This window comes from Streptomyces virginiae, from assembly GCF_000720455.1.
Lineage (GTDB): Bacteria > Actinomycetota > Actinomycetes > Streptomycetales > Streptomycetaceae > Streptomyces > Streptomyces virginiae.
In genome coordinates this window covers 224,363-336,155 of the sequence record NZ_JOAK01000003.1, presented here as the reverse complement: position 1 = coordinate 336,155, position 111,793 = coordinate 224,363, and the positions used below count along the sequence as shown (strand labels likewise).

At 73.0% G+C, this 111,793-nt stretch carries 105 protein-coding genes and 4 pseudogenes (2 of these 109 cut by a window edge); 50 read left to right on the top strand and 59 right to left on the bottom strand.

The window, feature by feature from the left end; genetic code table 11:
- Positions 1 to 1,763 carry the 5' portion of a glycoside hydrolase family 5 protein gene (locus IG86_RS0106860; protein WP_030895531.1) on the bottom strand. The gene continues 166 nt to the left of window position 1, outside the view, so 1,763 of the gene's 1,929 nt are visible here — the first part of the coding sequence; its start codon is at positions 1,761 to 1,763; its stop codon lies beyond the left edge, outside the window.
- A 255-nt stretch (positions 1,764 to 2,018) separates the two neighbouring features.
- Here IG86_RS0106860 and IG86_RS0106855 point away from each other — a divergent pair, with 255 nt between their 5' ends.
- The 3 genes from IG86_RS0106855 to IG86_RS0106845 all read left to right on the top strand — a co-directional run bounded on the left by IG86_RS0106855 (position 2,019) and on the right by IG86_RS0106845 (position 3,683).
- Entirely contained in the window at positions 2,019 to 2,321 is a 303-nt protein-coding gene (locus IG86_RS0106855; RefSeq protein WP_030818290.1) for a hypothetical protein, read from the top strand.
- A gap of 128 nt (positions 2,322 to 2,449) precedes the next feature.
- Complete coding sequence (locus IG86_RS0106850) at positions 2,450 to 2,911, top strand: Crp/Fnr family transcriptional regulator (RefSeq protein WP_030654088.1); 462 nt, start codon at positions 2,450 to 2,452, stop codon at positions 2,909 to 2,911.
- A gap of 337 nt (positions 2,912 to 3,248) precedes the next feature.
- Positions 3,249 to 3,683, top strand: coding sequence for a subtilase-type protease inhibitor (locus IG86_RS0106845; protein WP_030895527.1), 435 nt, complete (start codon positions 3,249 to 3,251; stop codon positions 3,681 to 3,683).
- An 83-nt stretch (positions 3,684 to 3,766) separates the two neighbouring features.
- On the opposite strand, the gene IG86_RS0106840 is transcribed toward IG86_RS0106845, so the two are convergent.
- Genes IG86_RS0106840 through IG86_RS0106830 form a run of 3 tightly spaced genes read right to left on the bottom strand, consistent with a single transcriptional unit; the run spans position 3,767 to position 6,074 of the window.
- On the bottom strand, positions 3,767 to 4,621 hold the full coding sequence (locus tag IG86_RS0106840; protein ID WP_030895524.1) for a GNAT family N-acetyltransferase: 855 nt from the start codon (positions 4,619 to 4,621) through the stop codon (positions 3,767 to 3,769).
- A complete protein-coding gene (locus tag IG86_RS0106835; RefSeq protein WP_045936504.1) occupies positions 4,618 to 5,577 on the bottom strand; it encodes an ATP-grasp domain-containing protein in 960 nt (319 codons plus the stop codon). The genes IG86_RS0106840 and IG86_RS0106835 overlap by 4 nt, the downstream gene beginning before the upstream one ends.
- A 44-nt stretch (positions 5,578 to 5,621) precedes the next feature.
- Positions 5,622 to 6,074 carry a hypothetical protein gene (locus IG86_RS0106830; protein ID WP_030818301.1) on the bottom strand — a complete coding sequence of 151 codons (453 nt, stop codon included), beginning with the start codon at positions 6,072 to 6,074 and terminating at the stop codon, positions 5,622 to 5,624.
- 162 nt (positions 6,075 to 6,236) lie between these two features.
- Here IG86_RS0106830 and IG86_RS0106825 point away from each other — a divergent pair, with 162 nt between their 5' ends.
- Positions 6,237 to 6,974, top strand: coding sequence for an SIR2 family NAD-dependent protein deacylase (locus IG86_RS0106825; protein WP_030818303.1), 738 nt, complete (start codon positions 6,237 to 6,239; stop codon positions 6,972 to 6,974).
- A 41-nt stretch (positions 6,975 to 7,015) separates the two neighbouring features.
- Here the strand turns inward: IG86_RS0106825 and IG86_RS0106820 are convergent, their stop codons facing one another.
- From IG86_RS0106820 to IG86_RS0106760, 13 genes are all read right to left on the bottom strand, one after another.
- Positions 7,016 to 7,516, bottom strand: coding sequence for a VOC family protein (locus IG86_RS0106820; RefSeq protein ID WP_030818305.1), 501 nt, complete (start codon positions 7,514 to 7,516; stop codon positions 7,016 to 7,018).
- Between the two features lie 126 nt (positions 7,517 to 7,642).
- A complete protein-coding gene (locus tag IG86_RS0106815) occupies positions 7,643 to 11,218 on the bottom strand; it encodes a bifunctional glycosyltransferase/CDP-glycerol:glycerophosphate glycerophosphotransferase (RefSeq protein ID WP_030895518.1) in 3,576 nt (1,191 codons plus the stop codon).
- A 192-nt stretch (positions 11,219 to 11,410) separates the two neighbouring features.
- Complete coding sequence (locus tag IG86_RS0106810) at positions 11,411 to 11,785, bottom strand: hypothetical protein (RefSeq protein ID WP_030654066.1); 375 nt, start codon at positions 11,783 to 11,785, stop codon at positions 11,411 to 11,413.
- Between the two features lie 104 nt (positions 11,786 to 11,889).
- Positions 11,890 to 12,309 (bottom strand): roadblock/LC7 domain-containing protein, encoded by a 420-nt coding sequence (locus tag IG86_RS0106805; RefSeq protein ID WP_030654063.1) that lies wholly within the window; start codon positions 12,307 to 12,309, stop codon positions 11,890 to 11,892.
- 71 nt (positions 12,310 to 12,380) lie between these two features.
- Entirely contained in the window at positions 12,381 to 13,172 is a 792-nt protein-coding gene (locus tag IG86_RS0106800) for a hypothetical protein (protein ID WP_030818309.1), read from the bottom strand.
- A complete protein-coding gene (locus tag IG86_RS0106795; protein WP_030818311.1) occupies positions 13,169 to 13,576 on the bottom strand; it encodes a hypothetical protein in 408 nt (135 codons plus the stop codon). The genes IG86_RS0106800 and IG86_RS0106795 overlap by 4 nt, the downstream gene beginning before the upstream one ends.
- Before the next feature lie 160 nt (positions 13,577 to 13,736).
- On the bottom strand, positions 13,737 to 13,979 hold the full coding sequence (locus tag IG86_RS0106790; RefSeq protein WP_030818314.1) for a helix-turn-helix domain-containing protein: 243 nt from the start codon (positions 13,977 to 13,979) through the stop codon (positions 13,737 to 13,739).
- 118 nt (positions 13,980 to 14,097) lie between these two features.
- Positions 14,098 to 14,718 (bottom strand): DUF6461 domain-containing protein, encoded by a 621-nt coding sequence (locus IG86_RS0106785; RefSeq protein WP_030818316.1) that lies wholly within the window; start codon positions 14,716 to 14,718, stop codon positions 14,098 to 14,100.
- A gap of 57 nt (positions 14,719 to 14,775) precedes the next feature.
- A complete protein-coding gene (locus IG86_RS0106780) occupies positions 14,776 to 15,339 on the bottom strand; it encodes a TetR/AcrR family transcriptional regulator (protein ID WP_030818318.1) in 564 nt (187 codons plus the stop codon).
- A gap of 136 nt (positions 15,340 to 15,475) precedes the next feature.
- A complete protein-coding gene (locus tag IG86_RS0106775) occupies positions 15,476 to 17,404 on the bottom strand; it encodes an APC family permease (RefSeq protein WP_030895514.1) in 1,929 nt (642 codons plus the stop codon).
- Positions 17,405 to 17,465: 61 nt separating this feature from the next.
- Positions 17,466 to 18,920, bottom strand: coding sequence for a helix-turn-helix domain-containing protein (locus tag IG86_RS0106770; protein ID WP_030818320.1), 1,455 nt, complete (start codon positions 18,918 to 18,920; stop codon positions 17,466 to 17,468).
- 170 nt (positions 18,921 to 19,090) lie between these two features.
- Positions 19,091 to 19,546 carry a (2Fe-2S)-binding protein gene (locus tag IG86_RS0106765; protein WP_030818321.1) on the bottom strand — a complete coding sequence of 152 codons (456 nt, stop codon included), beginning with the start codon at positions 19,544 to 19,546 and terminating at the stop codon, positions 19,091 to 19,093.
- Between the two features lie 21 nt (positions 19,547 to 19,567).
- On the bottom strand, positions 19,568 to 21,796 hold the full coding sequence (locus tag IG86_RS0106760; protein WP_030895510.1) for a xanthine dehydrogenase family protein molybdopterin-binding subunit: 2,229 nt from the start codon (positions 21,794 to 21,796) through the stop codon (positions 19,568 to 19,570).
- 490 nt (positions 21,797 to 22,286) lie between these two features.
- On the opposite strand from IG86_RS0106760, the gene IG86_RS0106755 reads away from it, so the two are divergent.
- Positions 22,287 to 23,708 (top strand): PP2C family protein-serine/threonine phosphatase, encoded by a 1,422-nt coding sequence (locus tag IG86_RS0106755; RefSeq protein WP_030895507.1) that lies wholly within the window; start codon positions 22,287 to 22,289, stop codon positions 23,706 to 23,708.
- A gap of 191 nt (positions 23,709 to 23,899) precedes the next feature.
- On the opposite strand, the gene IG86_RS0106750 is transcribed toward IG86_RS0106755, so the two are convergent.
- Positions 23,900 to 25,399 (bottom strand): DNA-binding protein NsdB, encoded by a 1,500-nt coding sequence (locus IG86_RS0106750; protein WP_030818324.1) that lies wholly within the window; start codon positions 25,397 to 25,399, stop codon positions 23,900 to 23,902.
- Between the two features lie 229 nt (positions 25,400 to 25,628).
- Between IG86_RS0106750 and IG86_RS0106745 the strand changes: the two genes are divergently transcribed.
- From IG86_RS0106745 to kstD, 3 genes are all read left to right on the top strand, one after another.
- Complete coding sequence (locus IG86_RS0106745) at positions 25,629 to 26,753, top strand: aminoglycoside phosphotransferase family protein (RefSeq protein ID WP_030895504.1); 1,125 nt, start codon at positions 25,629 to 25,631, stop codon at positions 26,751 to 26,753.
- A 139-nt stretch (positions 26,754 to 26,892) separates the two neighbouring features.
- Positions 26,893 to 27,285 carry an MmcQ/YjbR family DNA-binding protein gene (locus tag IG86_RS0106740; protein WP_030895503.1) on the top strand — a complete coding sequence of 131 codons (393 nt, stop codon included), beginning with the start codon at positions 26,893 to 26,895 and terminating at the stop codon, positions 27,283 to 27,285.
- 136 nt (positions 27,286 to 27,421) lie between these two features.
- The gene (kstD, locus tag IG86_RS0106735) at positions 27,422 to 29,215 is read left to right on the top strand and encodes a 3-oxosteroid 1-dehydrogenase (protein WP_030895500.1); all 1,794 of its coding nucleotides are present in this window, start codon (positions 27,422 to 27,424) and stop codon (positions 29,213 to 29,215) included.
- A gap of 39 nt (positions 29,216 to 29,254) precedes the next feature.
- Here the strand turns inward: kstD and IG86_RS0106730 are convergent, their stop codons facing one another.
- From IG86_RS0106730 to IG86_RS0106690, 9 genes are all read right to left on the bottom strand, one after another.
- Entirely contained in the window at positions 29,255 to 29,755 is a 501-nt protein-coding gene (locus IG86_RS0106730; protein WP_030030746.1) for a hypothetical protein, read from the bottom strand.
- A gap of 87 nt (positions 29,756 to 29,842) precedes the next feature.
- Complete coding sequence (locus IG86_RS0106725) at positions 29,843 to 30,604, bottom strand: maleylpyruvate isomerase family mycothiol-dependent enzyme (protein ID WP_030818331.1); 762 nt, start codon at positions 30,602 to 30,604, stop codon at positions 29,843 to 29,845.
- Between the two features lie 1,506 nt (positions 30,605 to 32,110).
- The gene (locus tag IG86_RS45285) at positions 32,111 to 33,460 is read right to left on the bottom strand and encodes an ATP-binding protein (protein ID WP_338116725.1); all 1,350 of its coding nucleotides are present in this window, start codon (positions 33,458 to 33,460) and stop codon (positions 32,111 to 32,113) included.
- A 159-nt stretch (positions 33,461 to 33,619) separates the two neighbouring features.
- On the bottom strand, positions 33,620 to 34,027 hold the full coding sequence (locus IG86_RS0106715) for an ACT domain-containing protein (RefSeq protein WP_030818336.1): 408 nt from the start codon (positions 34,025 to 34,027) through the stop codon (positions 33,620 to 33,622).
- Between the two features lie 81 nt (positions 34,028 to 34,108).
- Complete coding sequence (locus IG86_RS0106710; RefSeq protein WP_370466718.1) at positions 34,109 to 34,336, bottom strand: DUF397 domain-containing protein; 228 nt, start codon at positions 34,334 to 34,336, stop codon at positions 34,109 to 34,111.
- A 132-nt stretch (positions 34,337 to 34,468) separates the two neighbouring features.
- Positions 34,469 to 35,635: a thiolase domain-containing protein gene (locus IG86_RS0106705; protein WP_030818338.1), complete on the bottom strand. Its 1,167-nt coding sequence runs from the start codon at positions 35,633 to 35,635 to the stop codon at positions 34,469 to 34,471.
- Positions 35,632 to 36,705: a thiolase domain-containing protein gene (locus IG86_RS0106700; protein WP_030895497.1), complete on the bottom strand. Its 1,074-nt coding sequence runs from the start codon at positions 36,703 to 36,705 to the stop codon at positions 35,632 to 35,634. The genes IG86_RS0106705 and IG86_RS0106700 overlap by 4 nt, the downstream gene beginning before the upstream one ends.
- The gene (locus tag IG86_RS0106695) at positions 36,705 to 37,667 is read right to left on the bottom strand and encodes a Zn-ribbon domain-containing OB-fold protein (RefSeq protein ID WP_030895495.1); all 963 of its coding nucleotides are present in this window, start codon (positions 37,665 to 37,667) and stop codon (positions 36,705 to 36,707) included. Before IG86_RS0106695 ends, IG86_RS0106700 begins: the two co-directional genes overlap by 1 nt.
- 266 nt (positions 37,668 to 37,933) lie before the next feature.
- On the bottom strand, positions 37,934 to 38,734 hold the full coding sequence (locus IG86_RS0106690) for a crotonase/enoyl-CoA hydratase family protein (RefSeq protein ID WP_030818345.1): 801 nt from the start codon (positions 38,732 to 38,734) through the stop codon (positions 37,934 to 37,936).
- A gap of 187 nt (positions 38,735 to 38,921) precedes the next feature.
- Here IG86_RS0106690 and IG86_RS0106685 point away from each other — a divergent pair, with 187 nt between their 5' ends.
- A complete protein-coding gene (locus tag IG86_RS0106685; RefSeq protein ID WP_030818347.1) occupies positions 38,922 to 40,559 on the top strand; it encodes an acyl-CoA synthetase in 1,638 nt (545 codons plus the stop codon).
- Between the two features lie 61 nt (positions 40,560 to 40,620).
- Here the strand turns inward: IG86_RS0106685 and IG86_RS0106680 are convergent, their stop codons facing one another.
- The gene (locus IG86_RS0106680; RefSeq protein WP_030818349.1) at positions 40,621 to 41,469 is read right to left on the bottom strand and encodes an alpha/beta fold hydrolase; all 849 of its coding nucleotides are present in this window, start codon (positions 41,467 to 41,469) and stop codon (positions 40,621 to 40,623) included.
- 116 nt (positions 41,470 to 41,585) lie between these two features.
- Here IG86_RS0106680 and paaK point away from each other — a divergent pair, with 116 nt between their 5' ends.
- From paaK to IG86_RS42880, 3 genes and pseudogenes are all read left to right on the top strand, one after another.
- A complete protein-coding gene (gene paaK / locus IG86_RS0106675) occupies positions 41,586 to 42,902 on the top strand; it encodes a phenylacetate--CoA ligase PaaK (protein WP_030895492.1) in 1,317 nt (438 codons plus the stop codon).
- A gap of 7 nt (positions 42,903 to 42,909) precedes the next feature.
- Positions 42,910 to 43,052 (top strand): annotated as a pseudogene (locus IG86_RS44170) (cytidine deaminase); the annotation flags it as partial.
- A gap of 8 nt (positions 43,053 to 43,060) precedes the next feature.
- The gene (locus IG86_RS42880) at positions 43,061 to 43,597 is read left to right on the top strand and encodes a hypothetical protein (RefSeq protein ID WP_157854773.1); all 537 of its coding nucleotides are present in this window, start codon (positions 43,061 to 43,063) and stop codon (positions 43,595 to 43,597) included.
- A 107-nt stretch (positions 43,598 to 43,704) separates the two neighbouring features.
- On the opposite strand, the pseudogene IG86_RS45475 reads toward IG86_RS42880, so the two are convergent.
- Both IG86_RS45475 and IG86_RS38425 read right to left on the bottom strand, forming a co-directional pair.
- Positions 43,705 to 43,901: pseudogene (locus tag IG86_RS45475) on the bottom strand (flavoprotein); the annotation flags it as partial.
- A 33-nt stretch (positions 43,902 to 43,934) separates the two neighbouring features.
- Positions 43,935 to 44,553 (bottom strand): annotated as a pseudogene (locus IG86_RS38425) (LuxR C-terminal-related transcriptional regulator).
- A gap of 76 nt (positions 44,554 to 44,629) precedes the next feature.
- On the opposite strand from IG86_RS38425, the gene IG86_RS45470 reads away from it, so the two are divergent.
- A complete protein-coding gene (locus tag IG86_RS45470) occupies positions 44,630 to 44,962 on the top strand; it encodes a hypothetical protein (RefSeq protein WP_030895490.1) in 333 nt (110 codons plus the stop codon).
- Between the two features lie 96 nt (positions 44,963 to 45,058).
- Positions 45,059 to 45,910 carry a YhjD/YihY/BrkB family envelope integrity protein gene (locus tag IG86_RS0106655; RefSeq protein WP_030818355.1) on the top strand — a complete coding sequence of 284 codons (852 nt, stop codon included), beginning with the start codon at positions 45,059 to 45,061 and terminating at the stop codon, positions 45,908 to 45,910.
- Positions 45,911 to 45,964: 54 nt separating this feature from the next.
- Here the strand turns inward: IG86_RS0106655 and IG86_RS0106650 are convergent, their stop codons facing one another.
- Positions 45,965 to 47,506 (bottom strand): fatty acyl-CoA synthetase, encoded by a 1,542-nt coding sequence (locus IG86_RS0106650; protein WP_051785001.1) that lies wholly within the window; start codon positions 47,504 to 47,506, stop codon positions 45,965 to 45,967.
- Between the two features lie 157 nt (positions 47,507 to 47,663).
- Here IG86_RS0106650 and IG86_RS0106645 point away from each other — a divergent pair, with 157 nt between their 5' ends.
- On the top strand, positions 47,664 to 50,132 hold the full coding sequence (locus IG86_RS0106645) for a penicillin acylase family protein (RefSeq protein ID WP_030895485.1): 2,469 nt from the start codon (positions 47,664 to 47,666) through the stop codon (positions 50,130 to 50,132).
- Positions 50,133 to 50,174: 42 nt separating this feature from the next.
- Here the strand turns inward: IG86_RS0106645 and IG86_RS0106640 are convergent, their stop codons facing one another.
- The 3 genes from IG86_RS0106640 to IG86_RS0106630 all read right to left on the bottom strand — a co-directional run bounded on the left by IG86_RS0106640 (position 50,175) and on the right by IG86_RS0106630 (position 54,122).
- Entirely contained in the window at positions 50,175 to 51,302 is a 1,128-nt protein-coding gene (locus IG86_RS0106640) for a calcium:cation antiporter (RefSeq protein ID WP_030895484.1), read from the bottom strand.
- 115 nt (positions 51,303 to 51,417) lie between these two features.
- Positions 51,418 to 53,001 carry an acyl-CoA synthetase gene (locus IG86_RS0106635; protein WP_051785041.1) on the bottom strand — a complete coding sequence of 528 codons (1,584 nt, stop codon included), beginning with the start codon at positions 52,999 to 53,001 and terminating at the stop codon, positions 51,418 to 51,420.
- A gap of 5 nt (positions 53,002 to 53,006) precedes the next feature.
- Positions 53,007 to 54,122, bottom strand: coding sequence for an NAD(P)H-dependent flavin oxidoreductase (locus tag IG86_RS0106630; RefSeq protein ID WP_030895480.1), 1,116 nt, complete (start codon positions 54,120 to 54,122; stop codon positions 53,007 to 53,009).
- Between the two features lie 287 nt (positions 54,123 to 54,409).
- Here IG86_RS0106630 and IG86_RS0106625 point away from each other — a divergent pair, with 287 nt between their 5' ends.
- Positions 54,410 to 56,347, top strand: a complete 1,938-nt coding sequence (locus IG86_RS0106625; protein WP_078905819.1) for a serine hydrolase domain-containing protein — start codon at positions 54,410 to 54,412, stop codon at positions 56,345 to 56,347.
- Positions 56,348 to 56,361: 14 nt separating this feature from the next.
- Here the strand turns inward: IG86_RS0106625 and IG86_RS0106620 are convergent, their stop codons facing one another.
- Both IG86_RS0106620 and IG86_RS0106615 read right to left on the bottom strand, forming a co-directional pair.
- Positions 56,362 to 56,736, bottom strand: a complete 375-nt coding sequence (locus IG86_RS0106620; protein ID WP_030895477.1) for a VOC family protein — start codon at positions 56,734 to 56,736, stop codon at positions 56,362 to 56,364.
- A 309-nt stretch (positions 56,737 to 57,045) separates the two neighbouring features.
- A complete protein-coding gene (locus tag IG86_RS0106615) occupies positions 57,046 to 57,678 on the bottom strand; it encodes a TetR/AcrR family transcriptional regulator (protein WP_030895475.1) in 633 nt (210 codons plus the stop codon).
- 77 nt (positions 57,679 to 57,755) lie between these two features.
- On the opposite strand from IG86_RS0106615, the gene IG86_RS38420 reads away from it, so the two are divergent.
- On the top strand, positions 57,756 to 58,967 hold the full coding sequence (locus IG86_RS38420) for an FAD-dependent monooxygenase (RefSeq protein WP_045936502.1): 1,212 nt from the start codon (positions 57,756 to 57,758) through the stop codon (positions 58,965 to 58,967).
- Positions 58,968 to 59,005: 38 nt separating this feature from the next.
- Positions 59,006 to 59,458 carry a nitroreductase family deazaflavin-dependent oxidoreductase gene (locus IG86_RS0106605; RefSeq protein ID WP_030895471.1) on the top strand — a complete coding sequence of 151 codons (453 nt, stop codon included), beginning with the start codon at positions 59,006 to 59,008 and terminating at the stop codon, positions 59,456 to 59,458.
- A 20-nt stretch (positions 59,459 to 59,478) separates the two neighbouring features.
- Here IG86_RS0106605 and IG86_RS0106600 read toward each other — a convergent pair whose 3' ends face one another.
- The 4 genes from IG86_RS0106600 to IG86_RS0106585 form a co-directional block, all read right to left on the bottom strand.
- Positions 59,479 to 60,483 (bottom strand): alpha/beta fold hydrolase, encoded by a 1,005-nt coding sequence (locus IG86_RS0106600; RefSeq protein WP_078905818.1) that lies wholly within the window; start codon positions 60,481 to 60,483, stop codon positions 59,479 to 59,481.
- A gap of 167 nt (positions 60,484 to 60,650) precedes the next feature.
- Complete coding sequence (locus IG86_RS0106595) at positions 60,651 to 62,222, bottom strand: phytoene desaturase family protein (protein WP_030895468.1); 1,572 nt, start codon at positions 62,220 to 62,222, stop codon at positions 60,651 to 60,653.
- Entirely contained in the window at positions 62,219 to 64,327 is a 2,109-nt protein-coding gene (locus IG86_RS0106590; protein WP_030818377.1) for a serine/threonine-protein kinase, read from the bottom strand. Before IG86_RS0106590 ends, IG86_RS0106595 begins: the two co-directional genes overlap by 4 nt.
- A 26-nt stretch (positions 64,328 to 64,353) precedes the next feature.
- Complete coding sequence (locus IG86_RS0106585; protein WP_078848180.1) at positions 64,354 to 65,325, bottom strand: oxygenase MpaB family protein; 972 nt, start codon at positions 65,323 to 65,325, stop codon at positions 64,354 to 64,356.
- A 147-nt stretch (positions 65,326 to 65,472) separates the two neighbouring features.
- Here IG86_RS0106585 and IG86_RS0106580 point away from each other — a divergent pair, with 147 nt between their 5' ends.
- The 4 genes from IG86_RS0106580 to IG86_RS0106565 all read left to right on the top strand — a co-directional run bounded on the left by IG86_RS0106580 (position 65,473) and on the right by IG86_RS0106565 (position 68,274).
- A complete protein-coding gene (locus IG86_RS0106580) occupies positions 65,473 to 65,673 on the top strand; it encodes a hypothetical protein (protein ID WP_078905817.1) in 201 nt (66 codons plus the stop codon).
- Positions 65,674 to 65,684: 11 nt separating this feature from the next.
- Entirely contained in the window at positions 65,685 to 66,536 is an 852-nt protein-coding gene (locus IG86_RS0106575) for a universal stress protein (protein ID WP_030895465.1), read from the top strand.
- 90 nt (positions 66,537 to 66,626) lie between these two features.
- Positions 66,627 to 67,964, top strand: coding sequence for a geranylgeranyl reductase family protein (locus IG86_RS0106570; RefSeq protein ID WP_030818383.1), 1,338 nt, complete (start codon positions 66,627 to 66,629; stop codon positions 67,962 to 67,964).
- A 136-nt stretch (positions 67,965 to 68,100) separates the two neighbouring features.
- Positions 68,101 to 68,274, top strand: a complete 174-nt coding sequence (locus IG86_RS0106565) for a CsbD family protein (RefSeq protein WP_030818385.1) — start codon at positions 68,101 to 68,103, stop codon at positions 68,272 to 68,274.
- A 48-nt stretch (positions 68,275 to 68,322) separates the two neighbouring features.
- Here the strand turns inward: IG86_RS0106565 and IG86_RS0106560 are convergent, their stop codons facing one another.
- Entirely contained in the window at positions 68,323 to 69,471 is a 1,149-nt protein-coding gene (locus IG86_RS0106560) for an SRPBCC family protein (protein ID WP_030818387.1), read from the bottom strand.
- Between the two features lie 3 nt (positions 69,472 to 69,474).
- Positions 69,475 to 70,842, bottom strand: coding sequence for a hypothetical protein (locus IG86_RS42875; RefSeq protein ID WP_030818388.1), 1,368 nt, complete (start codon positions 70,840 to 70,842; stop codon positions 69,475 to 69,477).
- A gap of 242 nt (positions 70,843 to 71,084) precedes the next feature.
- Here IG86_RS42875 and IG86_RS0106550 point away from each other — a divergent pair, with 242 nt between their 5' ends.
- The 8 genes from IG86_RS0106550 to IG86_RS0106515 are packed head-to-tail and all read left to right on the top strand — an operon-like array spanning position 71,085 to position 74,939.
- Positions 71,085 to 71,468, top strand: a complete 384-nt coding sequence (locus IG86_RS0106550; protein ID WP_030818390.1) for a gas vesicle protein GvpO — start codon at positions 71,085 to 71,087, stop codon at positions 71,466 to 71,468.
- Positions 71,469 to 71,503: 35 nt separating this feature from the next.
- On the top strand, positions 71,504 to 71,965 hold the full coding sequence (gene gvpJ, locus IG86_RS0106545; RefSeq protein WP_030818392.1) for a gas vesicle protein GvpJ: 462 nt from the start codon (positions 71,504 to 71,506) through the stop codon (positions 71,963 to 71,965).
- Between the two features lie 11 nt (positions 71,966 to 71,976).
- The gene (locus IG86_RS0106540) at positions 71,977 to 72,687 is read left to right on the top strand and encodes a GvpL/GvpF family gas vesicle protein (RefSeq protein WP_030818395.1); all 711 of its coding nucleotides are present in this window, start codon (positions 71,977 to 71,979) and stop codon (positions 72,685 to 72,687) included.
- 17 nt (positions 72,688 to 72,704) lie between these two features.
- Entirely contained in the window at positions 72,705 to 72,956 is a 252-nt protein-coding gene (locus IG86_RS0106535) for a gas vesicle protein GvpG (protein ID WP_030818397.1), read from the top strand.
- An 18-nt stretch (positions 72,957 to 72,974) separates the two neighbouring features.
- A complete protein-coding gene (locus tag IG86_RS38415) occupies positions 72,975 to 73,427 on the top strand; it encodes a gas vesicle protein (protein ID WP_234316021.1) in 453 nt (150 codons plus the stop codon).
- A complete protein-coding gene (locus IG86_RS0106525; protein WP_063761496.1) occupies positions 73,424 to 74,332 on the top strand; it encodes a GvpL/GvpF family gas vesicle protein in 909 nt (302 codons plus the stop codon). Before IG86_RS38415 ends, IG86_RS0106525 begins: the two co-directional genes overlap by 4 nt.
- The gene (locus IG86_RS38410; protein WP_037847303.1) at positions 74,329 to 74,544 is read left to right on the top strand and encodes a gas vesicle protein; all 216 of its coding nucleotides are present in this window, start codon (positions 74,329 to 74,331) and stop codon (positions 74,542 to 74,544) included. The genes IG86_RS0106525 and IG86_RS38410 overlap by 4 nt, the downstream gene beginning before the upstream one ends.
- Entirely contained in the window at positions 74,541 to 74,939 is a 399-nt protein-coding gene (locus IG86_RS0106515; RefSeq protein WP_030895451.1) for a gas vesicle protein K, read from the top strand. Before IG86_RS38410 ends, IG86_RS0106515 begins: the two co-directional genes overlap by 4 nt.
- A 99-nt stretch (positions 74,940 to 75,038) precedes the next feature.
- On the opposite strand, the gene IG86_RS0106510 is transcribed toward IG86_RS0106515, so the two are convergent.
- On the bottom strand, positions 75,039 to 75,302 hold the full coding sequence (locus tag IG86_RS0106510) for a GlsB/YeaQ/YmgE family stress response membrane protein (protein WP_030818404.1): 264 nt from the start codon (positions 75,300 to 75,302) through the stop codon (positions 75,039 to 75,041).
- A gap of 36 nt (positions 75,303 to 75,338) precedes the next feature.
- Complete coding sequence (locus tag IG86_RS43505; protein WP_167751136.1) at positions 75,339 to 75,509, bottom strand: hypothetical protein; 171 nt, start codon at positions 75,507 to 75,509, stop codon at positions 75,339 to 75,341.
- A 117-nt stretch (positions 75,510 to 75,626) separates the two neighbouring features.
- Between IG86_RS43505 and IG86_RS0106500 the strand changes: the two genes are divergently transcribed.
- Positions 75,627 to 76,019, top strand: coding sequence for a TOBE domain-containing protein (locus tag IG86_RS0106500; protein ID WP_030818406.1), 393 nt, complete (start codon positions 75,627 to 75,629; stop codon positions 76,017 to 76,019).
- A gap of 56 nt (positions 76,020 to 76,075) precedes the next feature.
- Here IG86_RS0106500 and IG86_RS42870 read toward each other — a convergent pair whose 3' ends face one another.
- The 4 genes from IG86_RS42870 to IG86_RS0106480 form a co-directional block, all read right to left on the bottom strand.
- On the bottom strand, positions 76,076 to 77,497 hold the full coding sequence (locus IG86_RS42870; protein ID WP_063761495.1) for a virginiamycin B lyase family protein: 1,422 nt from the start codon (positions 77,495 to 77,497) through the stop codon (positions 76,076 to 76,078).
- 269 nt (positions 77,498 to 77,766) lie between these two features.
- Complete coding sequence (locus IG86_RS0106490; RefSeq protein WP_030895446.1) at positions 77,767 to 78,723, bottom strand: ABC transporter ATP-binding protein; 957 nt, start codon at positions 78,721 to 78,723, stop codon at positions 77,767 to 77,769.
- Entirely contained in the window at positions 78,720 to 81,578 is a 2,859-nt protein-coding gene (locus tag IG86_RS0106485; protein WP_030895443.1) for a hypothetical protein, read from the bottom strand. Before IG86_RS0106485 ends, IG86_RS0106490 begins: the two co-directional genes overlap by 4 nt.
- Complete coding sequence (locus IG86_RS0106480) at positions 81,575 to 84,850, bottom strand: ABC transporter permease (RefSeq protein WP_051784999.1); 3,276 nt, start codon at positions 84,848 to 84,850, stop codon at positions 81,575 to 81,577. The genes IG86_RS0106485 and IG86_RS0106480 overlap by 4 nt, the downstream gene beginning before the upstream one ends.
- A gap of 238 nt (positions 84,851 to 85,088) precedes the next feature.
- On the opposite strand from IG86_RS0106480, the gene IG86_RS0106475 reads away from it, so the two are divergent.
- Complete coding sequence (locus IG86_RS0106475; RefSeq protein WP_030818417.1) at positions 85,089 to 85,808, top strand: ABC transporter ATP-binding protein; 720 nt, start codon at positions 85,089 to 85,091, stop codon at positions 85,806 to 85,808.
- Positions 85,809 to 85,832: 24 nt separating this feature from the next.
- On the opposite strand, the gene IG86_RS0106470 is transcribed toward IG86_RS0106475, so the two are convergent.
- Positions 85,833 to 86,777 (bottom strand): nitrilase-related carbon-nitrogen hydrolase, encoded by a 945-nt coding sequence (locus tag IG86_RS0106470; protein ID WP_030895439.1) that lies wholly within the window; start codon positions 86,775 to 86,777, stop codon positions 85,833 to 85,835.
- Between the two features lie 294 nt (positions 86,778 to 87,071).
- Between IG86_RS0106470 and IG86_RS0106465 the strand changes: the two genes are divergently transcribed.
- Together IG86_RS0106465 and IG86_RS0106460 are read left to right on the top strand one after the other, a co-directional pair.
- Positions 87,072 to 87,779 carry a scabin-related ADP-ribosyltransferase gene (locus IG86_RS0106465; protein ID WP_030818421.1) on the top strand — a complete coding sequence of 236 codons (708 nt, stop codon included), beginning with the start codon at positions 87,072 to 87,074 and terminating at the stop codon, positions 87,777 to 87,779.
- A gap of 88 nt (positions 87,780 to 87,867) precedes the next feature.
- Positions 87,868 to 88,818, top strand: a complete 951-nt coding sequence (locus IG86_RS0106460) for an ADP-ribosylglycohydrolase family protein (RefSeq protein ID WP_030895437.1) — start codon at positions 87,868 to 87,870, stop codon at positions 88,816 to 88,818.
- On the opposite strand, the gene IG86_RS0106455 is transcribed toward IG86_RS0106460, so the two are convergent.
- The 4 genes from IG86_RS0106455 to IG86_RS44155 form a co-directional block, all read right to left on the bottom strand.
- Entirely contained in the window at positions 88,805 to 89,542 is a 738-nt protein-coding gene (locus tag IG86_RS0106455; protein ID WP_030818425.1) for a VOC family protein, read from the bottom strand. The genes IG86_RS0106460 and IG86_RS0106455 overlap by 14 nt on opposite strands.
- Before the next feature lie 10 nt (positions 89,543 to 89,552).
- The gene (locus IG86_RS0106450) at positions 89,553 to 90,569 is read right to left on the bottom strand and encodes a terpene synthase family protein (protein ID WP_030895434.1); all 1,017 of its coding nucleotides are present in this window, start codon (positions 90,567 to 90,569) and stop codon (positions 89,553 to 89,555) included.
- Between the two features lie 463 nt (positions 90,570 to 91,032).
- Positions 91,033 to 91,695 carry a CBS domain-containing protein gene (locus IG86_RS0106445; protein WP_030818429.1) on the bottom strand — a complete coding sequence of 221 codons (663 nt, stop codon included), beginning with the start codon at positions 91,693 to 91,695 and terminating at the stop codon, positions 91,033 to 91,035.
- Positions 91,692 to 92,198: an MBL fold metallo-hydrolase gene (locus IG86_RS44155; RefSeq protein WP_244305793.1), complete on the bottom strand. Its 507-nt coding sequence runs from the start codon at positions 92,196 to 92,198 to the stop codon at positions 91,692 to 91,694. The genes IG86_RS0106445 and IG86_RS44155 overlap by 4 nt, the downstream gene beginning before the upstream one ends.
- A gap of 176 nt (positions 92,199 to 92,374) precedes the next feature.
- On the opposite strand from IG86_RS44155, the gene IG86_RS0106440 reads away from it, so the two are divergent.
- From IG86_RS0106440 to IG86_RS0106375, 13 genes and pseudogenes are all read left to right on the top strand, one after another.
- Entirely contained in the window at positions 92,375 to 93,451 is a 1,077-nt protein-coding gene (locus IG86_RS0106440; protein ID WP_030895429.1) for a zinc-dependent alcohol dehydrogenase family protein, read from the top strand.
- Entirely contained in the window at positions 93,448 to 94,143 is a 696-nt protein-coding gene (locus tag IG86_RS0106435) for a helix-turn-helix domain-containing protein (RefSeq protein WP_030895427.1), read from the top strand. The genes IG86_RS0106440 and IG86_RS0106435 overlap by 4 nt, the downstream gene beginning before the upstream one ends.
- A complete protein-coding gene (locus tag IG86_RS0106430; protein ID WP_030895424.1) occupies positions 94,140 to 94,898 on the top strand; it encodes an HAD family hydrolase in 759 nt (252 codons plus the stop codon). Before IG86_RS0106435 ends, IG86_RS0106430 begins: the two co-directional genes overlap by 4 nt.
- Positions 94,895 to 97,294 (top strand): glycoside hydrolase family 65 protein, encoded by a 2,400-nt coding sequence (locus tag IG86_RS0106425; RefSeq protein ID WP_030895421.1) that lies wholly within the window; start codon positions 94,895 to 94,897, stop codon positions 97,292 to 97,294. The genes IG86_RS0106430 and IG86_RS0106425 overlap by 4 nt, the downstream gene beginning before the upstream one ends.
- Before the next feature lie 84 nt (positions 97,295 to 97,378).
- Positions 97,379 to 97,828 (top strand): universal stress protein, encoded by a 450-nt coding sequence (locus IG86_RS0106420; protein ID WP_030895417.1) that lies wholly within the window; start codon positions 97,379 to 97,381, stop codon positions 97,826 to 97,828.
- An 80-nt stretch (positions 97,829 to 97,908) separates the two neighbouring features.
- Positions 97,909 to 98,142 (top strand): putative PEP-binding protein, encoded by a 234-nt coding sequence (locus IG86_RS45000; protein WP_030895414.1) that lies wholly within the window; start codon positions 97,909 to 97,911, stop codon positions 98,140 to 98,142.
- A pseudogene (locus IG86_RS40850) lies at positions 98,046 to 98,677 on the top strand (putative PEP-binding protein). Before IG86_RS45000 ends, IG86_RS40850 begins: the two are co-directional and overlap by 97 nt.
- Positions 98,678 to 98,713: 36 nt before the next feature.
- Entirely contained in the window at positions 98,714 to 99,214 is a 501-nt protein-coding gene (locus IG86_RS0106400; protein WP_030895405.1) for a flavodoxin domain-containing protein, read from the top strand.
- Positions 99,215 to 99,256: 42 nt separating this feature from the next.
- Positions 99,257 to 99,853 carry an Rv1733c family protein gene (locus IG86_RS45680; protein ID WP_051784998.1) on the top strand — a complete coding sequence of 199 codons (597 nt, stop codon included), beginning with the start codon at positions 99,257 to 99,259 and terminating at the stop codon, positions 99,851 to 99,853.
- Positions 99,846 to 102,521 (top strand): cation-translocating P-type ATPase, encoded by a 2,676-nt coding sequence (locus IG86_RS0106390; RefSeq protein ID WP_030895399.1) that lies wholly within the window; start codon positions 99,846 to 99,848, stop codon positions 102,519 to 102,521. Before IG86_RS45680 ends, IG86_RS0106390 begins: the two co-directional genes overlap by 8 nt.
- Positions 102,522 to 102,539: 18 nt before the next feature.
- Complete coding sequence (locus IG86_RS0106385; protein WP_030895396.1) at positions 102,540 to 102,824, top strand: DUF1876 domain-containing protein; 285 nt, start codon at positions 102,540 to 102,542, stop codon at positions 102,822 to 102,824.
- 37 nt (positions 102,825 to 102,861) lie between these two features.
- Entirely contained in the window at positions 102,862 to 103,779 is a 918-nt protein-coding gene (locus IG86_RS0106380) for an ABC transporter ATP-binding protein (protein WP_030895393.1), read from the top strand.
- A complete protein-coding gene (locus IG86_RS0106375; RefSeq protein ID WP_030895390.1) occupies positions 103,776 to 104,597 on the top strand; it encodes an ABC transporter permease subunit in 822 nt (273 codons plus the stop codon). Before IG86_RS0106380 ends, IG86_RS0106375 begins: the two co-directional genes overlap by 4 nt.
- 21 nt (positions 104,598 to 104,618) lie before the next feature.
- On the opposite strand, the gene IG86_RS0106370 is transcribed toward IG86_RS0106375, so the two are convergent.
- The 6 genes from IG86_RS0106370 to IG86_RS0106345 all read right to left on the bottom strand — a co-directional run bounded on the left by IG86_RS0106370 (position 104,619) and on the right by IG86_RS0106345 (position 109,727).
- On the bottom strand, positions 104,619 to 105,632 hold the full coding sequence (locus IG86_RS0106370; RefSeq protein ID WP_030895387.1) for an Acg family FMN-binding oxidoreductase: 1,014 nt from the start codon (positions 105,630 to 105,632) through the stop codon (positions 104,619 to 104,621).
- A 23-nt stretch (positions 105,633 to 105,655) separates the two neighbouring features.
- Positions 105,656 to 106,534: a universal stress protein gene (locus IG86_RS0106365; RefSeq protein WP_030895384.1), complete on the bottom strand. Its 879-nt coding sequence runs from the start codon at positions 106,532 to 106,534 to the stop codon at positions 105,656 to 105,658.
- Positions 106,535 to 106,566: 32 nt separating this feature from the next.
- Positions 106,567 to 107,238 carry a CBS domain-containing protein gene (locus tag IG86_RS0106360; RefSeq protein ID WP_078905815.1) on the bottom strand — a complete coding sequence of 224 codons (672 nt, stop codon included), beginning with the start codon at positions 107,236 to 107,238 and terminating at the stop codon, positions 106,567 to 106,569.
- Positions 107,239 to 107,251: 13 nt separating this feature from the next.
- Positions 107,252 to 107,884: a CBS domain-containing protein gene (locus IG86_RS0106355; RefSeq protein ID WP_030895379.1), complete on the bottom strand. Its 633-nt coding sequence runs from the start codon at positions 107,882 to 107,884 to the stop codon at positions 107,252 to 107,254.
- A 270-nt stretch (positions 107,885 to 108,154) separates the two neighbouring features.
- Positions 108,155 to 109,024: a universal stress protein gene (locus IG86_RS0106350; RefSeq protein WP_030895376.1), complete on the bottom strand. Its 870-nt coding sequence runs from the start codon at positions 109,022 to 109,024 to the stop codon at positions 108,155 to 108,157.
- A 34-nt stretch (positions 109,025 to 109,058) separates the two neighbouring features.
- Entirely contained in the window at positions 109,059 to 109,727 is a 669-nt protein-coding gene (locus IG86_RS0106345) for a CBS domain-containing protein (RefSeq protein ID WP_030895373.1), read from the bottom strand.
- Between the two features lie 253 nt (positions 109,728 to 109,980).
- Between IG86_RS0106345 and IG86_RS0106340 the strand changes: the two genes are divergently transcribed.
- The 3 genes in view from IG86_RS0106340 to IG86_RS0106330 are tightly spaced (at most 7 nt apart) and all read left to right on the top strand, a layout consistent with a single transcriptional unit that may run on beyond the window.
- Positions 109,981 to 110,889, top strand: a complete 909-nt coding sequence (locus tag IG86_RS0106340) for a universal stress protein (protein WP_030895370.1) — start codon at positions 109,981 to 109,983, stop codon at positions 110,887 to 110,889.
- On the top strand, positions 110,886 to 111,749 hold the full coding sequence (locus IG86_RS0106335) for a universal stress protein (protein WP_030895366.1): 864 nt from the start codon (positions 110,886 to 110,888) through the stop codon (positions 111,747 to 111,749). The genes IG86_RS0106340 and IG86_RS0106335 overlap by 4 nt, the downstream gene beginning before the upstream one ends.
- Before the next feature lie 7 nt (positions 111,750 to 111,756).
- On the top strand, positions 111,757 to 111,793 hold the 5' portion of the coding sequence (locus tag IG86_RS0106330; protein ID WP_051784997.1) for a cation-translocating P-type ATPase. 2,540 nt of this gene lie beyond the right edge of the window; only the first 37 of its 2,577 coding nucleotides appear in the window; it begins with the start codon at positions 111,757 to 111,759; the stop codon falls past the right edge of the window.

Genomic DNA, 111,793 nt, shown 5'->3' with positions numbered 1-111,793 from the left:
TTGTCGCCGCGGTCGAACCAGAGGGTCCGGCCGCCCGCCGGGAGGGCCGTACGGGCCGGGGCGCACAGCGCGGCCGAGACCCGCTCGCCCCGCACGCTGTAGCCGATCACGAAATGGCCGGCCGGGCACTGGAACTTCGTGTATCCGGTGGCCCAGTCCCCGCCGGCGGGGACGTACCTCTCGTCGCGGACCACGGTGTGCCCGCCGCTCGGGGCGCGCAGGCCGGAACCGGTGCACAGACCGCGGCCGCCGGTGTGGGCGAGGCCGGTGAGGCGGGCGCCGTCGGGGCAGACCGCCTTGCGGGCCCCGCCGTCCCAGTCTCCGCCGGCCCAGGTGAGCAGCGAGGCGTTGTGGTCGCGGTGGTCGGTGGTCAGCTGGTACCAGGTGGTGCCGGCGGTGACGGGACCGGTGCGGCCGGGAGCGGTGAGGAGGCCGGTCCAGCGTGCGGTGCGCCAGTCTCCCGGGTCCAGGACGCCGGAGCGGTGCCCGGTCGCGTCGTAGCGGAGCAGTGCCCAGGTGTCGCCGCCGGGGGCGCCCTGGGCGGTGGTGCTCCAGCCGACGAGGGGCCAGTAGGCGAAGTCCGCGTCGGTGCTGGTCAGTTGTCCGGTGAGACGGTCGAACCAGGTGCGCGGGGCGGCGCCGGCCTCGTCGGCCCCGATGCCGAACTCGCTGATCCAGACGGGGGCGGTGAAGTGCGCGCCGGTCTCCGCGGAGACGAAGAAGGCCTGGTCGTAGAGGGTCTGTTCGAGCTGCGCCGCGGTCATGTCCTGGTAGCGGAGGTCGCTGGTCTCGCCGATTCCGCTGGCTCCGCTGTGCCGGGGGCCGGTGTACCCGTAGAAGTGGGCGGAGTAGACGAGCTTGTTCGAGACGACCAGGGTGTGCGAGAGGGTCCGTACGGGGGTGAGGGTGGGGCGGCCGTGCGGGAAACCGTCCACGGGCAGGCCGAACCAGTTGATGCCCTCGACCACGATCAGCAGGTTCGGGTTGGCCTCGGTGAGGATGCGGTCGGCGGCCTCCTGGGCGGCCGCGTGCCAGTCGTGGTCGTCGCCGAGGCCCCAGTTGGGGTCGTCCCAGACGTCACGGCGGACCTCGTTGTAGAGGTCGGCGCCGACGACGCGCGGGTTGTCGCGGTAGCGGCGGGTGAGGAAGACCCAGTCGTCGGCCCACTGGGCCGTGGAACGGCCGCTGTTCCAGCGTTCGTTGCCGTCGAGGCCGCAGCACCAACGGGTGGTGACCGTGTGGTTGTTGAGGATGACGGCGAAGCCGGCGTCCGTGAGGGCGGCGACCACGGCGTCGTAGACCTGGAGGGGGGTGCGGCCCCGCAGCGACGGGTTGGCGGCGACGGCCCCGTCCGGGACCGGGGTGGTGGTGCGCAGCATCTCGTTGGAGAAGGGCAGCCGGATGCTGTTCAGGCCCAGGGCTCGGAAGTCGGCGAGGAGGGTGGGCAGCGGGACCCGGTCCAGGCCGAGCGGGATGCCGTTTGCGTTCTGGCCGCTGTGGTGCGTGGCGGGGTCGTTGCGGTCGCCCGAGCCGTTCCAGGAGCCCTGGGCCCCGTCCCAGTTGCCGGAGCGCAGGCGGAACCGGTTGCCGTTCGCGTCGACGATGTACCGGCCGCGCGTGGACAGCGGCGGGCTCCAGGCCTCGGCGGCGGCCGGCGGGGCCTCGGCCGCCCGGGCCGCCTGAACCGCCTGTGTGGCCTGGGCGGGCACGGTGCCGGCCGTCAGCAGGAGGGCGCACAGGACGGCGCGTAACAGGCTTCTCATCTCGCTCCTGCCGGGTTCGGCCGCCCGGTCGGGCGGCTGCCGCGGGTCAAGTTACCGGCGGGTCGCGTCGGGGGGAAGGTGAACGCCCGCACGCTTTCGGCGGTGCTGCGCCGCTGTCGCGACCCGGCCGGACCCACCGGATCCGGCCGCCCGTCCCCGCTCACGCAGGGTCACCCTGTGGAAACGGCCCCGCGTGGCGCCGCGCCCCTCTACCGTGCCCTGAGGGACGGGGCTCGGCAGCGGAGGGCGGGGCGGATGAACGACGAAGAGGACATGCGGCTGGCGGGCATGACGCCGGAGATCTCGCGCCGCACCCTCGTCATGCTGCGCGGCCTCGCGGGGCTGGAGCCGCCCGAGCAGGTTCCGGAGGAGGCCATGGTCGTCGCCGACGCGGTCCTGGCCGAGTACGGCACCGACGGGCTCCGGGTCCTGGTGATGACGCTGGCGGCCTGGGCCACGGCCCAGATCGAGAACGTCGCCGAACTGAGCGGGCGCAGCCACGAGGCCGTACTGGACGCCATGGAGCTGGCGTGCATGGAGGCGAACGCGGAGGACTAGGTCGTGCCTTTCGGATCAGCGCCCCCGGCGGGGAAGAAAGGGGCGCCGCGGGCCGATCCGGATCGGGCCGCGTCGGCGACACTGGGAGCAGCAGGAGCGTCGCGGGGGGGGTCCGATCGGAGGCCGTCGTGAGCACACCTTCCCCCATCCGAATAGCCGCAGTGTTGTCCACGGAGCACCGTGGACGGCTGATGGCGCAGGCCCATGAGGTCAATTTCCCGGAGAACGCGCGGATCTTCGACGAGGGCCACCGGGCGGAGTCCTTCTGGATCGTGCGCTCCGGCACGGTGACCCTGGAGGTGCCGGTGGCCGGCCGCCGGCCCGCGCAGGTGGAGAACCTCGGCCCCGGCGAGCTGGTCGGCTGGTCCTGGCTGTTCCCGCCGTACGTGTGGCAGCTGGGCGCGGAGGCGATGACCCCGGTACGCGCCTACGAGTTCGACGCGGCGGCCGTACGGATGCTGATGGACGCCGATCCCGCCTTCGGGTCCGCGGTCGGGCACTGGGTCGGCCGCGTGCTCGCGATGCGGCTGCAGCAGACGCGTACCCGGCTGCTGGACCTCTACGCCCCCCGCCTGGGCGCGACCGGCTAGCGGACACGACCCAGGAGGCGTCCCACCCCGATCCGCCCGGCGCCGCGCGCCCGGCGCGGCCGGGAACTCCCGGCCGGGAACTCCCGCGCAACACCCTCCGGGCTCCGTTTCGGGCGGATGACGGTGGGCCGTCGCATGTTTCGGGGAGGTCTCCCTGTCGGTGTTCGGCCGATTCGGCCGTCCGCTGCCGCACAGGTCAAACCTCCGCCGCGGCTGCGGTCTGCACTCATCCGTACACGATCGGTGACGAAAAATGGGGGTCCGAACGGGCGTTCCCGGCTTCCGTCGGCAAGACTCTGTCCGCTATCCGAAACACCAACCCAAGGGAGTGTTCGAAATGCGGTCCATCGCAAGGGGTCTCGGACTCGGTTCCGCCGCCATGGCGCTCACCGCGCTGGCCTGGCCCGGAACGGCCGGCGCGGCGCCGGCCGGTACGCAGAGTCTGTACGCGCCGTCCGCGCTGGTGCTCAGCGTGACGGCCGGCCCGGACGCCGACACCGGCACGGTGCTGCGGGCGGTGACGCTCGTCTGCGCCCCCCGGCCCGGCGGGACCCACCCGAACCCGGCAGCCGCGTGCCGTGAGTTACGCGCCGCCGGTTCGCAGCTCGACCCGCTCGCGGCGCCCGCCGCCGACGCCGTCTGTACCAGGGAGTGGGACCCCATGACGGTGACGGCCGACGGTGTCTGGCAGGGCCGTCGGCTCAACTACACGTACACCTTCGCCAATCCGTGCGGCCTGCGGAACACCGCCGGTGCGCTCTTCGGCTTCTGATCCCGCATGCTGCGACGGGCCGGGCGGCGCCGTGCGACCGCCGCCCGGCCCCCAGGGCGTGTCCTTCGGATCCTGCCGGGCGCTCAGCCCAGTTCGAGACTGGTCACGCCGAACAGCTCGGCCAGGGCCAGGGCCGGGACCGGGCCGGTGTACATCCGGGCGGTCTCGAAGGTCGGGACCAGGCCCAGGCCCTTGAAGAGCGCGGTCGCCTCCGGATTCGCGTCCGGGACGTCCACGGACACCAGCCCGCCGGGCGCGTGCCGCGCGAGCCGCCGCAGCAGGGCCGCCGCCACCGCGGGAGTTGCCGCGTACAGGGGGCCGATCCGGTGGGCGGCGCTGCACGGGCGGATCACGCCCAGCCCCTCGACCCGGCCGTCGCGGACGGCCGCCAGGGCGGTCCGTCCGGGCAGCCCGGTCCAGGCGGACAGGAAGGCGTCCCGCGGCGCGGGGAAGAACCGCCGGTCATAGGCGGCGAGCAGGCCGAAGGGGAGCGTGGCGGCGTCGACGATCTCGATGTCGCCGACGCCGTCCGCTGCGTCGCCGCCCTGGGGCACGCCTTCGACGCGGATGTTGTTCCAGGCGGAACGGAAGCCGGACTTGCGGTAGTTGTCCTGCTGCTCGACGACCCCGTCCAGGCCGACGAGCCGCCCGTCGAGGCGTTCCATCCCGGCGCGCCAGAGCCGGATGCCGTAGCCGCGGCCGCGGAAGGCGGGGCGGGCGATGTAGAAGCCGATGAAGCCGAAGCCGGCTCCGTAGCGGACGGCGGAGATGCAGGCCACCGGTTGCCCGTCGAGCCGGCCGACGAGGAAGCCGCCGGGGTCGGCCACGGCGAAGGCGAAACGGTCCGAGTCCCCCGGGTTCCAGCCCTCCTCGTCGGCCCAGCCGCGGATCATCTCCATGTCGGCGGCGCTCGCCCCGGTGATCTCGAATCCCGTCATAGCCGTGTTGTACCAGATGCCGCGGGTGTGCGCAGGGGTGCCTGACCGGCCGCCAGAATCCGGACGAAGGCGTCGAGATCGGCCCCGTGGCGGAGGTCGCTGACCTGCCCGTCGCCCACTTCGACGACGCGCCAGACGCCATCGGCGCGCAGGGCCAGGTCGGTGGTCACGAAGGGGCATCCCAGGGCCTCGACGGCCTCGCGGACCGGGGCGAGGTCGGGGGTCACGACCTCGGCGACCGGGCTGTCGGGGTGGGCGGTCACCAGCCGCGGCGACGCGTCCCGCCACCACACGCGCACCTCCGCGGCGGCCTCCGTCCCCGCCCGCGTCAGCGGCGCGACGAAGTCCTCGAAGGCCCTCAGGACCACGCCGCCCGCCAGGAACTCCTCCTGGAGCGCCACGAACCGGCCGACCACCCGGTGCAGGGCGGCCGCGTCGCCGAGGTCGGGCACGTAACAGGCCTCGTCCCACTCGTGCTTGCGGGACTTCACGTAGTCCTTCACCACGGCGGCTCCGGGCGGCAGGCCCGCGGCGAGGGCCGTGAGCCGCCGCGGATCCGGTGTCCGGCCCGGATCCGCCGGCAGCCATGCGCTGGCCGGGGTGAGGGCGGCGAAGGTCTCGTACCAGCCGGGGAGTTCGTGCGCCCGGCGGTACTCCTCCGCGCTGACGGCGAGCCGGCCGCCGCGGCGGCGCAGGGCGGCGTCCAGTGCGCCGTACCGGTCGGCGGGCACCATCCACCCCCGGTACCACACCGCACCCGAGCCGTCGGGCACTCGGGCGAGGGCCCGTTCGGCGTCCCCGGCGAGCAGCGCGTCGTGGTCCACGAGCAGGACCCTGCCCCCGGCGGCGCGCAACTGCCGGGCCTCCGCCGCGAAGTGGGCATCGACCCGGCGCTCGTTCAGCGGGTCGCGGCAGTACAGGACGGTGGCGGTCGCGTCCTCGGTCGTCGTGGTCATGCGCCCACCCTACGGAGGGCGGCGCGGACCGCCGAAGGAGGGACTCAGCCCGCGCAGATCACGTCGTCGATCAGGATCGGCCTGGAGTCGAGGCGCACGTACGCGGTGAAGGTGTCGGTCTCGTCCGCGCCCCAGTGGGTGGTGACCGTCGCCCAGCCGACGCCGGCCGCCTGGGCGACGGTGACCGGGCCGATGCCGATGTCCTGCGGTTCGTTCTGCGCGCAGAGCAGGACGTCGGACTGCGTGTTGGTCTGTCTTTCCAGGAGCACCTGCGAGACGTGGTGGCGGCGGTCGTGCGCGGACGGTCCGTGCTTGCCGTAGAAGCGGGCGAGGAAGCGGCCGATCTGATCCGCGGTGTGCCCTTCCGGGGCGGCCGCGGGCACGGCGACGGCGGGGGCGGCGACGGCAGGGGCGGCGACGGCGGGGGCGGGCGCCATGACCGGCAGGGCGGACAGGGTCAGCAGGAGGGCACCAAGGCTGTGGGGCTTCAGCATCATGTCCGGTTTGTACCCGCCTGGCCGGTCCACCGGGAACGACTGGCCCGGATCTCACTCCTGTGGGGGTCGGGATTCACCGCAGAAACGCCCCTGCCTCCCCCGTGCGGTCGGCGCGCGGTAATGGGGTCGCGAGCGGGCGGCGGTCCTCCGTAAGGTCGGCGCATGGGAAAGCCGCTCGTCGCAGTGTTCAGTGGGGCCGGGATGTCCACCGACTCCGGAATTCCGGACTATCGGGGGCCACAGGGCCTGTGGCGCCGCGAGCCGGACGCCGAGAAGCTCGTGACCTACGAGTACTACATGGCCGATCCGGAGATCCGGCGGCGGTCCTGGCTGATGCGGGCCGAGATCGGCGCGCTCGGAGCGCGGCCGAACGCCGCACACGTGGCCGTGGCCGAACTGGAGCGGGGCGGCACCCCGGTCCGGGTCATCACCCAGAACGTCGACGGACTGCACCAGCTCGCCGGGATGCCCGCGCGGAAGGTGTTCGAGCTGCACGGCACCGCCCGGTCCGTGGTGTGCACGGCGTGTCACGCCCGGTCGGAGATGGACGAGGCGCTGGCCCGGGTCGCCGCCGGGGAACCGGATCCCGCCTGCCTGGCGTGCGGCGGGATCCTCAAGGCGGCGACCGTGATGTTCGGCGAGCGGCTCGACCCCGTGGTGCTGGGGCAGGCGATGGCCGTGGCCAAGGGATGCCAGGTCTTCGTCGCCGTCGGGTCGACGCTGCAGGTGCAGCCGGCCGCCTCGCTGGCTGGAATGGCCGCGGAGGCCGGGGCCCGGCTGATCATCGTGAACGCGGAGGAGACCCCGTACGACGCCCTCGCCGACGAGGTCGTCCGCGAACCGATCGGCACCGCCCTCCCGGCCCTGCTGACCAGGATCGCCGCGGACGGCGGGGCCTAGTCCCGCCTGCTCCGCGGCGCCCGCCGTGCGGGCGGGCGGCGCTACTCTCCGCAGACGCCCTGGCCCGCGTCGGCCGCCCGGCGCATTTCCGCCACGTCCAGCTTCTTCATCTTCAGCATCGCGGCCGTGGCCCGGGAGGCGCGCCCCGGGTCCGGGTCGCTCACGAGCTCGACGGCGCCCGGCGGGATGACCTGCCAGGACACCCCGAACCTGTCCTTGACCCAGCCGCAGGCGGACTCCTGTCCGCCGTCCTTGGTCAGCGCATCGTAGTAGTAGTCCGCCTCGGACTCGTCGACGCAGTCGATCTGGAAGGAGATCGCCTCGGTGAAGGGGAACTGCGGTCCGCCGTTGAGGCCGACGAACCTCTGCCCGTTGACCTCGAACTCGACGGTCATCACCGAGCCCTCCTGCTCGGGGTTCGCCTGCGTGTAGCGCGCGATCCGCCCGATCCTGCCGTCCTTGAAGACGGACAGGTAGTAGTCGGCTGCCGCTTCCGCGTCGCCGTCGAACCACAGACACGTGGTGAAACCGTTGCCGCTCATCTCTGCCTCCGGGCCGGTGCGTGGGCGGTGGACACCGCCTCCGCACATACAGACCGGCCCCGGGCCCGAAATTCATCGGTGGGCCCGGGGCCGGTCCTCATTCGGCCGGGAATTCGACCGTACGGCCTACTTCGCGGGCTCCGCGCCCATGGCGAGCATCCGGTCGACGACGCGCTCGGCGGCGTTGCCCTGGTCGAGGTCGCAGAACTCCTCGCGGAACGCCGCCCGTGCTCCGGCGTACTCGGCTCCGACCGCGTCCGCGTTGCGCACGGCCTCGATCAGGCTCTCCGAGTCGGCCAGCAGCGGTCCGGGCGCCTTCTCCTCCAGGTCGAAGTTGAAGCCGCGCAGCGTGCCGCGGTAGTGCTCCAGGTCGTACGTGAAGAGCAGGATCGGCCGGTCGGTGAGCGCGAAGTCGAAGATCGCGGAGGAGTAGTCCGAGATCAGCACGTCGGCGACGAGCAGCAGGTCGGCGGCGTCGGGCCAGCGGGACACGTCGACGACGAAACCGTCCCGGACGCCCTCGCGGACCTGCTCGGTGACGTGGTGGTGGCCGCGGATCAGCAGGACGTGGTCCTCGCCCAGCTCGCGGCGGGCCCGGTCCAGGTCGATGCGCTGGTCGAGCTTGTACCCACCGGTCCAGCCCTCGCAGTTCTCACGCCAGGTGGGCATGTAGAGGACGACCTTCTTGCCCTCGGGCAGGCCGAGCCGGCGCCGGACCTCGGCGATCCGCTTCGCGTCGGGCCGTACCAGCGCGTCGGTGCGCGGGCTGCCGGCCTCGATGACCTCGCCCTCGTAGCCGAGGGCGCGCTTGAGCAGCGGCGTCGCGTAGGAGCTCGGGGAGGCGAGCAGGGTCCACTGTGCACTGTCGTGCGCGAGGCCCTCCAGGATCTCCGGGCTCGTGTAGTAGTCGTGCACGAAGTCGTGGCCGATCTGCTTGATCGGCGTACCGTGCCAGGTCTGGACGACGACCTGGCCGGGGCGGCGCTGGAACAGGGCCGGCACGCTGTCGTTGGTCACGAAGTAGCGGGCGCGGGCGAGGACCTCCCACGACTCCACGCTGCCGTACTGCACCGCGCGGGCGGTCGCGGGGACCTCGGCGCGGCCGTCGCGGACCAGCCAGATGTGCTCCAGCTTCTCGCCGCGGCGCAGCAGTTCCTCGTGGATGGCGCGGGGTGCGTCGCCGGCGCCCTGCCCCTGGAAGGTGTCGTAGACGACGATGTCCTTGACCGGCAGGGCGCGCTGCGCCGGGTAGGTCTCGAAGCGGGCGACGCGCTGGGCGTAGCGGGAGCGGTCGTGCGGGCTCAGCAGCGGGTCAGCGACGAGCGCCATGCGGTCGTGGAAGCGGGTCTCGATCCGCATCCGGCGGCCCTGCACGGTGATGGGGTGCGGGCCGGCGAAGAGCAGGCCGGGGGCCATCTGGACCGGGGCCCCGCGGTCCACGCCGAGCAGACCGGCGGTGGTTCCGCCCTGGGCGGCCGGGCGCAGGGTGGGCCACCAGCGGCCCTCGGGGAGCGTGGTGCGGCCTGCGAACGCCTCGGGGAGCACGGGCCGGAAGGTGGTTTCGAAGCCTTCGCCGTCGCGGGTGACGGGGTAGCTGAACTCCATGCCGTGCGCGTTGTGCAGGACGAGCTCGTAGGGCTCGTCGGTCGGCGCGACGAACCGGCCCCGCAGGGTCAGTGCGCCGTCCTCGACCTCGACGGCGTCGACGAGCGGCGGAGAGGGCTGCACGGAGAGGGTGAGGTGACCGGTGTTGCCGCGCTTGACGAACAGGGCGCGGCCCTCGCTCTCGCCGGGCAGCGGCACGACCAGGCCGTTGAAGCCGCCGCGCTCGTCGTGGGCCAGGCGGTGCTCGGTGCCGTCGGCGCCGACCACGGAGAGGCTCCAGGGCTCGGGGGTCCATTCGCCGGGCTCGCACTCGGCGTCCGGTACGGCGGCCAGGTCGGCCAGTGCGACGCGGGCGGTGAAGGGGGTGCGGCCGGCGGTGGCGGCGCCCTTCTCCAGCGGGAAGTCGACGGTGGTGCCGGTGGAGACGTGGACGGCCTTCAGGCGCGCGGCGTCGACTCCGGCGGAGAGCTCGCCGACGATCTCCACGGCGTCGTCACCGGCGGGCCGGGCGTCCAGGGCGCGGGCACGGGCGACCTCGACCTGGATGGTGAGGGCGCCGGAGACGGCCGGGACGATCCGGACGTCGGGGGCGACCCAGAACGGGGGCGGGTTCTGGCCGGTGTCGTGCTCACCGCCGCGCAGGCGGGCGCGGTGCAGGCCGCCGGCCCCGGTGACGGCGATGGACGTCGTCCATATCCCGTCGTTCCACTTGCCGCCCGACTGGAAGATCGAGGGGTCGACGACGGCGGTGAAGCCGGCCCAGTCGGCGTGCCGCAGCGCGAGGTGCGGGGACTTCACGGTGGCCATCGGGGAGGCGACCGTACGGGTGCTGATGACGGAGCGGCGGCGCTTGCCGCCCTCGCGGAAGATCAGCATCTTGCGGGAGCCGAGGCGGCTCTCCGCACCGAGGTGGCCGGGCAGGGCGTAGCCGCGCAGCAGCAGCTTGCCGTCGGACCAGGCCGCCTGTTCCAGGCGGCTGACGACGCGGCGCTCGCGCGTGCCGAGGGTGAGGATCTTGGCGGGGACCGGCGGGCGGCCCTGCAGGAAGGGGTAGTCGGCCTGCGGGCGGGCGAGGCCCTTGACCGGCACGCTGTAGTGGTAGTCACGCTGGTGGTTCAGGAGCGCGATGAAGTCCTCGACGCGGCCTTCGCCGGCGAGGTAGGCCTTGAGGCGGTCGGCGACGGTCAGGTCGGGCCAGGGGCCGGTGCCGATCTCCCGGACGAGGCCGCCGACCTCCTTGACGAACGCGGCGCGGAAGTCGGGGCCGCCCTCGGCGACGTACTTGTAGATGAGCGGGAGTTCCTCGCTCAGCACGTTGTAGTCGTAGTCGCGCAGGTAGCGGACGTACTTGGGGCCCTGCTTGGCCTTGAGGGACTCGCGGACCAGGCGGACGGACTTCACGCGGTCGATGAGGGAGACCGGGTCGGTGGAGCGCTGGGTGATGGAGCGCTCTCCGGTCTCGCGGACGCGCCAGTGGTAGACGCAGTCGCTGAGGATGTCGACGCTGGAGGCGAAGTAGTGCGCGGGGATGCTGACCGGGGCGTCCTCGTAGAGGATGCCCTCCGGGTACTGGAAGCCGTGCTCGTCCCAGAAGGTGCGCCGGTAGACCTTGTTCCATGCGGTGCGGTCGGTGACCAGCGCCGGGAACTTGGAGATGTGGGTCCGCAGCTGCGTCTTGGCGAAGGCGGCCCGGTGGCCCCACGACTGGTTCATGCCGACCGAGCGGAAGCGCTTGACGTTGCCGCCGGCGAAGTCCGAGCCCGTCTCGTCGAGGGCTTCGATCAGGCGCTGGTAGGCGTAGTCCGGCATGGTGTCGTCGCTGTCGACGAACGCCAGGTACTCGCTGTCCGGGTGGATGTGGCGGGCGCCGGCGTTGCGGGCGGCGCCGAGGCCGGCGTTCTCCTGCATGACGACCCGGAAGCGCTTGTCACGCGCCGCGAAGGCCTTGGCTATGACGGCGCTGCTGTCCGTGGAGCCGTCGTCCACGAGGATGGCCTCGAAGTCGCCGAACGTCTGAGCGGCGATGGATTCCAGGCACTCGTCGAGGTAGAGCTCGACGTTGTAGACGGGGACGACGATGCTCAGGCGCGGGGGCATGGGTGGCGGTTTCTCCAGCGTTTTTTTGCTTTATCGATGATCAGCTCACAGCATCTTACTCTGTAACAGAGCTATAAACTCCACCCATATGGGGCATAGGGTGCTGATCGCCGGGGCGGACGGCAAAGAATTCAGCCGTCCGCCACTTCGACGCTGCGGATGGGACGCGACCCGTCCCGGCCGGTGACCCGTTCAGATCTCCAGTTCCGCTTCGATCTTCTTCAGCTGATGGCGTGCCATCGCGAGGTTGGCCCGCTTCTTGTCGAGGGCCAGATAGAGGAAGAAGCCCACGGAGCCCCGGCCCTTCATGAGCCGGATCAGGTGGTACTGGCTACCGAGGGTGATCAGGATGTCCTCGATCTCGTCCTTGAGGCCGAGGAGCTCCATCGTGCGGACCTTGGCGCGCACCACGTCCGTGTTGCCGGCCGCCGCGACCGCGAGGTCGAGGTCCTTGCCGCCGCCGATGGTGCCCAGGGCCATACCGCTGCCGTAGTCCACCAGGGCCGCGCCGATCGCGCCCTCGATGAGGGTGGTGGCTTCCTTGAGCGCGGTCTCCACGTTGACCATGAGAGGTACCTCTTTCCCGTTTTGATGTGACTGGTTGTTGTTTCGATGTGACTGGTTGTAGTTGTCCTGAATGCGACGGGCCGTCCGGGCGACCCAGGCGCGGATCAGGCGGGCGCGGGGCCGGAGCCCCTGCGCGCGAGGGTGTGTTCGATCAGTTCGGCTATGCGCAGGCTGGAGCGCCGGGCCTCCAGATGGAGGCGCCCCACGTTGACGCGCGGCTCGGCGGTCAGGGTGAGGACGGCGGCCACACCGGCGGCGTATGTCGCGACGTATCCGTCGGCGCCGCGCACGAGCAGTTCGCGGAACGCCCCCTGTCCGGTGCAGTCGCTGAGCCGCTGGGCCACGCCGAGGGCGGCGGCGGTCAGGGCGGCGACGGCCTCGGCCTCGGCGGCGGCGCTGTCCTGGGCGAGGACGAAGCCGTCGGCGCTGGCGGCGAGGGCGCCGGTGAGTTGGGGTACGCGGGCCCGCAGCCTGCGGAGCTCGGCGAGTATCTCGGCCTCCGCCTCGGGGGGCACCGTACTCATGTCGGCCTTTCTCCTTTCGGGCTGCCTACGCTCGGAGCGGTCGGCGCGCAGGGCCGGTCGCAGCGGGAGCCTCACAGGCTTGCCTCCAGTGCGTCGCGTAACCGGCGGAGCAGCGCCACGTCCGGGGATTGGGCCTGGGTCATCCAGTCGGGCAGGGGTACCTCGACCGGCGGGGGGGCCGGGCTGTGCGGCGTTTCGACCAGTCCGGCGGCCGCGAGGCGGCGTACGTCGAGCAGTGTGTGGAAGGCGGGCCGGCCCAGTACCCAGGCCAGGTCCGCCGGGGTGCGTACGCCGTCGGCCCGGTCCAGCAGCATCCGCTGGCGGGCGGTGACGGTCTGGCCCGGAGCGGCCGCACGGGGCACCACCGGGGCGGTGTCGAGCAGCGGGTACGGCCAGACCGCGTCGAGCAGTTCGCGGCGGCGCCGGGTCTCGCGTTCGACCGCGGCGGCCGGAACGGAGCGGACGGAGCCGATCCAGTGGGTGGCCCCGCGGCGGAACCGGGAGGGGCCGCTGCCCGGGGACAGTGCGAAGAAGGCGGCGTCGAAGATGGCGGCGATGTGGCAGATCTCGAGCTCCCCGCCGGCGAGCCCGCCGCTGTCCACGAGGAAGCGGGCGACCTGACGGCGGGCTCCGGCCCGGTCCACCGCCTCGCGCCACCGTTCGGGGGCGAGGCCGCCGCCGGTGGTGAGGAGGACGTCGAGGCCGGGGGTGGCGGGGCTCTCCGCGTGGACTATTCGTCCGTCCTCCAGGAAGAGGGTGCCGCGGTCGCGGAGGAGGGCGCCGGTGGCCCGCTCCGCGGCGAGCCGGGTGAGGAGGGGGGAGACGGCCGCGAAGGCGTTCGGGGCCGTTGCCGGGACGGTCATCTGAGCACCAGCCCCTCGGCCAGGGCCCTCAGTCTGAGGCGGGCCAGGGCGAGGTTTCCGTCGGCCCGGTCGAGCCAGACGTGCAGGAAGACGCTGCTGTCGAAGCTCGTCTCGACGAACCGCAGGACGTGGAAGCCGCTCCGGGTCGTGACGATCAGGTCCTCGACGGGCGGGCCGCCGGAGACCGCCCCGTCACCGGGACCCGCCTCCGCGCGGGCGAAGGACTCGTACTCCGCGGCCGCGCGGGCCAGCTCGGCGGTCTCGGCGGCGGTGGTCTCGTGGTCCCCCACGGGCGATTCCCCGATGGTGCCGAGAGCCAGACCGCTGCTCCAGTCGACCAGCGCGGCCCCCCGCGCACCAGGCAGGGCCATGGCTTCGAGCAGGCATTCGTCGATCCCGGGCACGCGGGCTCCCCTCCCGGCCGGACGTGCGGTGTGCACGGTAGTGCGGCGCGACAGGAGGGAACTTACTCAAGTTCCGCAGGGCGAAAGGGCGTTCTGGCATTTTCCGCTGGAACATGCCATTCAGCGTGTAAGAGCTTGGCCGGAACGCGTCGGAATCTGATCACGAAGCCAGCGGAAGATCGTCCGCGAGACGGAACGACCCGCCCTCCCGCTCCACGTATCCCTCGTGGCTGAGGGTGCGGAGCAGGTGATAGACGGTCGGCAGGGGGATCCCGGTGACCCGCGCGAGCCGTTTCGCCGTCGCCCCGCCTTCCGCGTGCATCGCTTCCACGAGCCGCAGCGCGCGCTGCACGGAACCGATCAGGGTGGGTGTGCTGTCCTTCTGGATGCGGTCGGTTCCCATGAATGGTCCCCCTGCTCCGGTACGAGGCCTGGCAGACCCATCAAAGTCGCTCCCCGCCCCCAAAACCAGCGGACTCGCGTAAACCCGAGCATAAGATCACCGGACCCGGTGGCTCTGGCTATCGGGTGCAGGTGACATATGCGGGCAGCGGGGTGTCCGCGATCAGGTGGCGCGGCAGGGCCAGTCCGAAGCGGTGTTCCAGGACGGCGAGGGTGCGCCGCTCGCGGTCCTCCTCCGGCTCGTCGTCCGGTCCCGGGTACGCGCCGTCCGGGCCGAGGACGCCCGCCGCGACCAGCTCGGGGAGCAGGAAGTCCGGCCGGTGGCCGCCGCGCCAGCATTCCTCGCCGAGCCCGAAGCAGCACACCAGCTCGCCGTCCATGGCGTACGCGAACTGTTTGGGCGGGTGGTCGGGCTGCGGGTCGAGGTGGATGGCCTCGACGCCTGCCCGGGAGACGTCGGCCAGGCGTTCCGCGCCGGCGGGCAGGCCGTGCTCGACGGCGAAGGACCAGCCGCCCCAGCTGCCGACCCGGGCCACGCCGTCGCCGTCCGCGGTCTCGGTGACCATGCTCCAGGCGGCCGGCGCCCCGAGCGGCCCGGGGCGGACGCCCGGGACCGCGCCGAGCCGTGCGGCGAGCTCGTCGGGGGCTATGCCCCGGGCGAAGGTGAGGCCGGCGAACCATTCACCCCAGTCCGCCAGCCACTGGATCCCGCAGGTCCCGCCCTCGGTGATGTCGGCCATCCTGCACTCCCCACGGTCCGTCCCGCGACACCGGTGCTTCCCCCACCGGCACGATAGTCAGTCCGCGGACTTCCGGGGGAGGAGACGCTCGACCATCGTCTCGATGAGCCCCTCCACCGGGTGGGCCTCCAACAGCGCCGGCACGGTCAGGTCGTCCACGATCAGCCCCAGCATCGTCAGGTAGAGGAGGGCCACGCCCTGCCGGTCGCCGGGCAGGCCGGACTCAAGGTGCCAGTCGATGTTCGCCTCCAGCTCCGCGCCCTGGAAAGCGGCCAGCTCGGCCTGGAGCTCCGGGCGCCGCAGGCCTTCCAGCCGCAGCTCCAGCATGGCGATGTGTACGCTGCGCTCGCGCCGCATGCGCTCCAGGAGCCGGCCGAGCAGCACCTTCGTGTCGGGCGGGCCGGTCAGGTCGGCCGGGTCCGGAACCAGCCGCTCCCGGGTGCGGTGGAGGATCTGCACGAGCAGTTGGGACCGGTTGGCGAAATAGTTGGTGGCGGTGCCGGTGGGCACTGCCGCCTCCGCGTCCACCGCCCGCAGGGTCAGGCCGCGCGAGCCCTCGCGTGCCAGGACTTCGATGGCGGCGTCGAGCAGCGCGGCGCGGCGCTGCGGGTTCTGGCGCATGGGGCGGGTCCCTGGGTCGGAGCGGAGCGGATCGGATCGGATCGGTGAGCACTGCGGTCGCAGTGCTTTGCCCACCGTAGCGGACGTCTCCGCTCCGGGCTCCGGACGCCCCCCGGCATGATCGGCAAGACACCCCCTACGCCGTGTGCGCGGCCTTCGCCGACTCCAGCAGGTACGGCACGTCGATCACCGCGACCCCCGGGGTGAACAGCAGGCGCGCCTTGAGCCGGAGGGCGTTCTGGTTGTGCAGGGGCTGCTCCCACCAGTGCCCCACGACGTACTCAGGGATCACCACGGACAGCATGTCCGTGGCCGGTTCGGCGGCCAGTTCCTCGACGTGCGCCAGGATCGGGCCGACGACCTCGCGGTAGGGCGAGTGGATGATCTTCAGCGGGAGGCCCGGGTCGTGCTCCTCCCACGCCTCACGCAGCCGGGCCGCCTCCGCCTCGTCGGCGGCGACGGTCACCGCCGTCAGGGTGTCGGGGCGCAGCCCCTGCGCGTAGCCGATGGCCTTGAGCGTCGGGGCGTGCACGGCGGCGACCAGGACGACCACGTGGTGGTGGGCCGGCCTGCGCGGTCTGGCGTCGGGGGCGACGCCGACCTGCCGGGCGACGTGGTCGTAGTGGCGGCGTACGCCCTTCATGCCGAGGAACAGCAGGGGCATGGCGATGACGACCAGCCAGGCACCGTGCGTGAACTTGGTGATGAGGACGATGACGAGGACCAGTGCGGTCAGGGTGGCGCCGACCGCGTTGATGGCGAGCCTGCGATGGATGTGGACGCGCTCCTCGCGCGGGGTGGCGGGTGAGGCCAGCGCCTTGCGCCAGTGCCGGACCATGCCCGACTGGGAGAGGGTGAAGGAGACGAACACGCCGATGATGTAGAGCTGGGTGAGGCGGGTCAGTTCGGCGTCGAAGGCCACGATGAGGGCGACGGCGGCGAGCGCGAGGAGCACGACGCCGTTGGAGTAGACGAGCCGGTCGCCGCGGTTGTAGAGCTGGCGGGGCGCGTACCGGTCCCGGGCGAGGATCGAGGCGAGCATCGGGAAGCCGTTGAAGGCGGTGTTCGCGGCGAGGATCAGCACTCCGGCGGTGACGGCCTGGAGCAGGTAGAAGAGGAAGTGCCAGCTGCCGAAGGTGGCCCGGCCGATCTGGGCGAGGGCGGTGGAGGTCGCGGTTCCGGGGGGCAGGCCCAGTTCGGTGGGGTCGGCAGCGACGTGCACCTCGTAGGTCATGGCGAGGGCGGTGATGCCGGCGAACATCGTCACCGAGAGGAAGCCCATGGCGGCCAGCGTGGTCGCCGCGTTCCTGGCCTTGGGCTTGCGGAAGGCGGGGACGCCGTTGCTGATCGCCTCGACGCCGGTGAGCGCCGTGCAGCCGGAGGCGAAGGCGCGCATCGCGAGGAGCACCAGGGCGAGTCCGGTGTAGGTGCCGGTCGCGATGATCGGCAGGTCGGCGGACTCGGCGCGGATGGTCTGGCCGGTGCCGAGCCGTACGGCGGCGACGGCGAACATGAGGTAGATGACGAGGACGAAGCCGTAGGTGGGGATGGCGAAGACGCGGCCCGACTCCCTGACGCCGCGCAGGTTCATCAGGGTCAGCAGCGCCACGAAGGCGACGGACATGACCACTTCGTGGTCGTTGAGCGCGGGGATGGCCGAGGTGATGGCGGAGACCCCGGAGACGACGGAGACCGCGACGGTCATCACGTAGTCCACGAGGAGGGCGCTGGCGGCGGTGAGCGCGGCGGTCTGTCCGAGGTTCTCGGCGCTGACGACGTAGGCACCGCCTCCGCCGGGGTAGGCGTGGCAGGTCTGGCGGTAGGAGGCGATGACGACGACGAGCAGGAAGACGATGGCGGCGGCCGCGTACCAGGTGAGGTGGAGCAGTGCGACGCCGCCGAGGGCCAGGATCAGCAGGATCTCCTCGGTGGCGTAGGCCACGGAGGAGAGAGGGTCGCTGCAGAAGATCGGCAGGGCGAGCCGTTTGGGAAGCAGGGTCTCGCCGAGCCGCGCGGTGTCGAGGGGTTCACCGACCAGCACGCGCTTCGCATTGATACGCCTCATTCGGGCATGATCGTGCATGTTCGTGCGTTTTCTCCGATGAACATCCCTTTGAGGGGTTGTGTCACCCGGCGAGCTCTTCGGCCCTGTGCGCCAGCCACAGGTCGTACCGGACGCTCGGGGACTGCAGCAGCGAGCGCTCCAGCAGGGACTCGATCCGGGCCAGCCGCTTGCGGGCACCGGGGACGGATACCCCGAGCGCGGCGGCGGCCGGTACGAGCCGGGCGTCGTGCTCCAGCCAGGTGCGGACCGTGGTCCGGGCGCCGGCCGGTGCGTCCGGGCCGGAAAGCCGGCTCAGGTGGGCCCGGGCCCACTCGGTCAGCCGCGGATCGCGCAGGACCGCGTCGAGCCCTGGCGCCGCCGCCGGTGCGGCGGTGCCGCTCCCCCGCCCCGCACCCGGGGTCAGCCGGAGCGCCAGGGAGAGGGCCGCCTGGTCGCCGAGGCGGCCGAGGTCCAGCCCGAGCAGCGTCTCGACCAGCCGGACCCTCGCGGCCAGGGTGTTGCGGTGGACCCTCAGCAGCCGGGTGGCGTGCGCGCCGAAGTTCAGCCAGGCGTGGGCGGTGTCGCGCAGTTCCTGTCCGCCGGGGTCCTGCGGGCGCCGGGGTTCGTACGCGTGCAGGGGCGCGAGCAGGGCCCCGGCCCAGTCGGCCCCGGCCTCGTGGGCCGCGAGCGCCAGCTCCGGGCCGGGGCCGAACCGGGCGTGCCGTTCCTCGCGGCCGCGGGCGACGGCCAGGGCGTGGAAGGCCTGGGTGTAGGCGGTGGGGGCCTGCCCGAGGGCGAGTTCCCCGCTGACCCCGACCGTGCAGTCCGGGGCGGTCGCCGTCAGCGCCCCCGCCAGGGGGTCGTGGTCGGCGGACACCGCAGCCGCGTCGGCCGGGACCAGGATGACGAGGTGGCGCACGTAGACCGGGCAGCGCACCACCCAGGCCCGGCCGCCGGTCACCTCCCGGCACAGCCGGGCCACTTCGGAGAGGCGCCCGGTACGGCACTCGGCGACGTAGATCCGCATCGGGTCGGGCAGCGGGGGCCGCAGTGCCTCGGCGATCTGGTGGGCGGTGGAGAGCTGACCGCTCATCAGCAGGCGGAGCACGGCTTCGCGGGCCCTTGCCTCGGCGATCGCGGCCCTCTCCTCCCGTCGTTCGGCCTCCTCGGCGCGCAGTACGAGGGCCAGCGGTACGGCCGCGTCCGCCAGCAGCGTCGGCGCCTCGGCCGGGTGCGGCAGCGGCAGTACGGCGGCCAGTGCCCGCCCCGCGTCCAGCGCGAACAGCAGGGTGGCGGACCCGTCGCCGTGCAGGACGGCCGACCGTACGCCGCGGGCGCTCAGCTCGGCGGCGCCGCGGACGGCGGCCTCGGGCGCTCCCCCGGCCTGATCCCGGTCCGCCCCGCCGGCGCCGGGGTCTCCCGCGCGCACCACTCCGGTCCATCCGCCGAGGCGGGCGGCGAGCCACTCCAGCAGCGCGGCCGACCCCCCGGTGTGGGCGAGCCGGTGGACCTTGAGTACGTCGTCGGACCGTGACACCGGCGCATTCAACCACCCACCGCACACTGTGCGCTGTGATACCGGTCTCGCCCGGTCACTGGGCAGTGCGAACCCTGTGGAAGGCCGCGCGCCCGCATAGGTTGTTCCACGAGCGGACGGGTCCCGGGGCCCATGAGCACGAACACGGGGGAGGCCCCGGGATCCGCCGCTCACATCCTGGCGGCCGCACTGCGGATGGCCTCCCGGATGCGGAAGTAGGTGCCGCACCGGCAGATGTTGGCGATGGCGTCGATGTCCTCGTCCGTGGGCTCGCTGGTGCGCTTCAGCAGCGCGACGGCCGCCATGATCTGACCGGGCTGGCAGAAACCGCACTGGGCGACGTCCTGTTCGAGCCAGGCCTCCTGCACGGGGTGCAGGTCGTCCCCGTCGGCGAGGCCCTCGATCGTGGTCACCTCCCGTCCCGCGCACGCCGAGACGGGCACCACGCACGGGCGGACGTCCACCCCGTCGAGGTGGCTGGTGCAGGCCTTGCAGACGTCCACCCCGCAGCCGTACTTGGGGCCGCGGACGCCCAGCATGTCGCGGAGCACCCACAGCAGGGGCAGGTCGTCGGGCGCGTCCACGGTGACGCTCCGCCCGTTGACGGTGAAGGTGTGCGAGGGCACGGCGTACTCCTGGCTCGGCGGCTAGCGCGGGTAGGGGGTGAAGTCGACGTCGAAGTCGAGGGGGAAGCTGCGCGGCTTCGAACCGGTGGCCCGGGCCCAGGCGTTGGCGATGGCGCCGACCGCGGCGGGCACGCCGAGCTCGCCCGCACCGCCCGGCTCCGTACCGGTGGCCGGGAGCACAAAGACCCGTACGTCGCGCGGGGTGTCGCGCTGCTGAGCCCAGTGGAACTGGCTGTAACTGCCTTCGAGCGGAAGCCCCTTGTCGATGTGGAGTCCGGCGCGCAGGGTGGTGGAGATCGCGTCGGTGAGGCCGCCGATCATCTGGGCCTCCAGCCCGCGCGGGTTGACCGGCAGGCCCACGTCCACCGCGATGACGGCCTTGGTCACGCGGGCGCGCTGCGGGTCGCGGACGTCGATCTCCACGAGGCAGGCGGTTCGGGACTTGTACTCCTCGTGGAAGGCGACGCCCTGCGCGCGGCCGGGCTCCATCGCCCGCCCCCAGTTCCCCTCGGTCGCGACCTTGTCCAGTACGGCGCGCTGGGCGTCGGTCTTCAGGAAGGTGCGGCGGAAGCGGTAGGGGTCCTTGCCGGTGGCCGCGGCCAGTTCGTCGACCATGATCTCCTCGGCTCCGCGCGTGTTGGCGGAGTACACCGAGCGCCACGAGGCGGTGGGGATCCCGGTCGGCACCTCGGTGAGGGCCTGGGTGGTGAGGCCGAAGTGGTACGGGGACTTCACCGTGGTGAGGAACAACGTCTGGGCGAGGGTGGCGTTGCCGGTGCCGAGCGGCAGGTGCGCCGCGGTCGCGGTGATGATCTCGCCCAGCCCGTGCCGGAAGTCGGTCTCGGCGGCGGCGACGCGGTGCTCGAAGCTGAGGACCTCCCCCAGGAGGTGCGTGGCGCGGATCTTGTGGTGGGTGGCGGGGCGCATCCGGCCGTGGCGCGTGTCGTCAACGCGGGTCCACATCAGCCTGACCGGGCGACGGCAGGCCCTGGAGATCCGGGCGGCCTCCAGCGCGGCGTCGAAGAAGAGCCGCCGGCCGAAGGACCCGCCGGCCTGGACGACGTGCACCGTCACCTTGTCCGGGGGCAGGCCGAGGTCGGCCGCGATGGTCTGGCGGGCCACGATGGGGGATTTGAGGCCGGACCAGATCTCGGCCCGGTCGTCGCGCACGTCGGCGACGGCGCAGTTGGTCTCCATCGGGGCGTGGCTGACGAAGGCGAAGTCGAACTCGGCGTCCACGTACGGAGTGAGGAGCGGCGGCACCAGCAGCGGCGGGGTGGCGGCGCGCAGCCTGGTGCGGATCTGCGCGTCGGAGAGCTGGTCGGCGGGCCCCGGCCCCCAGGTGACCTGGAGGGCGGCCTTGGCGGTGATGGCCTGCCCGAAGGTCTCGGCGACGACGGCGACCCCGGTGGGGACGGTGACCACGTTCAGGACGCCGGGCATGGCCCGGACGTCGGCGAGGTTGGCGACGCCGCGGACGGTGCCGCCGAAGGTGGGCGGGCGGCGCACCACGCACGGCTTGGCGCCGGGCACGTCGAGGTCGAGGGTGTACCGCTGGGCGCCGGTGACCATGGCGCGGGCGTCGATGCGGCTCGTCGGCCGGCCGACGAGGGTGTGCTTCACGGCCTTCTTGGGGGTGGCGCCGGGGACGGGGAGGCCGGGGGCGGCCGCGGCGGCGGCGAGTTCGCCGTAGCGGGCGGTGCGCCCGTCGGGGGCGCGGACGGCGCCGTCCGCGGTGGTCAGCGACGCCGGGGCGAGGCTCCAGCGCTGGGCGGCGGCCGCGACGAGGCGGGCCCGCGCGGTGGCCGCGCACTGGCGGACCGGCCCGTAGAGGGAACGGATGGAGTTGGAGGAGCCGGTGAGCTGGTTGAACAGCAGCTCGGGCCGCGCGTCGTCCAGTTCCACGCGTACGTCGGCCAGGGGCGCGTCGAGTTCCTCGGCGACGAGCATCGCCACCGCGGTGGTGAGGCCCTGCCCGACCTCCTCGCGCGGCAGCCGGAAGCGGACGGTCCCGTCCGCCTCGACCGCGAGGGCGAGCAGGGCGGAGGTGGGCGCGCCGGCGAGGATGAAGAGGTCGCCGAGGTCGATCACGTCGGCGATGGCCGGCAGGGACGGCACGACGGCGTGGGCGGCCTGCGGGGCCAGCGCGTCGGCGCCGGCGCGGGTGACCAGGGCGAGCGTGGGGGCCGCCACGAGGTAGGTGAGGAAGGAACGCCGGCTCCGGCCGGTGGCGTCGTGCTGCCCGCTCAATGTCGTCGTGTCCCCAGCGCTGCGCGGGCCCGCCCGCGCGGACCTCCCCGGTTTATTACCGGCACGTAGGGTAGCGGCCGGGGCACCGGCTGGGAAGCCCCGATTCCGCCGCCGTACCGGCCCCGGGGGTCATCCGTTCGGGGGTATTGCGATGCGCGCCCTGAACCGGGCCCGGCGCGGGCGGGGCGGCCCGAACGCCTCGTACGCATCGGGCGTTTGATCGAGTCACAGGGGGCGGATGGCCGGATTCAGGCCGCCGTTTCCCGGCGCACCTCACGCCCCACCGGCAGGCACGCGCACCATGGCCCCGCACCCCCGCTGACCGGATTCGTTCGCACACGGCGGCGGGGTCGTCAGGCCTGCGGCATATACCAGAAGCAAGAACGTAGCGGATGTTGCCAAACGCCTTACACACTGTCGCTGCCTGTGCAACAGTCGTTACCGGTCCTTCCTTCAGACTTGGCCGTGCCGCGCCTGTATCGGAGTTCTCATGCCGTCCCACCTGTTCGCGGACCGTCCCGCGCAGCCGCCCGAGCCGGGGTCGGTGGACGCACTGATCTCTCAGACCCGGCGCCTCCGGGGGGACGTGGACGCGGTCCGCCGCGACACCGTCGTGGACGACGACGACGCCCAGGGCCGCTGGCAGCGCGCGCTGTGCGATCTCGCCGTGCACCACCTCGACGACCTCCGCGAGCACCTCGGCCAGCTCAAGGAGGGTCTGCCTCCGGTCCCCGAGGCCGCGGTGTTCCCGCAGGCGGCTCCCGAGGCCGCGCCCGAGGCCCAGACGCGCGTCGGCAGCGCCGAGTGGAACCTGCTGACCGATGAGGTCAGTTGGTCCGACGAGCTGTTCCAGATCTTCGGCCGGTCGCCCGAGGCGGGCGCCCTCCCCCTCGACGAACTGGGCTCGACCCTGTTCTCGGAGGACCAGCCGCTGCTCACCGCATGGGTCACCGCCTGCCTGGTGGACGGCAAGCCCATCGACGGGGAGTTCCGCATCGTCCGGGCCGACGGCCGGGTCCGGACGCTGCACATGAGGGGCGAGCCGGTACTCGACTCCGACGGCTGCGCGGCCTCCATGTGGGCCGTGCTGCGGGACGTGAGTGAACTGCGCCGGAGCCAGCGGGCGGTGCGCGAGTCCCGTGACTCGCTGCAGCGCCAGCGGGAGATCGCGCAGACCGAGCACCGGCTGGCGGTCGAGCTGCAGGAAGCCGTGCTCCCCCCGTGGCGCGGCTCCCTGCGGTTCCCGCACAGTGACGCCGGCTCGCTGGACGTGGCCGCGCACTACCTGCCCTCCGCGACCAGCGCACTGATCGGCGGCGACTGGTACGACGCGCTCGAACTCCCCGACGGCTCATCGATGCTGACGGTCGGTGACCTGACCGGGCACGGCGTGACCGCCACCTCCGGAATGGCGATGATGCTGGGCGCCCTGCGCGGCATGGCCATGGCCGGCATCGCGCCGGGGCCGCTGATGGGCTGGCTCAACCAGCTGCTGGAGACCTCCGTCCAGCCCGCCCTCGGCTCGGCCGTGTGCTGCAGCTACGACCCCGCGCGCCGGGTGCTGACCTGGGCCCAGGCGGGCCACCCGGCCCCCCTGCTGTTCCGCCGCGGCTCGGGCCGCGCCCTGGCGCCGCCGGAGGGCATCCTGCTGGGCGCGACCTCCGGGGCCTCGTACGGGCAGGCCGAGGAGCGGCTCGAAGTGGGCGACCTGCTGGTCCTGCACACGGACGGCCTGACGCCGCGCAGCATCGAGTTCAGCCGGGCGGACGGGACCGAACGGCTGCTGGCACTCGCGCCGCGGCTCTCGGTGGCGCGGTCGGCGCAGGACTGCGTACGCCTCGTGGTCGAGGAGTTCGGCGAGGTCGAGCGGGAGGACGACGCCTGCGTGCTCGTCGCACGGGTCGGCGGATAGGGCACCGGACCGGCCGCAGGGCCGGTCGTACGGACTTCAGGGCCGCGCCGGAAGGCGCGGCCTTTCTCGTCCGCGCTCTCGTGTCTGCGCACCCGTCGTCGACACGTCGGCGTACGCGGGCTCGACCCACCCGGCCGTGGGGGCGTCGAGGGCATGCGGAACCCGTGGGGCGTGCGGGGCCGGCCGGGAACCTACACCCCCGTGGCCGGCCGGCCGCTCGACGCCGGGGTGTCGGGGAGGGCCAGCTTGATCTCCTGGCGCAGGTCCTCGATGCGCGCGTACCCGGCGTACTGAGCGGTGAGCCGGTACATCTCGCGCAGCCGGTCCCAGGTCCGGTGCGAGGAGGTCTCGTTCATCGAGACGAGGGCCAGGCGGGCGTAGCGGTCGGCCTGTTCCGGCTCGTCGGCGATGAAGCAGGCCGAGGCCATGGAGATGTAGTCGAAGATCTGCGAGCGCTGGTAGCCGTCGCCGCGCAGCCGCAGGGCCTCCTTGGCGTGGCGCGCCGCGATGGGCGCCGCGGTGGCGTCGTGGTCGGCGAGGGTCCGGTAGGCGAGCGCCTGCATGCCGTGCAGGTCCGCCTCGTCGAAGTGCTGCATCCAACTCGGCGGCGGTACGTCGCCCTTGTCGGAGACGAACAGCTCCTCCGCCTCGCCCAGGGTGCGGCGCATGGCCTGGCCCTTGCCCATGGCGGCCTGCGCCCACGCCTCGATGGTGTGGAGCATGGCGCGGGTGCGCGGGAGGGTGTGCTCGCCGGAACCGGACTGGGCGAGCTTCATCAGGTCCAGGGCCTCGTTCGGCTTGCCGAGGTGGACCATCTGGCGGGCGGCGCGGGACAGCGCCTCGCCCGCGCGCGGGCGGTCGCCGCCCTCGCGGGCCGCGTGCGCGGCGATGACGAAGTACTTCTGGGCGGTGGGTTCGAGGCCCACGTCGTGCGACATCCAGCCCGCGAGGACCGCCAGGTTGGCCGCCACCCCCCAGAGCCGCCGCTGGAGGTGGTCGGGGTGGTGGTAGGCGAGCATCCCACCGACCTCGTTGAGCTGCCCGACGACGGCCTTGCGCTGCAGTCCGCCGCCTCTGGAGGCGTCCCAGGCGCGGAACACCTCGACGGAGCGCTCCAGCGCCTCGATCTCCTGCGAGCCGATCGGGGCGGCCTCGTAGCGGTCATATCCCGCTGGGTCGGCCTGGAAGGAGTCCCCGAAGCGCCCTGGGGTCGCCTTCGCCAGGGCGGGGTCGGTGTGCAGCCAGTCGTACATGGCGTTGCTGAGGGCGGAGCCGGCGGTGAGCACGGCACCCGCGCCCATCAGACCGCGACGGTTGAGCATGAGGTCCATTCCCGTGAATTCGGTGAGGACCGCGGCTGTGCGTTCGGGCGCCCAGGGCATGCCGTCGGGGTTCTCGCGAGCCCCGTCCGGCTGCCGTCTGGAGGTGCGCCGCTGCCGTACGAACCCGAGGTCCTCGATGGTCACGACACGACCGAGCCGCTCGGTGAACAGTGCTGCCAGTACCGTGGGCACCGGTTCGCGGGGGCTCTCCCCCATGTCGATCCAGCGCCGCACCCGCGAGGTGTCGGTGGCCAGCTGGGGGTGGCCCATGGCCGCCGCCTGCCGGTTCACCATCCTCGCCAGTTCGCCCTTCGACCAGCCGGCCAGGCCGAACAGGTCGTTCAAGCGGGTGTTTGGACCTTTGCTCACGTCAAGCCCCCAGGTTCTCGGCTGAGTTGACAGTAGCCCCCCGTCAGATGCCCAGCGACTATTCGCCAGGCTTCGCCAGGGCACGCCCGATGGTTCGCCACCTTGCGCCGGGTGTCAGGTAGGAATGCGCCTCCCCGCCCCGGTCACCGGCGGAACTCCCCAGGGTGAAGTACGGGATCGGCGGGGTGGCGTACGCAACTCGTCGGCGCACGAAGGGATCCGTATCACCATGTACGCAGCAACGTCCTCCGTGTCCGCACCGGTCCGGTCGCACCGCACGCTCCCGGCGGGCGGCGGCCCCTATCTCGAACCGGGCCGTACGTCGGTCGCGGCGCAGGGCGCAGTCCGGGCGCGGCGGATGCCGAGCGCCGGGTCCCAGCCCGTCAGCGGAAGAATCGACCTCTCGGGGCCGCAGGGCGCTCAACTGCGCACCGCGCTCGCCTCGGTGCAGCGGATCTGTCCGGAGTTCGCTCCGGTGCAGGTGCTGCGGCGCAGCGGCCGCTCGGTCCTCCTGGTGGGCACCACCGGACGCTTGACCGCCGTCGCGAAGGTTTTACTGGACCACTCGCCGGAATGGCGTGAGCGCTACCGGCACGAAATAGCGGCATACCGGGCGTTCGTCCGGCACCGCCCGCCGGTCCGGGTACCGCGGCTGATCGCCGCCGACCCGGAGAACTGCACGCTGGTGGTGGAGCGGATGGCGGGCCGGGTCGCGGCGCTCCAGCGGCACCCGGTGGAGCCGCCGCCGCGGGTGGACCTCCGTGCGGCCCTGGGCGCGGTGTGCCGGGTCAACCAGTGGCAGCCGCCGGCCGAGCTGTTCGGCACCCCGATGAACTACGCCCGACGGATCGCCCGCGACTACGAGCTGGGCCTGCTCACCGACCGGGACCTCGGGGACCTGCAGAAGCTGCTGCACGGGGTCAAGGTGTCGGGGACTGCGCTCCAGTTCAACCACGGCGACGCGCTGCTGTCGAACCTGCTGCTGTCCCCCGCCGGTCCGGTGCTGCTCGACTGGGAGCACGCGGGCTGGTACCTGCCGGGCTACGACCTCGCCACCCTGTGGACGGTGCTCGGTGACGCCCCCGCCGCCCGCGCCCAGATCAGCCGGCTCGCCCAGTCCGCCGGTCCGGTGGCCCGGGACGCCTTCCTGATCAACCTGATGCTGGTGCTGACGCGGGAGATCCGGATGTCCGAGACGGCGGTGCAGCGCTCGATGCTGGCGACCGCCCCGGCCCAGCCGCTGCCGGTGGGGTCCCTGTCCTCCGGGGAGGAGCAGCGGCTGCTGCTCCGCCGCCTGCACGACGACGCGGGAATGGCCCGCCGGGCGGTGCGCGCGGCGGTCGGCACACGCTGATCCACCCCGCTCCGTCCCCCTGACGCGAAGTCCCGTGGCTCCCACCGCCACGGGACTTCGCTCGTTCGCGGTCCGGAAGCGCACCGTCGGGCTCCGCTAGCGTGGGGGCGGACGGCGGACGATCGACGGGAGACGCTGAATGAAGTCCGGAGTGCGCACGTGGAAGGCGGTACGGGAGTTCGCGCTCGGACTTCCGGAGGCCTTCGAGGACCATCCGTGGGGACCCGAGGACTGCGTGGTGAAGGTGAACAAGAAGATCTTCGTCTTCCTGGGCAACACCGACGGGCCGGGGCAGCCCGGGCTGTCGGTCAAGCTCAAGGACGAGGCGCTGCACGGACACGCGATGACGGCGCCGGGGGCGGAGCCCACCGGGTACGGTCTGGGCCGGTCGGGCTGGGTGTCCGTGCCGCTGGCGGATAAGGGCGCTCCCTCCGTGCAGGTGCTGTGCGAGTGGGTGGAGGAGAGCTACCGGACGGTGGCCCTCAAGCGGCACGTGAAGGAGCTGGACGCGCGCATGCGGAAGGAGGGCTAGCGACACGGCCCAGAGGGTGTCGCGTGCTCGGGTGCGCCGGATGGCTTGACATCACATGATCCCCCGAACACTTTTCTGACTCAGCATCAGACATGTTGGAGCCACCCTCTCCTCCCCACACCGCTGGAGCCTGCCCATGTCCGCAAGCGCTTCACGCACGTCCCCCGCCCCCCGCCCGTCCAGACGCGCCGTCCTCGCCGGTACGGGGGCCGGGGTGCTCGCCGCCGGCGTGCTGCCGTCCGGTGCGGCGCGGGCCGACGGTGTCCAGGCCGGGCCGCAGCTCGGTGAGTACGACGTGGTCGTGGTCGGTTCCGGGGCCGCCGGGATGACGGCCGCGCTCACCGCCGCGAAGCGCGGGCTGAGCGTGCTGGTGGTCGAGAAGGCCCCCACCTTCGGCGGTTCGGCCGCACGCTCCGGAGCCGGTATATGGCTGCCGAACAATTCGGTGATCCTGGCCGCGGGGGTGCCGGACACCCCGCAGAAGGCGGCGACGTACCTCTCGGCCGTCGTGGGCCCCGAGGTGCCGGCCGACCGCCAGGCCGCCTTCCTCGCCAACGGGCCCCGGATGCTGGACTTCGTGATGGCCAACATCCCGCTGAGGTTCCGTTTCATGGAGGGGTACAGCGACTACTACCCGAACCTGCCGGGCGGGCTGCCGAACGGCCGGTCGATCGAGCCGGACCAGATCGACGGGAACATCCTCGGCGGCGAACTGGCCCGCCTGAACCCGGCGTACATGCCGGTGCCGGCCGGGATGGTGGTCTTCAGCCAGGACTACAAGTGGCTGAACCTCGCGGCGGTGAGCGCCAGGGGCCTGGCCGTGTCCACCGAGTGCCTGGCGCGCGGCACGAAGGCGGCGCTGCGCGGCGAGAAGCCGCTGACGATGGGCCAGGCACTGGCGGCCGGGCTGCGGGCGGGACTGCAGCGGGCCGGGGTGCCGCTGTGGCTGAACAGTCCGCTGGTGGACCTGGTCCAGGAGGGCGGCGCGGTCACCGGGGTGGTGGTCGACAAGGAGGGTGTGCGGGGTGTCGTTCGGGCCCGCAAGGGGGTGATCGTCGGTTCGGGCGGCTTCGAGCACAACGCGGCGATGCGGGCGCAGTACCAGCAGCAGCCGATCGGCACGCAGTGGTCGGTCGGCGCGAAGGAGAACACGGGCGACGGCATCCTGGCGGGCCGGCGGGCCGGGGCTGCGCTGGCGCTGATGGAGGACGCCTGGTGGGGGCCGTCGATCCCGCTGCCCGGGGAGCCGTACTTCTGCCTGGCCGAACGCACCCTGCCGGGCGGGCTGATCGTGAACGCGAACGGCACGCGGTTCGTCAACGAGGCGGCGCCGTACAGCGACGTGGTGCACGTGATGTACGAGAAGGACCGGGGCGCGGTCGGTTCGCACATTCCGGCGTGGCTGATCGTGGATCAGAACTACCGCAACAAGTACCTGTTCAAGGACATCCTGCCGACGCTGCCCTTCCCGGACTCGTGGTACCAGGCGGGGGCGGCGAAGAAGGCGTGGACGTGGGACGCGCTGGCGGGCCAGATCGGCGTACCGGCGGGTGCGCTGCGGGCGACGCTGGGCCGGTTCAACGCGCAGGCGTGGAGCGGTACCGACTCCGACTTCCACCGGGGCGACACCGCGTACGACCACTACTACACGGACCCGAACGTGCTGCCGAACTCGTGCCTGGCGCCCGTCTGGGTGCCGCCGTTCTACGCGTTCAAGATCGTGCCGGGGGATCTCGGTACGAAGGGCGGCATCGTCACGGACGCGCGGGCCCGGGCGCTGCGGGCGGACGGATCGGTGATCCGCGGCCTGTACGCGGCGGGCAACGCCAGCGCCGCGGTGATGGGCCACAGCTACGCGGGGGCCGGGTCGACCATCGGCCCCGCGATGACGTTCGGCCATGTGGCGGCCAACGACATCGCGGACGCGTGAGGTGATCGGGCTCGGGCCGGGCCGCGCCCGGCCCGGGGGTCAGCCCTGCTGGAAGAGCTCGGCGGGGAGCGGCTTCAGGAGGGCGTAGAGGTCGTCGGTGATCGGGCGGTCCCAGCTGGCGATGGTGACCAGCACGTTGTCGCTGCGGTCGAACTGCACGCAGGAGATGCGGGACTCCGACAGCTTGATCTTCCGGACGATGAGGAGGTTGTCGCCCTGCATGACGGGGCAGTCCTCGACGCCGGTGACCTCGACGTCCTCGTCGTTCTCCAGGGCGTCGAGGAGCTGGGCCACCTCGAAGGGGACCTGGCCGTCGGTGAGGTCCCGGGCCGGGGACCCCTCGGGGAGGTTTCCGATGATCATCGCGGGTCCGCGTCCGCCGAACAGGTCGTAGCGGAGGAAGACCCCCTGGCAGCTGCCGTCGGGCGCGGGCAGCAGCCCGGCCCCGAGATTGCCCGGCCAGTCCCCCGGGTCCATGGCCAGGACATCGAAGTCCGGGCCGGCGGGTGTGGCGGCGCGGTGGCGGCGGAGGAAGGACATGCCGCCATGGTACGTGGCCGCGCGGGTTTTCCGGCCCGGGGGTCCGCATCCGGGAACGTGCCCGGGCCGGTCCGGCCACCGGGGTCGTCAGACCGGTGGGACCAGGGTGAACCAGTGCGTGAGCAGGCCGGTGTCGCCCTTGACGTGCAGGGCGGTCGGCGGAACGCGGCCCCAGAGGAACAGGGCGAGGTCGGAGGCCGTGCCCGCGGCCTCGACGTCCGCCGGCGAGGTGAGACCGGGCACGGTCCGCACGTCGTCACCCGAGAAGACGACGGTCCAGGATTGCGGACCGTCGGTACGCCGGAAGCGGTACGTCTCCCCCGTGCCCGGTGGTGCCTGCCGCCAGCCGCGGCGCGCCGGGGCCATCACCTCGATCGTCTGGGTCACGGCGTCCGCGGCGACGTCCGGGTCGAGGGGGCCGGGGGTCGCGGTCGCGGATTCGGCGTCCCACCGGTGGACGGCCAGCTCGATGAGCTGCATCCGCAGCCAGAAACCCGAGGTCTGTTCGTCCGACCAGGTCCACACGGGGGTGTCCGGTCCCAGCTCGTGCAGGAGCTCCGTCAGCTCCCGCGCGCCCCGGGCGAACCAGTCGGTCAGCGCGTCCGGGTCGTCGGGGGTCTCGGGGGCCGTGAGGCCGGAGGGGTCCGGCGGGGTCGTGAGCCGTTCGCGCAGGAGGTGGACCAGGTAGCGGTGGACCCCGCCGAGGTGGCGGACGAGGTCGGTCACCGTCCAGTCGGGGCACGAGGGAACCGGCGGCACGGGATCACCCCGGTCGTAGGCGCGGCGGACCGCTTTCTCGAAGGCCGCCGCCTCGGCCCGGAGCAGGGGGACTCTGTCGATGTGATCCATGGGGTGCGTCCTGCCCGCCGGGCGGCGGCTCCGATCACGTTGAGCTACGGGCGAACGCCTCCAGCGCGGCGCGCAGCCCGGACCGGTCGGTGCCGAGCTTGCGGCAGGCCGCGGACAACACCCAGTCCGGGGTCGTCGGCTCGGGCTCCTTCTCGGACCGTACGGCCAGGTCGGCGGCCCGGATCTCCTCCTCGGTGACCCAGTCCGCCCGGGGCGGCGCGGCGGGCAGGGCGCCGCCCATGCCCGTGAGGATCTCGGTCGCCTCCTCCACCAGCCCGTCGGCGCCGCACTCCCGGGCCGTGACCACGGCCGCCGTCAGCAGGTCCGCGTCGCGCAGTCCGTAGCCGAGGGCGGCCAGTGCGCGGGCGAGTTCGTAGCCGGCGGGTGACGCCGAGAGCAGGGTGACCGCCTCCCGGAGGAGCTCGGTGCGGTCCTGTGGCGCGGCGACCTCGGCCGCCACCCTCAGGGCCTGGCCGATGGCGGAGGGGGCGCCGAAGGCCCTGGCCCGCCGGACGGCGTCGGCGGCGAGGGTGCGGGCCCGCTGCGGGTCGTCCGCGGCGACGGCGCGCGCGAGGTGCAGCTGCCACGGGCACCAGGCCGGGTTCTGGATCCCGCGCGGTGTCAGCCGCCGGTCCACGGCCTCCAGTTCGGCGACGGCCGCCCGCACCTCGCCGCGGGCGAGCAGCAGTTCGGCGTAGACGGTCTGCGAGTCGGGGAAGACCACGGCGGCCGGGAAGGGGGCGCCGAACTCGTGTTCCCGTGCGAGTTCCCAGGCTTCGTCGACGCGGCCCCGGGCGAGCAGTGTCGTGAGGAGGATCGCTATGGCGTACCAGTGCACGGGGGTGCGCCGGCCCACGCGTTCGGCGAGGCGCAGTCCGGACCGGGCCAGTTCCTCGGCCTCCACGAGTCGTCCGCGCCGGTAGCGGATGTAGGCGCGCAGGCTGTACGCGAAGGACAGGTGGGCGCCGCGCCAGCCCTGGCGCTCGAACTCGGCGGTGCCCGCCTCGAACAGCTCCTCGGCGCGGCCGGGCCGGTCGGCGTACATGTGGACCATGGCGGCCAGCACCGGGACCTCGAAGCCGCGGTCCTCGTGGGCCCAGCTGAAGGGGCGTTCCAGTACCCGGCCGGCGTGGTGCAGGACCACGTCGACCGGTTCGCCCCGCAGGCAGGCGTCCCAGGCGCGCAGTGCGATCACGTACCGCTCGGTGAGGTCGCGGCCGGTGAGGCGGTCGGCGAGGCGGGTGAGGCGCCGGGAGCGGGCCGGGGAGTCGGTCTCGGCGGCGTTGAAGGCGTCCCACATGAACTGTTCGGACTGCAGGCGCAGCCGTGCGCGTACGTCCGGGGTCCGGGCGATCTCGCGGGCGAGCGATTCGGAGGCCTCGGCGAGGCGGTCGCTGTGCGCGAGGACCTGGGCGAGCCGGATGACGATGCCCTGGCGCAGGGTCGGGTCGTCGAAGGGCTCTGCGAGGGCCGCCCGCAGGTGGTTGACGGTGTTGGCGGGCTCGGTCAGGAGAGAGGCGCAGCCCAGTTCGTACAGTACGGCGGCTCGTTCGTCGAAGTCGGGTGGCTCGCGCAGGGCGCGGGCGAGCTGGCGGCGGGCGGCGTCGGGGGCTCCGGCGCGGAGGTTCTCCCCGGCGGCCTCGCGCAAGGTGCGCACGACCCAGGGGTCGTTCTCGGGGTGGGTCTCCAGCAGGTGGCGGGCGGCCGCGGAGGAGCCGAGGCCGGCGTCGACGACGGCCGCCGCGGCCTTCCCGTGCAGGGCGACGCGCAGAGCGTCGGGGATGGCCCGGTAGATGGCGGTGGCGATGAGGGGGTGGACGAACTCCAGCCCGGTCTCGGGTTCGTGGTCGGAGGTGGTCCCGGCGGCCGACAGGATGCGGGCGTCCCGCAGGCGTGTGGTGGCGCCCGCGGCCTCCTCGGTGCCGAGGGCGGCGCCCGGGCGGCGATGTCCTGCGGGATGGCGGTGCCGAGCACGGCGCAGGCCCAGGCGAAGCGGACGGTGGAGGGGCCGAGGCGTTCGAGGCGGGCGACGAGGCCGCTGCCGCGCTGGGCGGCGGCGAGGTCGGCGAGCTGCGGGGCGTTCTCCTCGACGGGCCGCAGTCCCCTGCCGCGGACCTTGGCGGTGAGTTCGACGGCTTCGAAGGGGTTGCCGGTGGTGACGGCCCAGGCCTCCTTGCAGAACGCGTCGTCGGCGTGGTCGCCGAGGGCCTCGCGGACCAGGGCGGCGACGGCGGCCGGGGTGAGCGGGGCGAGGGGCAGCGGGGCCTGTCCCGCGCGGCCGGGCAGCGTACGGAAGGCGTCGGCGTGCGCGGGCAGTTCGTCGGGCCGGTAGGCGACGACGAGGAGCAGCGGGAGGTGTTCGGCGCGCGGGGCGAAGGCGGCGAGCCAGCTCAGGGACTCGGGATCGGCCCAGTGCGCGTCGTCGAGGACGAGGGTGACGGGGGCGCGTTTGACGACGAGGTGGGTGAGGACCCAGTCGAGGCCGTCGCGCAGGCCCTGCGGGTCGGGCGGCGGGCCCTGTTCGGGGGCGCACAGTCCGAGGGCGGGGCCGACGATGGAGTACCAGCCCCCGAGGGCGGCGCGCAGTTCCTGCTCGGAGGTGCCGGCCAGCTGGGGCTGGATGAGCTGGCGGGCGACGTGGAAGGGCTGGCTCTGTTCCTGTTCGCCGCCGCGTGCGGCGAGGACGGTGCAGGAGCGGGCGTGGGCGCGGCGGCGCAGTTCGGCGAGCAGGGTGGTCTTGCCGAGGCCGGCGGGCCCGGAGAAGGCCAGCAGCGCGCCGCCGGCGTCCGGCCCGGGACCGGTGAGCTGGTCCAGGGCCTCGTCGACGATCGCGAGTTCGGCATCGCGTTCGACCATGGTGCGCCGTATGCGCGTCCGGTGGTCCGTCATGGCTGGTACCCCCCCAGGCCTGTTCTGGGAGATCAGCGTACGCCCGCGCACATGGCGGGGTGTCCCACTGTCGGAAAGAATCCGATCTTCTTTTCCGACGGGGTTCCGAGAAGGATCCGAGGGCGATCAGTCCTGCCCGGAACGTGTCGCGAGGGCTTCGAGAACGGCCACGGCCTCGGCGGCGCGGTCGGCCGCCACGAAGAGGTGGTCGTGGTGGTATCCGGCGATGACGTTGCAGCTCAGGCCGTGGGAGCCCAGTTCGGCGGCGAAGGCCGCGGTGAGGCCGACGGCGTCGAGCGCGGAGTGGATCCGCAGGGTGATCCACCCGGCGGTGTAGTCGTAGGCGAGACCGGCGGCGTCGGCCTCCTCCTGGCGCAGGACGAGGGTGAGGCCCTCGGGTTCCAGGACGGTGGCGACGGGTGCCGTCCCGGCGGGCACGGCGCCCCCGGGGACGGTGCAGAACACGTACACGCCGTCGTTCAGTTCGGGCCGCATCCCGCTCAGCAGTTTCCGCAGGTCGCTCTCTCCGCTCATGCGGCAACCCTACCGATCGCGCCGGCTCCCGCGGCCGGCCCCGCCCCGGCGGGGCGGGGCGGGGCGTGGCGTGGCGGGCGGTCAGGTGAGGTCGAACTCCCCGCCCCGGGCGTTCAGCACGAACTTGTGCCACTCGTCCGGCGAGAAGATCAGGGAGGGGCTCTCGGGGCGCTCGCTGTTGCGCATCGCGATGAAGCCCTCGACGAAGGCGATCTGGACGTCACCCGCTCCCCGGCTGCTCGACTGCCAGTCCGCCTCGGTGAGATCGAGGTCCGGCTTCCCCCAGCCAGCGAGGGGCTGTGAAGTCATGCTCTCGGCCACGTGCGTGCTCCTCCCGGTACGTCGTCCGGGGGCCAGGTTAACCATCGCGGCGGGTGCCGCACAGGCCACGGTGAGTCACTCGTGACCGGTGCGGCACCCGGGCGGGACGGGCGGCCGCGTTCAGGTGGTGGGTTCCTGCGCCCCCACCAGCCACATGGCGAAGAACTGCGCGCCGCCGCCGTAGGCGTGCCCCAGTGCCCGGCGGGCTCCCGGGACCTGGTGTTCCCCGGCCCGGCCGCGCACTTGGAGGGCCGCCTCGGCGAAGCGGATCATGCCGGACGCGCCGATCGGGTTGGTGGACAGCACACCGCCGGACGGGTTGACCGGGAGGTCCCCGTCGATCTCGGTGACCCCGGCCTCGGTGAGCTTCCAGCCCTCGCCCTCCTCGGCGAAGCCCAGGTTCTCCAGCCACATCGGCTCGTACCAGGAGAACGGCACGTACATCTCGACGGCGTCGATCTCCCGGCGCGGGTCGGTGATACCGGCCTGCCGGTAGACGTCGGCGGCGCAGTCCTTGCCCGCCTGCGGGGAGACGAAGTCCTTGCCGGCGAAGAGGGTGGGTTCGCTGCGCATCGCGCCGCCGTGCACCCAGGCGGGCGGCTTCGGCGAACGGGCCGCGCCCGCACGGTCGGTGAGGACCATCGCGCACGCGCCGTCGGAGGACGGGCAGGTCTCGGAGTAGCGGATCGGGTCCCACAGCATCGGCGAGGCCTGGACCTTCTCCAGGGTGATGTCGTGCTCGTGCAGGTGCGCGTACGGGTTCTTCAGCGCGTTGCGCCGGTCCTTGTACGCCACCAGCGAGCCGACCCCGTCGGGCGCGCCGGTGCGCCGCATGTACGCGCGCACGTGCGGGGCGAAGAAGCCGCCGGCGCCTGCGAGCAGGGGCTGCTGGAAGGGGACGGGCAGGGAGAGCCCCCACATGGCGTTCGATTCGGACTGTTTCTCGAAGGCGAGAGTGAGGACGGTGCGGTGGACGCGGGCGGCGACGAGGTTGGCGGCGACGAGCGCGGTGGACCCGCCGACCGAGCCGGCCGTGTGCACGCGCAGCATCGGCTTGCCGACGGCGCCGAGCGCGTCGGCCAGGTACAGCTCCGGCATCATCACCCCCTCGAAGAAGTCGGGGGCCTTGCCGATGACGACCGCGTCGATGTCGGCCCAGGTCAGTTCGGCGTCGGCGAGGGCGCGCGTGGCGGCCTCGCGGACGAGTCCGGCGATGGACACGTCGTGGCGGGCGGCGACGTGCTTGGTCTGGCCGATGCCGACGACGGCCACGGGCTCTTTACTCACCTTGTGTCCCCTTCCAGGACGGCGACCAGGTTCTGCTGGAGGCAGGGGCCGGAGGTGGCGTGGGCCACGGCCCGGTCGGATGCGCCGCGGTGGATGCGGGCGGCCGCCTCCCCGATGCGGATCAGGCCGGCAGCCATCATCGGGTTGGCGGCGAGCGCCCCGCCGGAGGGGTTGACGGCGACGGTGTCGCCGAGCCCGAGGGCCTTGCGGAGCACCACCTCCTGGGAGGAGAACGGGGCGTGCAGTTCCGCCGTGTCCACGGGGGCGTCGAAGAGCCCGGCCCGCTGCGCCGCGATCCGGGTGGACGGGGAGTCGGTGAGGTCGCGCAGGCCCAGGCCGTGCGCCTCGATGCGGTGGTCGATGCCGGTGATCCAGGCGGGGCGGTCGCACAGCTGCCGCGCGAGGTCGCCGGCGGCCAGGACCACCGCGGCCACGCCGTCGCCGACGGGCGGGCAGTCCCCGGTGCGCAGCGGCCGGACCTGGTAGTCGCCCTGCGGGACGGCGCCGCGCAGCTGGGCGTGCGGGTTGGCCCCGGCGTCGGCCCGGCTGCGCGCCGCGATGGCGGCCAGGGCGGGCTCGTCGGTCTCGCCCGCGTCGACGAGGGCCTGGGCCTGGAGGGCGGCGAGGGCCACCGAGTCGGGCCACAGCGGGGCGAGGTAGTACGGGTCGAGCTGGCGGGTGAGGACGTCGCGCACGGATCCGGGCGAGGACTTCCCGTACGAGTAGACGAGCGCGGTGTCCGCCTCGCCGGTCTGGATCTTGACCCAGGCCTCGTAGAGGGCCCAGGCGCCGTCCATCTCGACGTGGGACTCGGATATCGGTGGCCAGGCGCCGACCCCGTCGAGGGTCATGGTGAAGGAGAAGGCGCGGCCCGCCAGGTAGTCGCTGGACCCGGAGCAGGTGAAGCCGATCTCGCCGGCCTTCAGTCCGGTGGCGGCCAGCACCTGGTGGAGGACCGGCATGACCATCTCGACTTCGCTGAGCTCGTCGGTGCGGCGCAGGTGGTCGCTCTGCGCGAAGGCGACGACGGCCACGTCGCGTGCGTACCTGCTCGTCCTGGGCCCGGTCATCAGATGAGCTCCTTGTACGCGTCGTAGTCCGCGTCCGGCTCGCCGGTGGGGCGGTAGTGGTCGGGGTAGCGGCCGCCTTCGGTCCAGACGGGCTCGACGCGCAGGCCCATGCGGACCTGGTCGTAGGGGATGCCGCCGATCCGGCCGTGGAGGGCGAGGCCGGCGCCGTCGAGGGCTATGTGGGCGTAGACGTAGGGGACTTCGATGTCGAGGTTCTTCGCCTTGATGTTGACGATGCAGAAGGTGGTGACGGTGCCGGCCGGGCCGACCTCGACCTGGTCGGTGGTGGCGACCCCACAGGTGGGGCAGGCGCCGCGCGGCGGGACGTACACCTTGTGGCAGGAGGGGCAGCGCTCGCCGACGGTCCGCTGCTCGGAGAGGGCGTTGATGTAGGCGGTCTGGGCGCGGCCGGGGCTGTAGACGTAGTCCAGGCGGGCCTCGGCGACGATGCCGGTGACGGGGTCCTGGAAGACGCCGTCGTGCGGGGCGGGCCCGGCTTTGGGGGCGGGGCCGTCGTACGGCTCGAAGCAGGCGATGTCGGTGATGGCTCCGGTGCGTTCGGCGGCCCAGCGGACGCGTACGCGCATACCGGTGCGCACGGCGTCGGGGCCGGGGGCGTCGAGGGCGTGCAGGAGCGCGGTGTCGGCGCCGTCGAGCTTGACCAGGACCCAGGCGAAGGGGGTGCCCAGGGGCTGCTGGGGGCGGGGCCGGTCGTTCCAGGCCCAGGTGGTGACGGTGCCGGTGGCGGCGACCTCGACGAGTTCGCGGATCTCTTCGGAGGTGACGGGGTCGTACTCGACGGGCGGGACCGCCACCCGGCCGTCCGAGGTCTTCACGCCGAGCACGACGCCGTCGCGCAGGCCGGTGAGGAAGGCGCTCTGGACGGGCCCGAGGGACCGGGTGAAGGGGAACTCGACGACGAGAGGCGCGCGGAGCACCTCCGGTGGGGAGGCAGCTGTCATGGTGGCTCTCCGATGCGGTTGATTCCGGGTGCGGGCGGGATCCGGCGGCGCGGCCGGAGGCTCCGGGGCGCCGGCTCCCGCCCTGCTGGTGAGACCTTTCGGCTTCGCCGGCGTTCGCGCCCCGGGGCGGGGCGGGCGGGGACCCGGCCCCGCCGGCGTTCGGCTTCCGGCTTCCTTCCGGCTTCCGGCTTCCGGCGCGGCTCCGGGGCCGCGTCCCGGCGGGCGGATCCGCCCGCCTGCGGGGCGCGACGCGGCAACGGGGGCGGCTACTCCCGGCGGTACACCGGCGGCCGCTTCTCCGCGAAGGCCCGCGCCCCCTCCTTCGCATCGGCCGTGTCGAAGACCGGCCATCCCCGCAGGAGTTCCGACGCCAGCCCCTCCCGCTCGGTCAGCCCGGCGGTCTCGTAGACCGACGCCTTGACCGCCTCGACCGCGAGCGGCCCGCAGGCGTTGATCCGCTCGGCGATCTCCAGGGCCGCGTCGAGCGCCGTCCCGTCCGGGACGACGCGTCCGACGAGCCCGATCCGTGCGGCCTCCTCGGCGGAGTACGGGCGTCCGGTCAGCAGCATCTCCAGGGCGTGCGTGCGCGGGATCTGCCGGGGCAGCCGCACGGTGGAGCCGCCGATCGGGAAGAGCCCGCGCTTGACCTCGAAGAGCCCGAAGGTGGCGCCCTCGGCCGCCACCCGGATGTCGGTGCCCTGGAGGATCTCGGTGCCGCCGGCCACGCAGTAGCCCTCCACCGCCGCGATCACCGGCTTGCGCGGCCGGTGGTGGCGGAGCATCGCCTTCCAGTGCAGGTCGGGGTCGGCCTTGAGGCGGTCCCGGTACTGGTCGCCCGCCATGCCCTTGCCGGCCAGGGCCTTGAGGTCCATGCCGGCGCAGAAGTCGCCGCCCGCGCCGGTCAGGACCACGGAGCGGATCTCGTGGTCGGCGTCCGCCTCCAGCCAGCCGTCGTACAGCCCCACCAGCAGCGGCAGCGAGAGCGCGTTCTTCGCCTCGGGCCTGTTCATGGTGAGCACCAGCGTGGCGCCGCGGCGTTCCACGGTCAGGTGTTCCGTCCCACCCATTGCCGTCCTCCCGTCTCAAGACCTAGAACAGGTTGCAGTAGGGGAGGGTGCAGTTCAATAGTTTTCTGACACTCAGTCAGATTTCTTGGGCGGCGCCCCTTCCCAGTTGCCGGCCACGGCGCTCTAATGACCGCCGAGCAGCCGGCCACGGGGCCAGTCATCGGGAACAACGGGGTCAGGAGGAACGGTGGAGTACAACCTTGCCGACCTGTTCGAGTCGGTCGTGGACGTGGTCCCGGACCGCGAGGCCCTCGTGTACGTGGACCACCCCGGTACGGGCGCCGAGCGCCGCCTCACGTACGCGGAGCTGGACACGGCGGCGAACCGGATCGCGCACCACCTGCTGGACAGCGGCCTGACGGCCGGTGAGCACCTGGGCCTGCACCTCTACAACGGGATCGAGTACCTCCAGACCGTCCTGGCCTGCCTGAAGGCCCGGCTGGTGCCGGTGAACGTCAACTACCGGTACGTGGAGGAGGAGTTGGTCTACCTCTACAACGACGCCGATCTCGCCGCGCTGGTCTTCGAGGGCGAGTTCACCGAGCGGGTGGCGGCCGCGCTGCCGAAGACGCCGAAGCTGCGTCACCTCATCCGGGTCGGCGAGGTGCCCGAGGGGGCTCCGGAGCCGTCGGTCGCGCCGGTGGCGTACGCGGACGCGGAGGCGGCCGGGTCGCCCGGGCGCGGGTTCCCGGCGCGCAGCGCCGACGACCTGTTCATCATCTACACCGGCGGGACCACGGGCATGCCCAAGGGCGTCATGTGGCGGGCCGAGGACCTCTTCTTCGCGGGACTCTTCGGCGGCGAGCCCTCGGGCGAGCCGGTGAAGCGGCCGGAGGAACTGGCGGAGCGGGTGGCGGCGCGCGGCGCGGGGCTCACCTTCTTCCCGGCTCCCCCGCTGATGCACGGGACGTCGACACTGACCTCGTTCATCGCCTTCAACTACGGCCAGCGGGTGGTCATCCACCGCAAGTACGCTCCCGAGGAGGTGCTGCGCACGATCGAGAAGGAGAAGGTGTCGAGCGTGTCGCTCGTCGGCGACGCGATGCTCCGGCCGCTCATCGACGCCCTGAACGGTCCGCTCCGGGGGACCGACCTGTCGTCGCTGTTCAGCGTCTCCTCCTCGGGCGCGATCATGTCCGAGACGGTGCGCGCCGAGTTCCAGAGGCTGGTGCCGAACGTCCTGCTCCTGAACAACTTCGGGTCCTCCGAGTCCGGGTCCAACGGCCGGGCCACGGACGACTCCGGCCCGGAGAAGGGCTTCCGCCTGGAGGTCAACGACCGTACGCAGGTGGTGGACCCGGTGACGCACGAGCCGGTGGCGGTCGGCGAGCCGGGGCGCCTCGCGCAGCGCGGCCACGTGCCGCTCGGCTATTACAACGACCCGGAGAAGACCGCCGACACCTTCTTCCAGAAGGGCGGGGAGCGCTGGGTGCTCCTCGGCGACATGGCGACCGTCGACGAACGGGGCATCGTCACGGTGCTCGGCCGCGGCTCGCAGTGCATCAACACGGGCGGCGAGAAGGTCTATCCGGAAGAGGTCGAGCAGGCGCTGAAGTCGCACCCCGACGTGTACGACGCCCTGGTGGCCGGGGTCCCGGACCCGACCTGGGGCAGTCACGTGGCGGCGGTGGTGCAGGTGAGGCCGGGAGCCGAGGCGCCGACCCTGGACGCGATCCAGAGCCACTGCCGCACCAGGCTGGCGGGTTACAAGATCCCGCGGCAGCTGGTCGTCACACCGGCCATACAGCGTTCCCCCAGCGGCAAGGCGGACTACCGCTGGGCGAAGGCGGTCGCGACCGAGGCGGACACCGGCACGGCGGGCTGAACCCGCGGGCGGGTCCGGATCGGCGGCGCGCACGGCGCGGCCTCGATCCGGACCCGCCCGTTCAGGCGCCGGTGGCCAGGAAGCGCTCGACGCGCCCGGCGAAGCGGGCGGGGTCGTCCAGCCACGGGAAGTGCGCTGCGGCGGGCTGGACGTCGAGCAGGCCGGCGGGCAGGGCCGCCGCGATCCGCTCCGCGAGCCCGGGGGGCGGGTTGCCGTCCAGTTCGCCCGCCAGCACGAGCACCTCCCCCGCGAGCCGGCGCAGGGCCGCGCGGATGGCGTGCGGGTCGCAGGCGCCCGGGCCGGTGAAGGCCGCGGCCGCCTTCTCGTTCTGCTCGTGCTCGCCCGCGGCGTAGTGGGCCCGGGCGGTCCCGTCCCAGCGCCCGTAGAAGAGGGGCGCCGCTCGGTCCCAGTCCTCGTCCGTGTCGGCGCCGCCCAGGATGCGCCCGTAGGCCTCCAGAGCCGTGTCGTACGGTTCGGTCCCCGCCCTGAGGCGGGCCGCCGCCAGCCTGTCCTGCGCGGTGCTCGCGAGGTCCAGCACCCAGGCGGTGGGGGTGACCAGGACGGTCCGGCCCAGCCGCTGCGGATGCGCGGCCGCGTACAGCAGGGCCAGGTTGCCGCCGGCCGAGTGGGCCAGGAGGTCCATGCGCTCCAGGCCCAGGTGGGCGCGGAGCGCCTCGACGTCGGCGACCTGGTGGTCCGCGCGGTACGTCGACTCGTCGGCGGGCACCGCGGAGTCGCCGGTGCCGCGCAGGTCGAGGAGGATCAGAGTGCGGCCGGCGGCCAGTCCCCCGAGGTCCCCCAGGTAGCGCGAGGCGCGCATGGCACCGCCGGGGAGGCAGACCAGCGGCGGCCCCTCCCCCAGGGTGCGGTAGGCGAGTTCGGTCCCGTCGTAGGCGGAGAAGGTCGGCATGGAGGCCATCAGATCAGACGATCACTCGTTCGAGTCATTGTTTTAACCTGCGGAGTCCTGGCAATCTACCGAATGATCGGTCGGCTTCTTGGGTCTACTCACGATGGGGTGACGACATGGCGGCGCAGGCGGGATTCCAGGACGACGGCGAGCGGCTGAGCCGCGACGAGCTGGCAGCCCTCCAGCTCACCCGGCTGCGGGCGACCCTGCACCGCGTGTACGAGCGGGTGCCGTTCTACCGGCAGGCCTTCGACAAGGCCGGTGTGCATCCGGACGACTGCCGCTCCCTGGCCGATCTCTCCCTGTTCCCCCTCACGACCAAGGCCGATCTGCGCGACCAGTACCCCTTCGGGATGTTCGCGGTGCCGCGTTCCGAGGTGCGCCGCATCCACGCCTCGAGCGGCACCACCGGCCGTCCGACCGTCGTCGGATACACCGATGGGGACCTCTCCACCTGGTCCGACGTCGTGGCCCGTTCGATACGGGCGGCCGGCGGCAGACCCGGCCAGATCGTCCACATCGCCTACGGCTACGGCCTGTTCACGGGCGGCCTGGGCGCGCACTACGGCGCCGAGCGCCTCGGCTGTACGGTCGTGCCCGCCTCGGGCGGGATGACGGACCGCCAGGTCCGGCTCATCGAGGACTTCAGGCCGGAGGTCATCATGGTGACGCCCTCCTACATGCTGACCCTGCTGGACGAGATGGAGCGCCAGGGCATCGACCCGCGCACCACCTCGCTGCGGACGGGGATATTCGGCGCGGAGCCGTGGACCGAGGAGATGCGCCGGGAGATCGAGGAGCGCCTCGACATGGACGCGGTGGACATCTACGGCCTGTCCGAGGTCATCGGTCCCGGCGTGGCGCAGGAGTGCGTCGAGACCAAGGACGGCCTGCACATCTGGGAGGACCACTTCTATCCCGAGGTGGTCGATCCCCTGACGGGCGCGGTGCTGCCGGAGGGCGAGCCGGGTGAGCTGGTGTTCACCTCGCTCACCAAGGAGGCCATGCCGGTCGTCCGCTACCGCACCCGGGACCTGACGCGGCTGCTTCCCGGCACGGCCCGGCCGGCCTTCCGACGGATGGAGAAGATCACGGGCCGCAGCGACGACATGATCATCCTGCGCGGGGTGAACCTGTACCCGACGCAGATCGAGGAGATCCTCCTGCGCACGCCGGGGCTGGCACCGCACTTCCAGCTGAGGCTGGCCCGGGAGGGCCGGATGGACACCCTGACGGTGCGGGTGGAGGCGCGACGGGAGTCGGACGCCGCCCTGCGGGAGGCAGCGGCGGCCGATGTGGTCCAGGCGGTCAAGGCGGGGATCGGCGTCTCCGTCCGGGTCGAGGTGGTCGACCCGGAGACCCTGGAGCGCTCGGTGGGCAAGATCAAGAGACTGGTCGACCTCCGGACCACGGACCGGCACCCGACGGGCTGACGACAGGGCGGCTGCGGCCCGTGCGCGGGACGGCCGGATCGTCACCGCGGTGAACGGTCACCACTGCACGGGCGGTCCGTGCCCGAACTGGCCCTCATCGGCACGGCGGCCACCCAGGGCGTCTACGCGCTGGAAACCATGCCCGCCATAATCCCGCCATGAACATGATTGCCGGGCGGGCGCTGTTGGCGTATGCGCTCATCGGAACCAGCCTGAGCGGATGCGCCCTCCTTCCCCCGTTCGAGACGTGCAAGGCAACAGAGGCGGCCGTGGCCGAGCTCGACCAGCTGCCCGCTCTGGAACTGCGTCCGAAGGGTGCCGTGTCCGTCGGCGGTCCGTGGGCCGGGGCCGACTGCGTCGACGACACCGCCGGCGCCTGGCTCTCCGCGACGCGGTTCTACGCCTACGGCGGGACCAGGAAGGAAGTGCTTGAGTTCTACGGCCGGGAGGCGCCGGCGGCGGGATGGCGCCCGGTGGACGACCTGGACACGGGACCGGACGGCCGCGTCGCCGTCTTCTGCTTCGAATCCGCCGACCGGCCGAGCATCACCCTCTCCTTCGACTCACCCGAGATGCTCCGCGAGATCTACGGCATGGAACCGCACCCCGCGTCCCTGCTCGGAGTCGAAGCCCGCACCTGGTTCTCGTGGTCCGCCGAAGCGGAACTCGACGGCTCGCCCATCAGCTGCTGGTAGACAGGCCTTCGGCTCTGGGGGACGTCCCGGACGAGGTCGCCCACGGCGTCCAGGGCCAGGGACCACGGGTACGGTTCCGCGCCGCCCCGGCCCGGCGGGTGCGGGCCCTCCGCCCCGGGCCACACGTCCGGGTCCGTCGGCCGCTTGTACCGGCTGCGGACCGGGCGCCCGGTGAGCGCCGCCAGGCCGTCGGGGTCAGCCCCAGGCACACGTCCCAGCCGCGCGCCTGAGCGTCCTCGATCACGCGGGCGGCGTCGAAGACCGGCGGGGCGGCCGAACCGAAGAGGTACAGCGTGCGTGTCATGGCCCCCGGTTGACCGGACGGGCGGGCGGCGGGTCAGCGCGGGCCGGGGCCTCGCGCGACCAGGCCCGCCTCGTAGGCGGCGATGGCCGCCTCCACCCGCTTGCGCGCGCCCAGCTTCCCGAGCACCGCGCTGACGTGTGCCTTCACGGTGCCCTCGACCAGGTGCAGGCGGCCGGCGATCTCCGCGTTGGACAGTCCTGACCCGAGCCCCGCCAGCACCTCGCGTTCCCGTTCCGTGAGCCGCTCCAGCGGCCTTTGGGGATGGGCCGCCCGGTGCGCGCGCAGTCCGGCGACGACCCGGCCGGCCACGCGCGGGGACAGATAGGCCCCCGCCGGCCCCCACCGCGTGCACCCCGCCCGGCAGTTCCCTCGGGTCGTCCGCCTTGAGCAGGAACCCGTCGGCGCCCTCCTCCAGGGCCCGGTTGATGTATTCGTCCTGGCCGAAGGTCGTCAGCATGACCACACCGACCGCCGGCAGCTCCTGGTGCAACCGCGCCACCGCCGACAGCCCGTACCGGGGCGGATTCCGCGTCACGGCCGTCCTGCCGCACCAGGCCCCGGCCCGGGCCGCCGGAAGCGACCGTACGGGAACGGACACGGCCACCGGGACCGGGGCCGGCACCGGCCCGGACAGCGGCACCGGCACCGGCACCGGCGCCGGCGCCGCCGCTCCCCTGGAGTCCGCCCGGCTGCTCGCCGATGTCCGGCGCGCCGCCCGCCGCCGCTCGGTGGCCGCCCCGGCGGCGCCCCTCGCCGCGGCCGCGGTCTTCGTACCAGCCGCCCTCTACCTGGCCTGGCAGCTGACAACGAGCGTGCAGCCGCCGTCCCGGTTCGGCGAGCTGGAGACCGGCCGGTCCCGCGCCGAACTCGCCCGTCTGCTGCCGCCCCGCCCGTACCCGCACCCACCGGACCGCGCCCGGGCCGCGCCGCGGCCGCCCGGTAGCGCCTGCGAGTTCTACCGCTCCGCCGGTGATCTGCTGGGCCAGGTCGACCCCTACCGGCTCTGCTGGGCCGGCGACACGCTGGTGGCCAAGGACACGGTGCCCGCGAGCCGGATGTGACGCCGACGCCGGGCCGGACGGTCGAAACCACCCCTTCGGGCTCAATTCGGTCCGGCTCACGGGAGCCGACGGGCCCGTCCGGGTAGTGCATGAGGCGTGACCTCGACCCTCCGGCGGCTCCACGACCGGCTCCAGGGCTCCTACGTCGGGCTGGCCTGGAGCCGTGGCCGGGAGATGGAGCTGATGCACCGGGCGATGGGCTTCGCGGCCCTCGGGTTCCTCACCCTGGTGCCGCTGCTGGTGGTCGTGGCGGCCGCGGCGCCCGGGAGCGGCTCCGGCTTCGGCCGCTGGCTCGGCCAGGCCCTCGGGGTGACGGCGTCCTCGCGGACCAGGATCGAGATGGTCTTCGGCGCGGCGGACCTGGCGCTGCAGCGGACCACGGCCTTCGGGCTGGCCGCCCTCGCCGTGTTCGGCCTGACCTTCGGCTCGGCCGTGCAGACCGGCTACGAGAAGGTGTGGGACCTGCCGACCGCCCGCTGGCACACCATGTGGCGGCACGTCGTCTGGCTCGCCCTGCTGGTCTGCTACCTCGCGCTGCTCGTGGTGATTCCCGCGCCGTCCGACGACGCGATCGGCACGGTCCTCGGCACGCTCGGCGACCTCTTCGGCACCTGTCTGTTCTTCGTGGGCTCGCAGCGCCTGCTGCTCGGCGGCCGGGTCCGCTGGCGGGCCCTGGTCCCGGGAGCGGTGGCCACCAGCATCGGGCTGCTCGGGCTGCGGATCTTCTCGCAGCTGGTGTTCTCGCCGCTCATCGCGTCGAACGCCGTGACCTACGGGCCCTTCGGGACACTGCTGGTCGTCCAGTCCTGGCTCGTCGGCGTCGGCTTCGTGGTCTACGGCGGCGCGCTCGTCGGCCGCCTCGTGCACGAGCACCTCACCCTGCGGCGCCTGCGGCGCAGCGGCCTCCTCCCCGAGGACGAAGCCCGTCACCCTCCGGGACCGGAGTGACGGCACCGGACCGGCGGGCCCGACCGGACCGACTGGACCGACCGGACCGGACTCTCAGCGGCCCGGCGCTCCGAAGCGGTCCCGCAGCTCCCGCTTGAGGATCTTGCCGCTGGCGTTGCGCGGGAGCGCGTCCACGAACAGCACCCGCTTCGGGGCCTTGAAGTGGGCGAGCTTCTCCCGGGCGTAGCCCATCAGCTCCGCCTCCGTCACCTCCCCGCGCGGCACCACCACCGCCGTCACCGCCTCGATCCACCGCTCGTCGGGCAGCCCGACCACCGCCGCCTCGGCCACGCCCGGATGGGTGTAGAGGACGTCCTCCACCTGCCGCGAGGCGACCAGTACCCCGCCCGAGTTGATGACGTCCTTCACCCGGTCCACGACCGTGAAGTAGCCCTCGGCGTCCCGGACCGCGAGGTCGCCCGAACGGAACCAGCCGTCCCGGAAGGCCCTCTCCGTCGCGGCGGGGTCGTTCCAGTAGCCCAGGCAGAGCTGCGGCGAGCGGTACACGACCTCGCCCGCGGTGCCGTCCGGTACGTCCTTGCCGTCCTCGTCGACGACCTTGGCCTCCACGTGGCGCACCGGGCGCCCGCAGGAGTCCATCCGCCCCTCGTGTTCCCGGGGGCCGAGCACCGTGGCCAGCGGGCCGATCTCGCTCTGGCCGAAGCAGTTGTAGAAGGCGAGCCCCGGCAGCCGGTCGCGCAGCCGCTCCAGGACCGGGACGGGCATGATCGAGGCCCCGTAGTACGCCTTGCGCAGCCCGCCCAGCTCGCGCGCGGCGAACTGCGGATGGTTGGCGAGGCCGATCCACACCGTCGGCGGGGCGAACAGGCTGTCCGCCTCCCCCGCCTCGACGAGGTCGAAGACCTGCTCGGCGACCGGTGCGTCCACGACGGTGTTGCGGGCCCCCACCGCCAGGTACGGCAGCAGGAAGACGTGCATCTGCGCCGAGTGGTACAGCGGCAGGGAGTGCAGCGGCCGGTCCTCCTCGGCCAGGTCCAGCGCCTCGATCGCGCTCTCGTACTCGTGGGCGAGGGCCCGGTGGGTCATCATCGCGCCCTTGGGCAGGGCGGTGGTCCCCGACGTGTAGAGGAGCTGCGCCAGGCTGCCCTGGTCGCGGTCGGGCTCGAAGGGGAGCGGCTCGGCCAGCCCGTCGAGGAAGGAGCCGGGGGCGTCGCGCAAGGGCCGTACGGGGTACCCGTCGGGGATCCGTCCGGCCAGGCCGGGGTCGGCCAGGACGAGGGTGCTCCCGGAGTCGTCCAGGATGTACGCGAGGTCCTCGCCGGTGAGGTTCTGGTTGACCGGGACGTGGGTGAGCCCGGCCCGGGCACAGGCCAGGAAGGCCAGGAGGTAGGCGTCGGAGTTGTGGGCGTAGGTGGCGACGCGGTCACCGGCGGCCAGCCCGTACCGCTCGCGCAGGACGGCCGCCCCCGTGGTGACGGCCGCGTCGAGTTCTCCGTACGTCCAGGCGCGCCCGGCGTAGCGGACGGCGAGGCGGTCGGGGACCCGCCGCGCGCTGTCGTGGACCAGCCCGTCGACGGTGTTGTCCCGCACGGCTCCGGCCGCCGGCCCTGTCTGCCCCGCTCGCGCTGACGTCATGGCGTGATCCTCGCCGCCGGGCGGCGCGGGGTCAATGACCGGATACCAAGCGGGATGTTGACAGGTCGTCAGTGCACCTGAATGAGTGTGGGGGCACGCCACGCACCGCCATTCCATCGGGTGACCACGGCCGTTCGCAGGCCACTTGGGAGGTACGTTGCACCGCAGTACGCGTTCGACGCTCCGTCGCGCCGCCCTCGCCGGGGCTGCCCTGCTCGCCGCGACGGCCGTGGTCCCACCGGCCCACGCCCAGGCCCGGGCCCCGGCCCAGGCGGCGCCCGACGAGCGGATACCGGCCGGCGGCGGTCTGTCCGCCGTCATCCGCTACACCGAGAACGGCATCCCGCACATCCTCGGCCGCGACTACGCGCAGATCGGCTTCGGTACGGGCTGGGCGCAGGCGGCGGACCAGGTCTGCGTCCTCGCGGACGGGTTCGTGACGGTCTCGGGCGAGCGCTCGCGCTGGTTCGGGCAGGACGCCCCGACCGACGGATCGCTCTCCTCCGTCACCCGGAACCTCTCCAGCGACCTGTACTTCAAGGGCGTCCGCGAGTCGGGCACCGTGGAGAAGCTGCTGAAGACGCCGGCCCCGGCCGGCCCGAGCAAGGACCTCAAGGAGCTGATGCGGGGCTGGGCCGCCGGCTACAACGCCTGGCTCGCCCAGAACGAGGTCACCGACCCGGCCTGCAGGGGTGCGGGCTGGCTCCGCCCGGTCACCACCGCCGACGTGGCCGCCCGCGGCTTCGCGATCGCGGTCCTCGGCGGTGAGGGACGCACCATCGACGGGATCACGGCCGCCCAGCCGCCGGCACCGGCCCCGCCCCCGGCCGGCGGAGCCCGTACGGCCGCCCGGCAGGAGGCGGATCCGGCCGCCGCGGCGGCGGCCGCGCGGGCGTTCTTCGACACGAGCCGGTACGACATGGGCTCCAACGCGGTGGCCTTCTCGGGGTCCACGACGGCGAACGGCCGCGGTCTGCTGCTCGGCAACCCGCACTATCCGTGGCAGGGCGGGCGCCGCTTCTGGCAGTCGCAGCAGACCATCCCCGGCGAGCTGAACGTCTCCGGCGGCTCGCTGCTGGGCATGCCCGCGGTCGGCATCGGCTTCAACGAGAAAGTGGCCTGGAGCCACACGGTGGCGACCGGCACCCCGGTCAACCTGCACGAACTCACCCTCGACCCCGCGGATCCGACCGCCTACCTGGTGGACGGGGTGCCGCAGAAGATGACCCGGCGGACCGTCACCGTACCCGTGACGGGCGGCGATCCGGTCACCCGCACCCAGTGGTGGACCCGCTACGGCCCGGTGGTGACGAACCTCGGCGCCGCCCTGCCGCTGCCCTGGACCAGCCGGTCGGCGTACGCGCTGAACGACCCCAACGCGTCGAACCTGCGCGGCTCCGACACCGCCCTCGCCCTGGGCAGGGCCCGCTCGGTCGCCGGGATCCAGGACGCCCTGGCACGCACCCAGGGCCTGCCCTGGGTCAACACGGTGGCCGCCGACTCGGCGGGCGGCACGCTCTTCACCCAGACGCAGGTGCTCCCCCGGATCACCGACGACCTCGCCGCCCGCTGCTCCACCCCGCTGGGCAGGGCCACGTACCCGGCCTCGGGGCTGGCGGTGCTGGACGGTGCGCGCGGCGACTGCGCGCTCGGCTCGGACGCCGACGCGGTGCAGCCGGGCGTGTTCGGCCCGGGGAAGGCGCCGACGCTGCGCGACGCCCCGTACGCCGAGAACTCCAACGACAGTGCCTGGCTGGCCAATGCCGACCGGCCGATCACCGGCTACGAGCGGATCTGGGGCAATGTCGCCGCCCCGCGCTCGATGCGGACGCGCGGGGCGGTCGAGGACGTGTCGGCGATGGCCGCGAAGGGCCGGCTGACGGTGGCCGACCTGCAGGAGCAGCAGTTCGCGAACCGGGCGCCGGCCGGCGACCTGGCGGCGGCGGACGCGGCGAAGGCCTGCTCCGCCCTGCCCGGCGGTACGGCCACGGCGAGCGACGGCTCGGTGGTGGACGTCTCCGCCGCCTGCCCGGTGCTGGCGCGCTGGGACCGTACGACGGACGGCGCCAGCCGCGGCGCGCTGCTCTTCGACCGGTTCTGGCGCAGGCTGACGGCGTCGACCCCGCCCGCGGACCTCTGGCTGGTGCCGTTCTCGGCCGCCGACCCGGTGCACACGCCGCGTACGCTCAACCGGGCCGTGCCCGGCATCGGACGGGCGCTCGCGGACACCGTGGCCGAGCTGAAGACGGCCGGCATCGGGCTGGACGCCCCGCTGGGCGAGCACCAGTTCGTGGTCCGGGACGGCCGGAAGCTGCCGGTCGGCGGCGGTACGGAGGCGCTCGGCGTCTGGAACAAGGTCGAGGCGCGATGGGACGCGCCGGCCGGCGGATACCCGGACGTCTCGAACGGGTCCAGCCACATCCAGGCGGTCGGCTGGGACGGCAGCTCCTGCCCGGTGGCGCGCACCCTGCTGACGTACGGGCAGTCCTCGAACCCGGGGTCGCCGTACCACGCGGACCAGACCCGGCTGTTCTCCCAGGAGCGCTGGGTCCGGGCGCGGTTCTGCGAGCGGGACGTCCTCACCTCGCCGCAGCTGAAGGTGGTGCTGGTCCGCGAGCGGCGGTGACCGGGGCCGCGGCCTCTTCCCGGCCCCGGCCCCGGCCGCCCCTCACGGGCTGACGGCCAGGAAGAGGTACGCGGCCAGGACCACGATGTGCACCCCGCCCTGGAGCAGCGTGGCGCGGCCCGGCGCCAGGGTGAGCGCGCTGACCACCACGGTCAGGGCGAGCAGCACCATGTGGACCGCGCCGAGGCCGAGCAGGAGCGGGCCGGAGAGCCAGATCGAGGCCAGCGCGATCGCCGGAATGGTCAGCCCGATGCTGGCGATGGCGGATCCGTAGGCGAGGTTGAGGCTGGTCTGCACGCGGTCGCGGCGGGCGGCGCGGACGGCGGCGAGGGTCTCGGGCAGCAGCACGAGCAGGGCGATGATCACACCGACGACCGCCTGGGGCAGGCCGGCCTTGGCCACGGCCGTCTCGATGGTCGGGGAGACGGCCTTGGCGTCGCCGACCACCGCGACGAGCGCGACGAGCAGCAGGCCGAGGCTGAGCAGGGCGGCGCGGGCGGTGGGCGGCTCCGCGTGGTCGTCCTGCCGGTCGTCCTGCCGGCCGTTGTCTCGGCCGGCGTCTCGGCCGGTGTCCACGGGCAGGAAGTAGTTGCGGTGGCGGACCGTCTGGACGGCGACGAACAGCCCGTAGAGGGCGAGCGAGGCGACGGCGGCGAAGGTCAGCTGCGCGGTGGAGAATTCCGGGCCGGGCTTGCTCGTGGTGAAGGTCGGCAGGACCAGGCTGAGGGTGGCGAGGGTGGCGACGGTGGCCAGCGCGGCGCCGGAGCCCTCGGGGTTGAAGACGGCGACCCGGTTGCGCAGGGCGCCGACGAGCAGGGACACGCCGACGATGCCGTTGCAGGTGATCATGACGGCGGCGAAGACGGTGTCCCGGGCCAGGGAGGCGGTCTTGTCTCCGCCGTCGGCCATCAGGGTGACGATGAGGGCCACTTCGATGACGGTGACCGCGACGGCGAGGATGAGGGACCCGAAGGGTTCGCCCACCCGGTGGGCGACGACCTCCGCGTGGTGGACGGCCGCCAGGACCGCGCCGGCCAGGCACAGGGCGACGAGCACCACCGCGAAGCCGGGTAGGTCCCGCCCCCAGCTGAAGACCAGCGCGACCAGCGCCACCACGGGGACCAGGACGGTCCAGTCGGTCAGGGGGGATCTGCGCTTCGTCGTACCCATATCTTCCAACTTGCCAGATGTGTCCCCCCGGTGCGTCGCACGGCGCGCCTCCACCCGCTTGACGTGGCATTTCTCACGGATCTCCGCGGCACGGCCGGCGTCGCCGCGCCCACGCTCACATCGCGCGCTCGTGGCCCTCCCAGTACGGGTCGCGCAGGCGCCGCTTGTAGAGCTTGCCGTTCGGGTCGCGCGGCATCGCCTGGATGAAGTCGACGGTCTTGGGCCGCTTGTACCCGGCGAGCTGCCGCTCGCAGTGGTGCAGGATCTCCGCGGCCAGGGCGTCGCCGGCCACGAAGCCCTCCGCCGGTTCGATGACGGCCTTGACCTCCTCGCCCCAGTCGGCGTGCGGGATGCCGAAGGCGGCGGCGTCCGCGACGGCCGGGTGGGTGAGCAGGGCCGACTCGATCTCGGCGGGGTAGATGTTGACCCCGCCGGAGATGATCATGTCGATCTTGCGGTCGCGGAGGAAGAGGTAGCCCTCCTCGTCCATCAGTCCGAGGTCGCCGACGGTGAAGAAGTCCCCGATGCGGTTCTTCTTCGTCTTGCCCTCGTCCTTGTGGTAGCTGAAGCCGCCGGTGTTCATCTTCATGTAGACGGTGCCCAGTTCGCCCGGGGGCAGCCGATTGCCGTCGTCGTCGAATACGGCCAGCTCGCTGATCGGCCAGGCCCTGCCGACGGTTCCCGGTTTCTTGAGCCAGTCCTCGGCGGTCGCGAAGGCGCCGCCGCCCTCGCTCGCCGCGTAGTACTCCTCCACGCAGCCGCCCCACCAGTCGATCATCGCCCGCTTGACGTGGTCGGGGCAGGGCGCGGCGCCGTGGATGGCGTGCCGCATCGAGGAGACGTCGTAGGCGTCCTTCGTCTCCTGCGGCAGGGCGAGCAGCCGGTGGAACTGGGTCGGCACCATGTGGGTGTGGGTGCAGCCGTGGCCGTCGATCAGGCGCAGCATCTCCTGCGGGGTCCACTTGTCCATGAGGACGAGCGGGTGCCCGATGTGCAGGGCTGCGCCCGCGAACTGCAGGACGGCCGTGTGGTAGAGCGGTGAGCAGACCAGGTGGACGTTGCCGTCGAAGGGCCGGATCCCGAAGATGCCGAGGAAGCCGCCGAGGTAGGTCTCCTCCGGGAGCTTGCCGGGCAGGGGGCGGCGGATGCCGCGCGGGCGGCCGGTGGTGCCGGAGGTGTAGTTCATGACCCAGCCGAGGGTGCGCTGCGCCGGGGGGGTGGCGGGCTGCCCGTCCAGGAGTTCGCCGTACGCCCGGAAGCCCGGGACCGCTCCGACCGCGTAGCGGTGGCTCGCGGGCAGGGCGGCCTCGTCGGCCGCGGCGGTGGCGGCGTCGGCGAAGCGCTCGTGGGCGATCAGGACCTTGGCACCGGAGTCGGAGACGATCCAGGCGATCTCGGGGCCCACGAGGTGGTGGTTGACGGGGACGAGGTAGAAGCCGGCCTGTGAGGCGGCGAGGTAGGCGGTCAGGAACTCGACGCCGTTGGGAAGGACGACGGCGAAGACGTCGCCCTCCTCCAGCCCGGCGGCGCGCAGCCCGTGGACGAGCCGGTTGACGTCGGCGTGCAGCCGGCCGGCGCTCCACTCCTCGCCGCCGGGGGCGGTCAGGACGGTGCGTCCGGGGTCGGCGGCGGCCTGGGCCCAGAAGCCGTTGGGGGGCTGCTGGCCGGCTGCCTGTGCGGTGGACGTGGTGGCGGTCATGGCGGTCACGCCTCTCGGACTCGGCCGGCGATGCGGTTGATGCGGTCGATCGCCGTCTCGAAGCCGCTGGTGAGCTCGTCGAAGACGGCCTGGACGCTGCGTTCGCTGTTCATCCGGCCGACGATCTGGCCGACGGGCGTACCGAGCAGCGACTGGACCTCGTACTTCTGGATGCGGGAGACGGCGTCGGCGACGAGGAGGCCCTGGAGCGGCATGGGGAGCGCACCGGGGCCCTCCGGGTCGTCCCAGGCGTCGGTCCACTCGGTGCGCAGCTGACGGGCGGGCTTGCCGGTGAGGGCGCGGGAGCGGACGGTGTCGCCGGAGCCGGCGGCGAGGAGCTTCTCGGTGAGGGCGCGCGAGTGGAGGTCGGCCTCGGTGGTGGTGAGCCAGAGCGAGCCGAGCCAGGCGCCCTGTGCGCCGAGGGCGAGGCCGGCGGCGATCTGCTCGCCGCTGCCGATGCCGCCGGCGGCGAGGACCGGGAGCGGTGCGACGGCTTCGGCGATCTCCGGGACCAGGACCATGGTGGCGATGTCGCCGGTGTGGCCGCCGGCCTCGTAGCCCTGGGCGACGACGACGTCGATGCCGGCCTCGGCGTGGCGTCGGGCGTGTTTGGCGCTGCCGGCGAGGGCGGCGACGAGGACGCCGTGGTCGTGGGCGCGGGCGATGACGTCGGCGGGCGGGGAACCGAGGGCGTTCGCCAGGAGTTTGATCGGGTAGTCGAAGGCGACGTCGAGCTGGTTGCGGGCGACCTGCTCCATCCAGCCGGTGATGCGCCAGCCGGAGGCCTCGCCCTCGGCGAGTTCGGGCACGTGGTGTTTGGCGAGGGTGTCGCGGACGAAGGCGCGGTGCCCGGCCGGGATCATCGCCTCGATGTCGGCCTCGCTGACGCCGTCGACGGCCTTCTTGGCGGGCATGACGACGTCCAGGCCGTAGGGCTTGCCGTCGGTGTGCGCCTGCATCCAGTCGAGGTCGCGCCCCAGGTCGTCGGGGGCGGTGTAGCGGACTGCGCCCAGTACGCCGAAACCACCCGCCCGGGTGATCGCGGCGGCGACCGCCGGGAAGGGAGTGAAGCCGAAGATGGCGTGCTCGACTCCCAGTTTCCTGCTCAGCTCCGTCTCCATGGGCGGCAGGATGCCGCAGCCCGGCGAGCGAGGGAAGAGATTTTCTGATGCAGTGTCAGATTCTTTACGGCCCGGTCGGTGGGGAGGGTGCCCGAGGGGCGGGCACATACCCACTAGCCTGCGGCACGCTCGGCGGATCCGGGAGGCCCGGGGCCCGTTCGCCTGCGGCGCGCCCGACAGGCGCAGGGGGCCGGCCGCCGCCGGTGCGGGCGCGGGGAGACGCACGTCCGGAAGGCACTGCGGGTTGCGGGTTGCGGGTTGCGGGTTGCGGACGAGGAGGGCCGGACATGGCAGCGGACACGGGGGCCGAAGTGGTGGCGGAGGTCGGCACGGAAGGGACGGGCGGCGCCGGCCGAGCGCAACCGCACGAGCGCGGGGAAGCCCCGCGGGCCGCGCAGGCAGCGCAGGCAGCGACCGGCGTGCCCGCGAAGGGACGCGGCGGGCTGAGCCGGCGGCGGCTCGGGGCGCGGCTGCTGGCGCTCGGCGGGGTGCTCGTCCTGCACGCCGCGCTGCCCGGGGCGGCGGGCGCGGCGGGCTCGGGCAACCCGGCGGAGCGGCGCGCCCTGCAGGGGCTGCGCCTGCGGTACGGGTCCGCGCGCCAGGCCGGGCTGCTGGAGAGGCACCTGGAGGCGGTGGCGGACGAGGCCCGGCGGTTCCTGGGCCCCTCCCCCGAGCACCCCTACTACGCGGGGGCGGTGGTCCTCGCCGGGCGGGGCCGTACCGTCGCCCTGCACCGGGCCATGGGCCACGCCGTCCGCTACGCGGACTACGACGGACGGACCGACCGGGTCCGGGAGTTCCCCGCGGCCGAGCGGATCGCGATGGCCGAGGACACCGTCTTCGACCTGGCCTCACTGACCAAGCTGTTCACGTCGATCCTCGCCGTGCAGCAGATGGAGCGCGGACGCCTGGAGCTGGAGGCCCAGGTGCGCCGCTACCTGCCGGAGTTCACCGGCGGCGGCAAGGAGATCATCACGGTCCGTCAGCTGCTCACGCACACCTCGGGGCTGCGCTCGTGGGCGCCCTTCTACCAGGAGTCCACGCGTGAGGGGCGGCTGCGGCTGCTGTGGTCGGTCAGGCCGCAGGAGACCCCGGGGTCGGTCTACCGCTACTCCGATCTCAACCTCATCGCGCTGCAACTGCTCCTGGAGAGGATCACCGGCCGCACGCTGGACGTCCTGCTCCACGACGAGATCACCGCTCCGCTCGGCATGCACCGCACCCGCTACAACCCGCCGTTCTCCTGGCGCCGCGTCACCGCCGCCACCGAGGTGCAGCGACCGCCCTGGTCCGGCCTGGACCGCGGCCTGGTGTGGGGCGAGGTCCACGACGAGAACGCGTACGCGCTCGGCGGGGTCGCCGGCCACGCCGGGGTCTTCGGCACCGCCTGGGACCTGGCCGTCCTGGCCCGCACACTCCTCGACGGCGGAGCCTACGCGGGCCGCCGCATCCTGCGCCCCGCCTCCGTGGAGCTGCTCTTCACCGACTACAACACGGCCTTCCCGGGCGACGACCACGGCCTCGGCTTCGAGCTCTACCAGCACTGGTACATGGGCGCCATGGCCACCCCGCACTCGGCCGGCCACACCGGCTTCACCGGCACGTCCCTCGTCCTCGACCCCTCCACCGACTCCTTCCTGATCCTGCTCGGCAACTCCGTCCACCCCGTACGCACCTGGCGGGCCGGCAGCGCTCCGCGGGTCGCCGTCGGCAACCGCTTCGCCCGCGCCGTCCCGGTCCGTACGCGGCACGGCGGCGCGGCCTGGTTCTCCGGGACCGCCCCCGGCGGCTCGGGCACCCTCACCCTGCCCCCGCTCACCCCGGCCACCGCCGCCGCCCGGCTGCGCTGCGCCGTGTGGTGGGACACCGTGCCCGGCGAAGGCGCCCTGCACCTGGAGGTCTCGGCGGACGGCGTGGACTGGGCGCCGCTGGCGTTCACCACGCTGCGGTCCACCGGCGGCGCCCCCGAGGAGTGGCCGCGGGGTTCGGTCGGCGGCTGGTCCGGGCGCATCTGGCACCGCCTGGAGGCCCCCCTCACGGCCGCCTGGGCGGGCCGCGAGGTACGGCTGCGGTTCCGTCACACCGCCACCGGCCGCTACGTCGGCCGCGGGGTCTACGTGGACGTCGTACGCGTGGCGGAACCGGCCCGGCTGCTGTTCGCGGAGGACCGTCCCGAGGACGCGGCCCTCGTCGAGGCCGTCGGCTGGACCCGGTCCGCGGACTGAACCGCCCGGCGGGGTCAGTCGCGCACCAGGCAGAAGGGGTGCCCCGCCGGATCGGCGTAGACCCGCCAGCCGCGCGCGTCCGAACCGTCCAGCAGGGTCCCGCCGGCCGCGAGCACCTCCTCCTGCGCGCGGTCCAGGTCCGGGACGCCGAGGTCGAGGTGGAACTGCTGCGGCCGGCTGGGGTCGGGCCACTTCGGGGGAACGTGGTCCGTCGCCCGCTGGAAGGCGAGGACCAGACCCGTCGGCGTGTGCAGCGTCGACCAGTCCCCGTCGAGGGACCAGCGCCGGTCCGGCCGGTCGACGTCGCCGCCCAGCAGCGACCGGTAGAAATCGGCGAGCACCCGCGGCTCGGGACAGTCCAGGACCACGCACTGCAGTTCAGCGATCATGTGCGGATCCTAGGACACGCCCCGGGGCGTGCCGCGTCCCCGAACTCCCGTCCGCCGACAGGGCCCAACAGGAAATCGTGGCCCCCGCGAACGCGCGAATCAAGCCATGCGGAGGGGTGTATTTTCAGCCATGCCGGGCGTAGCGTGAGCACACTCCACCAGGAGGAACGCGCCGGCCCTCCCGCCTAGCACCCGCCGGCGCGTACCGATGGAAGAGCCCCGCCGCCACATCCCCCGGTGCGGCGGGGCTCTTCCGCGTCGGGCCGGATCCGCCGGACCCGATCCGCCGGATTCCTCACGCCGGATCCCTCACGCAGGGTCGGTCAGGGCCGCGGCGAGCATCCGGCGGGCGACGGCGGTCAGTTCGGCGAGGTCCGGTGCCGGGCGGGAGCGGGCCAGGGCCCCGGCCAGCCGGTCGTAGAGGAGCCCCTCCGTCCAGGCGACGAGCAGTTCGGCGGTCTCTTGCGGCCGTTGGGACCCGAGCGCGGCGACGATGCCCGCCGCCCGGGACCGGGCCCCCTGCCCCGCCCGGTGGAAGTCCGCCTCCAAGTCCGGATTGCGGGCGGCCTCCAGGCTGAGTTCGAAGCGGGCCAGCTGGCGCTCGCGCCCCACCGTCAGCCAGCGGTACAGCAGCCCGGCCAGCGCGGCCGCGGCCGCCTCCCGGTCCGGCGCCGCCCCCGCGAGGGCCGGCAGCCCGGCCCCGGGCGGACTCCCGTCGTCCACGTCCGCGAGGTCCAGCTCGGCCAGCCGTTGGTAGCAGGCCCCGATCAGGGCCGTCCGCGTACGGAAGTAGTACGAGGTGCTGCCCGCGGGCAGCCCCGCGGCCGCGTCGACCGCGCGGTGGGTCAGGCCCCGCAGCCCGGCGGCGGCCACGAGGCCGATCGCGGTGTCGGCGATCAGCGTTCTGCGATCAGCGGTGGGAGCAGAGGGAGGGGTGGACATCGGACCACTCTACAGTTGTAGAGTGAAACCATCGTCCTCTACATATGTAGAGGCTTGGAGGAAGGCAGGGATCCGTCATGTCGGCAGTTCAGCGTCACGCGGTGGTCGCAGGCGCGGGGATCGGCGGACTCACCGCGGCCCTGGCCCTGCACCGCAAGGGCTGGCGGGTGACCGTGTGCGAGCGGGCGCCCGGCCCGGCCGCCGTCGGCGCGGGGATCGTCCTCGCCCCCAACGCCCTGCGCGCCTTCGACGCCATCGGCTTCGACCTCACCCGCGCGGCGGGCCGCACCGTTCCGGCCGCCATGGGCCTGCGCCGTCCCGACGGCCGCTGGCTGAGCCGCGCCGACACCGCCGCCCTGGCCGCCCGCTACGGCGGCCCGCCGCTCGCCGTGCACCGCTCGGCCCTCGCCGACGCCCTGGCCGCCGCGCTCCCCGGGGGAACGATCCGCTACGGCGTCGCGGTCACCTCCGTGGACGGCGCCGACGGCTTCCCCGTCGTGCGCACCTCGGCCGGCGACCTCGACGGCTCCGCCGATCTCGTGGTCGCCGCGGACGGCATCCACAGTCCGCTGCGCCGCCGGTACTTCCCGGACCACCCGGGACTGCGCCACAGCGGGGAGACCGCCTGGCGCACCGTCCTGCCGGCCGCCGCGAGCCCGGCCGGGGCGGCGACGGCCGAGACCTGGGGCCGCGGCGAGCGCTTCGGCGTGGTCCCGCTCGCCGACGGAAGGACCTACGTCTACGCCACCGCCGTCGCGCCCGAGGGATACCGTCCCGCCGACGTCCGCGCCGAACTCCTGCGCCGCTACGGCACCTGGCACGACCCGGTCCCGGCCCTGCTGGAGCGGATCGACCCGGCGGCCGTGCTCCAGCACGACCTGTACGACCTGGCGGCCCCGCTCCCCCGCTTCCACCACGGCCGCCTGGCCTGGCTCGGCGACGCCGCCCACGCCATGACGCCCAACCTGGGGCAGGGCGGGTGCCAGGCCGTCGAGGACGCGGTGGTCCTCGCCCACCTGCTGGACGGGACCGGGTCCGGCGGTGTTCCGGCGGCCCTGGCCGCCTACAGCGCGGCCCGCTGCGCCCGTACCGACGCCATCCGTGTCCGGGCCCGGCGCGCGGGCCGGGTCGCCGCCCTCACCCACCCCCTGGCCGTGGCCCTGCGCGACCTCGCCGTCCGCGCCACCCCGGCCCGGGCCGCACACCGGGCGCTGGACGACGTCTTCGACGGGTTCACCCTTCCGGCCGGAATGGGCGCCGCACCCACGGGCGTTGGCACTCGTTGGTGAGGTTCGTTGACCGTTCGACACGAAGGCAGGCGAAACCCATGACGACCGGAATCGACTGGGACCACCCGACCGACCCGCGGGCCGGGAGCTGGCAACTGGAGCACGTCAGGCAGTACGTGGGGTCCGGCGGCACCGAGGGCCATTACTGGAACGGCACCCAGACCCTCCTGCTCACCACCGTCGGCCGGGTCTCCGGCAACGCCGTGCGCACGCCCCTCATCTACGGTGAGGCCGACGGCCGCTACCTGCTGGTCGCCTCCAAGGGCGGCGCCGACGAGCACCCGCTGTGGTTCCGCAACCTGAGCGCGCACCCCGAGGTCCGCGTCCAGGTCGGGACGCGGATCCTCCAGGGCACGGCGCGCACCGCGAACGCCGAGGAGCGCGCCGCGTACTGGCCGGTGATGGTGAAGCTCTGGCCCGCCTACGACGAGTACCAGGCCAAGACGGACCGGGAGATCCCGATCGTGGTGATCGAGCCCGCCGCCGCATAGGCGCGCCGGCGGGCCCCGCCTCAGGAGCAGGTGCGTGCCACGCGCTCCAGCTCGTCCGCCCACACGGCCGCGTCCTGCGGACCGACGTGCGGCGCGGCCAGCGACCGCACGTGGAAGCGGTTGCGCGGGGTCGTCTCGTCCGCCTCGCGGATCATCAGGTCCTGGAGGGCGGGCGGGATGGCCCGGTCCTCGCCGAACCGCAGGTACGTGCGCGGCACGCGCCCCCACCGGTCGGGCAGCCCGCGGGCGTCGGCGGCTCCGATCGCCGCGGACTCGTCCGGTTCGAGGATGTTGAGCAGGGCCCGCACCTGCGCGTCGGTCCAGTCGGCCGCCAGCGCGTCCTTGACCGCCGCGTAGAAGACGGGGTCGGCGGAACGCCAGTTGACCCGGTTGACGCCCAGCTCCGGCGGGGTCTTGAAGCCGGGGATCCGGAACAGCGCGCTGGAGGCGGCCTCCGGGGTCGTCATCAGCTCCAGCACCGAGCGGTGCCGGGTCGGGCAGAACGCGGACGCGTACACCAAGTGGGAGATCAGCTCGGGCACTTGGTTGGCGACCGCGTTCAGTGTGACGCCGCCCAGGCTCTGGCCCACCAGGACGACCGGCCCGTTGCGCTGCGCCGCGCGGACGGCCTCGACCACGTGGGCCGTGAAGTCCGCCAGCGTCACCGCACCGATCGGCGACGGCTCCGTCGCCAGCCGCTCCAGGTCCTGCGGGGCCTGGTAGGAGAGGGGGAAGTAGGCGCCGGGCCCGTGGCCGGGCAGGTCCACCGCGACCGCCCGGTGGCCGCGCAGGCCCAGCTCCCGCAGGACCGGGCTCCAGCCGTAGGAGTTGCTTCCGGAGCCGTGGACGAGGACGAAGACGGGGGCGCCCCGCCTCCGCGTGTCCGCGTGCGCGGCGGAGGCTCCCGCCCCCACCGCCGCGACCGCTCCGGCTCCGGCGACGGCCGCCTTCAGTACGCCGCGCCGTGACCGCCCACCGGGACGCTCCGCGCCACTGTCGTCACTCGCACCACTCGCGTTACGCATGGGTAACACCCAAGGCGGGGCCCGCACATGACCGTCTGGTTTCGGACACGCCCTGGGTCGTGTCCGCTCCCTGGACGATTTGCCCGGATTCTCGGCAGGCAAGCGCCGGGGGTAAACCTGCATATAGCGGACGGCGTATCGATCCAGACGACCTTGTGAAACAACCTTTAGTGCCCCAGCACCGCCATCGCCGCGTTGTGGCCGGGGACGCCGCTGACGCCGCCGCCGCGGACCGCGCCCGCGCCGCACAGCAGGACGTTGCGGTGGGCCGTCTCCACGCCCCACCGGCCGCCGTCCTGGTCCGCGTACGGCCAGGACAGGTCGCGGTGGAAGATGTGGCCGCCGGGCAGCCGCAGTTCGCGTTCCAGGTCCAGCGGGGTCTTCGCCTCGATGCACGGGCGGCCGTCCGCGTCGAAGGCCAGGCAGTCGGTGAGCGGCTCGGCCAGGTGCTCGTCGAGCTGCGCGAGGGTGGCGGTCAGCAGCACCTCGCGGGCCTGCTGGTTGTCGTGCCCGAACAGCCGGGCCGGGGTGTGCAGGCCGAAGAGGGTGAGCGTCTGGTAGCCCTGCTCGACCAGTTCGGGGCCGAGGATCGTCGGGTCGGCCAGCGAGTGGCAGTAGATCTCCGAGGGCGGTACTGACGGCAGTTCCCCGGCCGCGGCCTCCGCGTAGGCCCGGGCGAGCTGGGAGTACCCCTCGGCGATGTGGAAGGTCCCGCCGAAGGCCTCGCGCGGGTCGACGGTGGTGTCCCGCAGCCGGGGCAGCCTGCGCAGCAGCATGTTGACCTTGAGCTGGGCGCCCTCGGGGGCCGTCGCCGGGTCCTGGGCCGGGGGCTCGCCGAGGAGTTCGGCCAGGGCCTGCGGCGATGCGTTGACCAGCACCGTACGGCCGACGACGCGGCCCTCGCCCGTCGCAGTACGGAAGACCACCTCGGCCGGACCGGCCCCGTCGGTGTCGATCCGCAACACCTCGTGGCCGGTGGCGATCTCCGCCCCGGCCTTGGTCGCGGCCGCGGCGAGGGCGTCCGTCAGGGCGCCCATGCCGCCGACCGGCACGTCCCAGTCGCCGGTCCCGCCGCCGATGACGTGGTAGAGGAAGCACCGGTTCTGGGCGAGTGAGGGGTCGTGCGCGTCCGCGAAGGTGCCGATGAGGCCGTCGGTCAGGACCACCCCCCGGACCAGGTCGTCGTCGAAGTGCCGTTCCACCGCCTGCCCCAGGGGCTCCTCGAACAACATCCGCCACGCTGCCTCGTCGTCGATCCGGGCCCGCAGCTCCGCCCGGGTGGGCAGCGGCTCGGTCAGGGTGGGGAACACCTTGCGCGCCACCTGCCCGGTGGCCGCGTAGAAGGCGCGCCAGCTCTCGTACTCCCGGTCCGAACCGGTCAGCCGGGCGAAGGACTCCCGGGTGCGCTCCTCGCCCCCGCCGACGAGCAGTCCGCCGGGGCGCCCGTCGCGCTCGGTCGGGGTGTAGGAGGAGACCGTGCGCCGGCGTACGGAGAAGCTCAGTTCCAGGTCGCGCACGATCTTGTCGGGCAGCAGGGAGACCAGGTACGAGTAGCGGGAGAGGCGGGCCTCGACGCCCACGAAGGGTCTGCTGGAGATCGCCGCCCCGCCGGTGTTGCCGAGCCGCTCCAGGACCAGCACCGAGCGGCCCGCCCGGGCCAGGTACGCGGCGGCCACCAGTCCGTTGTGCCCGCCGCCCACGATCACGTCGTCGTACACGTCCCGCCCGAAGGTCGTCATGGCTCTTGGTAGCACACCTGGCCGAGCCGCTCCAGACAGTGGGCCTCGTCGGCGTGGGCCAGCACCGTCTCCGGGTGCTCGTCGCCCAGTGACCGTTCGCGGATGCCGGACAGGTCCCGGTAGATCGGCAGGGCCTCGTCCCAGCGGCCCAGCCGGCCCAGGCCGACGGCCAGTTCGCGGCGGCTGACCAGGGTGTCCGCGTGCTCGGCGCCGAGCGCGGCGGCCCGCGCGGCGGCCACCTGGCGGGCCTCGGCCACCGCCTCCTCCCACCGCTCCAGGCGGCCGAGGTTGACGCCGAGGACGTGCCGGGCGCGCAGTGTCTCGGGGTCGGTGGCCCCGTATGCGCGGGTGCGGTCGCGGACGAGGGCCCGGAAGAGGTCGAGGGCCTGTGCGCTGCTGCCGGTGCGGCCGAGGGCGATGCCGACCTCGTAGCGGGCGGCCAGGGTGTCGGGGTGGTCGTGGCCGAGGACCCGTTCGCGTGCGGCGGCGACCTCGCGGAAGCCGGCCAGGGCCTCCTGCCAGCGATCGAGGCGACCGAGCACGTACGCCGCCTCGTACCGGGTCAGCAGGGTGTCGGCGTGCTCGGCGCCCAGGACGGCCGCCCGGTCCGCGGCGACCGCGACGGCCGTGGTGTGGGCGTCCGCGTACCGGCCCAGCGCCCGCAGTGCGCAGGCCAGGTTGTGGCGGCAGCGCAGCGTGTCGGGATGGAGCTGTCCCATGGTCCGCTCGCGGGCGACGAGCACCGCGCGGTAGACGTCGTGCGCCTCCTGGTGGCGGCCGAGCCGGCCCATCTCGTACGCCGCCTCCTGGCGCGCGGCGAGGGTGTCGGCGTGGTCCGGGCCGAGGACCCGGGCGCGCCCGTCGGCCACGGCCGCGTACACGGACAGCGCCTCCTCGGAGCGGCCCGCGCGGCTGAGGGCGTAGGCGCGCGCGTGCCCGGCGGCGAGGGCGTCGGGGCCGGTCTCGCGCGGGCCGGCGGGGCGCGGGAAGCCGTACGCCGCGGTGAGGCGGGGGTCCTCGGCGGGCGCGGGGCGCACGATGGTGCCGCCGGGGCGGACCGCGTGCTGCTCGCCGTCCGGGCGCGGGACGGGGTGTTCGCCGCTGGGGCGCACGGCCGTCCAGGAGCCGGTGAGCACGGCCCATGCGCCGCTCGCGGGACGCGCCTCGATGCCGGCCTTGCGGCCGGCGGTCATGCCGCGGGCCCAGGCCGGGAGCGGGGCGGAGGCGCCGGGCAGGCCGCCGGGGCCCAGCCGGGACTCGACGAGGCTGCGGTGGACGTGGCGGGCGTCCTGCGGACGGTCGTCGGGGCACTTGGCGAGCAGGTCCAGGACGACCTGCTCGAAGTAGCCGGGCAGCTCGGGGCGGTGCTCGCGCAGCGGTACGGGCGGGGTGTCGCGGTGGCCGATGAGTACCGACCAGGAATCGCCGAGGTCGAAGGGCGGGGCACCGGTGGCGATCTCGTAGAGGACGCAGCCCAGGGAGTAGAGGTCGCTGCGGTGGTCGACCTCGCCGCCCGCGATCTGCTCGGGCGACATGTAGTGCGGGGTGCCCATGGCCATGCCGCCGCCGGTGAGTTTGGCGGTGAAGCCGATGTCGTGGGCGAGCCGGGCGATGCCGAAGTCGCAGATCTTCACGGTGCCGTCGACGAGCCGCATGATGTTGGCCGGCTTCAGGTCGCGGTGGACGACGCCCTGGTCGTGGGTGTAGCCGAGGGCGGCGGCCATCTGCTCGGCGATGTCGACGACCACGTCCACGGGCAGCGGGCGGGTCTCGTTGTCCTCCATGAGCTGGCTGAGGTTGCGGCCTTCGAGCAGCTCCATGACGAGGTAGAGGGGGCCGCCGGCGGCGCTGTCGTCGCCGAAGTCGTGGACGACGGTGACGCCGCGGTGCTGGAGGGACGCGGCGACGCGCGCCTCGCGTCGGAAGCGCTCGCGCAGCACCTGTGTGAAGTGGGCGTCCTGCTCGGCGCCGATCGGCTTGAGGCACTTCACGGCGACATGCCGGCCCAGCGATTCGTCCCGGGCGCGCCATACCTCGCCCATGCCGCCGCGCCCGATCAGATCGAGCGACCGGTACCGGCCCTGGATCAGTCTGGACTCCGCCATGTCTTAAAGTCGCCCCCGTCGTCGCGCTACGCCCTCCCCGGCCGGTCCAGTATGGCCGCTGATGTACGCAGTGTGTACGGGGAGGGGCGGCTCGCGGGGCCCATGCGGCGCATCGCTTTCAAGATGTGACCTGGGGGCAGCTTCCAGCGCAGACCTGCGGGAATGCTGCGCAGCACGCGTCCTGTGAGGCGCAGGCGCCGGGTGACGCCGCGCGGGGAGGGAGCGGGCCGCCCGTACAGCTGGTGCGCCCAGCCGGGGAGGGAACCGTACGCGAGGCCGGCGAGCGGGCGCCACAGCAGGTTTCGGCCAGGCACCAGGAGGGGATGGACGGGCGGGCCGCGCAGGAAGTCGTCCACGGCGAGGGCGTCGGGGCCGGCGGCGAGTTCGGGGCGGACCTCGTCGAAGTAGGCGGCGAGCTGGGCGGTGTCGGCGGGGACGTCGGCCGGGTCGAGGCCGACGAGGCGTGCGTTGACGCGGTTCTCGTCGACGTAGCGGTCGGCCTGGGCGGGGGTGAGCACGATGCCGGACCGGCGCAGGACGTGCAGGAAGCTGTCGATCTGCGCGCAGTGGATCCACAACAGCAGCTCGGGGTCGTCGACGGGGAAGGTGCGGCCGGTGGCCGGATCCGTGGCGGACAGCCTGCGGTGGATGGCGCGGACACGGCCGCCGGCGCGCTCGGCGGCCTCGGTGGTGCCGTAGGTGAGGGTGCCGACGAAGTCGGCGGTGCGCATCAGCCGGCCCCAGGCGTCGCGCCGGAAGTCGGAATTCTCCATGACCCCGCGGACGGCTCGCGGGTGGAGGGCCTGGAGGTAGAGGGCGCGGACTCCGGCGATCCACATCATCGGGTCGCCGTGGCACTGCCAGGTGACGGACGCGGGTCCGTACAGCCCCGGGTCGGCGCCGGATCCCGTCCCCGCCGCGGGCCCGGGTCCGATTCCGGGCTCGGGCTCGGGTTCCCTTCCGGGTCGGGGCCCGGGTCCGGTCGCGGTGTTCCCCATCCCGTACCTCCCCGTCGCAGGCGCCCGGCGGCTCCAGCCTACCGAGCGGGGGGCCTGCGGGGCAGGCGGCCGTCGGCGATCTGCGGGGACGGTTCGGGCCGGTGACGGCGCTGGTGTCCGTCGCCCCGGAACGGGCAGGTGCATGGCGTGAAGCTCATCCCCGGGCGGCACGGACGCAAGTGGCGTCGGCGAAGGGCGCTGACCCGCTTCCTGCCCCGAGCCGTCCTCATCCGGATCGGCCGGCGCCTGACGGTGTGGAGCCTGCGCCTGGCGATGTGGGGCGCGCGCAGGGCGCTTCGGCGCATGCTGCGTGCCCTGCTGCCCGGCCTCGGCCTCGCGGCCTTGTGACGAGGCCCGGCATGACGGCACAGGTGGTCGCGGGCGTGGACGGCTCGCCCGAGAGCCTCGCGGCGGTGGAGTGGGCCGCGCACGAGGCGGCGCTCCGCCACGTGCCGTTGTGCCTGCTGCACGTGGCGGATCGGACACGGGCGCAGCAGGTGCACGGGCAGGTCGCCTTCGCCCTGGCCTCGCGTTCGCGCGCCGTGCTGCGCGACGCTGCGGAGCGGGCGCGCCGGAGTCACCCGCAACTGCGGGTGACGACCCGTTGCGACGTGGGGCGCGTCGCCGGGACGCTGCGCGGGGCGGCGGACGGGGCGGACCTGATGGTCGTCGGGTCGCGTGCGCTGGGCGAGGTCGCAGGCTTCCTGATCGGCTCGGTGTCGCAGACCGTCGCCGGGACGGCCGGGCGACCGGTGGTGCTGGTGCGGGCGGACTGCGCGGACGCCGCGCGCACAGCGGTCGTCGCCGGGCTCGGACTCTCGTACGGCGGTGAGGCACTGCTCGGCTTCGTCTTCGCCGAGGCCGATCGCCGGGGCGGTGGGCTGCGCGTCCTGCACTGCTGGGGTCCGTCCGCGGCCTCCGCGTACCCGGGTGCGGCGGACCCCGGCGGTGACGAACGGGGGCGACGCGCGGTGGAGCACCTGACCGAGCTGCTGCGACCGTGGCGGCAGAGGTATCCGGATGTGCGCGTGACCCCCGAGGCCGTATTCGGTTCTCCCGTGGCCGGTCTCTCGGAGGCGGCGCGGGGGGCGGCGCTCCTGGCCGTCGGCCGGCGGCGGAGGCGGCTGCCGCTGGGTCCGCACCTCGGCCACGTCACGCATGCCCTGATCAATCGCAGCACGGCCCCGGTCGCCGTGGTCCCACTGGCCTGAAGACGCCCCCGTGGGCGCACCCGGCGACACGCCTCGCGCCGGGGCCTGCCGGACGGCCCGGGACGGTGGGGCGGGCGGCATAGTGGTGGGGTGACCACCGAACACGACGACGCAGGCGGCGACGGCACTCCTGCCACCCGTTCTCCGGACCCGGGGGGCGGGGAGGACGAAGAGGCGCAAGTCATCGTGGTGGGGGCCGGACCGGCCGGTTCCGCCGCGGCGGTGCACCTGGCCCGAGCGGGCCTGGACGTGCTGCTGCTGGAGAAGAGCGGCTTCCCGCGGGAGAAGGTCTGCGGCGACGGCCTGACACCGCGGGCCGTGCACCAGCTCGTACGGCTCGGCATCGACGTCAACGCTCCCGGCTGGATGCGCAACAAGGGCATGCGGTGGGTGTGCGAAGGCAATCAGGTGGAGCTGGACTGGCCGCGGCTGGGCAGCCTCCCCGATTTCGGGCTGACCCGCAGCCGCCACGACTTCGACGATCTCCTCGCCGCTCAGGCCCGTGCCGCCGGAGCCCGCCTGCGGACCCACGTGAAGGTGACGGCCCCCCTGACCGACCGGTCCGGGCGCATCACCGGGGTGACCGCCACCCGCGGTCCGGACAAGCAACCGGTCAGCTACCGGGCGCCGCTGGTCGTCGCCGCCGACGGCGCCTCCGCACGGATCGCCGTGGCCCTGGGCCTCGCGCGCGACGCGGGCCGCCCGGTGGCCGCTGCGGCCCGCCGCTACTACCGCAGCGAGGCCCGCACCCACGACCCGTACCTCGAACTCTGGGCGGATCTGCGCTGCCCGCACACGGGGCTGGACCTCCCCGGCTACGGCTGGGTGTTCCCCCTCGGCGACGGGCGCGTCAACATCGGCCTCGGCGCCCTGCCGCAGCGGCGCAGCCGACCGGTGGACCTTCGAGCCGCCATGGAGCACTGGCTCCCCCGGCTGCCGACGGGGTGGGGCGTGCGGGAGGACAGCGCGCAATCGCCCCTGCGCAGCGCGCCCCTGCCGATGGGAATGAACCGGCGGCCGCAGTACCGGCACGGTCTGCTGCTGGTCGGCGACAGCGCGGGCATGGTCAGCCCGTGGAGCGGCGAGGGCATCGGCCAGGCCATGGAAGCCGCGGAGGTGGCGGCGGAGACCATCGCCCTGGCCTCGGCCCGGCCGGCCGGGCCGAGGCGCGAACACGCACTGCAGCAGTACCCCGCGGAGATCCACCGCCGCTGGGGGCGCTACTACCGGCTGGGCAACCTCGCCAGTGATCTCGTCTTCTCCCGCTACGGCTTCCGCTCACTCCTCCACCCGCGCGTCATGGCCTCGCCGGTGCTCGTGCGCACCCTGGCCCGCGTGCTCACCGACGTGAGCGCCGAACCGGGCCGCGACACCATCGACTCCGTCCTGCACACGCTCCTGCGCCTCGTCCCGACGCCGCGGCCCTGAGGCCCTCGGGGTGGCGGGCCGTACGTTCGGCTTCGGTGGGGCCGGTCCGGGTGTACGCGCTGCCGGAACGGGCACCCGCTGTGTGGCGGGACACGACTCACCCGTTCTGCTCGTGCAGGTTTTGGAGGTGTCGAGGATGGCCGCAGGCAAGAAGGCCAAGAACATGGGCAAGTCCGTCAAGGGAAAGGCGAAGGAGGTCACCGGCAAGGCCGTCGGCAACGAGAGCCTGGAGATGAAGGGCCGTGCCGAGCAGGCCGCAGGTGATGCGAAGCAGGCCGCTCAGAAGGCGAAGGACGCTCTCAAGCACTGACGATCACGCAGAGGCCGGCGGCTGGGCCGCCGGCCTCTGCGTGTCCCGTCACGCCCGCGCCCGCGAGCGTCGGCGTGACCGCCGGGGCGGCGCTTCCTCCTCTTCCTCCTCTTCCTCGGCCTCGCCTTCCTCGGCCTCGCCCTCGCCCTCGTCCTCGTCCTCGGCCTCGTATTCATCGCTTCCGTCGTCGGCCGGCTCGTCCCCTTCCTCGGCCTCTTCGCCCTCGTACTCCTCCTCGTCCGCGTATTCGTCCTCGTCCTGGTCGGCGTCCTGGTCGGCTTCCTCCGCCTCGCCCTCGGGGTAGGCGTCCTCCTCGGCGGCGCCCTCCTCGCCCTCTTCGCCCTCTTCCTCGGCAGCGGCCTCTTCCTCTTCCATGGCCTCTTCGTGCGTGACGACGACCTCGCCGTCCTGGATCTCTCCGCGCCAGCCCTCCGGTTCGTCGTTGGAGAGGCTGACGAAGCGGTTGAAGTTCTTCAGGTCGAGGCGCATGCGCCGGCCCTGGGCCCGCCAGATGTTTCCCGTCTTCTCGAAGAAGCCGGCGGGGTAGTACTCGACGACGAGGACGATCCGGGTGAGCGAAGGGGCCAGCTCGTGGAAACTCACGCAGCCGCGTGTGGTTCCCTTGGCGCCCTCGGAGGACCAGACGATCCTCTCGTCCGGCACCTGTTCCTGGATCGTGGCCTTCCAGCTGCGCGTGGACGGTCCGACCTTGACCTTCCAGTCCGAGGTCGTGTCGTCGTTCTTCGAGACGCTGCGCACACCCTTCGTGAAACTGCTGAAGTTCTCGTACTGGGTCCAGTGGTCGTAGACGGTGCGCAGCGGCAGTCCCACGTCCATGGTCTCCATGATGTGCATGGCCTTGGTGCCGCCCTTGCGCCCCTTGCCCTTGCCCTTGCCTCCGAACAGGCTGCCGGCCGTGTCGCTGATCTTGTCCTTCAGCCCGCTGACCGTCTGCCCGAGCATGGCTTTCACCGGTGAGTCGCCTTGGAGGAGTCTGCCTCCGATACCGGCGAGGGACCCTCCGTTCTCCGCGACGTCGGAGAGGCGGTCGGTGAGGTCTCCCACCTTGTCCACGGCCTTGTCCGCCAGGTCTTCGGCCTGGGCCGAGACGAAGTTGCCGAGTTCACCGAGCAGCTTGTCAAAACCGGACTGGCCGTCCTTGGAGCCGTCCTTGGAGCCCTGCTGTGTGGTGGCCATGGTTCACCTCCGCGCCGTCGGCTTGCGGCGGGCCGATTTCTTGGCCGCGGTGGTCTTGGCGGCACTCTTGGACGTGGCCTGGCGGCCGGGGGGCTTCTTCGCCGTGCTCTTCTTCGCGGGAGCCTTCTTCGCGGCGGGTCGGCTTGCCGCCTTCTTGGCCGCCGCCTTCTTGGCGGGTGCCCTGGGCGCAGCACGCCCGCTCGCCGACTTCTTGGCGGTCGCCTTCTCCGGCGGGGCGGACTTCTTCGCGGAAGCGGACTTCTTCGCCGGGGCGGACTTCTTGGCGGCAGCCGACTTCTTCGCAGGAGCCGACTTCTTCGCGGGAGCCGACTTCTTCGCGGGTGCCGACTTCTTCGCGGGAGCGGACTTCTTGGCCGGCGCGGACTTCTTGGCGGGAGCCGACTTCTTCGCCGGGGCCGCCTTCCTTGCAGGAGCGGACTTCCGGGCCGGAACGGCCTTCTTCGCCGGAGCCGACTTCCTGGCCGCGCTGCTACCCGTGGGTGCGCTGCGCTGCTCCGCCCTGGTCGTACGGCCGGACGTGGAGCGGCGGCGAGCCGGACGACGGCGTGCCGCAGGCTCTTCCTCGTCCTCCCCCTCGCCCTCCCCCTCGTCCTCCTCGGGCTCCTCCTCGGGCTCCTCCTCAGGCTCCTCCTCAGGCTCCTCCTCGGGCTCTTCCTCAGGCTCCTCCTCCGGCTCCTCCTCCGGCTCTTCCTCGGGCTCCTCCTCGTCCTCCGGCGCCTGCGGCTTCCGGGCGGAAGCCGAGCGGCCGCGGGCCGACCGCCGACGCGGGGCGGGCTCCTCCTCGGGCTCCTCCTCCGCCTCTTCCTCGGGCTCCTCCTCGTCCTCGTCCTCGTACTCGTACTCCTCTTCCTCCGGCTCCTCCGGTTCCTGCTCCTCCTCGTCGCCTTCGGACTCCTGGTAGGGCTCCTCCTCGTAGGCCGCGTCCTGGTCCCCGGCCCCGTCCTGGTCCTGGTCCTCGCCCTCGCCCTCGTCCTCGTCCTCGTATGCGTCCTCGTACTCCTCCTCGTCGGCGTCTTCGTCGGCGTCTTCGTCGTCACGTCGGCCCACGGAGAGCGTCCGCTGGTGGATCGAGTCGGCGAGCTGGGACAGCTGGCGGTTGGCAGCGGCCGTCAGCGCCTTGCGGCCGGCGTCCAGCGCCTCGCCCCGGATCTGCTCGCCGAGCTCGGCGACCTGCGGCATCTCACTCAGCTTCTTCAGGCCCTGTGTCGCAAGCTCCCGCGGGTCCAGACCGAGGCGGTGGCCGGCGACGAACGTCGCCAGGCTGAGGGCCATGCGACCCTTTTTAGCCCGCCCCAGCACGTAGCCGCCGACAATGGCGGCCCCCAGGGCGATCTTGGTCGTGTCGTCCATGAGCCCTTTCCCTTCACCAGGTGCGCCCACTGGCCACTCCCTCTGCACTCCACGTGCTCCCGCTGCCGCGGATGCACGCCGGGGTGACGGGACGCGCTGATCGCTCGGTTACTAAGTGGCTGCCCCCCTGATGCCAGATATGCCTCGTATGCTGTGAAAATCTGGTTTTTGTTGTGATCTGAAGCGTTTGATCTTCGTGCCAGCGGGCAGCCCTAGGGGCAGTTCGCGAGGGGAGTGGGTCCATGGCCCCAGCAGAGCCCGCGCGCCGTCGGCGCTCACCGTCGGACGGCGATGACCGCGACGACGCACAGACGAGCAGGCCCGGCCGCAAGGCCCCGCCCCGCAAGCCGGTCACGCGCCGCGGCACCCCTGGGGCGGCCACCGCCATGCGTCTGGCGGCCCAGCAGCTGTCGGAGCTGCTCGGGCGCCCGCCCGAGTCGGTGTCGGCCCTGAAGCCCACCGAGGACGGCTGGGAGGCCCAGGTCGAGGTCTTGGAGCTGGAACGCATTCCCGACACGACCAGCGTCCTGGCCAGCTACAAGGTCACGATGGACGAAGAAGGGGAGCTCATCTCCTACGAGAGGACCCGGCGGTACAGCAGAGGAATGATCGACCGGCCGGCGTGAGGGGGCCGTCGGCCCACCGGCGAAGGGAAGCGGCCATGACCGTGATGCCGCAAGGTGCAAGCAGCGTCAGCAGAGGCGGGGGCGGCGGCACCAGCAGCCTCTACGACGTCCTGGAACTGATCCTCGACCGCGGGCTGGTCATCGACGTGTTCGTCCGTGTCTCCCTCGTCGGGATCGAGATCCTGAAGATCGACGCGCGGATCGTCGTGGCCAGTGTCGACACCTACCTGCGTTTCGCCGAGGCCTGCAACCGGCTCGACCTCGAAGCGGGCCGCAAGGCGCCCTCCCGGCTGACGGACGTCGTCGGCGACATGGTCGAGAGCGGCGCGCACGGCAAGTCCAAGGGCGCGCTCAGCGGGGCGGTGGAATCGGTGACGCAGTCCCTGACCGGCAAGTCCGGCACGTCGGAGGAGGAGCCGGAGGAGGAGCCCGAAGAGGAAGAGGCCCCGCGCCGCCGCCGGCCCGCACGCCGCCCGGTGCGCCGTGAGAAGGAGTGAGGGAGCAGGCGATGGCTCTGTACGTGTATTCGATCGTCGCGGCGGAGCACCCTTGCCGTCTGGACGGGCTGACCGGCGTCGGGGCGCAGCCCGGCGCGCTCCGCACCGTCACCACGGATCAGCTGTGCGCGGTCGTCAGTGACGTGGACGAGGAGATCCGTCCCAAGCGCCGCGACCTGACCGCCCACCAGGAGGTCCAGACGAGCCTGATGGCGGACGGCGCGGTCCTGCCCCTGCAGTTCGGGTACATCGCCCCCGACGAGCAGACGGTCCGGGAGGCCCTCCTGCAGCGCGCGGACTCCTACCTCGAATCCTTGGAGCGGGTCGAAGGCTGCGCCGAGTACAACGTCAAAGCGTCGCAGGACGAGGAGGCGCTCCTGCGCGAGATCCTCGACGAGTTCCCCGAGGCGCGGAAGCTCAACGACCGGATCCGGGGAGGCGACACCGACCCCCGGCTCCCCCTCCAGCTGGGAGAACTCGTCGCCGCGGAGGTACGCGGCCGACAGGAGACGCTCGCCGCCGGCCTCGTCCAGGCCCTGGTCGGGTTCGCCCGCGACCACGCCGTCCGCGCCCCCGTCGACGGCGACGTGCTCAACATCTCCCTCCTGGTCCACGGCGACCAGAAGGACGAGTTCCTCGACGCCGAGGCCGGCCTCGCCGACCAGGTCGAAGGCGTCGACTTCCGCTTCGGCGGACCGCTGCCGCCGTACAGCTTCGTCTAGGGCGCTCAGGAGGAGCCATGGGGCTGCTGACCGGACTGCTGACCTCGCCGCTGGCGCCCGTGCGCGCCGTGGTGTGGGTGGCGCAACGCGTCGCCGACAAGGCGACCGAGGAGTACTACGATCCCGCCCCCGTCTGGGCGGCGCTCGCCGACCTCGAGGGCCGGCTCCAGCGGGGTGAGATCGACCCCGACACCTTCGAGGTCATGGAGGACGAACTCCTCGACCGGCTCGACGAGATCACGAGATACCGGCAGCAGGGTCTGCCGTGACCTGGGAGGTCGGGGACCGTGAGTGACCCGCTCGCCAACCGGCTGGGCCCCTTGCCCTCCCGCGCGACGCCGATGTCCTATCCCCCCAGCTCTTCTTCCGCCAGCCTGGCCGACATCCTCGAACGGGTCCTGGACAAGGGCATCGTCATCGCCGGCGACATCCGCATCAACCTCCTCGACATCGAGTTGCTGACCATCAAGCTGCGGATACTGATCGCCTCGGTGGACAAGGCCAAGGAGATGGGCATCGACTGGTGGGAGTACGACCCGTCCCTCTCCTCCCGCCACAGCGGCAGCCCGCTGGCGGAGGAGAACCGCCGCCTGCGGGCCGAGGTGGAGGCGCTACGGCGCGAACGGCTGGGCACCGCGGAGCCCGGCGTGCAGGGTGCGGAGTACGAAGCGGACGACCGCGCCCGGGAAGAGGACCGCCCGTCCCGCCGCGCCCCGAAGAGGAACAGGCCCGCACCATGAACCGGGAGCCGACCCTCACCTACGTGTACGCCGTCGCCGTGCCCACGCCGGAACTTGTCCGGACCGTGGCCTCCTTGCGGGGCGTGGCCGACGCCGCGCTGTCCCTCCTGCCGCCCCTCGACGACTCCCGTCCGGCGGCGCCCGCGTTCGTCACCAGCCAGGTACCCCACGGCGATTGGCGCGAAGAGGCGCTCCGGGCGCGCTTCGAGGACCTCGGCTGGCTGGAGAGCACCGCCCGGGCCCACCACCACGTCATCCAGGCGCTCAGCGAGCGGGCCACCGTCCTGCCCCTGCGGATGGCGACCCTCTATGAGGACGAGGAGCGGGCACTGGCGGCGCTGCGCGAGCAGCGGCCCGCCTTCGCCGACCGGCTGGCCCTCCTGGCCCACCACGCCGAGTACGGCGTCAAGGTCTACGTACGCCCCGACGCCGGCGACGGCGACGGCGACGGTCCCGACGCGGCGCCCCCGGCCGCCACTCCCGCCCCCGGCAGTCCCGGCAAGGCGTACCTCCAGGCCCGCAAGAGGCAGCACCACGCCCGCGAGGACCGCTACCAGCAGGCCGCACGGGCGGCGGAGCGCATCGCCGCCGCCGCGGCCCCGCACGCGACCCACGCGGTACGGCACCCCACCCAGTCGGGCCCCCTGACCCACGGCGAAGCCGGCCCGGACGGCGAGAACGTCCTCAACGACGCGTACCTCGTTCCCGACGACCGGGCGGGAGCCTTCCGCAGGGCCGTTCAGCAGGCGGGCGAAGACCTGCCCGGCGTACGGGTCGACATCACCGGCCCCTGGGCCCCCTATTCGTTCGCCATGCCGGCCCCACGGACCACGGGCACCGACCCAGACCCAGACCCCGGCACCGGCACCGGCACCGGCACCGAGACACCCGGTGGCCCGACATGACGCTCGCCCCGCGCGACGAATCCCTGCCGGGCCGCCAGGTCGCCCTCGTGGACCTCCTCGACCGGCTGCTGGCCGGCGGCGTCGTGATCACCGGGGACGTCGTCCTGTCCATCGCGGACATCGACCTGGTACGGATCTCCCTGCGCGCCCTCGTCACCTCGGTGGCCGGCGGCCCCGACCCGTCTTCCCACATCGGCGGCGAGCGGCCGTGAACGGCGACGGCCCCGCCCGTCGGCCCCCGGCTGCGGACCTCAGCGCCGTCGGCGACACGATGGCGAACGCCTTCCGGCTCCTCCAGGCACCCCCCGTCCCGCCCGGGAGCGACCCGCCACGGCCGGCTCGCCGCCTGCACACCGACCCCGACACCGTCGGCGAGGACCTCCTCAAACTCGTCCTCACGCTCGTCGAGCTGCTGCGCCAACTCATCGAACGCCAGGCCCTGCGCCGCGTCGACGCGGGCGATCTCACCGACGAGCAGGAGGAGGAACTGGGGGCCACGCTCCTCGCCCTCCACGAGCGCATGACCGAGCTGTGCGCGGAGCACGGTTACACGCTGGAGGATCTCAATCTCGACCTGGGCCCGCTGGGACCCCTCCTTCCGCCCTGAACGAGGAAAACGGCTTCGCCCCCGCAAGGAGGGGGAAGCCGTTTCATTCCTCGGTGTCCGGCCTTCGCCTTTCGGCCTTCGCCGCCGCAGTAGCCGCCGCTATCGCGCCGCGCGACGGAACAACCGGAAGACGATCAGGAGGATGAGGGAGCCGACGATGGCGGCGATCCAGGTCGAAAGCTCGAAGAAGCCGTCGATGGAGTCGACGCCGAAGATCACCTTGCCCAGCCATCCCCCGAGCAGACCACCTACGATGCCGATCAGTATGGTGACGATGATGCCGCCCGGGTCCTTGCCGGGCATCAGCATCTTCGCGATGATGCCCGCGAGCAGACCGAGCAGGATCCAAGCAAGTATGCCCATGCTTCCTTCTCGCTTTCAGAACCTTCGAAATGCCGATCAGCGCAGCGTGTCCTTCCCTTTTTCCTTGACACTCCGCGCCTTGCCCCGGGCTTCCAGAGCCGCCCCCTTGGCGGCCAGGGTTTCCTTGCCCATGGCGTGGGCCGCCTTTCGCACAGCCTTACCAGCGACCTGTTCCATCTCGGCCTTCGCCTTCTCGCCCACACCCATGTCGTTCCCTTCACAGTCCAGCCGCTACGCATATATCCGCATATTTGATTCCAAAACAAATTCGCGCGATATTCAGGCGGACCGCCGCCGGGGCGGGCGGCGGCATAGAGTTGCGGGGTGCAGCTCTACACCATCGGCGAGGCCGCCCAACTCCTCCGCGTCAGCACCGACACCGCCCGTCGCTGGGCCGATGCCGGGCGCTTCCCGACCCGGCGGGACGGCACGAGGCGGATGGTGGAGGGCCGGGACCTGGCCGCCTTCTGCGTGGAGCTCGCCCGGGAGCCCGCCGAGGACGGCGGCGAGGTCGCGACGTCCGTCCGCAACGCACTGCCCGGGATCGTGACCGCGGTGACGATGGGAGAGGTCGCCGCCCAGGTCGAGATCCAGGCGGGCCCCCACCGGGTGGTCTCGCTGCTGACGCGCGAGGCGGTCGAGGAGCTCGGCCTCGCGGTCGGCGTGCGGGCCGTGGCCCGCGTCAAGTCCACCAGCGTCCACATCGACGTCGACTGACCTCCCGACCGCGCCGCGGCCGGGAGGTCGTGTGCTCGTGGTCGGGTGCGGGGCGGTCAGCTGCGGGTCACCCGGGTCACGGCCCGGTCCGTGTTGTTGTTCCGCCTCGGGTCCGGCGTGCGGGAGCGGACGTCGGCGGTCGCGATGACGACGGGCCGCTGCTCGGGCCGCACCGTGACGTGGAAGACCCGCAGTTGTCCGGCCCCCAGGGCCTCGATCCGCATGCTCACCCGGTGGGGGCCGCCGCGGTCGGCGGCGGGAGCCGTGCCCGTCACCTGCGCGCCGCGCGGCAGGTTGAGGGTGACCACCGCGTCCGACGCGCCGAAGGGCCCGTTGTTGGTCACCGTGACGGTGTAGGTGTACTGCTCCCCCTCCCGCACGGTGGCCGGCGCGCTCAGGCGGACCGCAAGGTCGGCCCTGGGGCTGCGGGCGCCGACCTCGATGCGTCCGACGCGGTCGCCGACGATCTCGGTGAACCACATGCCGCCGTCGGGTCCCGCGGTGATACGGGTCGGGAAGGAGTCCGCGCCGGGCAGGGGGTAGTGCGCGAACTCCCCCGTGGGCGTGATCCGGCCGATGCCGTTGCGGACCTGCTCGGTGAACCACAGGTTCCCGTCGGGCCCGGCGGCGATGCCGTCCGGGCCGCTGTCCGCGTTCGGCAGGTCGTACTCGGTGACCGCCCCGTCGGTGGTGATCTTCCCGATCCGGTTGCCGAAGAGCTCCGTGAACCACAACGCGCCGTCGGGACCGGCGGTGATGACGTCAGGTCCGCTGTCGGGGTGCGGCAGGTCGTACTCGGTGACGACCCCGTCGGTGGTGATCTTCCCGATCCGGTTGCCGAGGATCTCGGTGAACCACAGGTTGCCGTCGGGCCCGGTCACGATGCCCTCCGGGCCACTGTCCGGGCGGGGCAGGGGGTACTCGGTGATGACACCCGCAGTGGTGATCTTCCCGATCCGGTCGCCGGGGTCCTCGGTGAACCACAGGTTGCCGTCCGGACCGGTCGTGATGGCGAACGGCTGACGCCCGCCGGCGCCCGGCAGGTCGTACTCGGTGACGGCGCCGGCCGTGGTGATCCTCCCGATCCGGCCGCTGACGTCGGTGAACCACAGATGGCCGTCGGGTCCCGCGGTGATCCCGAGCGCGTCGCTGGTGTCGCCGGGCAGCCGGAACTCGGTCAGTTTCCCGGCAGGGGTGATCCGGCCGATCTTCCGTGTGCCGCTCTCGGTGAACCAGAGGTTGCCGTCCGATCCCGTGGTGATGCCGCTCGGCGCGCTGCCGGGTGTGGGAAGGGGGTACTCGGTGATCTTCCCGACCTCGGCACGTGCGGGAACGGGTACGGGGGCCGGGGCGGCGGCCGACGCGGCGGGCGGGCCGGCCAGCCCGAGGAGGAGGGCGGCGGCCAGCGGGAGGGCCCAGCGGGCGCCGTGGCGTCGGGCCGTGGCGGGCGGGGGCCCGCCCGGGGTGCGGGGGGTCATCGGCGGCAGACCTTTCGGCCGGGGTTCGGGGGCAGGCCCCGTCACGGGGCGAGACCTCGCCGACGGGTCCGGGCACTGTCGGGCGGCGCGTGAGGTCGCGACAGCGGCGCGCTCCGGCACACCGGAGGCATGCGCGCACTGCAGCGTAGGGTGTCGGGTGACGACCTGTCAGGTTGCTGTGGGCCAAGGGGCTGACACCCGAGGGAGTGCTCGTGCCGCACGCCCCGCGGCCTTCCGGGTGTGTCCGACCCTGATCCGCAGGACACCCCTCAGACCCGGTCGGGGCGCAGTTCGATGTGGTCCGGTGCCAGGTCGACGGCCACGCGGTGCTCCATGCCCAGGGCCTCCAGGAACTTCGCGGGGAGCTGGACGCGTCCCGAGCGGTCGAGGACGACGTACTCGCGTTCGCTGATCGATTCCTCGCCGTGCTCGTCGGTGACCAGGCGGCGCAGCACCTCGCTGCTGGTGCGGCCGTCGCGGATGGCGACCGTCCGGCGGACCTCGCCCGCCACCATGGGGTCGTGCGTCACGATGACCACCGTCACGCCGAGTTCCTTGTTGACCGTGCGGAAGGCCTCGAAGACGGCGGCGGCCGTCTCCGAGTCGAGTTCGCCGGTGGGTTCGTCGGCCAGCAGCACCTTGGGGTCGTTGGCCATCGCCACCGCGATCGCGACCCGCTGCTGCTGCCCGCCGGACAGTTCCGCCGGGTGCCGGTGCGCCAGGTCGCCGATCCCGAGGGCGTCCAGGATCTCCGCCACCCGGGCCGAGCGGCGCGCGCCCGCGCCGCGCCGCGAGCCGCCGCCCTTCAACTGCATCGGCAGGGCCACGTTCTGGGCGGCCGTCAGGAACGGCAGCAGGTTGCGGGCCGTCTGCTGGAAGACGAAGCCGACCGCTTCGCGCCGGTAGCGCAGCCGGTCCCGCGCCATCAGTTCCAGCAGGTCGTAGCCGGCGACCGCCGCGCTGCCCGCCGTCGGGACGTCCAGTCCCGCCAGGATGTTCAGGAGGGTGGACTTGCCGCTGCCCGAGGCACCCACGAGGGCCACCAGGTCGCCCTGCTCGACCGTCAGCTCCAGCCCCTGGAGGGCCTGCACCTCGATGCCGTCGGTGCTGAAGATCCGGACGAGGCGGTCGCAGGCGATCGCGGTGTCCGCCGCCCGGGTGCGGGGCTCCGCGGCGGCCGTCGCCCGCCGGCGCAGCTCCTCGTACGTCGGCTGGTCGCTGTTCAACGCTGGTCTCCCGCTCTCAACTCGGTGGTGATCTGCCGTCGCCCGGATGTCGCCGCCTCGACGAGCACGGCCGCGGCGACCAGGGCGGCCAGGCCCAGGGCCTGGGTCAGTACGGGGCCCGCCGTGAGCCGTACGCCGGTCGGCACGCTCGCGCCGACCAGGGTGGACAGGTCCAGCGCCGGACCCAGCAGCGCCACCGCGGCGGCCGCGACCAGGGCCCCGCCCAGCGCCGCCGCCAAGGTCTGCGGCAGGGTCTCGGCGAGGATCAGCGCGACGCCCTGCCGGCGGCGCAGGCCCATCGTGCGCAGCCGGGCCAGCAGCGCCGCGCGTTCGGGGACGCTCCGCATCAGCGTGAGCAGTACGGCCAGCAGCGCGAAGCCGGCCGCTCCGGCCACGGAGGCCCAGAAGAGGCGTTCCGCGGACCGCTGGAGGGGATCGGAGCCCAGCTCGGCGACGGCGTCGGCGCTGGTGCGCACGGGATACACCTCGTCGGCCGGCTGCGTGCCGGGAGCCGGGGCCGCGGGCGAGGGGGCCTCCGAAGCGGACGCCGCCGGGAGGGCGGAGCGGACCAGCGCGCGCAGCCGGTCGCCGTCGACGGACCCGAGGCCGAACCATCGGTTGGGCCGGTCGGCGCCGCTGATGAGGGCCGCCGCGCGGCTCACGGGCAGGACGACGGTCGCGGCGTCCCCGGCCGGAACCGCCGGAGTGCAGTCGATGACGGCGGCGCCGCGGACCCGCACCTCGCCGCCGTTGCCGGGCTGGAGCGTGAAGGTGCCCGAGCCGCCCAGCCGCGCCAGTCCGGAGCTGAACAGCGCGGGCACCGGGGCGTCCGCGGGCTCCCCGCCGGGCGTGGCGAGCAGGGCGGGGTCGAAGGGTCCGCAGCCGAGGACGCGGGACAGTTCCGCGTACGCTGCCGCCTCGACGACGATCAGGTTGACCTGGCTGGAGCGCTGGACGGTGCCCACGAGGGCGGAGTCGTGGTCGATCCACAGCGGTACGGACGTCCGTACGCCCGGCAGTTCGCCCGCGGCCTTCGCGAGGCCCTCCGGGAGCTCCGCCTTGCCGAAGGCGGAGATCGCGGCGTCGCCCCCGACGGTCAGCCGGGCGACACCGAGCCGGTTCGCTTCCACGGACTGCAGGACGGCGGCCCCGAACCCTCCGGTGGTGATGGCGAGGAGCAGGGCGACCATCGGCAGGACGGAGGGGCCCGAGCGGCCGGTGGCCCGGACGCCGGAGCCCCGCGCGGCCCGGGCCAGCCCGAGGAAGCCGACGAGTCCGGAGCGGCGGCCGGCCGCCCGGGCGAACCACCCGGTCACCACCGGCTGCACGCGGGCCAGCAGCAGCGCCCCGCACAGTGCGAGCAGCAGCGGGGACGCGACGAGCAGCGGGTCCGGGTCGCTGCCGGCCGGGGCGACCCCGCGGCGGCGGACCTCCAGTACGGCGGCGGCCGTGGCGGTGAGGACGAGCAGCTCGGCCACGGGCCGCCGCCAGCGCCCGGCCGGACGGGGCGGGGTCAGCAGCACGGCCGCCCGTACGGGGAAGGCCAGCAGCGCGAGCAGTGCGACGGTCGCGGCCGAGACGAGCGCGGGGGCGAGCCGTGGCGTGGGCAGCAGGAGTACGGCGAGCGCGGTGGCGGCCGCGGCGGCCGGGAGGACCGTGACGGCGCCTTCCCCGAGGAGCCGGCCGACGATGGCGGAGCGCGAGCCGCCGCGGGCCAGCATCAGGCGCAGTTCGGCGTCCCGACGGTCCGCTGCGAGCGCGCCGGCGAGGCAGAGGACGACGAAGGCGACCCCGCCGACCCCGGCGGGGCCGATCAGTGCGAGCGGCGCCGCCGCCTGTCTGCGGTCGTGGGCCTGCTCGAAGAGTTCGGGCAGCCACGAGGTGGTCCGTATCCGCTCGCGACGGGTGTCGAAGGAGATGGCGGCGGCGGTGGGGCCGGCCACGTAGGAGGCGATCTCCTCCTTGGTGGCGTCGAGCCGGTCGGCGCGCAGCCGGCCGACCTCCACCGGGAGGCGCCAGAAGTCCTCGGCGTTGTGGCCCCAGAGGTCCATCCGGTCGAGGTCGCCGGCCCCGATGAAGGCGTCGGCCTCCCACAGGTAGCTCTCCCCGACCGCCTTCTTGCAGGCGCGCGGGAGGCAGTCCATGTTCACCCAGAAGTCGTCGGTCTCGTCCGGGACGGAGAAGACGCCCACGACCTCCACGGACGGCGTGCCGTCGAGCAGGGGGGCGCTGCCGAGGACGGACCCGACGCGGGCGCCGATGGTTTCGGCGGCCTGCCGCGACAGGGCGACCTGGAGCGGCGGGTCGTACGCGGTGCCTCCGGCGGTCCGGGGGGCGTCGCTCGGCCAGTGCCCCTCCACCAGCTTCACGTGGTCCTGCGCCTGCTGGACGTACAGCAGGGACATCTCGGGCGGGAGGCGGTGCGGGCGGGACAGTTCCGGATTCAGCAGGGGCTGCCGCTTGGTGGTCCGCGTGCCGTGGACGACCGTGTCGACGTCGACGTGGAAGGTGTTCCCGGTACGGGCGAGGAGGCTCTCCAGCGTCCGGTCCAGGGCCTGGGCGCTCTGGCCGGACGCCGGTGCCGGCGCGGTCACCTGGAGGCTGGTGCGGGTGGACCCGCTGTGGTCCAGGAAGGACCGCAGGGCCTGGTCGGCGCCCCGGTCCTGGGCCCTGGGGAGTGCGGCGGCGAGGAGGACGGCGACGAACGCGAGCGCGGCGGCGAGCAGGGTGCCGAGCGGAGCGGCGCGCAGCCGGGTCCGGACCCACGGCGCGGGCCGCGGCCCGGACGCGGGCGCGGCGGGCGGCCGCGGGGTGGCAGCCGGCGGCGGGGTGGCGGACGGCGGCGGGGTGGTCACATGTCCTCCACGGGGCGCAGCCGGGCGGCGATGTCGCGGCCCCGGGGGCCGCTGAAGACGGCCGACAGCAGGGGTACGGCGGCGATGGCGGTGGCCGTCAGCAGGATCTGCCAGGACGACATGTCCACCTGTACGGGCGGGAACGGCCGGCCGGCCGAGGGGGTGAGCACGACCAGGGGCGCCATCAGATGGACGAGGGCGACGCCGAGCCCGGTGCCGACGGCGGTGCCGATGACGATCAGCACCCCGCCCTCGGCGGCGGCCGCCAGGGCCAGTGACCGGCGCGGTGTGCCGAGCGCGAGCAGGACGGAGAACTCCCGTCCCCGCACCCTTCGTTCGGCGGCCGTGGAGGTCGCGAAGCCGATGGCGGCCAGGACCGCGCAGGCCACGGCGAGAGCGGCCAGCGCGCTCTGCGGGCCGGCGCTCAGCGGGTCGTCCAGCAGGCGGCCGGTGATCTCCTCGCGGAGCTGGACGCGCTCGGTCCTGACGCCCGCGCGCAGTTCGGCGGCCGCGCGGGCCGGGACGGGGTCGGCGGCCGAAGTGGCGGGCAGCCACCACTCGGTGGGCGCGGGAGGCTGCCGCCCGGAGGACTCCACGAGGAAGCGGCCGAGGGCGCGCAGGTCGGCGGCGATGGCCGTGCCCCCGGCGACGGGGAGGGCGTCCACGGCGGCGGTGACCCGCATGGGGACGGTCGCTCCGTCGATCGGGACCGGGACGGTGTCTCCGACGGAGGCGCCCACGCTGCTCAGGTAGCCGGTGGTGGCGACCGCCGGGACCGCGGCGGCGGCCGGCGCGGCGGGCGCCGGGAACAGCACGGTGGTGACGCCCCGCTCGGTGCCGAACCCGCCCCAGTAGCGCAGCCGCGTGGAGCCGGCCGGGGCCGGGGAGGCTTCGGGGGCCCGCTGGATGCGCTGCTCCTGCGGGGGCGAGGGGCGCCAGCCGCCCGGGCCGGCCGGGTCGGTTGCGGGTACGGCCACCGCGGCGCCGTCCACGGTGTCGGATGCGCCGATCCGGCGCAGGGTCAGCTCGCTGCCGTCGCCCGGGGGGCCGCCGTCCCCGGCGTAGGACAGGCGTATGCCCGCCAGGGTCAGCGGCGCCGCCGCCGAACCGACCGGGGCGCCGGTCAGGGTGTCCAGGGGGAAGGCGAGGGTGGCGTCGCCGCCGGCGGGGAGGGTCACGGACTGCGTGCCGTGGACCGTCCCGAACCGGTCGCGCAGCAGCACGCTCACGGCCGCCCAGCCCGTACCGGTGGACCGCACCGTCACGTCGAGGTCGATCCGGCGGGGGGAGCCGGGCAGTGCGACACCGGGGGCCCGCTCGCCGGTGTCGGCGAGCGGGGCGAACAGTTCGCGCATGTCGCGGCCGCCGCGCAGGTCGGCGCGGAGCGGCACCTGGTCGCCCGCTCCGGCGGCGTCCAGTGCGAGGACGTCGGCGACGGCCCCGCCGGGCAGTTGCTGCTCCCGGCGGGCCACCGGGTTGAGGCGGTCGCCGCCGGGCAGTGCCCCGTAGCGTCCGCCCTGGCCCATCGCGGTCATGCTGCTCGCGGAGATCCGCAGGCCTCCGGCGGTCGCGAAGTCGGCCTGGTCGCGCTGGGACGCGGACCAGGCGGAGTCCTGGCCGAGGGCCAGGATCCCGCTGGAGACGGCGAGTACGAGGAGCAGCACGGGCCCGGTGGCCCGGCCGGGGCGTCGGGCGAGCTGCCAGCCGAACAGGGCCGGGGCCAGGCTCCGGCCGCGTGCGGCCAGCCGTCCCCCGGCGCGGGCCGCGAACGGCAGCAGGCGCAGGACGAGCAGTGTGCCTCCGCACAGGGCGAGGGCGGGGGCGGCGACGAGGACGGGGTCCACGCCGAGTCCGCCGCCGGAGCCGGTGGCGGGCGGCGGGGCGTCCGTACCCCCGTAGTGCGACAGCTGCTGGTAGCCGAGGACGGCGAGGGCCACCACGGCCAGGTCCAGGCCGGATCGGGCGGCGCCGGTCACCATCGCCTGCCGGCTGCCCACGCGGCGCAGCACGGCGGCCGAGGCGCCGCGCAGGACGGAGGGCAGGGTCGTCAGCAGGACGCAGGCCAGGGCGCAGGCGGCCGCGACGGGCCAGACCAGCCAGGTGTCCGGGATTTCCAGGTGGACCCGTTCGAGCGGTCCGAGCCGGCTGAACAGGCGCAGCAGGGGCGGGGTCAGCAGGGGTGCGAGGACGGCGGCGGGCAGGGCCAGCAGCAGGGACTCGGCCGCGCTCAGGGCGCCGAGCCGCCTGCGGGATGCGCCGCGCGCGGTGAGCAGGACGCGCTCCGGCTCCTGGCGTGCCGTCACGATGTGGGAGACGAGCAGCAGTGCGGCGGCGGCGAGGACGGTGAGCTGGAGGGCGCCCATCATCAGGGTCGAGCGGGCGACGCGCATGCCGGAGTCCAGCTCGGCGAGCACCTTCGGCAGATCGGTGGCGGCCCGCAGGGAGGTGGTGTGTTCGAGGTCGGCCGCGGCGGGGCCGGTCGCGGTGCGGACGGTTTCGGCCTCGGGCGTGCGGATGGTGCGCAGGTCCGGGGTGAGGAGGGTGAGGCGGTAGTTCTGCAGGAGGCCGCCGGTGGTGAAGGCGCTGTCGTCCACGAGCAGCGGACCGTAGGTGGCCAGGGTGCTGGACTGGACTTCGCGGCCGCCCAGCGGGTCGAGCCGCCAGTAGCCGGCGTCCGGATCGGCCGCCCGGTACACGCCGGTGACGAGCACGGTCAGCTGGGGCCCGCCGAACCGGTCGTCGAGCCGGACCGGTGCGGGCAGTGCGGACTCTGCGAGGCCGAGCCGGGCGAGCGCGGCGCGCGGCACGGCGACCTGTGTCGGCGCCGGGGCGGCGGCGCCGGGCCCGGTGGTGGGGGCGGCGACCGGCCCGGGCCACTGGCCGGCGATCAGCCGTACGTGTTCCCGGCCGAGGGCGGCGAGCAGGGTCAGGTCGGCGTCCTGGCCGGAGGCCGCGGCGCCGGGGAGTCCGTAGGAGCGGCTGCGGGCCACGCTCTCGGTGGCGACGGGAAGCCGCCCGAAGACCCGGTCCGCGAAGGCCCGGACGGACTCGTCGTCCTTGGCGCGTTCGGTGGCGGGATGGCCGCTGGTGATCACGACGCTGGTCCGGGGCTGTTCCGGGCCGGTCAGGGCGCGCCGCAGTCCCTCCTCGCCCACGCCACGGGTGAACGCCGTCAGCGCGGTCAGAGCGGTCGCGGTGATCAGTACGGTGAGCAGCACGGCGACGGCGAGCGGCCAACGCCCGCGCAGCCGGCGCACGACGAAGCCGAGCACGTGTTGAGTTCCTCCCCCATCCGGACCCTGGGTACCGGATAGCGGACGATGCTGTCAGATTCGAGCCATGTACGGAAGGGGCTTGCGTGATTGGTGCGGCAGATGCGCAAATGCGATCAGAAAGCTGCAGCGGCAGCGTGAGCGGGCCGCGAGACGTGGAGCTGGACGCTCCGCTCGGACGACCCAACGGGGGGCAGAGGCGATGACGGACCATCAGGAAACGTCCACCGCTACGACCATGGTGGCGCGGCAGGCCGACGGCACACCGATCGTGGTCGTGGACGACGTGCGGCACAGCTTCGGCAGCGGGGCGCAGGCCGTACACGCCCTGCGCGGCGTCTCCTTCGAGGTCCGCCGGGGCGAACTGACCGCCCTCAAGGGCCGGTCCGGCTCCGGCAAGACCACCCTGCTGAACCTCGTCGGAGGCCTCGACACCCCGACCGGAGGCCGGATCAGCGTCGACGGCACCGACCTGGCGACCTTGGCCGAGCCGGACCTGCTCGCCCTGCGCCGCGACCGCATCGGCTTCGTCTTCCAGTCCTTCGGGCTGATACCCGTCCTCACCGCCGCCGAGAACGTCGGCGTACCGATGCGGCTGCGCCGCGTCCCCGCCCGGGAGCGGGAGGAGCGCGCCCGCACGCTGCTCGCCCTGGTCGGCCTCGCGGACCACGCCGAGCAGCGCCCCGGCGAGCTCTCCGGCGGTCAGCAGCAGCGGGTGGCGGTGGCCCGCGCGCTGGCCAACGACCCCGACCTGATCATCGCGGACGAGCCGACGGGGCAGCTCGACTCGGAGACGGGCCGGTCGATCATGGAGCTGCTGCGCGCGGTGGTGCGCAGCGAGTCGGTCACCATCCTGGTCGCCACCCACGACCCCAACCTGATCGAACTCGCCGACCGGGTCGTGGAACTGCGCGACGGCCGCATCGTCGAGCCCGCCACGACCGCCGCGGAGGCGTGACCGGCCGCGCCGGCCTCGGCGCCTCTAGAGGCGGCGGCCGGGCCGTTCGGTGAGGGCGCCGTAGAGCTCGGGGCGGCGGGTGGCCATGAGGCCGAAGTCGAGCCAGTCGCGGCGCTGGTCGAGGTCGAGGTCGGCGACGAGGACGGCGGGGGTGTCGCGCGGGGCGCGGAGCATGACCCGGCCGTAGGGGTCGGAGATGAACGAGGAGCCGTAGAAGGTGGAGCGGCCCTCGGTGCCGACGCGGTTGGGCACGATCATGAAGAGGGCGTTGGCCAGGCCGTTGGCGCTGATGGCGTGCTCCCACATGGGCCGGGTGTCGAAGTCCGGCAGGTCCACCTCGGAGCCGATCGCGGTGGGATGGACGAGTATCTCCGCGCCGGCGAGGGAGTAGGCGCGGGCGAGTTCGGGGAACCACTCGTCCCAGCAGGTGGGGAAGCCGAAACGGGCGCCGTCGTGGGCGACGACGGGGAATCCGCTGTCGCCGGGGCGGAAGCACAGGTCCTCGCGGTAGCCGGGGAAGGCCGGGATGTGGTTCTTGCGGGTCCGGGCGACGAGACGGCCGTCGGCGTCCACGCACACGGCGGTGTTGTAGCCGAGCCCGCCGTCGCCGGCCCGCTCGTACAGCGACGCGTGCACGGCGATGCCCAGGCCGGTGGCCAGTTCGGCGGCCAGTCCGACGGTGGGGCCGGTCTCGACGTCCTCCAGCCGGCGCTCGGCGCCGTCGGCCATCGGGTCGTCGGTGTTGCAGAAGTACGGGCTGCGGGTCAGCTCGGGCAGGCACACCACCTGCGCGCCCTGCGCGGCGGCCAGCGCGACCCCCTCGCGCAGCCGGTCGTCATGCTCGGCAGGGTCGGCGTACCAGCGCATCTGGACGAGCCCGACGCGCAGCGGTTCACGCTCGGCCGGCCGGGTGCGGCCCGGGGAGCCGAGGGGCGAGTCGTAGGAGGTGAGCAGTGCGTACGAGGTCACGGGCGGGGTCCACCTTCGGCTGACGGGAACGTCGGACAGCCCGGTGCGGCACACCGATCGCTCCGCTCCTGACTGAATTTTCAGTCAGGATGCAGCACGCCGAACGCCCGGTCAAGGGGGCGCACCCTGCGGCAGAGGCGGAGCCCGCCCCGGCCCGGGGCCCCCGGCCGGTGAATCCTTTTCCCAGTACGACTGATCCCCCCGCACGGGTGGTCCGTCCTGCGGCTCGCGGCCCGGCAGTCGGGCGGCACCCCTATAAACGGGGTGCCCTTTCCTCCCCCGACACCTCGACTGATGGGTCGTCATATCATGCTGAAGGCCGCTCTGCGGGTCCTCGCCGCCACCTTCCTCCTCTCCGTCGTCGTCACCCCGGCCGCCACGGCGGCGCCGGCCGCGGCGGACGACGACACGACCGCGCCCTGTGGGCCGGTCGTCGAGTACCGGGCCGCGGACTGGTGGCGCACCACGACCGTCGCGCGCATCGCCCCCACGGTCGCCGCCACCGCCTCCGACGAGCGCTGGCAGTGGCGCGAGGACGTCAACACCCTGTGGCGCGGCGACACGAGGGAGAACGTCGAGGAGATCTTCCGGACCGGTTTCACCCCGCGCGGCGACCAGCTCATCCCCCTCGCCGAGTACATCGTCAAGGGAGGCGGCCAGCTCAGCGCCCACCTCAGCACCAGCTGCGACCAGTCGGTGGCCAAGCGGTTCGCGACCTACGGTGCGGAGAAGACCGGCTGGGTGTACGAGATCTACGCGCCCGGCGGCATCGACGTCAACGCCACGGCCCGCGTGAACAACTACCAGTCGCCGTACTTGTGGAACAAGGAGATCGACTTCCCCGGCGGCGTGCAGGGCAACTTCATCAAGGGCGCCTGCAAGTACCGGCTGACGGGCACCGACCCGGTCACCAACGACAAGACCTGGGAGCAGCTCGGCTGCAAGGACAACGCCGACTTCGCCCCCTACCGGACCGCCCCGGCCGCCGCTCTCGCACACTGAACGAAAGCGGTACCGTCACACGGCCCCGCCGACATCGGAGTGCCGAAATCGGAGTGCCGGGGCGGTGCCGCCTTGCGATACTGCTCCGATGATCAACATCCCTGCCGCCGCACTGGATTCGCTGTCCGGGCTCGCCTTCGGTGATGCCTTCGGCGACCGCTGGTTCGGCATCCTGCGCCGTGAAGGACCGGCGGCCCTGGAGGCGCGGACCGTGCCCCCGGAGCCGCTGTGGCGCTGGAGCGACGACACCGCGCAGGCCCTCGTCCTCGTACGGGAACTCGCCGAGGGCGACGGCACGATCGACCAGGACCGTCTCGCCCTGCGCCTCGCCGAGGCCTACGCCGACGACACGCACCGCGGCTACGGAGCCTCGATGCACGACGTCCTGCGCCGGATCGGCGCGGGCGAGCCCTGGCGGGAGGTGGTGGCCGGGCAGTTCGGCGGCCAGGGCTCCTGGGGCAACGGCGCGGCCATGCGGGTCGCTCCGCTCGGCGCCTGGCACGCCGCCGACCTCGACGCCGTCGCCGAGGGGGCCGCCGCGCAGAGCGCGGTCTCGCACCACCACCCGGAGGCGGTGGCCGGGGCGGTGGCGGTCGCCGTCGCCGCGGCGCTGGCCACGCGCAGCCGGGGCGGGCCCGCGCCGGCCCGCCCGGACTTCCTCCGAGCGGTCGCCGCACGACTTCCCGACAGCGACGTGCGGTCGGGAGTACGGGTCGCGGCCCGGATGTCGGCCCGCGCCTCGGTCCGGCACGCCGCGGAGGTCCTGGGCTCCGGCTACCGCATGTCCGGGCCCGACACCGTCCCCTACGCCCTCTGGTGCGCGGCGGGACACCTCGACGACCTGCACGAGGGCCTGTGGTCCACCGTCGCCGGACGCGGCGACATCGACACCACCTGCGCCATCGCGGGCGGGGTGATCGCCGCCCGCACGGGCGTCACGGCCCTCCCGCCCGCCTGGCACGCGGCCCGGGAACCGCTGCCGCCGCCCGGCCGAGCCGGGACCGCGGCCGGGGCGTCGCCCGGGATCAGGCGGGGGTGAGCAGGCAGAACTCGTTGCCCTCCGGGTCGGCCAGAACCGTCCAGGAGATGGCCGACTGGTCGATACCGGGGTCGGTGGCACCCAGGGCGCGCAGTCGGTCCGCCTCCGCTTCGAGGACGTCACCGGGGTAGGGCCGGACGTCGAGGTGGACGCGGTTCCACACGCTCTTGGCGTCGGGAGTACGGACGAACTCCAGGTAGGGGCCGACGCCCTGGGCGGACCGCATGGTCGCCTGGCCGTCGGTGACCTCGTGCACGGTCCAGTCCGTGGCCCGGCCCCAGAACCGGGCCATCTCCCGCGGGTCGGCGCAGTCGACCACCACCGCGGCGACCGGCCCGGTGTCCCGGTAGACCGGGCGGGGTTCCAGGACGCAGAACTCGTTGCCCTCCGGGTCGGCCATGACCGTCCAGGGGACGTCGCCCTGGCCAACGTCGGCGAGGGTCGCGCCGAGGTCCTTCAAGCGCGCCACCAGTTCCGCCTGATGGGCGGTCGAGGTGGTGGCCAGGTCGAGGTGCACCCGGTTCTTCACCGTCTTGGGTTCCGGGCGGGCGACGATGTCGATGCAGACGGCCACGGGATCGGGGTAGGAGAAGCCCACGGGTTCGAGGTTGGTCACGCCGGGTCCCTCGCTGTCGACGCCCCAGCCGAGCGCCTCCGCCCAGAACCGCCCGAGCGCGGAGTCGTCCTGGGCCTTCATGTTGATCTGCACAAGTCTTGTCGCCATGCCGCAGATCCTAGATCGTATCGGCGCCCAGCACCCGGTCGAAGTGGCCGGGCCCGGTGGAGGGCAGGACGTGGGGCGCGCGGGTGTAGCGGTCGGTCCGGGTCTGCCAGGCGTGGTAGCCGCTCATCCACGCACGCATGATCTCCGCGTACCGCTCCACGTCGGCCGTCTCCCGGGCGCTCAGCCCCAACAATGCGCACAGCCCGGGAACTTGGAGCGCGAGCTCCTGGAACCGCGTGACGCGCCACCGGACTTCCCCGCGGGCTTCGGCGATCGCCTCCTCGCGGGTGCAACGGCGGGCGTGTTCGACGACCAGGACGAGGTTGTCCATGTCACCGCGCGCTTCCTCCTTCTCCAGGGAGTAGACGTCGTTGCACATCAGCGTGACGTCGATGGCGGCCTGCCGCATGATCCGCAGCTGCGGGCCGTGGAAGACGGCCGCGGGGACGGTGATCCCGGCGGCCCGTTCACCGAGGGAGAGCGGCAGGTCGGTCCCGGCGATCCCCCGCCGGACCTGCAGGTAGGTCTCCATGTCGGCCGGGACGCCGCGGAGGCGGCCCACCGCTTCGTGGGCCTGGGCCGCGAAGTAGTACTCCCACTCGTGTGCCACCCGCGCCACCCACCCCGGATGTGCGCCGTCGGTGCTGCGCGCCCAGACGTCGGCGAACGCCACCGAGCAGGGGTCGGCGTCCGGACCGGGAAGCGCGCCGTGGACGATGTCGATCATCCGCTGACAGGCGGTCGCCGCCCGGGCGGGAGCCCACCCCAGAACCCCGTCGAACTGGTCGTCGAACACGAAGAAGAACGCCATCGCGTCCGCACACAGATCGAGCATCCCGCCCCGGGCGTAGGGAAAACCCAGCGCGGCCAGCCGCGGCATGTCCCACGACGCGTACCACTCCAGGGCGCGGCCCTCCCCGACCAGCCCCACGCGCCGCACCCACGCCAGATTCCGCCGCCGCACACCCTCCAGGTCCGGACTGCAGGAGACGGGGAAGGGCAGGTGGAACTCCACATCCTGCGGCACGGGTCCTCCGTGAAGTCGACTCGGATCGCGCCCACGGCAAGTACGCGACCGGGATGGCCAGTCGACACAGGACAACGCACGAGAGCGTGTTTGGCCAGGGGTACGGAGCATCCGCCCGGGCGCGGCGAGACCTGCGGGGTGCAGCGCATGGTCGTCGGCTCGGGTCAATGCCGCAACCAGGCGGCGAAGGCGTTGACAGGGCCGGCTGAGGCGGATGAGCTCCGCACCGGCTCCCCCGCTTCCGGCGGCCGCGACGGCGGGCCGGTCGGGCCCGCTGTTCGGCTCCGGACCGAGCGGCGGCCGGTGCGTCTCCGCTCGGCGGCGTCGGCGGTGGGCGATGGTGAGGATCGCCGGGAGCGGGCCCCGGGCGAGGAGCGGGGCGTACGACGCCCACGGCGCCCAGGCGGGCCGGACCGCTGGTGGGCGAATGTGTGTCCTGCCGTCCGGACTCCCGGGCAGGGTGTCAGGAACTGTCGGCGTCGGCTGGATGTTCGAGCCGGCAGTGAACGTCGACGACGCCTTCGACGGAGCGGGTGAGGCGTTCGGCCAGGGGGATCAAGTTGCCGTCCCGGACCGTTCCCGTCAGCGTGGCGATCCCTTGGGCCACGCTGACGTCGACCGCTTCGTGGGAGACGGGGAAGAGGCGGTCGACGACGGTGCGGCGGATCTCGGTGGCGAGTTCTTCGTCGGTGCGGAGGAAGACCTTGAGGAGGTCGGCGCGGCTGACGATGCCCTTGAGGGTGCCGTCGGCGTCGACGACCGGGAGGCGCTTGATGTGCCGGTCGGCCATGAGGCGCGCGGCCTGGGGCAGGGTGGCATCGGGGCGGATCGTGACGGCCGGGGTGGTCATCATGTTCTCGGCCCTGGTGGAGCCGGCCTTGGCGGTGTCGCCCAGGCGGCGCATCTGCTCGATCAGGCCGGGGCGGTGCTCGTGGAACTCCTCCTTGGGCAGGAGATCGGCCTCGGAGACCACACCGACCACGTGGCCCTCACCCTCGATGACGGGTAGGGCGGTCACCTTCCACCGCTCCATCGCGGTGGCGATGTCCTTGAAGCCGGTCGAGGGGGTGACGGCGATGACCTTGGTGGTCATCACGTCGGCGACGGTGTAAGGGGTGGAGGTCATGGCGGGGTCCTCAGCGTGCGTAGGAGCCGGGTGCGGGCGGAGCCGAGCCCTCGGCGATGACGCCGGCCACGGCGGTGAGACGGACCGGCCGGATTCGGGCGCATCGCTTCGAGACCCGTGTGCAGGGTGCTCATGGAGTGCCTCCGACCCTTCGTTTCCACCCTCCTCGGTGGGCCACCGTGTCCGGGAGGGCCGCGCGGGCACACTGCGGGGGCCGTCCGGCCCCGGTCAGCGGACTGCCGGACCAGGCGCGGCGGATAGCCGCAGTGGTCCAGGTGGGCGTGCGTGACGAGGACGGCCTGAACGTCCGCGGCGTCGCAGGGCACCTTGTCCCAGTTGCGACGCCGTAGGTCCGCGACACCCTGGAAGAGTCCGCAGTCGACGAGGATCCGGGCGTGGTCGCTCTCGACCAAGAACTTGCTGCCGGTGACCGTCCGCACTCCGCCGAGGAACCTCAGCAGCGCCGGGCGGGCGGAAGCAGGGGACGGGGCTGACTGGGACATGGCAGCAGCCCTCCTTTCGGAACGGATGCCGGTCTCCACCGTCGCACCGCAACGCCCTGTCCGCCGGGGACCGACCGGTCCCGGGTAGGGGCCGACCGGCCCAAGCGGGACGGAGAGGCAGGGGCACAGCCTGGCGGTGACCCCTCCCGCACAGCACACAGAGAGAAGGCCCCGCCATGAAGGCACTCGTCTTCCACGGGCCCGGGCAGACCTCCTGGCAGGACGTCCCGGACCCCTCCGTCAAGGACGCCGCCGACGCGATCGTCCGGGTCGACGCCGTCACCATCTGCGGCACCGACCTGCACATCATCAAGGGCGACGTCCCCGAAGTGACACCCGGACGGATACTCGGCCACGAGGCCGTAGGGACGGTCGTCGAGACCGGCGGCGACGTCCGCAGCGTCCGCCCCGGTGACCGTGTCCTGATCTCCTGCATCTCCGCGTGCGGCCGCTGCCGCTTCTGCCGTGAAGGGCGCTACGGCCAGTGCCGCGGAGGCGGCGGCTGGGTCCTGGGCCACACCATCGACGGCACCCAGGCCGAATACGTACGCGTCCCCTTCGCCGACCTCTCCGTCCACCCCCTGCCCAGCGCCCTGGCCGGCCACGACGCCGTACTGCTCGCCGACATCTTCCCGACCTCCTACGAGGTCGGCGTGCTCAACGGGAACGTGCGCCCGGGCGACACGGTCGTCGTGGTCGGTGCCGGACCCATCGGCCTGGCCGCCATCGCGACCGCACAGCTCTACAGCCCCGGACGGATCATCGCCGTCGACCTCGCCGCCTCCCGGCTCACTGCCGCGCGCGACCTCGGCGCCGATGCCACCGCGAGCGCGGACGAGGAGCCCGAGCGGCTGGTGGAGGACCTCACCGACGGGCTCGGCGCTGACGTGGTCATCGAGGCCGTCGGCGTGCCCGAGGCGTTCGAGATGTGCACCCGCATGGTCCGCCCGGGCGGCCGGGTCGCCAACATCGGTGTCCACGGAAAGCCCGCCGTCCTCCATCTCGAAGACCTGTGGATCAAGGACGTCACCATCACCACCGGCCTCGTCGACACCCATTCCACCCCCATGCTCCTGCGCATGATGGCCGCGGGCCGCCTGCCCGGGGCCGCGATGGTCACCCACCGCTTCGAGCTGGACCAGATGGAAGAGGCGTACGACGTCTTCTCCAACGCCGGCGAGACCGGCGCCCTCAAGGTCGTGCTCGGCGGACCCCAGCACGACACCGTCGCCGTACCGCCCCAGGAGCAGTGAGTGTCGTGAAGGGCATGCCGAGCACCCGTCCCCAGCAGTCCGGCGAGATGACCGGACGCACCGACCTGGGCCGCCGCCTGGCGGCCCGCCGTGAGGCCCTCGGCCTGAGCCGCGACGAACTGGGCCGGCGGTGCGGCGCCGACGGCACGTACATCTCCTACCTGGAGGAGCACGCCGCCAGTCCCGCCATCGGCACCCTCGTCCGGGTGGCCGACGCCCTCGGCGTCACCGTCGACGACCTGACCGGGGCCAGTGCCGGCCGCGTCGCCGGCCGGTCCACCGCCCGGCGCGACAGCGCGCTCGTACCGCTGGACGAGACCGAATGCAGGCGGCTGCTGAACACGCACGGCGTGGGCCGCATCGCCGTCTTCACGCCCGAGGGCCCGGCCGTCCTCCCCGTCAACTACCTGGTCGCAGGCCCCGACATCGCCTTCCGCACCTCCGCGGAAGCCGTCACTGCCAGAGCCGCCGGAACCGAGGTCGCCTTCGAGATCGACAACATCGACGACGTGACCGCCACCGGTTGGAGCGTGCTGGCGGTAGGTGAACTGGCAGCCGTCACAGACCCGGACGAGATCCACCACCTCAACACCACGGCCCACTCCCAGCCCTGGGCCGGCGGCCCGCGCGGCCACTGGATGAAGCTCACCCCGGCTCGGATCACCGGCCGTCGCGTGGTGCACGACTCATGAACGAACTGCGCGCGGTCGTCTTCGACACCGACGGAGTGCTCCTGGCCACGGCGGACCGCCACGCGGCCGCCTGGAAGGAGACCTTCGACCACTGCCTCCCCGAATGGCAGCCATCGCACGCCGGTGCACGACCGCGCCCGTTCGACGCCGTCCGCGAGTACCGGGACCTGGTCGACGGCCGCTCCCGCCTCGACGGGGTGCGCGCCTTCCTCGCCGCCCGCGACATCGGCCTCCCGCCCGGGACACCCGAGGATCCGCCCGGGTGCGCGACCGTCCACGCGGTCGCCGCCCGCAAGGAGGAGGTCTTCTCCTCGATGCTGCGGACCGACGGCGTCCGCACCTTCCAGGACGTGCGGCCCGCACTCCAGGAACTGCGACAGCGGGCGATCCGGTGCGCAGCCGTCTCGGCCTCCCGGCACGCCCGCTCCCTCCTGGAATCCGCAGACCTCATCGGCTCCTTCGACGCCCTGGTGGACGGCCAGGACGCGGCCGCACTCGCACTCCCGGGCAAACCCGACCCTGCCCTCTTCCTCGAAGCTGCCGACCGTCTCGGCGTGCCCCCCGCACACACGGCCGTGGTGGAGGACGCGCTCGCCGGCGTCGAGGCGGGACACCGGGGCGGTTTCCGATTGGTGGTGGGGCTCAACCGCGAAGGCGACCCGCACATGACGGACGCACTGGGTACGCACGGCGCCGATCTCGTCCTCCCCGACCTCGGCGGGCTGCCCGCCGTACTCCAAGGCAGCCGTCCGTGACCACGGCCTGGCTCTGGGAGTACCAGCGTTACGACCCCAAAACCGAGCGGCTGGTCGAATCCCTGTGCACCCTCGGCAACGGCCGCTTCGCCACCCGCGGTTCAGCGCCCGAAAGCGTCGCCGACGACATCCACTACCCGGGGACCTACCTCGCCGGCTGCTACAACCGGCTCGCCTCCACCGTCGGCGGACGCACGGTCTCCAACGAGGACATGGTCCGGCTGCCGGACTGGACCGCCCTGCGATACCGCTGCCTGCCCGAGGGTGCACCGCCCGGCGACTGGCTCACACCCGACCACCCCGCTCTGCGCCACAGCCACGTCCTGCTGGACCTGCACGCCGGAACGCTCACCCGCCGCATGCTCTTCCACGACGCCGAAGGCCGCCGCCTGAGCGTCACCCACACCCGCCTCGTCCACATGGGCGACCCGAACCTGGCCGCGCAGAAAACGGTGTTCAGAGCCTTCGGCTGGAGCGGCAGGATCGAGATCGAGTCCGTGCTCGACGGCGACGTCACCAATGCGGGCGTCGACCGCTACCGCGCCCTCGCCGGGCGGCACCTCGTCGAGCACCGTGCTGGAGTGGAGGCGGAGGGCACCGCCTGGATCTCCTGCACCACGAGCACCTCCCGGGTGAGGATCGGGCTCGCAGTCAGGACATCAGCGCATCCTCTCCCACCAGTGGGCCGGGCGTGCACAGCCACTACCGCCACGCAGACACTCATCCTGCCGATCAGCCGGGCCGCCCCGGCCGTCGTTGTGAAAACAGCCGCCCTGTGCACCTCACGCGACCGTCCCCCGGCCGATCCGCTGCGGCGGAGCATCGACTGCGCCACGCACGCCCCGGACTTCCCCTCCCTGCTGGCCTCCCACCACGCGTCCTGGCAACGCCTCTGGAGCGAAGGCGAGTTGAAAGTGCCCGGAGAGACGGGCAAGGTTCTGCGGCTGCACGCCTTCCACGTGCTGCAGACCCTCTCGCCCCACACCACGGAGCTCGACGCCGGCGTCCCCGCCCGCGGCCTTCACGGCGAGGCGTACCGGGGGCACATCTTCTGGGACGAGCTGTTCGTCCTGCCCTACCTCGCCCTCCACCTCCCCGAGACCGCTCGCGCCCTTTTGATGTACCGGCACCGACGACTCCCCGCAGCCCTGGAGGCCGCCCGACGGGTCGGGGCAAAGGGAGCGATGTTCCCCTGGCAGAGCGGCAGTTCCGGATTCGAGGAGACGCAGCGGCTGCACCTCAATCCGCGCTCCGGCCGCTGGCTGCCCGACCACTCCCACCTCCAGCACCACGTGGGATCGGCCATCGCCTGGAACGTGTGGCAGTACGGGCACACCACCGGTGACGCCGGTTTCATGCACGGCCCGGGCGCCGAACTCCTCCTGCACATCGCCCACTTCTGGGCCGGAGCGGCAGTCTGGGACACCGGACTCGGCCGCTATCGGATCCGCGGCGTCGTCGGACCGGACGAGTACCACGATGCCTATCCGGACGCCGCCGCTCCCGGCATAGACGACAACGCCTACACCAACGTGACCGCCGCGTGGGTGCTGGCCCGCGCCCTCGACCTGTACGGGGAACTCCCTGCCGCCCGACGGGCCGAGCTCCTCACGCGACTCGGCATCGGCCCCGACGACCTCACCGTCTGGGAGGACGTCTCCCGCCGCCTGTACGTGCCGTTCCACCGCGACGTGATCAGCCAGTTCCACGGCTACGGCGACCTCGACGAGCTCGACTGGGACGGCTACCGCGCCCGCTACCACGACATCCGCCGCCTGGACCGCATCCTGGAAGCCGAGGGCGACACCCCCAACCGCTACCAGGCTTCCAAGCAGGCCGACACCCTCATGCTCGGCTACCTCTTCCGCCCCACGGAATTGGCACAATTGTTCCTTCGGCTCGGGCACCGCCTCGACGACGACCTCTGGCGCAGGACGGTGGACCACTACCTGCGGCGCACCTGCCACGGCTCCACGCTCAGCAGCCTCGTCCACGGCTGGGTCCTCGCCCGGGAACAGGGCTCGGACGCCTGGCGCTACTGCCAGGAAGCCCTGCTCAGTGACATCACCGACGTCCAGGGCGGCACCACCGGCGAAGGGATCCACCTCGGCGCCATGGGCGGCACCCTCGACCTCGTCGAGCGCGGCATCGTCGGACTCGAACCCCACGGCGACGGCCTGCACATCGACCCTGTGCCCCTCTCCGAAGTGCCCGCTTCCTCGTTCTCGATCTCCTGTCTGGGGCACCGGGACATCCGTATCCGGTTCCGGCCCGGCCGGCTCGGGATCAGCGTCCCTCCGTCCCCCCTGGGTCCGGTGCCCCTGGTTCTGCCAGGTGACCGGCACGAACGCATTGCCGCAGGCCAGGAGCGGTGGTTCCGCCTCCCCAAGGGTTGACACGGCAGCCACCCCCTCCTCGCGTGGCGGGGCGATCGCGATGCGCACACTGTGGATGTATCAGCCGTCGGAAGGATGAACGGAATGGACAGGCAGCAAGAGGCTCCGCGGATCGTGGTGGGCGTCGACGGATCGCCCTCGTCCCAGGCCGCGCTGCGCTGGGCGGTCCGGTACGCAGCGCTCGTGGGCGGGCGAGTAGAGGCGGTCGCGGCGTGGGACCTGCCCGGTGCCGCGTCGTGGTCGGCTCCGGCGGTCGACGCCACGTTCGACGAGGAAGAGGCCGAGCGGCGTCTGGTCGAGGAGGTCCGCACGGTCCTCGGTGAGGACGGTGCCTCCTCCGTGCACCAGCGCCTGGTACGCGGCAATCCGGTCGACGTCCTGGTCGATGCGGCAGCGGGTGCGGACATGCTGGTCGTGGGCAGCCGTGGTCGCGGCAGCTTCAGCCGGGCCCTGCTCGGTTCGGTGAGCCAGCAGGCGGCGCTCCATGCGCCGTGCCCGATCACCATCGTCCGGGCGGACGTCGCCGTCGAATAGCCCCGCCTTGACACGACTGGCGTTCGGCCCCGCTCGACCGGGGCCGCGCAGGTCCACACGGCGCCGGTAGCCCTTCCGGCTTGGCTGCGTCGAGGATCGCCGCCTCCCGCCGGCCCGACGCCGTCGTCGTCCGCACCAGCGACTTCAAGACCAAGGAGTACGCCAAGCTCCTCGGCGGCCGTCCGTTCGAACCGGTCGAGGCCAACCCGGTGATCGGATGGCGGGGTGCCAGCCGCTACTACGGCGACGGCCACCGGGGAGGCTTGCCCTCGAATGCCAGGCCCTGCGCCGGGTGCGCGAGGAGATGGGCCTGACCAACGTCATCGTCATGATCCCGTTCTGCCGCACCCTGGAAGAGGCCGACAAGGTCCTGGAGGTAATGGCGGCAGAAGGACTGCGACGCGGCGAGAACGGCCTCAAGGTCTACGTGATGGCTGAGATCCCCTCCGACATCCTTCTCGCCCAGCACTTCGCCGAGCGCCTCGACGGCTTCTCCATCGGCAGCGACGACTCACCCGGCTCGCTCTCGGCGTCGACCGCGACTCCGAAGCCCTCGCCCACGTCTTCGACGAGAACGACCCGGCCGTCACCGACCTCATCCGGATGCTCCTCCCACGGGTACAGACCCCGGGACGTCCGGTGATCCTCTGCGGACAGCGGCCCGGCGACGACCCGGCCTGCGCCGCCTTCCTCGTCCGGGCCGCGATCGATTCGATCTCCGTCGCCCCCGACAGCTTCGCCGCCGTCAAGCAGCGCGTGGCCGTCGCCGAGGAGAGCCGCCACGGGGAGGACCGAATGGTCCCCGTAGGGATCCGTCCGGCCCAAGCGGACCCGGCGTCGGCCGCGTGACAGTGGCATCAGCCACGCAACCAAGGAGCGTCCGCCATGAGCACCAAGCGAGTCCTGGTCGCCTACGGCACCAAGCACGGTGCCACCGCAGGCATCGCCGAACAGATCGGCAAGACCCTCCGCGAGGACGGTCTCGACGCCGTCGTGCTGCCCGCCGACGACGTCCACGACGTCCGCGCCTACGACGCCGTCGTCCTCGGCGGCTCCCTCTACGCCGGCCACTGGAGCAGCAAGGCCAAGCACTGCGCCGAACGCAACGCCGACTCCCTGCGGCACCGCCCGGTGTGGATGTTCAGCAGCGGCCCGCTCGACCGCTCCGCCGAGGAACACGACATCCCCCCGGTCTCTGCGGTCGCCCGGGAAATGCAGCTGGTCGGAGCGCGCGAGCACATGACCTTCGGCGGCAGCATCACGGCCCACACGCCGGGCTTCCTCGCCAAGGTGCTGACCCGCCAGGGCAAGGGCGGCGACTTCCGCAACCCCGAACGGATCCAGAAGTGGGCCCACCACATCAGCGCGGAGCTCGTCGCCGCCTGAAGGAACGGCCCGGGCCGGCACGGACGAGCACGGAGGCACGAAATGGACGACCGGACGACAGGGAGGGGGGCCAACCCGCTCAGGCGTGATGCCGACCGCGCCCGAACCCGTCTGCATGCCGCCTTCGCGCTGACCTGCCTGCTGGCAGTCGTCGTCGGCTTCGCCCTCGGACGGGCCGCCTGGGCGGACGGACACCGCAGTGCCGAGAATGTCGCGCGCCATCGGCACGCTGTGCCGGCCACCACGATCGGCGAGACCACCCACCGAGCCGGGGACCAGCCGAGCAGCCGGCCGGTAACCGTGGCGACCGCTACGTGGCACTTCCCCTCACAGCGCCCGCACCAGGCGACCGTCCCCGTTCCGGCGGGCACTCGGCAGGGTGACACGGTCCGCGTGTGGGTCGACGACGACGGCAGTCCCGCCGCCGTGCCACCGGACCGGGCCGACATCGTCGTGAACGCGGTGGGCCTCGGTGCCGGGGCGGTGGCCGGGATCGTGCTCGTCGGCGGCGCCCTTGTCACCGTGTGCCTCCGTACGGTGGACGCGCGCAGCGCACGGGCCTGGGAATCCGAGTGGGCCGGCATCGAGCCCCTCTGGTCCGGCCGCCCGCGCCCCGGCCCGGGAGCCGGCGATGACTGAGACCGCCGCCCCGGACCTCACGCCGGACACCGCGCCGGATCCTCTGGAACCCCTACCCCTGCTCCGCCGCGAGCTGCACACCGGCCCTTGGGGTCTGTCGAGCCGGGAGGCGGCACGCCGGCTGGCCGTCTACGGCCCGAACGAGGTCCGCCGCACCGCCCGGACGAGCGTCCTGAGGGAACTGCTGCGGCAACTGGTCCACCCGCTGGCCCTGCTGCTGTGGGCCGCGGCCGCCCTCGCCTTCACCGCAGCCATCGCGGTGCTCGGCTGGGCGATCGTCGCGGTCATCCTCGTCAACGCCGGATTCGCCCTCGTCCAGGAACGGCAGGCCGAGAAAGCCGTCGAGACCCTGGCCCGCTACCTTCCCGCCCATGCCCAGGTCATCCGCGACGGACAGGCACAGCACGTACCGGCCCGGGACCTGGTCCCCGGAGACCTCATCGTCCTGGACGAAGGCGACCGGATACCCGCCGACGCCCGCCTGACCGAGGGAGGAATCGAGGCCGACCTCTCCATGCTCACGGGCGAGTCCACCCCGGTCGAGCGCCTCGCCGGCCCGGGCCTGGAAGGCTTTTCGCTCCTCCAGGAGCCCAACCTCGTCTTCAGCGGCACCACCGCCACCGAGGGCCAGGCACAGGCGATCGTCTTCGCCACCGGAGACCGAACCGAGCTCGGCCGGATCGCGGTCCTCAGCCAGCGAACCCGTCGTGAGCCGAGCCCGCTGGAGCAGCAGGTCAAGAAGGTCGCCTGGCTGATCGCAGCGGTCGCGGTAGGCATGGGGGCCCTTTTCCTCGTGACCGGGGTGGCGGTCGGCCTGCCGCTGACCGACTCGCTGATGTTCGCCATCGGCCTGCTCGTCGCCAACGTGCCCGAAGGGCTGCTGCCCACCATCACCCTCGCCCTCGCCGTGGGCGTACGTGTCCTCGCCCGGCAGGGGGCGGTGGTCAAGCGGCTGAGCGCCGTGGAGACCCTTGGCTCCACCAACGTCATCTGCACCGACAAGACCGGCACACTCACCCGCAACCGGATGCGCCTCCACTCCACATGGACACCGCCACGCGAGACGGCAACCGGTAGGGAGACCGCCGAACTGGTCCGTGCCGCGGCCCAGTGCACCACCGTCACCCGCGAAAGCGACGGCCGGCTGCACGGGGACCCGACCGAGATCGCATTGGTCGAGGGAACCTCACAACATGCCGCGCCCCTCGACCTGGCCGGCCGGGACACCCACCGACTGGCCTGCTTCCGCTTCGACCCGCGTCTACGTCGGATGTCGGTGATCCACAGCGGAGAACACGGCACCCTCCGCGTGATCGTCAAGGGCGCCCCCGAAACCGTCCTGGCGCTGCTGGCCGAAGGAGAGCCGACCGGCGAGGCCCAGGCCGCTGCCGACACCCTGGCGGCGGACGGGATGCGCGTCCTGGCCGTCGCGGTACACGAGCTGCCGCCCGGTACCAGGGCAGCGCCCTCCCGGCGGCAGGACGCCGAGCGGGACCTGCACCTCCTGGGGCTCGTCGGCCTGTACGACCCGCCGCGCCCCGAGGTCGCCGCCGCGGTCCGACGCTGCCACGAGGCGGGTCTCACCGTCCACATCGTCACCGGCGACAACGGGGCGACCGCCGCGGCCGTGGCCCGCGCCGTCGGCATCGGTACACCGAACCTCCAGGTGGTCGCCCAGTCCGAGGCGATCGACGACCGCGAGCTCGACCGCCTCCTCCGCCAGGACGGTACGGAGATCGTCTTCGCCCGCTCCTCGCCCGAGACCAAGCTGAAGGTGGCCGACGCCCTACGGGCGCACGGCCGGATCGTGGCCATGACCGGCGACGGAGTGAACGACGCCCCGGCCCTGCACCGGGCCCACATCGGCGTGGCCATGGGGCTGTCCGGCACCGACGTCGCCCGCGAGGCGTCGACCATGGTCCTGACCGACGACAACTTCGCGACCATCGTCACGGCGATCGAGTCCGGCCGCCGCGTCTACGACAACGTCCGGAAGTTCATCGTCTACATCTTCGCCCACCTCACCCCCGAGGTCGTGCCCTTCCTCGTGTTCGCCCTCTCCGCAGGGGCCGTACCGCTGCCGCTGACCGTGCTGCAGATCCTCGCCGTCGACCTGGGGACCGAGACCCTGCCGGCCCTCGCCCTCGGCCGTGAGCGCGCCGAGCCGGGGATCATGTCCCGACCGCCCCGGCCCGGTTCCCAGAGCGTGATCAACAAGGACATGCTCGTACGCAGCTGGGGCTGGCTCGGCACCGTCTCCGCCGTCCTCGTCATGACCGGCTTCTTCTACGTCCTGTGGCGTGCGGGCTGGCACCCCGGCGACCCCACCGAACCCGGAAGCCCCCTGCACCACGCCTACCTCACCGCGACCACCGCCACCTTCGCGGGCATCGTCACCTGTCAGGTCGGCACGGCCATCGCCGCACGAACCGATCACGCGGCCCTGCGCGACATCGGGTTCTTCACCAACCCGCTGCTGCTCGCCGGAATCGCATTCGAACTCGCCTTCACCGCGGCACTCGTGTACGCGCCACCGCTCCAGAACCTCTTCGGGACCGCCGCACTCCCGCTGGACGTCGTCCTGCTCATCTCGGCCTTCCCCCCGCTGGTCTGGGGAAGCGACGAGATCCGGCGCTGGGCCCGACGCCGACACCACCGCTGCTCCTGAACCGACCGGAGGCACACCATGCCGCACACGAGCGAATGGAAGACGCACCTCTATCTCTTCGAGGAAGAGCACACGACCAAGGCCCGCGTCGAACTCGACACCGGCACCACCCGTCTCACGGGCCGCGGCACCGCCCGCTGCAACCCGACGGACAAGGACGTGCCCGAGATCGGCGACGAACTCGCGGCCGCCCGAGCACTGGAGAACCTGGCGCAACAGCTCAAGCGCACCGCCTACGGAGACATGGCCGCAGCGGGAGCCTCACCGCAGCGCGCTCCCCTCACGGCCTACGACCTTGGATGAGCGGGCGGGTCTCCGGCAGCGGCCACAGACTGGACCCATGAGCGACGGGCCGGCGATCGAGCTGACCGGACTGACCAAGAGGTACGGGCCGGTGGTCGGCGTCGACCGCCTGAGCCTCACCGTGGGAACAGGCGAGGTGTTCGGCTTCCTCGGCCCGAACGGCGCCGGGAAAACGACCACGCTGCGATGTCTCACCGGCTTGCTCAGGCCCAGCGAGGGACGTGTTCGCGTGCTCGGGCTGGACCCGATCACCGATCACAGCAGGGTGGCCCCGCACCTGGGCTACCTCCCGGGTGAGCTACGCCTGTACCCGGAACTCTCCGGAGCGGAAACCCTCGATCTGCTGTCGGCGCTCCAGGAAGCTCCGGTGCCCCGCCGCGGCGAGCTGTGCGACCGGCTGGGACTGACACCAGCAGTCCTCGCCCGCCCCGTCGGGGGCTACTCGCGGGGCATGAAGCAGAAGCTCGGGCTGGTGCAGGCGATGCAGCACGATCCACACCTGGTGGTGCTCGACGAACCGACCGAGGGACTCGACCCGTTGGTCCAGGACACGTTCTTCACGCTGCTGGGCGAGGCTGCCGCCGCCGGACGCACCGTCCTGCTCTCCAGCCACATCCTGCCGGAAGTGCAGCGCACGTGCGGCCGGGTGGCGATCATCCGGGACGGACGGCTGGTGACGGTCCAGAGCGTGGCCGGCCTGCGCGAGGCCCGGGCCAGACGGATCAGGCTGTCCTTCGCGGACGGACAGGGGGCACGCCCACTGGGCGACGCAGAGCGCTGGGCCCCCCACTGGCAAGGGGACCGAGTGGAGCTACTCGTACCGCCGAGCGAAGTGGTCGGCGCCCTGCGCGCACTGCTCAGCCGGCCGGTGGCCGACGTCACGGTGGAGGAAGCCGGATTGGACGAGGCCTTCATGGACCTGTACCGAAACGGCGCCGTGCGGGAAGAGCCGTGAAAGGACAGTGGCCGCTGCTGTGGCTCGCTCTGTACCGGCGACGCCGGATGCTGGCCGCCCTGATCATCGGGATGGTCGTCTTCGAGGCGCTCATCGTGGTGGTCGCCAACACGATTTCTCCGGGCCAGCTCTTCTCCGCGGGCGGTAAGGGACCTCCTTCGGCCTATCGGGCCTTCAGCGGGTCCAGCGGCGGCGTATCGATCGCCAGCTACCCCGGCCTGCTGGGCGCCGGCCTCACCCACCCGTTCTGGATCGCCATGCAGCTCACCGCGATCGGTTCGCTCGCCGCGGCCGCCGTGGCCGCGGACGTGGAATCCGGGACGGTGGAACTGGTCATGGTGCGTCCCGTCAGCCGTACCCGGTTGCTGGCCGAACGGACCGCCGCGCTCGTCCTCGCGGCCCTGGCCCTCAACCTGGCGGCCACCCTCACGGTCGCGGCGGGGGTGGTTCTGTCGCCGGACATCCACCGTGCGGTGCCGATTGGCGGAGTCTTCGCCGCCGGGGTCATGGGCCTCGGCTTCGCCCTGTGCCTGATCGGGCCGGCGATGGCCGTATCGGCTGCGGGACGACGCCGGGCCCAGGTGATCGGCGCGACCATCGCCATCGGAGCCGTGGGATTCGCCGTCAACTTCATCGCACTGGCCTGGGGGCCGGCGGCCCCGCTCAGGTTCCTCAGCCCCTTCCACTACTACGCCCCGGGCGACGCCCTGGCCGAGGGCGGGGTGCTCTGGCCCCAGCTCGGGATCCTCGTCGGGACGGGAGTGCTGGGCATCCTGCTCGCTCATCTGCTGCTCCGACGCCGGGACCTCGCGCCCTGAGCGGATTGGCCATTCGAACGTCTACGCGTCTGCCGCCGGTTCCTCATCCCGAATTTCCAGTACCTCGGTCAACGGGCGGCGGGGTGTGTCGGGGCCTGCGGGGCCGTAGCCGAGGCGGAAGACCATCTGCACGTGTCCCATGGCCGCCACCGGGTCGCGGGCCGGCCAGCGCAGTTCAGGCCACTCCAGTGGGTGGGACGTCATCGAGGTGGCGAGACCGTCGGCGGTGGCCTGGAGAAGTACGCGTTCCATCGCCTGGCCGGCGCGCATCCAGTCGGCTCTCGTGTCCCCCTCGGTGCTCAGGAGAGCCAGCTGTGGCCGCTTCTCGAACACGGCCCAGCCGCGATCAGGTATCGGGTTGGCCCAACCGAAGTCGCGCACGGGGGCCGGGCCGCCGGAGGCCTTGGGACCGAAGGCGGCGGCCGGGATGCCGTCGCGGCGTGTGCCCGAAGCGTTCTGCGTGGGGGAGGTCCAGGCCGCGGTCTCCGCCCGGGCGAGCGGATCGATCTCCTCGCGGTGTTCGGCGTCCCGTACCAGCCCGAGCACGGTGTCGATGTGCCAGGTGTCCGGGACGGTCAGTCGGCAGCCCTCCAGGCGGGCCGCGCTCCACAGACCGTCCAGCACTGCCGTCGGCACCGGTTCCTCAGTGAAGGGGTACCGGCTGGTGTGCCGACGCCGGATGGCGTCGTGCAGGGATGCCAGCTCGCGATCCGCGACCCCGGCTTCGTCGATGGTCACCGTGGCGAGCAGCCACGGCTCGGCGTCGTCGCGCAAGAGCTGCACGCGAACCGGGAGACCGATCCACGCTGCGGACACGCGCAGGTTGAACAGTGCCGCAGCACATCCGAGGTGGAGGCTGCGGTGATCCGGGTCGGTTCGGGGCATGGCGCGTTCCGGGTCGCCGTACAGGGCCAGGGCACCGCTGCCGGCCTGGAACACGAACTTCCACGGCTGGGCGTTGTGCATGGACGGGGCGGTGACGGCGTCGCCGACGAGCCGGATGACGGTGTCGGGGTCGAAGTGTGTTGCGGTCACGGGACTGTCCTGTCTGTGCGGCCTCAGTCGTGCGCAACGACGGCGACCGGTGAGGTGGCGTGGTGCATCACCGCATGGGTGATGGGGCCGATGCGGGGTCCGAGTGCCGGACGGCGGATACGCCGGCCGACCACGACGAGCGCCGCGCCAGACGCCGCGTCCAGGATTTGGATGGCGGGCTGGCCGGTGACGATGCGTGCGTCGACGGCGAGTTGCGGGTACTTCTGCTCCCAGGGAATCAGCAGCTCGCGGAGCGTGGTCTCGAGTCCGTCGGCCATCTCCTTCTCGATGCCGGGATCGAGGGCGGGAGCGTAGGAGAGGACAGGCGGGAGCGACCAGCCGTGTACGACGACGAGGGGGCAGGACCGACGGTCCGCTTCCTCGCAGGCGAAGGCGAGGAGCCCGTCGCAGTGGCTGCGCAGGTCCAGTCCGAGCACGACCGGCCCGGCATCGTGCGCGAGCCTGCGCCGAGGGTCCGGGCCGCCGGTGGAGCGTACGAGGACGACGGGTGTGTCGGTCTCGGGGAGCGTCGCCGAGCTGGTCGAGCCCACGATGAACCCTGCGACGGTGCCGAGACCACGAGAGCCGAGGACAAGCAGGTCCGCATCGGCTGCGGACGAGGCGAGGACCTTGGAGGCCGCGAGCCCTCTGGTGCTGTGGGTGCTGATGTCCAGCGTGCTGTGTTCGCGCAGGAGCCGGTCCCGGGTGAGGGAGAGGAGGTCTTCCGCCCACTGGCGGCGCGGTTCGGGAAGTGGCGCGGCGAAGGGCCCGTACTGTGCCCAGTCCTCGGCGTGGACGAGTTCCAGCGCCGCGCCGCGCAGTTCGGCTTCGTCGGCGGCCCAGTCGGCTGCGGCGCTGCCGGCGCCCGATCCGTCCAGACCTACCGTGATCCGGTTCGACATGGTGTTCCTCCTGGGTCGGAAAACCGCTGCCTTCAGGCTCTTCCGCCTGCGGGGCCTCTGGGAAGGACCGAGCGGCCCAACCCGGGACCGACCGGCCCTCCGGCCGCTTGGCTCCGTTCGGCAGCGGCGCAGGTGAGTCTGTTGTCGACGTCGACGACCCCGTCGACGCTCTGGCAAAGACGCACCACCACGGGCAACAGCCCGGGATGCGGCACGGTGCCGCTGAGCCTCACCACGCCGTCGTCGACTTCCACGGTGACGTCCGAAGGAGCGATGCGGAGTGTCCGGGTGAGGACGTCCTCGAGGATCTCTTCCTGGATCGCGTGGTCGCGGCGGAGAAAGAGCTGGATCAGATCGCTGCGACTGAGGATGCCGACCACGCGGCCTTCCTCGTCGACGACCGGCAGCCGCTTGACCCGGTGCCGCTGCATGACCCGGGCCGCGCGGACCACGCTCCACTCGGGTCGGGCCGTGACGGCCGGGCTCGTCATCAGCTCCTCGGCTGTTGCGGCACCGCCGGGGAGCCGCCGGCGGAGAAGGTCTGCTTCGGAGACGACGCCGACCGGGTGCCCGATTTCGTCGATGACGGGCATGGCGGTGATGTCGAACTCCTTCAGGAGCCGGGCGATCTCCTTGAACGCGGTCGTGCGCCGGACGGTGACGGCGGTGCGCGTCATCAGCTCCGCGACACTGCGGTGCCTCATGGCGGCCGTGCTCTCATGCGGAGACGGGAGCGGTGAAATCCGCCTTGACGTCGACGACGCCCGGTACGGTGCCGGCGGCGCGTACGACGACGTCCTCCATCGCGGGGTCCGGCAACGACCCGGTGAGGTAGGCGATGCCGTTGGCGACGTGGACGTGCACCTCGACGGGACCGTGTGCGTGGACGTGCGCTTCGGCGGGAACCTGCGGGAGCAGCTGGTACATGATCAGCTCGCGGATCTCGGCGCCGAGGTCCTCGTCCGGACGCAGGAAGACCTTGAGCAGGTCACCGCGGCTGACGACGCCGACGAGGCGGCCGTCGCCGTCGACCACGGGAAGGCGCTTGAGGTGTCTGCGGGCCATCAGGCGTGCCGCGGTGGGGATGGTGGCGTCCTTCGTGACGGTCACGGCCGGGCGGGTCATCAGCTGCTCGGCGGTGGTGTCGTGGGCCGTGTCGGTGCCTTGGGGCTTGAGCAGCAGGTCGGCTTCGGAGACGACGCCGACCACCTGTCCGTCCTGGGCCAGGACGGGGAGCGCGCTGACGTTCCACATCCGCAGCTCTTCCACGATGTCCTTGAACGCGGTTCCCCGGTCGACGGAGATCACGGCGTGAGTCATGACGTCCTCGACGTTGCGCAGGCGCTTCATTGTCTTCCTCCTCGACGGGACGGCCGGTACTCGCGATGGTGCGAGGGCGACCCTTCTGCTGGTAGGGCCGTCCGGGGCCCGAGGCGGCCCGGACGGCCCCGGTGGGCTCCGCCCGGGGGTGGTTCCGTGGAAGTGCGGAAAGGGTCCTTGCGAGGATGCGGAGAAGCGGCCGAGCGCCGTGCACCGCACCATCGGGATCCGCGAGAAGCGGGCGGACTCTTTCCGCCTTTGCTGCGTTCCTCGCACGGACGCTCACGGGTTTCCGCTCCTTCAGTCGTGGGCGATGACGGCCACGGGGGCCGCTGAGTGGTGCAGGACCGCGTGGGCGACCGAGCCGAGGTGCGCGCCGAGGGGAGAGCGGCGCAGATGGCGTCCCACGACGACGAGTCCCGCGCCCTGCGAGGCCCGGACGAGGTGTTCACCCGCCGATCCCATGAACACGTTGTGGCGGGCGTTCACGTCGGGGAACTTGTGCTGCCAGGGCAGCAGCGTGTCGCCCACCATGTGCGTGACGCTCCTGCCGATGTCCCGCTCGTTGTCCGGGTCGAAGAACGGGACGTAGCTGTAGGCAGTCGGCATCTTCCAGCCGTGCACGGCCCGCAGCGGGCAGTCACGGCGAGCCGCCTCTTCGAAGGCGAAGGCGAGGACCCGGTCGCACGCTTCATGGATGTCGACGCCCACGACGATCTCGGCGCCGGAGCCGGTGCCCGGCCCGTCCGGGTCGTCGGCGACGCGAACGAGGACGACCGGGGTGTCCGTGGCGACCGCAGTGGACATGGCCACCGAGCCCACGACGAATCCGACCAGGCCGCCCAGACCGCGCGAGCCCAGAACGAGCAGCCCGGCGTCGGCGGCCTCGGCCGCGAGGGCGGCTGCCGGCCGGGCCGTCAGGCAGCGGGTCGTGATCTCCAGGTTCTGGTGGCGCACGTGCAGTTCCTGCGCGGCTTCGGTCAGGGCCTGGTCCGCCCAGCGGTCGACGTCCTGGTGGCCCAGGCCGGGGAGCACAGGGTCCAAGGGCCAGTCGACGGCGTGCACGAGCCGCAGCGGCACCTTCCGCAGGACGGCCTCCCGCGCGGCCCAGCGTGCTGCCGCCCTGCTCTCCGGGGAGCCGTCAACTCCGACGGTGACGTGGTGTTTCATGGCTGCGCCTTCCTGCGTCCGGTCCGGCGCCCCGTCACCACGGCATCGCGTGGCGGGCATGGTCGGCGCGAGTGGTTGCCGTGTCGTCGGTCCGTGCGGTGACGTGCGATGCCACGGTGACGACCCCGTCGAGTTGCTCGACGAGGCCGAGAAGTGCGGTGAGCCGACTCCGGCGCTCGACATGGCCGTCCATGGCGACGACGCCGTCCACCACATGGACCTCGACATCACCGGCCGGCACACCGAGAGCCTCCACGAGGATCTCGTCGTTGATACGTCGTCGTATCTCGGAGTCGGGGCGCAAGAAGATGCGGAGCAGGTCCCGGCGGGTGACGATGCCGACGAGCCGGTCCTCCACGTCCACGACGGGGAGGCGTTCGATGCCCCGGCGGGTCATCAGCCGGGCGGCGTCAGCCACGGTCTCTTCAGCGCGGACAGTGACAGCGGGCGCGGACATGACGTCGCCCGCGGTGGGTGGCTCCGCCGCCGTGCCGTTCTGCCAGGAGGTATCGGGGCCAGGGCCCGCGTGGGCCAGCAGGTCCGTCTGCGACACGACGCCCACCACGCGGTCCTCGTCGTCCAGGACGGGGACTCCGGAGATGTCGTACTGGGCGAGGAGCTTCACCATGTCCTTGAAGGCGGTGCCCGGGGCTACGGAGACGACCTCGTCGGTCATGAGATCGGCCACCTTGATGTGCTTCATGAGGTCCTCCTGCTCCGCCGTGTCACGCGAGGCCGATGTCCGTTGTCGGGTGTGAACCCACCCTGTGTCGGCACCTGCCGGTGAGCGAGGGCCGAACGGTCCCGTCCCGGGGCCCGTAAGGACCCCAGGTGCCGAGCCCGGGACGACGGGGGACCTTTGGTCCCGTCCGCGGTCCCGGGCGGCCCTCTTCCCGAAGCGTCGACGGTGCCAGCGTGAAGGGTGTCCCTCATCGGCTTCTCGGTTGGGAGGAATCGTGGAAAGCACATTCCGTACGCCTGACACCAGCTCGGTCGTCGTCGGCGTGGACGGCTCGCAGTCGGCGCGCAGCGCCGCGCTGTGGGCGGCCCGGGAGGCCGTACGCCGGGACCGTCCCCTGCACATCGTCTATGGCGCCGACACCGACGGTCGGGCCCTGTACCTGTCGGCGGAGATCATCGAACGGGTCCGCGTCAACGGGCGGGAGCTCCTGGACGACACGGCGAAGGCCGTGTCGGCCGAGTACCCCGGGCTGAACGTGACCACCGAATTCAGCCGTGCGGGCGCAGTCGACAGCCTGCACCGGGCCGGCGCGCTCCACGGCACGATCGTGGTCGGCAACCGCGGCCTGGGCGGGTTCAACTCCCTCCTGCTCGGCTCGGTCGGCATGGACGTCGCGGCCGCCGCCATGACCCCCGTCATCGTCGTCCGCGGCATCGACGGGGCCGAGGAGACCGGTACCGTCCTCGCTGCCGTCCGTGACGAGCACGACCTCCTGTACGCCAAATACGCCGCCCGGGAAGCCGAGCTGCACAAGGCTTCCCTGCGGCTGCTCCATGTGTGGAACGTGCTGGAGTCCGTCGGCGAGGTGGTCACGATGCTCGACGGGGTCGACGCGATCGCAGGCGGGCACGCAGAGACCCTGCGGGCCGTCACGGGCGCGATCCGCGAGGAGTTCCCCGACCTGGACGTAGAGGCGGATGCGGAGAAGAGCACCTCCGTGGCCGGTGTCCTGGTCGAGGCGTCCCGCCATGCCGACCTGCTGGTCATGGGCGGCCGTCGGGTTCCCGGGCCCCTCGGACTCGCTCCCAGCCTGGGCAGAGCCACGCACACTCTGCTGCACCACGCCCACTGCCCGGTCCTCCTCATTCCCCGGACCGGCAGCGACTTCGGGAGCCGGTCATGACCAGCCACCGGACAGGGAGCCATGACATCGTCGTGGGTGTCGACCCGGAGCGGGACTGGCACCTCGCCCTGGCCTGGGCCGCCGACGAGGCACAACGGCGAAGGCTCCCGCTGCGCCTGGTGCTCGCGGTACCGCCCCAGCACGACACCCATCACGTCGACGACACCCCCGGCCAGACGGCCCTGCGGCAAGCCGGAGCCGACAGGCTCGGACAAGCCTGCAACTGGGTGCGCGACCGCCAACCCGAAGTGAGCGTCACCGGTGATCTGCTGGGGGGCTTCCCCGCCCCCGTGCTGGGCGGCGCTGCGCGAGAGGCCCGCATGATCGTCCTCGGCTCCCGGCGCCTGGGCCGCACCGCGGAGTTCTTCAGTGCCGGCTCGCTCGTGGTCCCCGTCACCGCCCAGGCCCGTTGCCCCGTCGTCGTCGTGGGCGACGCCGAGCACATCAGCCAGCAGCCGCCCTACGTCGTGGCGGGCATCGACGGCGGCGCGTCCGCCACGGCCGCGCTGGCCCTCGCCTTCGACGAGGCCGACCTTCGGGGTGCGGCACTGCGGGTCGTCTGTGTGTGGCAGCCGCCGCTCATCATGCTCGGCGACGAGGAGGTGGCGCTGCGAGCCCAGCGCACTCTGCTCTCCGAGGCCACAGCCGGCCTGTCCGAGAAGTACCCGGACGTGCACGTGACGCACGAGGTCCTCACCGGCCACCCCGTCGAGGAGCTGGCCAGGGCCGCCGAGCACGCCCTGTCCGTCGTCGTGGGCCGCCGCGGCACCGGCGGATACACCGGCATGCGGATCGGATCCGTCGTCCACGGTCTTCTGCACCGCGCACACTGCCCCGTGATCACCGTCCCGACCGGATGAGTGCGCCATGAGCGGCCGCGCGATCGACACGCCGCCTGTCGGCT

Coding starts and splice junctions, on each gene's coding strand:
- IG86_RS0106855 (WP_030818290.1), top strand. CDS start 2,019: ATGAACGACGAAGAGGACATGCGGCTGGCGGGCATGACGCCGGAGATC.
- IG86_RS0106845 (WP_030895527.1), top strand. CDS start 3,249: ATGCGGTCCATCGCAAGGGGTCTCGGACTCGGTTCCGCCGCCATGGCG.
- IG86_RS0106840 (WP_030895524.1), bottom strand. CDS start 4,621: ATGACGGGATTCGAGATCACCGGGGCGAGCGCCGCCGACATGGAGATG.
- IG86_RS0106835 (WP_045936504.1), bottom strand. CDS start 5,577: ATGACCACGACGACCGAGGACGCGACCGCCACCGTCCTGTACTGCCGC.
- IG86_RS0106830 (WP_030818301.1), bottom strand. CDS start 6,074: ATGATGCTGAAGCCCCACAGCCTTGGTGCCCTCCTGCTGACCCTGTCC.
- IG86_RS0106825 (WP_030818303.1), top strand. CDS start 6,237: ATGGGAAAGCCGCTCGTCGCAGTGTTCAGTGGGGCCGGGATGTCCACC.
- IG86_RS0106820 (WP_030818305.1), bottom strand. CDS start 7,516: ATGAGCGGCAACGGTTTCACCACGTGTCTGTGGTTCGACGGCGACGCG.
- IG86_RS0106815 (WP_030895518.1), bottom strand. CDS start 11,218: ATGCCCCCGCGCCTGAGCATCGTCGTCCCCGTCTACAACGTCGAGCTC.
- IG86_RS0106810 (WP_030654066.1), bottom strand. CDS start 11,785: ATGGTCAACGTGGAGACCGCGCTCAAGGAAGCCACCACCCTCATCGAG.
- IG86_RS0106805 (WP_030654063.1), bottom strand. CDS start 12,309: ATGAGTACGGTGCCCCCCGAGGCGGAGGCCGAGATACTCGCCGAGCTC.
- IG86_RS0106800 (WP_030818309.1), bottom strand. CDS start 13,172: ATGACCGTCCCGGCAACGGCCCCGAACGCCTTCGCGGCCGTCTCCCCC.
- IG86_RS0106790 (WP_030818314.1), bottom strand. CDS start 13,979: ATGGGAACCGACCGCATCCAGAAGGACAGCACACCCACCCTGATCGGT.
- IG86_RS0106785 (WP_030818316.1), bottom strand. CDS start 14,718: ATGGCCGACATCACCGAGGGCGGGACCTGCGGGATCCAGTGGCTGGCG.
- IG86_RS0106780 (WP_030818318.1), bottom strand. CDS start 15,339: ATGCGCCAGAACCCGCAGCGCCGCGCCGCGCTGCTCGACGCCGCCATC.
- IG86_RS0106775 (WP_030895514.1), bottom strand. CDS start 17,404: ATGAGGCGTATCAATGCGAAGCGCGTGCTGGTCGGTGAACCCCTCGAC.
- IG86_RS0106755 (WP_030895507.1), top strand. CDS start 22,287: ATGCCGTCCCACCTGTTCGCGGACCGTCCCGCGCAGCCGCCCGAGCCG.
- IG86_RS0106745 (WP_030895504.1), top strand. CDS start 25,629: ATGTACGCAGCAACGTCCTCCGTGTCCGCACCGGTCCGGTCGCACCGC.
- IG86_RS0106740 (WP_030895503.1), top strand. CDS start 26,893: ATGAAGTCCGGAGTGCGCACGTGGAAGGCGGTACGGGAGTTCGCGCTC.
- kstD (WP_030895500.1), top strand. CDS start 27,422: ATGTCCGCAAGCGCTTCACGCACGTCCCCCGCCCCCCGCCCGTCCAGA.
- IG86_RS0106730 (WP_030030746.1), bottom strand. CDS start 29,755: ATGTCCTTCCTCCGCCGCCACCGCGCCGCCACACCCGCCGGCCCGGAC.
- IG86_RS0106725 (WP_030818331.1), bottom strand. CDS start 30,604: ATGGATCACATCGACAGAGTCCCCCTGCTCCGGGCCGAGGCGGCGGCC.
- IG86_RS45285 (WP_338116725.1), bottom strand. CDS start 33,460: ATGGTCGAACGCGATGCCGAACTCGCGATCGTCGACGAGGCCCTGGAC.
- IG86_RS0106715 (WP_030818336.1), bottom strand. CDS start 34,027: ATGAGCGGAGAGAGCGACCTGCGGAAACTGCTGAGCGGGATGCGGCCC.
- IG86_RS0106710 (WP_370466718.1), bottom strand. CDS start 34,336: ATGACTTCACAGCCCCTCGCTGGCTGGGGGAAGCCGGACCTCGATCTC.
- IG86_RS0106700 (WP_030895497.1), bottom strand. CDS start 36,705: ATGACCGGGCCCAGGACGAGCAGGTACGCACGCGACGTGGCCGTCGTC.
- IG86_RS0106695 (WP_030895495.1), bottom strand. CDS start 37,667: ATGACAGCTGCCTCCCCACCGGAGGTGCTCCGCGCGCCTCTCGTCGTC.
- IG86_RS0106690 (WP_030818345.1), bottom strand. CDS start 38,734: ATGGGTGGGACGGAACACCTGACCGTGGAACGCCGCGGCGCCACGCTG.
- IG86_RS0106680 (WP_030818349.1), bottom strand. CDS start 41,469: ATGCCGACCTTCTCCGCCTACGACGGGACCGAACTCGCCTACCGCACC.
- paaK (WP_030895492.1), top strand. CDS start 41,586: ATGGCGGCGCAGGCGGGATTCCAGGACGACGGCGAGCGGCTGAGCCGC.
- IG86_RS42880 (WP_157854773.1), top strand. CDS start 43,061: ATGAACATGATTGCCGGGCGGGCGCTGTTGGCGTATGCGCTCATCGGA.
- IG86_RS0106650 (WP_051785001.1), bottom strand. CDS start 47,506: ATGACGTCAGCGCGAGCGGGGCAGACAGGGCCGGCGGCCGGAGCCGTG.
- IG86_RS0106640 (WP_030895484.1), bottom strand. CDS start 51,302: ATGGGTACGACGAAGCGCAGATCCCCCCTGACCGACTGGACCGTCCTG.
- IG86_RS0106635 (WP_051785041.1), bottom strand. CDS start 53,001: ATGACCGCCACCACGTCCACCGCACAGGCAGCCGGCCAGCAGCCCCCC.
- IG86_RS0106630 (WP_030895480.1), bottom strand. CDS start 54,122: ATGGAGACGGAGCTGAGCAGGAAACTGGGAGTCGAGCACGCCATCTTC.
- IG86_RS0106625 (WP_078905819.1), top strand. CDS start 54,410: ATGGCAGCGGACACGGGGGCCGAAGTGGTGGCGGAGGTCGGCACGGAA.
- IG86_RS0106620 (WP_030895477.1), bottom strand. CDS start 56,736: ATGATCGCTGAACTGCAGTGCGTGGTCCTGGACTGTCCCGAGCCGCGG.
- IG86_RS0106615 (WP_030895475.1), bottom strand. CDS start 57,678: ATGTCCACCCCTCCCTCTGCTCCCACCGCTGATCGCAGAACGCTGATC.
- IG86_RS38420 (WP_045936502.1), top strand. CDS start 57,756: ATGTCGGCAGTTCAGCGTCACGCGGTGGTCGCAGGCGCGGGGATCGGC.
- IG86_RS0106605 (WP_030895471.1), top strand. CDS start 59,006: ATGACGACCGGAATCGACTGGGACCACCCGACCGACCCGCGGGCCGGG.
- IG86_RS0106600 (WP_078905818.1), bottom strand. CDS start 60,483: ATGCGTAACGCGAGTGGTGCGAGTGACGACAGTGGCGCGGAGCGTCCC.
- IG86_RS0106595 (WP_030895468.1), bottom strand. CDS start 62,222: ATGACGACCTTCGGGCGGGACGTGTACGACGACGTGATCGTGGGCGGC.
- IG86_RS0106590 (WP_030818377.1), bottom strand. CDS start 64,327: ATGGCGGAGTCCAGACTGATCCAGGGCCGGTACCGGTCGCTCGATCTG.
- IG86_RS0106585 (WP_078848180.1), bottom strand. CDS start 65,325: ATGGGGAACACCGCGACCGGACCCGGGCCCCGACCCGGAAGGGAACCC.
- IG86_RS0106575 (WP_030895465.1), top strand. CDS start 65,685: ATGACGGCACAGGTGGTCGCGGGCGTGGACGGCTCGCCCGAGAGCCTC.
- IG86_RS0106565 (WP_030818385.1), top strand. CDS start 68,101: ATGGCCGCAGGCAAGAAGGCCAAGAACATGGGCAAGTCCGTCAAGGGA.
- IG86_RS0106560 (WP_030818387.1), bottom strand. CDS start 69,471: ATGGCCACCACACAGCAGGGCTCCAAGGACGGCTCCAAGGACGGCCAG.
- IG86_RS42875 (WP_030818388.1), bottom strand. CDS start 70,842: ATGGACGACACGACCAAGATCGCCCTGGGGGCCGCCATTGTCGGCGGC.
- IG86_RS0106550 (WP_030818390.1), top strand. CDS start 71,085: ATGGCCCCAGCAGAGCCCGCGCGCCGTCGGCGCTCACCGTCGGACGGC.
- gvpJ (WP_030818392.1), top strand. CDS start 71,504: ATGACCGTGATGCCGCAAGGTGCAAGCAGCGTCAGCAGAGGCGGGGGC.
- IG86_RS0106540 (WP_030818395.1), top strand. CDS start 71,977: ATGGCTCTGTACGTGTATTCGATCGTCGCGGCGGAGCACCCTTGCCGT.
- IG86_RS0106535 (WP_030818397.1), top strand. CDS start 72,705: ATGGGGCTGCTGACCGGACTGCTGACCTCGCCGCTGGCGCCCGTGCGC.
- IG86_RS0106525 (WP_063761496.1), top strand. CDS start 73,424: ATGAACCGGGAGCCGACCCTCACCTACGTGTACGCCGTCGCCGTGCCC.
- IG86_RS38410 (WP_037847303.1), top strand. CDS start 74,329: ATGACGCTCGCCCCGCGCGACGAATCCCTGCCGGGCCGCCAGGTCGCC.
- IG86_RS0106510 (WP_030818404.1), bottom strand. CDS start 75,302: ATGGGCATACTTGCTTGGATCCTGCTCGGTCTGCTCGCGGGCATCATC.
- IG86_RS43505 (WP_167751136.1), bottom strand. CDS start 75,509: ATGGGTGTGGGCGAGAAGGCGAAGGCCGAGATGGAACAGGTCGCTGGT.
- IG86_RS42870 (WP_063761495.1), bottom strand. CDS start 77,497: ATGACCCCCCGCACCCCGGGCGGGCCCCCGCCCGCCACGGCCCGACGC.
- IG86_RS0106475 (WP_030818417.1), top strand. CDS start 85,089: ATGGTGGCGCGGCAGGCCGACGGCACACCGATCGTGGTCGTGGACGAC.
- IG86_RS0106465 (WP_030818421.1), top strand. CDS start 87,072: ATGGGTCGTCATATCATGCTGAAGGCCGCTCTGCGGGTCCTCGCCGCC.
- IG86_RS0106460 (WP_030895437.1), top strand. CDS start 87,868: ATGATCAACATCCCTGCCGCCGCACTGGATTCGCTGTCCGGGCTCGCC.
- IG86_RS0106455 (WP_030818425.1), bottom strand. CDS start 89,542: ATGGCGACAAGACTTGTGCAGATCAACATGAAGGCCCAGGACGACTCC.
- IG86_RS0106445 (WP_030818429.1), bottom strand. CDS start 91,695: ATGACCTCCACCCCTTACACCGTCGCCGACGTGATGACCACCAAGGTC.
- IG86_RS44155 (WP_244305793.1), bottom strand. CDS start 92,198: ATGTCCCAGTCAGCCCCGTCCCCTGCTTCCGCCCGCCCGGCGCTGCTG.
- IG86_RS0106440 (WP_030895429.1), top strand. CDS start 92,375: ATGAAGGCACTCGTCTTCCACGGGCCCGGGCAGACCTCCTGGCAGGAC.
- IG86_RS0106430 (WP_030895424.1), top strand. CDS start 94,140: ATGAACGAACTGCGCGCGGTCGTCTTCGACACCGACGGAGTGCTCCTG.
- IG86_RS0106420 (WP_030895417.1), top strand. CDS start 97,379: ATGGACAGGCAGCAAGAGGCTCCGCGGATCGTGGTGGGCGTCGACGGA.
- IG86_RS0106400 (WP_030895405.1), top strand. CDS start 98,714: ATGAGCACCAAGCGAGTCCTGGTCGCCTACGGCACCAAGCACGGTGCC.
- IG86_RS45680 (WP_051784998.1), top strand. CDS start 99,257: ATGGACGACCGGACGACAGGGAGGGGGGCCAACCCGCTCAGGCGTGAT.
- IG86_RS0106390 (WP_030895399.1), top strand. CDS start 99,846: ATGACTGAGACCGCCGCCCCGGACCTCACGCCGGACACCGCGCCGGAT.
- IG86_RS0106385 (WP_030895396.1), top strand. CDS start 102,540: ATGCCGCACACGAGCGAATGGAAGACGCACCTCTATCTCTTCGAGGAA.
- IG86_RS0106380 (WP_030895393.1), top strand. CDS start 102,862: ATGAGCGACGGGCCGGCGATCGAGCTGACCGGACTGACCAAGAGGTAC.
- IG86_RS0106365 (WP_030895384.1), bottom strand. CDS start 106,534: ATGTCGAACCGGATCACGGTAGGTCTGGACGGATCGGGCGCCGGCAGC.
- IG86_RS0106360 (WP_078905815.1), bottom strand. CDS start 107,238: ATGAGGCACCGCAGTGTCGCGGAGCTGATGACGCGCACCGCCGTCACC.
- IG86_RS0106355 (WP_030895379.1), bottom strand. CDS start 107,884: ATGAAGCGCCTGCGCAACGTCGAGGACGTCATGACTCACGCCGTGATC.
- IG86_RS0106350 (WP_030895376.1), bottom strand. CDS start 109,024: ATGAAACACCACGTCACCGTCGGAGTTGACGGCTCCCCGGAGAGCAGG.
- IG86_RS0106345 (WP_030895373.1), bottom strand. CDS start 109,727: ATGAAGCACATCAAGGTGGCCGATCTCATGACCGACGAGGTCGTCTCC.
- IG86_RS0106335 (WP_030895366.1), top strand. CDS start 110,886: ATGACCAGCCACCGGACAGGGAGCCATGACATCGTCGTGGGTGTCGAC.